The organism is Streptomyces sp. NPDC059895 (assembly GCF_042731035.1).
Taxonomy (GTDB): Bacteria; Actinomycetota; Actinomycetes; order Streptomycetales; family Streptomycetaceae; genus Streptomyces.
The window spans coordinates 115,344-228,286 of the sequence record NZ_JBHWKO010000007.1; the positions used below are offsets into that span (position 1 = coordinate 115,344).

107 protein-coding genes and 9 pseudogenes (2 of these 116 cut by a window edge) are annotated in these 112,943 nt (G+C 69.1%); 40 read left to right on the forward strand and 76 right to left on the reverse strand.

The genetic code is table 11. The features are described 5' to 3' along the window. From ACFV9M_RS10900 to ACFV9M_RS10910, 3 genes are all read left to right on the forward strand, one after another. A protein-coding gene (locus tag ACFV9M_RS10900) for a Gfo/Idh/MocA family protein (RefSeq protein ID WP_385062850.1) crosses the window boundary here: on the forward strand, positions 1-553 show its 3' portion. Its footprint begins 632 nt before the window's first position; only the last 553 of its 1,185 coding nucleotides appear in the window; its start codon lies off the left edge, out of view; its stop codon occupies positions 551-553. Between the two features lie 177 nt (positions 554-730). Then, positions 731-1,516, forward strand: a complete 786-nt coding sequence (locus ACFV9M_RS10905) for a hypothetical protein (RefSeq protein ID WP_385062848.1) — start codon at positions 731-733, stop codon at positions 1,514-1,516. A 265-nt stretch (positions 1,517-1,781) separates the two neighbouring features. Further along, positions 1,782-2,951, forward strand: coding sequence for a polysaccharide lyase family 8 super-sandwich domain-containing protein (locus tag ACFV9M_RS10910; RefSeq protein ID WP_385062846.1), 1,170 nt, complete (start codon positions 1,782-1,784; stop codon positions 2,949-2,951). Positions 2,952-3,148: 197 nt separating this feature from the next. Here ACFV9M_RS10910 and ACFV9M_RS10915 read toward each other — a convergent pair whose 3' ends face one another. Continuing rightward, entirely contained in the window at positions 3,149-3,367 is a 219-nt protein-coding gene (locus tag ACFV9M_RS10915; RefSeq protein ID WP_385062914.1) for a hypothetical protein, read from the reverse strand. Here ACFV9M_RS10915 and ACFV9M_RS10920 point away from each other — a divergent pair. The 6 genes and pseudogenes from ACFV9M_RS10920 to ACFV9M_RS10945 all read left to right on the forward strand — a co-directional run. Next, positions 3,341-3,553 (forward strand): annotated as a pseudogene (locus ACFV9M_RS10920) (sugar phosphate isomerase/epimerase); the annotation flags it as partial. The gene ACFV9M_RS10915 and the pseudogene ACFV9M_RS10920 overlap by 27 nt on opposite strands. 137 nt (positions 3,554-3,690) lie before the next feature. Next, a complete protein-coding gene (locus ACFV9M_RS10925; protein WP_385062844.1) occupies positions 3,691-4,569 on the forward strand; it encodes an SIS domain-containing protein in 879 nt (292 codons plus the stop codon). A gap of 18 nt (positions 4,570-4,587) precedes the next feature. Beyond that, the gene (locus ACFV9M_RS10930) at positions 4,588-5,580 is read left to right on the forward strand and encodes an ROK family protein (protein WP_385062842.1); all 993 of its coding nucleotides are present in this window, start codon (positions 4,588-4,590) and stop codon (positions 5,578-5,580) included. Further along, complete coding sequence (locus tag ACFV9M_RS10935) at positions 5,577-6,503, forward strand: 1-phosphofructokinase family hexose kinase (protein ID WP_385062840.1); 927 nt, start codon at positions 5,577-5,579, stop codon at positions 6,501-6,503. Before ACFV9M_RS10930 ends, ACFV9M_RS10935 begins: the two co-directional genes overlap by 4 nt. A 90-nt stretch (positions 6,504-6,593) precedes the next feature. Continuing rightward, positions 6,594-7,448, forward strand: a complete 855-nt coding sequence (locus tag ACFV9M_RS10940) for a ketose-bisphosphate aldolase (protein WP_385062838.1) — start codon at positions 6,594-6,596, stop codon at positions 7,446-7,448. A 306-nt stretch (positions 7,449-7,754) separates the two neighbouring features. Further along, the gene (locus tag ACFV9M_RS10945; RefSeq protein WP_385062836.1) at positions 7,755-8,438 is read left to right on the forward strand and encodes a hypothetical protein; all 684 of its coding nucleotides are present in this window, start codon (positions 7,755-7,757) and stop codon (positions 8,436-8,438) included. Here the strand turns inward: ACFV9M_RS10945 and ACFV9M_RS10950 are convergent. Continuing rightward, on the reverse strand, positions 8,407-8,904 hold the full coding sequence (locus ACFV9M_RS10950; RefSeq protein WP_385102401.1) for an alpha/beta fold hydrolase: 498 nt from the start codon (positions 8,902-8,904) through the stop codon (positions 8,407-8,409). The two genes, ACFV9M_RS10945 and ACFV9M_RS10950, sit on opposite strands and share 32 nt — an antisense overlap. Positions 8,905-9,212: 308 nt before the next feature. On the opposite strand from ACFV9M_RS10950, the gene ACFV9M_RS10955 reads away from it, so the two are divergent. Further along, positions 9,213-9,671, forward strand: coding sequence for a hypothetical protein (locus ACFV9M_RS10955; protein WP_385062834.1), 459 nt, complete (start codon positions 9,213-9,215; stop codon positions 9,669-9,671). A 282-nt stretch (positions 9,672-9,953) separates the two neighbouring features. On the opposite strand, the gene ACFV9M_RS10960 is transcribed toward ACFV9M_RS10955, so the two are convergent. After that, on the reverse strand, positions 9,954-11,228 hold the full coding sequence (locus ACFV9M_RS10960; protein WP_385062832.1) for a tyrosine-type recombinase/integrase: 1,275 nt from the start codon (positions 11,226-11,228) through the stop codon (positions 9,954-9,956). Between the two features lie 500 nt (positions 11,229-11,728). Between ACFV9M_RS10960 and ACFV9M_RS10965 the strand changes: the two genes are divergently transcribed. Beyond that, positions 11,729-11,899: a helix-turn-helix transcriptional regulator gene (locus ACFV9M_RS10965; protein ID WP_385102387.1), complete on the forward strand. Its 171-nt coding sequence runs from the start codon at positions 11,729-11,731 to the stop codon at positions 11,897-11,899. Between the two features lie 262 nt (positions 11,900-12,161). Here the strand turns inward: ACFV9M_RS10965 and ACFV9M_RS10970 are convergent. The 3 genes and pseudogenes from ACFV9M_RS10970 to ACFV9M_RS10980 form a co-directional block, all read right to left on the reverse strand. Further along, positions 12,162-12,890 (reverse strand): annotated as a pseudogene (locus tag ACFV9M_RS10970) (hypothetical protein); the annotation flags it as partial. Between the two features lie 19 nt (positions 12,891-12,909). Continuing rightward, a pseudogene (locus ACFV9M_RS10975) lies at positions 12,910-13,883 on the reverse strand (IS5 family transposase). Positions 13,884-13,948: 65 nt separating this feature from the next. Continuing rightward, complete coding sequence (locus ACFV9M_RS10980) at positions 13,949-14,488, reverse strand: pentapeptide repeat-containing protein (protein ID WP_385062828.1); 540 nt, start codon at positions 14,486-14,488, stop codon at positions 13,949-13,951. A gap of 702 nt (positions 14,489-15,190) precedes the next feature. Between ACFV9M_RS10980 and ACFV9M_RS10985 the strand changes: the two genes are divergently transcribed. Further along, positions 15,191-15,511 (forward strand): hypothetical protein, encoded by a 321-nt coding sequence (locus tag ACFV9M_RS10985; protein WP_385062826.1) that lies wholly within the window; start codon positions 15,191-15,193, stop codon positions 15,509-15,511. Between the two features lie 49 nt (positions 15,512-15,560). Here the strand turns inward: ACFV9M_RS10985 and ACFV9M_RS10990 are convergent, their stop codons facing one another. From ACFV9M_RS10990 to ACFV9M_RS11075, 18 genes are all read right to left on the reverse strand, one after another. Beyond that, positions 15,561-15,734, reverse strand: a complete 174-nt coding sequence (locus ACFV9M_RS10990) for a DUF6087 family protein (RefSeq protein WP_385062904.1) — start codon at positions 15,732-15,734, stop codon at positions 15,561-15,563. A 158-nt stretch (positions 15,735-15,892) separates the two neighbouring features. Continuing rightward, complete coding sequence (locus ACFV9M_RS10995) at positions 15,893-16,714, reverse strand: thiopeptide-type bacteriocin biosynthesis protein (protein WP_385062824.1); 822 nt, start codon at positions 16,712-16,714, stop codon at positions 15,893-15,895. 21 nt (positions 16,715-16,735) lie between these two features. Beyond that, positions 16,736-17,974 carry a lanthionine synthetase C family protein gene (locus ACFV9M_RS11000; protein ID WP_385062822.1) on the reverse strand — a complete coding sequence of 413 codons (1,239 nt, stop codon included), beginning with the start codon at positions 17,972-17,974 and terminating at the stop codon, positions 16,736-16,738. Further along, on the reverse strand, positions 17,971-21,039 hold the full coding sequence (locus tag ACFV9M_RS11005; protein ID WP_385062820.1) for a lantibiotic dehydratase: 3,069 nt from the start codon (positions 21,037-21,039) through the stop codon (positions 17,971-17,973). The genes ACFV9M_RS11000 and ACFV9M_RS11005 overlap by 4 nt, the downstream gene beginning before the upstream one ends. Positions 21,040-21,115: 76 nt before the next feature. Further along, positions 21,116-21,304, reverse strand: coding sequence for an FxLD family lanthipeptide (locus tag ACFV9M_RS11010; RefSeq protein WP_385062818.1), 189 nt, complete (start codon positions 21,302-21,304; stop codon positions 21,116-21,118). Between the two features lie 70 nt (positions 21,305-21,374). Next, entirely contained in the window at positions 21,375-22,586 is a 1,212-nt protein-coding gene (gene fxlM, locus ACFV9M_RS11015; protein ID WP_385062816.1) for a methyltransferase, FxLD system, read from the reverse strand. A 598-nt stretch (positions 22,587-23,184) separates the two neighbouring features. Beyond that, a complete protein-coding gene (locus ACFV9M_RS11020) occupies positions 23,185-23,466 on the reverse strand; it encodes a hypothetical protein (protein WP_385062814.1) in 282 nt (93 codons plus the stop codon). A 391-nt stretch (positions 23,467-23,857) separates the two neighbouring features. Continuing rightward, complete coding sequence (locus tag ACFV9M_RS11025) at positions 23,858-24,355, reverse strand: hypothetical protein (protein WP_385062812.1); 498 nt, start codon at positions 24,353-24,355, stop codon at positions 23,858-23,860. Beyond that, positions 24,352-25,812, reverse strand: coding sequence for a hypothetical protein (locus ACFV9M_RS11030; protein WP_385062810.1), 1,461 nt, complete (start codon positions 25,810-25,812; stop codon positions 24,352-24,354). Before ACFV9M_RS11030 ends, ACFV9M_RS11025 begins: the two co-directional genes overlap by 4 nt. Beyond that, on the reverse strand, positions 25,809-26,135 hold the full coding sequence (locus tag ACFV9M_RS11035) for an endonuclease/exonuclease/phosphatase family protein (protein ID WP_385062808.1): 327 nt from the start codon (positions 26,133-26,135) through the stop codon (positions 25,809-25,811). The genes ACFV9M_RS11030 and ACFV9M_RS11035 overlap by 4 nt, the downstream gene beginning before the upstream one ends. 90 nt (positions 26,136-26,225) lie before the next feature. Next, positions 26,226-27,509, reverse strand: coding sequence for an acyl-CoA dehydrogenase family protein (locus tag ACFV9M_RS11040; RefSeq protein WP_385062806.1), 1,284 nt, complete (start codon positions 27,507-27,509; stop codon positions 26,226-26,228). Between the two features lie 119 nt (positions 27,510-27,628). Next, on the reverse strand, positions 27,629-28,183 hold the full coding sequence (locus ACFV9M_RS11045) for a GAF domain-containing protein (RefSeq protein WP_385062804.1): 555 nt from the start codon (positions 28,181-28,183) through the stop codon (positions 27,629-27,631). Beyond that, on the reverse strand, positions 28,167-28,802 hold the full coding sequence (locus tag ACFV9M_RS11050; protein ID WP_385062802.1) for an ATP/GTP-binding protein: 636 nt from the start codon (positions 28,800-28,802) through the stop codon (positions 28,167-28,169). The genes ACFV9M_RS11045 and ACFV9M_RS11050 overlap by 17 nt, the downstream gene beginning before the upstream one ends. Next, positions 28,786-29,166 (reverse strand): DUF742 domain-containing protein, encoded by a 381-nt coding sequence (locus ACFV9M_RS11055; RefSeq protein ID WP_385062800.1) that lies wholly within the window; start codon positions 29,164-29,166, stop codon positions 28,786-28,788. The genes ACFV9M_RS11050 and ACFV9M_RS11055 overlap by 17 nt, the downstream gene beginning before the upstream one ends. Further along, positions 29,163-29,675 (reverse strand): roadblock/LC7 domain-containing protein, encoded by a 513-nt coding sequence (locus ACFV9M_RS11060; RefSeq protein WP_385062798.1) that lies wholly within the window; start codon positions 29,673-29,675, stop codon positions 29,163-29,165. Before ACFV9M_RS11060 ends, ACFV9M_RS11055 begins: the two co-directional genes overlap by 4 nt. Before the next feature lie 48 nt (positions 29,676-29,723). Next, on the reverse strand, positions 29,724-31,097 hold the full coding sequence (locus tag ACFV9M_RS11065; protein WP_385062797.1) for an ATP-binding protein: 1,374 nt from the start codon (positions 31,095-31,097) through the stop codon (positions 29,724-29,726). A 180-nt stretch (positions 31,098-31,277) separates the two neighbouring features. Continuing rightward, positions 31,278-31,781 carry an ATP-binding protein gene (locus tag ACFV9M_RS11070; protein WP_385102390.1) on the reverse strand — a complete coding sequence of 168 codons (504 nt, stop codon included), beginning with the start codon at positions 31,779-31,781 and terminating at the stop codon, positions 31,278-31,280. Between the two features lie 886 nt (positions 31,782-32,667). Beyond that, positions 32,668-33,912 carry a helix-turn-helix domain-containing protein gene (locus ACFV9M_RS11075; RefSeq protein ID WP_385062794.1) on the reverse strand — a complete coding sequence of 415 codons (1,245 nt, stop codon included), beginning with the start codon at positions 33,910-33,912 and terminating at the stop codon, positions 32,668-32,670. Positions 33,913-34,190: 278 nt separating this feature from the next. On the opposite strand from ACFV9M_RS11075, the gene ACFV9M_RS11080 reads away from it, so the two are divergent. The 5 genes from ACFV9M_RS11080 to ACFV9M_RS11100 all read left to right on the forward strand — a co-directional run bounded on the left by ACFV9M_RS11080 (position 34,191) and on the right by ACFV9M_RS11100 (position 39,404). Beyond that, positions 34,191-34,553, forward strand: coding sequence for a hypothetical protein (locus ACFV9M_RS11080; RefSeq protein ID WP_385062792.1), 363 nt, complete (start codon positions 34,191-34,193; stop codon positions 34,551-34,553). Between the two features lies 1 nt (position 34,554). Further along, entirely contained in the window at positions 34,555-35,649 is a 1,095-nt protein-coding gene (locus ACFV9M_RS11085) for a hypothetical protein (RefSeq protein WP_385062791.1), read from the forward strand. Between the two features lie 1,008 nt (positions 35,650-36,657). Next, positions 36,658-37,101, forward strand: a complete 444-nt coding sequence (locus ACFV9M_RS11090; protein WP_385062789.1) for a hypothetical protein — start codon at positions 36,658-36,660, stop codon at positions 37,099-37,101. 147 nt (positions 37,102-37,248) lie between these two features. Then, positions 37,249-38,490, forward strand: a complete 1,242-nt coding sequence (locus tag ACFV9M_RS11095; RefSeq protein ID WP_385062787.1) for an MAB_1171c family putative transporter — start codon at positions 37,249-37,251, stop codon at positions 38,488-38,490. A 284-nt stretch (positions 38,491-38,774) separates the two neighbouring features. Further along, on the forward strand, positions 38,775-39,404 hold the full coding sequence (locus tag ACFV9M_RS11100) for an HAD-IA family hydrolase (protein WP_385062785.1): 630 nt from the start codon (positions 38,775-38,777) through the stop codon (positions 39,402-39,404). Between the two features lie 9 nt (positions 39,405-39,413). Here the strand turns inward: ACFV9M_RS11100 and ACFV9M_RS11105 are convergent. Next, positions 39,414-40,163, reverse strand: a pseudogene (locus ACFV9M_RS11105) (IS5 family transposase). Between the two features lie 211 nt (positions 40,164-40,374). Here ACFV9M_RS11105 and ACFV9M_RS11110 point away from each other — a divergent pair. Together ACFV9M_RS11110 and ACFV9M_RS11115 are read left to right on the forward strand one after the other, a co-directional pair. Next, positions 40,375-40,557: a hypothetical protein gene (locus ACFV9M_RS11110; RefSeq protein WP_385062912.1), complete on the forward strand. Its 183-nt coding sequence runs from the start codon at positions 40,375-40,377 to the stop codon at positions 40,555-40,557. Beyond that, positions 40,539-40,988, forward strand: coding sequence for a transposase (locus tag ACFV9M_RS11115; protein WP_385062902.1), 450 nt, complete (start codon positions 40,539-40,541; stop codon positions 40,986-40,988). The genes ACFV9M_RS11110 and ACFV9M_RS11115 overlap by 19 nt, the downstream gene beginning before the upstream one ends. A 94-nt stretch (positions 40,989-41,082) precedes the next feature. Here ACFV9M_RS11115 and ACFV9M_RS11120 read toward each other — a convergent pair whose 3' ends face one another. Continuing rightward, positions 41,083-42,075, reverse strand: coding sequence for a LuxR C-terminal-related transcriptional regulator (locus tag ACFV9M_RS11120; RefSeq protein ID WP_385062783.1), 993 nt, complete (start codon positions 42,073-42,075; stop codon positions 41,083-41,085). Positions 42,076-42,307: 232 nt separating this feature from the next. Between ACFV9M_RS11120 and ACFV9M_RS11125 the strand changes: the two genes are divergently transcribed. Both ACFV9M_RS11125 and ACFV9M_RS11130 read left to right on the forward strand, forming a co-directional pair. Further along, positions 42,308-42,601, forward strand: coding sequence for a hypothetical protein (locus ACFV9M_RS11125; protein WP_385062782.1), 294 nt, complete (start codon positions 42,308-42,310; stop codon positions 42,599-42,601). A 222-nt stretch (positions 42,602-42,823) separates the two neighbouring features. After that, entirely contained in the window at positions 42,824-43,762 is a 939-nt protein-coding gene (locus ACFV9M_RS11130) for a DMT family transporter (RefSeq protein WP_385062900.1), read from the forward strand. Here the strand turns inward: ACFV9M_RS11130 and ACFV9M_RS11135 are convergent. The 15 genes from ACFV9M_RS11135 to ACFV9M_RS11205 form a co-directional block, all read right to left on the reverse strand. Beyond that, positions 43,724-44,686 (reverse strand): ornithine cyclodeaminase family protein, encoded by a 963-nt coding sequence (locus ACFV9M_RS11135; protein ID WP_385062780.1) that lies wholly within the window; start codon positions 44,684-44,686, stop codon positions 43,724-43,726. The two genes, ACFV9M_RS11130 and ACFV9M_RS11135, sit on opposite strands and share 39 nt — an antisense overlap. Then, complete coding sequence (locus ACFV9M_RS11140) at positions 44,683-45,417, reverse strand: ABC transporter ATP-binding protein (RefSeq protein WP_385062778.1); 735 nt, start codon at positions 45,415-45,417, stop codon at positions 44,683-44,685. Before ACFV9M_RS11140 ends, ACFV9M_RS11135 begins: the two co-directional genes overlap by 4 nt. After that, positions 45,404-46,276, reverse strand: a complete 873-nt coding sequence (locus tag ACFV9M_RS11145; RefSeq protein WP_385062777.1) for an ABC transporter ATP-binding protein — start codon at positions 46,274-46,276, stop codon at positions 45,404-45,406. The genes ACFV9M_RS11140 and ACFV9M_RS11145 overlap by 14 nt, the downstream gene beginning before the upstream one ends. Then, positions 46,273-47,292, reverse strand: coding sequence for a branched-chain amino acid ABC transporter permease (locus tag ACFV9M_RS11150; protein ID WP_385102393.1), 1,020 nt, complete (start codon positions 47,290-47,292; stop codon positions 46,273-46,275). Before ACFV9M_RS11150 ends, ACFV9M_RS11145 begins: the two co-directional genes overlap by 4 nt. Then, a complete protein-coding gene (locus tag ACFV9M_RS11155) occupies positions 47,289-48,182 on the reverse strand; it encodes a branched-chain amino acid ABC transporter permease (protein WP_385062775.1) in 894 nt (297 codons plus the stop codon). The genes ACFV9M_RS11150 and ACFV9M_RS11155 overlap by 4 nt, the downstream gene beginning before the upstream one ends. A 7-nt stretch (positions 48,183-48,189) precedes the next feature. Further along, complete coding sequence (locus ACFV9M_RS11160; RefSeq protein WP_385062773.1) at positions 48,190-49,344, reverse strand: branched-chain amino acid ABC transporter substrate-binding protein; 1,155 nt, start codon at positions 49,342-49,344, stop codon at positions 48,190-48,192. 8 nt (positions 49,345-49,352) lie between these two features. Next, positions 49,353-50,486, reverse strand: a complete 1,134-nt coding sequence (locus ACFV9M_RS11165) for an aminotransferase class I/II-fold pyridoxal phosphate-dependent enzyme (protein WP_385062771.1) — start codon at positions 50,484-50,486, stop codon at positions 49,353-49,355. 35 nt (positions 50,487-50,521) lie between these two features. Then, positions 50,522-51,511 carry an aldo/keto reductase family protein gene (locus ACFV9M_RS11170; protein ID WP_385062769.1) on the reverse strand — a complete coding sequence of 330 codons (990 nt, stop codon included), beginning with the start codon at positions 51,509-51,511 and terminating at the stop codon, positions 50,522-50,524. Then, positions 51,508-53,583: a molybdopterin-dependent oxidoreductase gene (locus ACFV9M_RS11175; RefSeq protein WP_385062767.1), complete on the reverse strand. Its 2,076-nt coding sequence runs from the start codon at positions 53,581-53,583 to the stop codon at positions 51,508-51,510. Before ACFV9M_RS11175 ends, ACFV9M_RS11170 begins: the two co-directional genes overlap by 4 nt. Before the next feature lie 95 nt (positions 53,584-53,678). Then, the gene (locus ACFV9M_RS11180) at positions 53,679-54,941 is read right to left on the reverse strand and encodes an ATP-grasp domain-containing protein (protein WP_385062765.1); all 1,263 of its coding nucleotides are present in this window, start codon (positions 54,939-54,941) and stop codon (positions 53,679-53,681) included. Between the two features lie 2 nt (positions 54,942-54,943). Next, entirely contained in the window at positions 54,944-56,233 is a 1,290-nt protein-coding gene (locus tag ACFV9M_RS11185; protein ID WP_385062764.1) for an MFS transporter, read from the reverse strand. Continuing rightward, positions 56,230-57,081 (reverse strand): diaminopimelate epimerase, encoded by an 852-nt coding sequence (gene dapF / locus ACFV9M_RS11190; RefSeq protein ID WP_385062763.1) that lies wholly within the window; start codon positions 57,079-57,081, stop codon positions 56,230-56,232. Before dapF ends, ACFV9M_RS11185 begins: the two co-directional genes overlap by 4 nt. 39 nt (positions 57,082-57,120) lie before the next feature. Then, positions 57,121-57,813: a 2OG-Fe dioxygenase family protein gene (locus ACFV9M_RS11195; RefSeq protein ID WP_385062762.1), complete on the reverse strand. Its 693-nt coding sequence runs from the start codon at positions 57,811-57,813 to the stop codon at positions 57,121-57,123. 187 nt (positions 57,814-58,000) lie between these two features. Continuing rightward, positions 58,001-59,038 (reverse strand): iron-containing redox enzyme family protein, encoded by a 1,038-nt coding sequence (locus ACFV9M_RS11200; RefSeq protein WP_385062761.1) that lies wholly within the window; start codon positions 59,036-59,038, stop codon positions 58,001-58,003. Between the two features lie 897 nt (positions 59,039-59,935). Further along, positions 59,936-60,811 carry a helix-turn-helix domain-containing protein gene (locus ACFV9M_RS11205; RefSeq protein ID WP_385062759.1) on the reverse strand — a complete coding sequence of 292 codons (876 nt, stop codon included), beginning with the start codon at positions 60,809-60,811 and terminating at the stop codon, positions 59,936-59,938. 518 nt (positions 60,812-61,329) lie between these two features. On the opposite strand from ACFV9M_RS11205, the gene ACFV9M_RS11210 reads away from it, so the two are divergent. The 9 genes from ACFV9M_RS11210 to ACFV9M_RS11250 all read left to right on the forward strand — a co-directional run bounded on the left by ACFV9M_RS11210 (position 61,330) and on the right by ACFV9M_RS11250 (position 68,365). Continuing rightward, positions 61,330-61,656 (forward strand): transcriptional regulator, encoded by a 327-nt coding sequence (locus tag ACFV9M_RS11210; protein WP_385062757.1) that lies wholly within the window; start codon positions 61,330-61,332, stop codon positions 61,654-61,656. Position 61,657: 1 nt separating this feature from the next. Continuing rightward, positions 61,658-62,677 carry a hypothetical protein gene (locus ACFV9M_RS11215; protein ID WP_385062755.1) on the forward strand — a complete coding sequence of 340 codons (1,020 nt, stop codon included), beginning with the start codon at positions 61,658-61,660 and terminating at the stop codon, positions 62,675-62,677. Continuing rightward, entirely contained in the window at positions 62,677-63,381 is a 705-nt protein-coding gene (locus ACFV9M_RS11220) for an ATP-binding protein (RefSeq protein WP_385062754.1), read from the forward strand. Before ACFV9M_RS11215 ends, ACFV9M_RS11220 begins: the two co-directional genes overlap by 1 nt. Positions 63,382-63,499: 118 nt before the next feature. Next, entirely contained in the window at positions 63,500-64,066 is a 567-nt protein-coding gene (locus ACFV9M_RS11225) for a WhiB family transcriptional regulator (RefSeq protein WP_385062752.1), read from the forward strand. Next, a complete protein-coding gene (locus tag ACFV9M_RS11230; protein ID WP_385062750.1) occupies positions 64,063-65,118 on the forward strand; it encodes a DUF2637 domain-containing protein in 1,056 nt (351 codons plus the stop codon). Before ACFV9M_RS11225 ends, ACFV9M_RS11230 begins: the two co-directional genes overlap by 4 nt. Positions 65,119-65,208: 90 nt before the next feature. Then, positions 65,209-65,433, forward strand: coding sequence for a hypothetical protein (locus tag ACFV9M_RS11235; RefSeq protein WP_030195633.1), 225 nt, complete (start codon positions 65,209-65,211; stop codon positions 65,431-65,433). Next, positions 65,430-66,095: a MobC family plasmid mobilization relaxosome protein gene (locus ACFV9M_RS11240; RefSeq protein WP_385102396.1), complete on the forward strand. Its 666-nt coding sequence runs from the start codon at positions 65,430-65,432 to the stop codon at positions 66,093-66,095. Before ACFV9M_RS11235 ends, ACFV9M_RS11240 begins: the two co-directional genes overlap by 4 nt. Next, entirely contained in the window at positions 66,095-67,849 is a 1,755-nt protein-coding gene (locus ACFV9M_RS11245) for a relaxase/mobilization nuclease domain-containing protein (protein ID WP_385062748.1), read from the forward strand. Before ACFV9M_RS11240 ends, ACFV9M_RS11245 begins: the two co-directional genes overlap by 1 nt. 108 nt (positions 67,850-67,957) lie before the next feature. Beyond that, positions 67,958-68,365 carry a hypothetical protein gene (locus ACFV9M_RS11250; protein ID WP_385062747.1) on the forward strand — a complete coding sequence of 136 codons (408 nt, stop codon included), beginning with the start codon at positions 67,958-67,960 and terminating at the stop codon, positions 68,363-68,365. A 434-nt stretch (positions 68,366-68,799) separates the two neighbouring features. Here the strand turns inward: ACFV9M_RS11250 and ACFV9M_RS11255 are convergent, their stop codons facing one another. The 5 genes and pseudogenes from ACFV9M_RS11255 to ACFV9M_RS11275 form a co-directional block, all read right to left on the reverse strand. After that, positions 68,800-69,078, reverse strand: coding sequence for a DUF1566 domain-containing protein (locus ACFV9M_RS11255; protein WP_385062745.1), 279 nt, complete (start codon positions 69,076-69,078; stop codon positions 68,800-68,802). Beyond that, on the reverse strand, positions 69,075-70,211 hold the full coding sequence (locus ACFV9M_RS11260; RefSeq protein ID WP_385062743.1) for a DUF1566 domain-containing protein: 1,137 nt from the start codon (positions 70,209-70,211) through the stop codon (positions 69,075-69,077). Before ACFV9M_RS11260 ends, ACFV9M_RS11255 begins: the two co-directional genes overlap by 4 nt. Before the next feature lie 278 nt (positions 70,212-70,489). Next, positions 70,490-71,463: pseudogene (locus ACFV9M_RS11265) on the reverse strand (IS5 family transposase). A 65-nt stretch (positions 71,464-71,528) separates the two neighbouring features. Then, positions 71,529-71,783: an esterase gene (locus ACFV9M_RS11270; RefSeq protein ID WP_385062742.1), complete on the reverse strand. Its 255-nt coding sequence runs from the start codon at positions 71,781-71,783 to the stop codon at positions 71,529-71,531. Positions 71,784-71,863: 80 nt separating this feature from the next. After that, on the reverse strand, positions 71,864-72,076 hold the full coding sequence (locus ACFV9M_RS11275; protein ID WP_385062741.1) for a hypothetical protein: 213 nt from the start codon (positions 72,074-72,076) through the stop codon (positions 71,864-71,866). Positions 72,077-72,537: 461 nt separating this feature from the next. Here ACFV9M_RS11275 and ACFV9M_RS11280 point away from each other — a divergent pair, with 461 nt between their 5' ends. After that, positions 72,538-72,804, forward strand: a complete 267-nt coding sequence (locus ACFV9M_RS11280; protein WP_385062739.1) for a hypothetical protein — start codon at positions 72,538-72,540, stop codon at positions 72,802-72,804. A 5-nt stretch (positions 72,805-72,809) separates the two neighbouring features. Here ACFV9M_RS11280 and ACFV9M_RS11285 read toward each other — a convergent pair whose 3' ends face one another. The 11 genes and pseudogenes from ACFV9M_RS11285 to ACFV9M_RS11335 form a co-directional block, all read right to left on the reverse strand. Then, positions 72,810-73,298, reverse strand: a complete 489-nt coding sequence (locus ACFV9M_RS11285) for a hypothetical protein (RefSeq protein ID WP_385062737.1) — start codon at positions 73,296-73,298, stop codon at positions 72,810-72,812. A gap of 69 nt (positions 73,299-73,367) precedes the next feature. Then, entirely contained in the window at positions 73,368-74,309 is a 942-nt protein-coding gene (locus ACFV9M_RS11290; protein ID WP_385062736.1) for a DUF317 domain-containing protein, read from the reverse strand. A gap of 121 nt (positions 74,310-74,430) precedes the next feature. Continuing rightward, complete coding sequence (locus tag ACFV9M_RS11295; RefSeq protein WP_385062733.1) at positions 74,431-75,273, reverse strand: winged helix-turn-helix transcriptional regulator; 843 nt, start codon at positions 75,271-75,273, stop codon at positions 74,431-74,433. A gap of 418 nt (positions 75,274-75,691) precedes the next feature. Continuing rightward, on the reverse strand, positions 75,692-76,099 hold the full coding sequence (locus tag ACFV9M_RS11300) for a hypothetical protein (protein WP_385062731.1): 408 nt from the start codon (positions 76,097-76,099) through the stop codon (positions 75,692-75,694). Between the two features lie 11 nt (positions 76,100-76,110). Next, positions 76,111-76,779, reverse strand: coding sequence for a hypothetical protein (locus ACFV9M_RS11305; protein ID WP_385062729.1), 669 nt, complete (start codon positions 76,777-76,779; stop codon positions 76,111-76,113). Then, on the reverse strand, positions 76,776-77,252 hold the full coding sequence (locus ACFV9M_RS11310) for a hypothetical protein (RefSeq protein ID WP_385062728.1): 477 nt from the start codon (positions 77,250-77,252) through the stop codon (positions 76,776-76,778). The genes ACFV9M_RS11305 and ACFV9M_RS11310 overlap by 4 nt, the downstream gene beginning before the upstream one ends. After that, complete coding sequence (locus ACFV9M_RS11315) at positions 77,249-78,028, reverse strand: glycosyl hydrolase (RefSeq protein WP_385062726.1); 780 nt, start codon at positions 78,026-78,028, stop codon at positions 77,249-77,251. The genes ACFV9M_RS11310 and ACFV9M_RS11315 overlap by 4 nt, the downstream gene beginning before the upstream one ends. Further along, entirely contained in the window at positions 78,025-78,630 is a 606-nt protein-coding gene (locus ACFV9M_RS11320; RefSeq protein ID WP_385062725.1) for a DUF4913 domain-containing protein, read from the reverse strand. The genes ACFV9M_RS11315 and ACFV9M_RS11320 overlap by 4 nt, the downstream gene beginning before the upstream one ends. 93 nt (positions 78,631-78,723) lie before the next feature. Continuing rightward, entirely contained in the window at positions 78,724-78,885 is a 162-nt protein-coding gene (locus tag ACFV9M_RS11325; protein ID WP_385062723.1) for a hypothetical protein, read from the reverse strand. A gap of 474 nt (positions 78,886-79,359) precedes the next feature. Further along, positions 79,360-79,626, reverse strand: a pseudogene (locus tag ACFV9M_RS11330) (DNA cytosine methyltransferase); the annotation flags it as partial. Between the two features lie 115 nt (positions 79,627-79,741). Continuing rightward, a pseudogene (locus tag ACFV9M_RS11335) lies at positions 79,742-79,852 on the reverse strand (DNA methyltransferase); the annotation flags it as partial. 220 nt (positions 79,853-80,072) lie between these two features. Here ACFV9M_RS11335 and ACFV9M_RS11340 point away from each other — a divergent pair. Beyond that, positions 80,073-80,459: a hypothetical protein gene (locus ACFV9M_RS11340; protein WP_385062722.1), complete on the forward strand. Its 387-nt coding sequence runs from the start codon at positions 80,073-80,075 to the stop codon at positions 80,457-80,459. Positions 80,460-80,530: 71 nt separating this feature from the next. Here ACFV9M_RS11340 and ACFV9M_RS11345 read toward each other — a convergent pair whose 3' ends face one another. The 4 genes and pseudogenes from ACFV9M_RS11345 to ACFV9M_RS11360 form a co-directional block, all read right to left on the reverse strand. Beyond that, on the reverse strand, positions 80,531-81,703 hold the full coding sequence (locus ACFV9M_RS11345) for a DnaB-like helicase N-terminal domain-containing protein (protein ID WP_385062720.1): 1,173 nt from the start codon (positions 81,701-81,703) through the stop codon (positions 80,531-80,533). A 226-nt stretch (positions 81,704-81,929) separates the two neighbouring features. Further along, positions 81,930-83,718: pseudogene (locus ACFV9M_RS11350) on the reverse strand (type IV secretory system conjugative DNA transfer family protein). A gap of 97 nt (positions 83,719-83,815) precedes the next feature. Then, positions 83,816-84,472, reverse strand: a complete 657-nt coding sequence (locus ACFV9M_RS11355) for a hypothetical protein (RefSeq protein ID WP_385062718.1) — start codon at positions 84,470-84,472, stop codon at positions 83,816-83,818. Between the two features lie 50 nt (positions 84,473-84,522). After that, the gene (locus tag ACFV9M_RS11360) at positions 84,523-85,257 is read right to left on the reverse strand and encodes a hypothetical protein (RefSeq protein WP_385062716.1); all 735 of its coding nucleotides are present in this window, start codon (positions 85,255-85,257) and stop codon (positions 84,523-84,525) included. A gap of 435 nt (positions 85,258-85,692) precedes the next feature. Between ACFV9M_RS11360 and ACFV9M_RS11365 the strand changes: the two genes are divergently transcribed. Continuing rightward, positions 85,693-85,965 carry an ANTAR domain-containing protein gene (locus tag ACFV9M_RS11365; RefSeq protein ID WP_385062715.1) on the forward strand — a complete coding sequence of 91 codons (273 nt, stop codon included), beginning with the start codon at positions 85,693-85,695 and terminating at the stop codon, positions 85,963-85,965. Positions 85,966-85,999: 34 nt separating this feature from the next. On the opposite strand, the gene ACFV9M_RS11370 is transcribed toward ACFV9M_RS11365, so the two are convergent. Beyond that, a complete protein-coding gene (locus tag ACFV9M_RS11370) occupies positions 86,000-86,479 on the reverse strand; it encodes an ATP-binding protein (protein ID WP_385062714.1) in 480 nt (159 codons plus the stop codon). 148 nt (positions 86,480-86,627) lie between these two features. Between ACFV9M_RS11370 and ACFV9M_RS11375 the strand changes: the two genes are divergently transcribed. Next, positions 86,628-87,005 carry an STAS domain-containing protein gene (locus ACFV9M_RS11375; RefSeq protein WP_385062712.1) on the forward strand — a complete coding sequence of 126 codons (378 nt, stop codon included), beginning with the start codon at positions 86,628-86,630 and terminating at the stop codon, positions 87,003-87,005. 319 nt (positions 87,006-87,324) lie between these two features. Here the strand turns inward: ACFV9M_RS11375 and ACFV9M_RS11380 are convergent, their stop codons facing one another. The 11 genes from ACFV9M_RS11380 to ACFV9M_RS11430 all read right to left on the reverse strand — a co-directional run bounded on the left by ACFV9M_RS11380 (position 87,325) and on the right by ACFV9M_RS11430 (position 97,928). Continuing rightward, entirely contained in the window at positions 87,325-88,089 is a 765-nt protein-coding gene (locus ACFV9M_RS11380) for a hypothetical protein (protein WP_385062711.1), read from the reverse strand. A 97-nt stretch (positions 88,090-88,186) separates the two neighbouring features. After that, entirely contained in the window at positions 88,187-89,332 is a 1,146-nt protein-coding gene (locus ACFV9M_RS11385; protein ID WP_385062710.1) for a hypothetical protein, read from the reverse strand. Between the two features lie 132 nt (positions 89,333-89,464). Beyond that, positions 89,465-90,163 (reverse strand): hypothetical protein, encoded by a 699-nt coding sequence (locus ACFV9M_RS11390; RefSeq protein WP_385062709.1) that lies wholly within the window; start codon positions 90,161-90,163, stop codon positions 89,465-89,467. Positions 90,164-90,190: 27 nt separating this feature from the next. Continuing rightward, entirely contained in the window at positions 90,191-90,652 is a 462-nt protein-coding gene (locus ACFV9M_RS11395; protein WP_385062708.1) for a hypothetical protein, read from the reverse strand. 33 nt (positions 90,653-90,685) lie between these two features. After that, positions 90,686-92,191, reverse strand: a complete 1,506-nt coding sequence (locus ACFV9M_RS11400; RefSeq protein ID WP_385062707.1) for an ATP-binding protein — start codon at positions 92,189-92,191, stop codon at positions 90,686-90,688. Positions 92,192-92,215: 24 nt separating this feature from the next. Then, the gene (locus tag ACFV9M_RS11405; protein ID WP_385062705.1) at positions 92,216-92,668 is read right to left on the reverse strand and encodes a DUF6238 family protein; all 453 of its coding nucleotides are present in this window, start codon (positions 92,666-92,668) and stop codon (positions 92,216-92,218) included. Between the two features lie 28 nt (positions 92,669-92,696). Then, positions 92,697-94,163 carry an SCO6880 family protein gene (locus ACFV9M_RS11410; protein ID WP_385062703.1) on the reverse strand — a complete coding sequence of 489 codons (1,467 nt, stop codon included), beginning with the start codon at positions 94,161-94,163 and terminating at the stop codon, positions 92,697-92,699. A 130-nt stretch (positions 94,164-94,293) separates the two neighbouring features. Further along, positions 94,294-95,670, reverse strand: a complete 1,377-nt coding sequence (locus ACFV9M_RS11415) for an ATP-binding protein (protein ID WP_385062701.1) — start codon at positions 95,668-95,670, stop codon at positions 94,294-94,296. Positions 95,671-95,698: 28 nt separating this feature from the next. After that, on the reverse strand, positions 95,699-96,385 hold the full coding sequence (locus tag ACFV9M_RS11420; protein WP_385062700.1) for a hypothetical protein: 687 nt from the start codon (positions 96,383-96,385) through the stop codon (positions 95,699-95,701). Then, a complete protein-coding gene (locus ACFV9M_RS11425; protein WP_385062896.1) occupies positions 96,385-96,693 on the reverse strand; it encodes a DUF6112 family protein in 309 nt (102 codons plus the stop codon). The genes ACFV9M_RS11420 and ACFV9M_RS11425 overlap by 1 nt, the downstream gene beginning before the upstream one ends. Positions 96,694-96,782: 89 nt before the next feature. Next, positions 96,783-97,928 carry a C40 family peptidase gene (locus ACFV9M_RS11430; RefSeq protein WP_385062699.1) on the reverse strand — a complete coding sequence of 382 codons (1,146 nt, stop codon included), beginning with the start codon at positions 97,926-97,928 and terminating at the stop codon, positions 96,783-96,785. A gap of 576 nt (positions 97,929-98,504) precedes the next feature. Between ACFV9M_RS11430 and ACFV9M_RS11435 the strand changes: the two genes are divergently transcribed. Next, on the forward strand, positions 98,505-99,251 hold the full coding sequence (locus ACFV9M_RS11435; RefSeq protein ID WP_385062698.1) for a DNA-methyltransferase: 747 nt from the start codon (positions 98,505-98,507) through the stop codon (positions 99,249-99,251). 96 nt (positions 99,252-99,347) lie between these two features. Here the strand turns inward: ACFV9M_RS11435 and ACFV9M_RS11440 are convergent, their stop codons facing one another. Continuing rightward, positions 99,348-100,283: a DUF5655 domain-containing protein gene (locus tag ACFV9M_RS11440; RefSeq protein ID WP_385062696.1), complete on the reverse strand. Its 936-nt coding sequence runs from the start codon at positions 100,281-100,283 to the stop codon at positions 99,348-99,350. Between the two features lie 271 nt (positions 100,284-100,554). Here ACFV9M_RS11440 and ACFV9M_RS11445 point away from each other — a divergent pair, with 271 nt between their 5' ends. The 3 genes from ACFV9M_RS11445 to ACFV9M_RS11455 all read left to right on the forward strand — a co-directional run bounded on the left by ACFV9M_RS11445 (position 100,555) and on the right by ACFV9M_RS11455 (position 105,120). Then, positions 100,555-102,588, forward strand: a complete 2,034-nt coding sequence (locus tag ACFV9M_RS11445) for an NB-ARC domain-containing protein (RefSeq protein WP_385062694.1) — start codon at positions 100,555-100,557, stop codon at positions 102,586-102,588. Then, entirely contained in the window at positions 102,561-103,682 is a 1,122-nt protein-coding gene (locus ACFV9M_RS11450; RefSeq protein ID WP_385062894.1) for a tetratricopeptide repeat protein, read from the forward strand. Before ACFV9M_RS11445 ends, ACFV9M_RS11450 begins: the two co-directional genes overlap by 28 nt. 748 nt (positions 103,683-104,430) lie before the next feature. Continuing rightward, on the forward strand, positions 104,431-105,120 hold the full coding sequence (locus ACFV9M_RS11455) for a hypothetical protein (protein ID WP_385062692.1): 690 nt from the start codon (positions 104,431-104,433) through the stop codon (positions 105,118-105,120). Positions 105,121-105,293: 173 nt separating this feature from the next. Here ACFV9M_RS11455 and ACFV9M_RS11460 read toward each other — a convergent pair. Then, positions 105,294-105,815: pseudogene (locus tag ACFV9M_RS11460) on the reverse strand (HD domain-containing protein); the annotation flags it as partial. 246 nt (positions 105,816-106,061) lie between these two features. Here ACFV9M_RS11460 and ACFV9M_RS11465 point away from each other — a divergent pair. Continuing rightward, positions 106,062-107,654 (forward strand): site-specific DNA-methyltransferase, encoded by a 1,593-nt coding sequence (locus ACFV9M_RS11465; RefSeq protein WP_385062691.1) that lies wholly within the window; start codon positions 106,062-106,064, stop codon positions 107,652-107,654. Beyond that, the gene (locus ACFV9M_RS11470; RefSeq protein WP_385062689.1) at positions 107,651-110,074 is read left to right on the forward strand and encodes a DEAD/DEAH box helicase family protein; all 2,424 of its coding nucleotides are present in this window, start codon (positions 107,651-107,653) and stop codon (positions 110,072-110,074) included. The genes ACFV9M_RS11465 and ACFV9M_RS11470 overlap by 4 nt, the downstream gene beginning before the upstream one ends. Positions 110,075-110,537: 463 nt before the next feature. Here the strand turns inward: ACFV9M_RS11470 and ACFV9M_RS11475 are convergent, their stop codons facing one another. Then, positions 110,538-112,943 carry the 3' portion of an RNaseH domain-containing protein gene (locus ACFV9M_RS11475; protein ID WP_385062687.1) on the reverse strand. Its footprint extends 402 nt past the window's final position, so only the last 2,406 of its 2,808 coding nucleotides appear in the window; the start codon falls outside the window, past its right edge; it ends in the stop codon at positions 110,538-110,540.

Here is a 112,943-nt window from a genome sequence, read left to right on the forward strand (position 1 = left end):
TCCGCACCGCCGTGCCCCCGGTGAACCCAAACCCGAGGACTGGTACACCAGGGACGGCCACTGGCCGCCCGCCACCCAGCGCGGCCTCAACCCCGTCATCGACGTGGAGGACGTCTCCCTCGTCAACATGCGGCTGGACAACGGGGTCCTGGCCACGTACCAGCAGTGCCACTTCACCCCCGACTACTGGCGGAACTACACCGTCATCGGGGACGCCGGCCGTCTGGAGAACTTCGGCGACGGCCCCGGAGCGGTCGTCCGGGTGTGGAACACGCGCCGCTCCACCCATCGGGAGCGGGGCGACGCCGAGTATCCGGTGCCCGCCGTCCAGGACAACGCCGGCCACGGCGGCGCCGATCCGCTGCTGGTGGACGAGTTCGTCCGGTTCGCCCGTGAGGGCGGCCGCACGGACACCTCACCGGTCGCGGCACGGATGTCGGTGGCGACCGGTGTGCGCGCCACGGAGTCGCTGCGCGACGGCGGCTCCCCGCGCGAGGTGGCCCCGCTCGCTCCGGAGCTGGCCGCCTACTTCGCACGCGGCCAGACCGGGTGACCGCGGCAGCCCCACGGCCCTGCCCGGTGCGGCCGGCCCGACCGCGGACAGGGCGGTCGGGCACGGAGAGAAGACCGAACCGAACAGCGCCGTCCCGGGCGGCGAGGGCCGTCCCGAGGACGCCGGCGCGTTCGTCCCCACGGCGAGCAGTCCCAACGAACAGGAAGGACACCCCTGATGACGCGTGAGAAGAGAAAACGGCGTCTGGCACGAGCAGCCGTCTCCCTCGGAGCCGCCGCCCTGCTGACGGTGGCCGTGGCCGGAGAGAGCTGGGCCTCGACCCCCACCATCAAGTGGTCCAGCGGCGCTCCCAGCCCGGTCAGCCAGTTGACGCTCCCGATGTCGTTCGAGTCCGCACCCGACGCGTCCGGGATCTACTTCGCCTACTACACCACCATGGAGAGCGGCACCCGCCCCTACGCGGGCTTCCAGCCCAAGCCCGTCGACTCGGACGGCGACCCCAACCTCCAGGCCGTCTTCAGCTCCTTCAACGCCAACGCCACCACCACCGACAGCAACTGCACGCTCGGCGCCGACGGCGGAGCCGGCGTCAGCTGTGCGGTCCGGTTCGCGTACACCAAGGGCACGATGTACGCGATAGTGCTGCAGCGGGTGAGCGACAACGGCACGACCGAACTGCTGAGCGGCGACGTGGTCGACACCACCACCGACACCACGGTGGCCCACATCGGCAGCTTCAGTCTCCCCAGCTCGGCCGGTCTGTTCAAGGTGTCCGACTCCGGCTTCATCGAGCCCTACCTCACCGCCGGCTGCTCCCAGCGGGTCACCGTGACCTACGGCACGCCCACGGCCACCCAGGACGGGGTGACCTACACCGGCACCCTGCCCACGGTCACCGACCCGTCCTCGGGAAGCTGCCTGAGCACCACGTCGACCGAGACCAGCGCGGGGCGGCAGGTCACGGTCACGGGCAACTCGTACGTGTCCGACTCGTCGAGCTGACCCCCGGCACGACACCCGCCGGACCGGTACCCACCCCACGCACCGCACGGAACGCGAGCGGGTGAGGACCGGTCCGGCCCGCACCCGGCACGAACAGATCGCACGCCCGGCCCGGCGCCCTGCGATCCGTTCTCCGTCCTTCTCCGTCGTTCTCCGTCCCTCACGTCGGCACCCGCCCGCCGCAGGGCACCCACCAGGAACGTCGAACCGAGGGAACGTCCGAGGCAATCTCCGAGGCAATCTCCGAGGGAACAGGAGCCCCGCCATGCACCTCACCCCACGCAGACGCACCCTCCTCACGGCCGGCGTCGGCGCCCTGCTGCTCCCGCTGCCCCTGAGCCTGTCGTCGAAGCGGATCGCGGCCTACGAGGCGGGCAATGGGGAGAACCTGCACGGCTGGTACACCGGCGACGGGATGGCATACCTCTATAACGACGACCGCACCGCGTTCTCGGACGGGTTCTGGCCGACGGTGGACCCCTACCGGCTCCCCGGCACCACCGTGGACACCCGCCCCCGCCTCGACGCCGGCACCGCCGACGGCACCAGTACCCACCGGCCCGCCAACTCCGTGGCCGGTGGCGCCGCACTGGGCGGCCGTTACGGTGCGGCGGCCATGGAACTGGTCGCGCAGGGGAGTTCGCTGCGTGCGAAGAAGGCGTGGTTCTGCCTGGACGACGCCGTGGTGGCGCTCGGCGCGGGCATCACGGCCACGGACGGGCGCACCATCGAGACCGTCATGGAGAACCGCAACCTGCACGCGGAGGGAAGGCACCGGCTCACCGTGGACGGCGCGGTCCAGCCCACGGAGTCCGGCTGGTCGTACGAGTTCACCGAGGCCCGCTGGGCACACCTGGAAGGCGTCGGCGGCTATGTCCTGCCCGGTGGTTCGTCGCTGCGGGCGCTGCGCGAGGAACGTACCGGCAATTGGCTGTCGATCAACACCGGCGCTGACACCGCCGGCAGCGCCGACAGCGTCACCCGCCGTTATGTCACGCTCTGGTTCGACCACGGGGTGTCGCCGGCCGGGGCCGGCTACGCGTATGTGCTGCTTCCCGGGTTCAGCGCCGCCCGGACCGCGGCCTGGAGCCGCTCGCACCCGGTCGAGGTCCTCGCCAACACCGGCGAGGTGCAGGCGGTACGGGCGCGCCGCGAGGGTCTGTACGCCGCGCACCTCTGGCAGGCGGGCGCCGTCGCCGGGATCGCGCTGGACGGTCCCGGCACCGTGCTGGTCCGGCGCCGGGGACAGGAGACCGTGATCGCCGTCGCCGACCCCGGCCGGACGGCCACCACGCTCACGCTGGAACTTCCCTGGACCGTACGTGCGGTCAAGACCGCGGACGACACGGTCACCGTCACCACGGGCCGGCGGCCGACGCTCACCATCGACGTCGCGGCCTCTCATGGTCATACCCACAGTGCCGTGCTGGTCTGATCGACATGACGTGGCGGCGGCCGGTCGGCGCGATGCGGCATGTCGACGGGCTCCTGCTCGGCCGTGCCGGCAGGTGGTGGCCAAGGGAGGTCGTCGGCCTGTCGTGCGGGGCCTCGTACCGGAGCGGGCCCCCGCCCGGTGGACTTCGGCGACTGCCTCTCCCGTTGCCGCGGGAAGACCGGCTCCCGGTCCGGCGCTCACGCGTCCGGCGGCGGCTCGAAAGCGGTGGCGAGGGTGCCGGGGGCCACCGGTGTGCGCTTCTTCCAGCCCCGGGTGCGGATCATCCGGACCGGGCCGTACTCGTCGTAGACGACCACGCGGTCCCTGCCCGGGGTGTCGGCCGTGCCGCCGCCGTCGAGCGCGTCCTCGCGGCCGCCGATCACGCCGCCGTGGGTGCCGTCCGGGACGTGCTGCACACCTGGCGCGCCGGAGATAGCTGTGCGGAGTCGGCCAGGGTCCTGGCTCCCTGGCTGCACCACGTTCAGATCAAGGACGTCGCCACCCGCGACGACCTGAGTCCCGTCCTTCCGGGCAAGGGGACCGTTCCGCTTCAGGAGGCGCCCGCAGCACTCGCCACCGTCGGATGTCGCGGCTGGCTCTGCCTGGAGTGGGAGAAGCACTGGTTCCCCGGTGCGCCCGGACTCCCGGAGGCACTCCGGCACACCGCCGGTCTGCTGGAGCGGGGCTGTCCCCCTCCTCCCCCGCACCACCCCCTGAGCACCGACCAGAGAGGCACCTCATGTCCTTCACCCAGGAAGAGATCACCACGCAGCCGTCGTGCTGGCTGCGCGCCGCCGATGCCGTCGAGGAACACGGCGGGGCGCTGCCGCGACCAGGCGAGGACGTCGCGGTCGTCGGCTGCGGAACCTCGTGGTTCATGGCCCAGTCCTACGCCGCACTCCGCGAGTCGGCCGGGGAGGGCCGTACCGACGCCTTCGCCGCCTCAGAGTTCCCGCCCGGCCGCCACTACGACCGCGTCGTCGCGCTGACCCGCTCGGGCACCACCACGGAGGTGCTCGATCTGCTCGCCCGGGTACGCGGCGACTCGGTGACGACCGCGATCACGGGGGACGACGCCACCCCGGTGGGGCAGGCGGCCGACCACGTCGTCGCCCTTCCCTTCGCCGACGAACGCTCCGTGGTCCAGACCCGGTTCGCCACCACGGCTCTGGCCCTGCTCCGTGCCCACCTCGGGGAGGACCTCACCGGTGCCGTCGAGGACGCGAAGCAGGCTCTCGTGGAACCCCTCGACCCCCGGGCCGTCTCCGCCGCGCAGTTCACGTTCCTCGGCAGTGGCTGGACCTGCGGACTGGCCGAGGAGGCCGCGCTGAAGATGCGTGAAGCCGCCGGTGCCTGGACGGAGAGCTACCCGGCGATGGAATACCGGCACGGGCCGATCAGCATCGCCGCGCCGGGGAGGGTGGTGTGGGTGTTCGGCCCGGTGCCACCGGGCCTGTCCCGGGACATCGCGCACACCGGCGCCAGGCTGGTCCACTCCCCCCGCGATCCGCTCGCCGATCTCGTCCGCGCGCAGCGCCTGGCCGTGGCCGTGGCCGAGGCGGCCGGTCTGGATCCGGACCGGCCGCGCAACCTGACCCGCTCCGTCGTACTGGCCTGACGGGAGAGCGAGAACCCGATGAGAAGCAGCAGCCCGCCGCGCGGCCCCGTGGTCGGGATCGACCTCGGCGGCACCGTCATCAAGGGCGTGCTGGTGGCGCCCGACGGCAGTCTCGTGCACAGCATCCGCCGGGCCACGCACCGGGAACGCGGACCGCAGGCCGTGGTGGAGGCCGTCGCCGACACGGCGGCCGCCCTCGTCGCCGAGAACGGCGAACGGACCGGGCAGCCGCTTCTCGCCATCGGGGTGGTCGTGCCCGGTCTCGTCGACGAGTCGGCCGGGGTGGCGGCATACTCCGCCCACCTCGGCCGGCGCGACCTGCCGCTGCGCGACCTCCTCGGCGAGCGGCTCGGACTTCCCGTCGTGCTCGGCCATGACGTGCGGGCCGGCGCTGTCGCGGAGGGCCGGCTGGGCGCCGGCCGCGGCCGCGACGACTTCGTCTTCGTCGCTCTCCGCACCGGCATCGCCGCCGCCCATGTGCGGGCCGGCCGGGCGTCGCCCGGAAGCCACCACGCGGCAGGCGAGCTGGGCCACCTGGTGGTCCGCCGCACAGGGCCCCGCTGCGGCTGCGGAAACCGCGGCTGTCCGGAGAGCCTGGCCTCGGCATCCGCCCTCGCGCGCCGTCACCACCGCGCCGTCAGGCTCCGGGACAGGAACGCCGCGGCCGTCTCGGCTGAACAGGTCTGCCGCCTGGCCGCCGCGGGTCGCCCCGTCGCCCGGCGGGTCTGGGACACCGCCGTGGCGGCTCTGGCCGACGGCCTGGCCGCGTACGCCGTCCTGTGCGACCCGGGGCTGATCGCGCTGGGCGGCGGTGTGGCCCGCGCGGGCGCCGCCCTGACCGATCCGCTGCGCTCCGCACTGGCCGCCAGACCGACCTTCACACATCCGCCCGAGGCAGCGATCGCGCAACCGGGGACGCAGGCGGGCTGCCGGGGCGCGGCGCTTGTGGCGCTCGGTCAGGCGGAGGCGGACGTCACCGCCTTCGCGGCCCGGACGGAGGTGGTCATGTGATCACCACGGTCACTCTCAACACCGCGGTCGACGTGACCTACGTCGTCGACCGGATTCGGCACGGTGCCAGCCACCGGCTCGCCTCCGTACGGCGCAGGGCCGGCGGCAAGGGGATCAACGTGGCCCGCGTCCTGACGGCACTCGGACACCCCACGACGGTCACCGGACTCGTCGGCGGAGCGGCCGGTGAAGCCGTACGACGGGACCTGTCGGCCTCCGGCCTGCCCGACGCCCTCGTGCCGATCGCCGGCGAGACCCGGCACACCGTCACCGTCGTGGAGGAGGAGGCCGACGACGCCAGTGTCTTCCTGGAAGCCGGGCCGCCAGTGACAGCACGGGAGTGGGCCGAGTTCAAAGCCGTCTACGGACGACTGCTCGGCCGTTCCCGAGCGGTCGTGCTCTCGGGCAGCCTGCCTCCCGGCCTGCCCGACGACAGCTATGCCGAGCTCGTGGTGCTGGCACGACAGCAGAACGTGCCCGCGGTCGTGGACACCACGGGAACCGCGCTGCTCGCGGCGCTGGCCGCCCGACCCGCCGTGGTCAAGCCCAACCGCGGCGAACTGTGCGACACGCTCGGTACCGAGGACGTACGGGCGGGTGCCCGGAGTCTGTGTCGGGCCGGGGCCGAGGCCGTCGTCGTCTCCCTCGGCGCCGACGGCATGCTCGCCCTGACCCCGGACGGGGAGCTGACGGCCAGACCGCCCCGGCGCATGACCGGCAACCCCACCGGAGCCGGAGACGCGGCCGTGGCCGCCCTCAGCGCCGGACTGGCTCGGGGCACCCCGTGGCAGGACCGGCTCCGCGAAGCCGTCGCCCTCTCCGCCGCGGCCGTGAGCGCCCCACTGGCCGGCGACTTCGACGGCCCCACGTACCTCGAACTCCTGGAACGGGCAAGGGCAGTACCCCTCGCCTCCGCTCCCTGAGTCCAGGCACGCGCCACCTCCCGCACACCGCCTTCCCCGGCTCACTGCCCACTGCCCACTGCCCACTGCCCACGGACCGAAGGAATTCCCATGCCCCTCGTCGGAACCGGCACGCTCGTCTCGGCAGCCGCCGCCGAGCGCCACGGCCTCGGCGCCTTCAACGTCGTCCAGCTCGAACACATCACCGCGATCATCGCTGGCGCGGAGCAGGCCCGGACACCCGCGGTCCTCCAGATCAGCGAGAACACCGTCCGCTTCCACGGGGCTCTGCGTCCCCTGGCCGCCGCCGCCCTCGCCGCCGCCGAGGCGGCCCGCGTCCCGGTCTCGGTACACCTGGACCATGCCACCTCCCCCGAACTGGTCGAAGAGGCGGTCGCTCTCGGAGTGCCGTCGGTGATGTACGACGCCTCCACCCTGCCGTACGACGAGAATGTGGCCGCCACCGCCGCCCTCGTGGAACGCTGCCACCGCCACGGGGTGTGGGTGGAGGCCGAGCTCGGGGAGGTCGGTGGCAAGGACGGCGTCCACGCTCCGGGCGCACGCACCGATCCCGGGGAGGCCGCCGCGTTCGCCGCCGCGACCAGTGTCGACGGCCTCGCCGTCGCGGTCGGCACCTCCCACGCCATGCTCGTCCGCGACGCCGTCCTCGACTTCTCCCTCATCTCCGCGCTGCGCGATGCCGTCCCCGTGCCCCTGGTCCTGCACGGCTCCTCCGGAGTCGGCGACGCGGACCTGGTCAAGGCGGTGGCCCACGGCATGACGAAGATCAACATTGCGACCCACCTGAACGCGACCTTCACCGGAGCCGTCCGCCGCGCACTGCGCACCCGCGCGACCTCCGTGGACCCCCGCCACCACCTGGGAGCGGGACGCGAGGCGATGGCCGAGGAGACCTTCCGCCTGCTGCGGCTGCTCCGCCGGCTCCCCGCGGAAGTGGCCTCCTAGACCCTGCCGTCGGACTCCCTCCCGCGGCCTTCGGCCGCGAGGTGTCCCCACGCCGTCGCAGAGTCGCTCCCCGGGCGACGGCGCGAGTGCGACGACAGAACCCCTGCACCGGCTCTCCGCAGGACCCGTGAGCCGGCACCACCCACCCCGAGTCGCGCCCCTCGACAAGGAGACACCCTGCACAGAAGCACCCTGCCCCTGGGACGCCGCGGCTTCCCGGCCGCGACAGCGCTGACGCTCACCGGGATCACCGGTGCCCTCCAACTGGTTCCCGGGGCCACTCGCGCCGCCGACGATGCCGACGACGTGTACGGCACACTGCGTTCCCTGTGGGCCGAGATCCTCACCGGAGGGGACATCGACCCCGCCGACGACGCCTTCACCGGCGCTCTGGCCCTGTTGTCCGCCAACGCCACCGGCCTGTGGAACTCACTGTCCGCGGACGCTTCCGCGAACTCCCTGTGGCCGGGCCTGGAACTGTCCACACCGGCCAGCATGACGTCCGGTTACAAGCAGTTGGCCACTCTGGCGACGGCGTACGCCACCCCCGGAACAACGGCCGACGACGGCAGCGGCCGGGCGCTGTACGGCAACGCCGCTCTCGGGTCCGCGATCGTCGGCGGCCTGGACTTCCTCCACGCCCAGATCCACCACGCCGACACCACCGAGACGGGCGACTGGTGGGAGTGGGAGATCGGCTCACCCCAGGCACGGCTCAACACGGCCATCCTGACGGTCGGTGCGGCGGACGCGCCGCCTGTCCCGCCGCTGCCCGCGTCCGCCACGAAGGCGGAGCCGAACAGGCCTGCCGCTGCGCCGTCGCCGCCCTGGCCGTGCTGCGGGCCGGCCGCCGCACCGGTCCGGTCCGCCGGCGCGCCCTGGACCGGTACGAGGCGATCCCCGCTCCCGCGCCGCCGTGAGCGCGCCGTACGGGAGGTGCGGGACGTCCTCGCTGCCTTCAGGCGTGGATCTTCTGGATCCGCCGTATGAAGGCGGTGGTCGTCTCGTGGAAGACGTCGGGCTGCTCGGCGAACGCGTAGTGGCCGGCGTCCTCGATCTCGACGTAAGCGGCGTCGGGGACGAGCTCGGCCATGTGGCGCATGCCGGCGGGCGGGCAGCCCGGGTCGTGCTCGCCCGCCACCAGCAGCGTCGGCACCGTCAGGGTGCGCAGCGCGGGCCGGCTGTCGTACGCGGTGATGGCCTTCATCGAGGCGAGGAACGTCTCGGCGCGCATCGCGGAGATGACCTCCACCACCCGGTCGACCAGCGGGCCGGGGGAGGTGGGCGCCATCATCGTCTTCAGCAGCCGGGGGGTGTACTCGGCGATGGTCAGTCCCTGCTCGGTGATCGGGGCGACCCGTTCGGCGAGGTAGCGGGCCCGGTCCTGCGGGGTGCGGTTGGCGAAGCCCGCCGAGGATGCGGAGAGGATCAGTCCGTGCAGCCGGTCGCCGAGCAGCCCGGTTGGGGGCGATCAGGCCGTCCATGGAGTGGCTCAGCAGCACGTTGACCCGGCTGCCCTCGGCGGCCACCAGTCGGGCCGCGTACGGGGCGGCCAGTTCGACCGAGTATCCCTCGGGGATCGGCGTGTCCGCGTAGCCGGGGCAGGTCCAGGCCACGACGCGCAGCCCGGCGGCGGTGTAGCGGCGCACGGACTCGTCGAAGTAGCCGGGGCCGCCGTAAGCGCCGTGCAGCAGGAAGAGCGTGGTGTCGCCCTGGCCGTGGACGCGGTGGGCGGGCAGCGGGCCCGTGGGGACGGCGGAGGTCGTGGTCGTTTCCTGTTCCGTGCGGGAGGCGGTGGTGGTACGGGAGGCTCCGCTGAGCCAGTCGGTCAGGACGGCGGCGAGCTCGGCGGGCCGTTCGGCGGGCAGCATTGTGCCCGGCCCGCGCCACGGTGGCGAAGAACGCGCCCGTGGCGTCGGCCAGTTGTCGCTGCTCGGCCAAGGTGACGACCCGGTCGTCGGCGGCCGTTCTGACCGCGAGCGGCACGCCGGCCGAGCGCAGCAGCGCGGTGCGGTCCTGGCGGGCGGCGAGCGCGCGGGTGTGGGCGGAGTACCGCTCGGGCCCGTAGGCCCGTACGCAGCGCAGCCGTTCGGCCGCAACGGCCGGGTCGGTGGCGTGGTCCGGGTGGAAGAGCAGGTCGCGGCAGCCCGTCGCCAGAGCCTCGTAGCCGCCCTCGCGGGCGAGGGCCTGGCCCCTTCGGCGAGCACTCTCCGTGAAGGCTGACGGAACATCAGGTGCCTCTGATGCTCCGTCACCATTTCGAGATCATCTTGCACGCGCGTTGCGCAAGGTGATGAAAAACAGCGATGACCATCGGAAGATCGCGAAAGGGTGTAACCGCAGGTCAGTAGGCGTTTAGGAGTGTCGTGCCCCTCGTCTCCCAGGGGCACGGCACCGCGCCGTTCAGATGTCCCGGAACTCATATATGACCTGTCTGACCTGTGCAAACGCACCCGTTCGAAGATCATCTTGCACGGTCGTTGCACAAGCCGAACAGTGCAGGAGTCACGCGGCCCTCGTGTAAGCGCTGCGGACCGCGATGCGGATCTTGGAGCCGGCTCCCACGACCCGGTGCACGTACTTACGCAGAGTGAACGCGGGATCGGCGTGTCCGAGTCGATCTGCGAGCGTGTACACGTCCACCCCGCCGTTGATCATCATCGACGCGTACAGGTGTCGGAGGGCGTGCATCATCATGTCGCGGGACTTCTCCCAGCGACGTCCCTTCGCGTTGGGGTCAAGGGGCTTGATGAGGCCGGCCGCTGCCAGAGCAGGCTTCCAGCGGTAGGAGTTGAACCAATTCGACTGAATGGCGGTCTTCTCTCGAGTGTAGAAGATCAGCTGCACCGTGACCGGGTAGCCGCCTTTGCTGCCCCACGGCCGGGTCACCTCGACGGGCGGGTATTTCTCCATGTGCTCGCGCAGGGGAATGGCCACGTCGTCGGTCAGTTCGACCCACCGGTCCTTCGGGTCCTCGTCGTCTCCGCCCTTGGGGAGGGCGTATGCCAGGAACGAGCCGTCGTGGACTACTTGCCGTTGCACGTGCACCATCGGGCCGTCCGGGTGTGCCCAGTCGATGTCCTCTGGTGACAGGCCGAATATCTCTCCTTGACGAAGGCCCAGGCCGCGACCGCAGTCGACGAGTGCCTTGTAGCGGTCGGGAAGTTCGGCACGGATCTTCTCGGTGTCCTCCCACGTCAGGGTCAGCTCTGCCCGGCCGCCATCTCCTCGCTTCGGCTTGGCGTCCTGTACCGATTTGGCGAGGCATGGATTTTTGGGTATCAGGCTGTCGTCCACGGCCAGGTCAAAGATAGCCCGAAGATTGTCGAAGACCAGGCGCAGCGTGGAACTTTCGAGCAGCCGACGACGGTCGTGCAGCCAGTCCAACAAAGACGACGCGTTCACGTCCTTTACGCGCATCTTCCCGACTGCGGTAGGGATGATGTGTAGGTGAACCCGCTCCCTGTGGCGTCGGTATGTGCGCGGATTCTTGTGCTCGTGCCCCTTGAGCCACGTGAGTGCGAGTTCACCGACCCTGACCTCTCCGGCGCGAGGGTTGATGTATGACCCGTCGTCCACTCCGGACCGCATCTTGGTCTCGTGCCTGCGGGCTTCGGCCTCGGTGCGGAACAACTCCGTCTGCTGGATGCCTTCCCGGTTACGCCAACGGGCCTGCCACCGCTTCCCGACCCCGTGATCCGTCGTGGGAACCTTGCCGTGTTCCCTGCAGGTCGACTCCCCGCTTTTCGGGCGGGACTTGTGCCAGCGGTCGTATGGCATGGACTCAACTCCTGGTTTACAGCGGGCCCTGAAGTACCTTTTGCGGTTCTCTCGTGTCAGGGTCGTCATCGATGGCGAGATCGCGTGACCGTTCATCGCGCCCTGAGTTAAGGGGATGTTGATCCAGGCAAGCTGAGAATGTCAAACGTGTTCTCTGGGTCTTCGTGGCAAAGGGTGCAGAGTGGTAGGGGGATCGTACCGAGACGAATTTTCGCTGAGGCCTCGTCGAATCCTCGTCGAAGCATCGGCGAGGATTCGACGAGGCCTAGCCTAGGATTCGCTGATGTCTATCGGGAGTTCGAGAGGGGCGTAGGAGTTCCGTCTCAGTTCTTCTATTTGGACCGGCTGGAATTTCATGTCAATGTTCCGTGTGCCGCCACAGCGGACTAACGCTTACGTGGTTCTCTCCTTCCAGTCCGAGCCGTTATGGAGTACCCATGCGTCTAACCACTGCCCGTGCGGCAGAAGCCTCCAGTGGCGCAGGGGGCCGTTGTCCGTTGATGAGTGCTGAGGAACTGGCCGACTTCCTGGGTGTACCGCTGAACACGGTCTACATATGGAATCATCGACGCCAGGGTCCGCGAGCTCACAAGGTCGGCCGCTATTTGCGCTACCGCTGGCCGGAGGTGGAGGCTTGGCTGGAAGCTCAGGCGGTTGATCGCATGGTCTGATTGGCCGAGTGCGCCTGGTGCATCGGTGCCCGCAGGCCGACAGAATGCGGCGTACAGCCCGACTCGTCTGCCGCCACCTGCGGCTTCACCTAGGAAAGGGCACCTGACCTGGTCGGAGGCACTTTCCGGGCTTTCAGGGGCTTGCTGTATCACTGAGCTTGAACTCGTGATGTCAACGGCATGATCGGCAGTGCAGGCAAGTGAGGCACGTGAACGATTCGGCCGAACCGTTCACAGGGCTCCGCTTGGACGGGCAGGGCCGTCAGCGTTTGACGCGGTTGCGGACGGCGAGGACGGCCAGACCCAACAGAACGGGTTCGGTCAGGCGGGAGGTCATCTCGATGTAGGTGCCGACGGTGGTCAGGTCCTGTCCGGAGGAGCGGAACACCACCGAATTGAGGGTGACGTTCAGGGCTTTCTCGAAGCGCTCGCCGGTGAACCAGTTGCCGGTGGGGTTTTGGGGATCGTCTCTGTCGATCTCGAAGGTGACCTTGCCCCCGCCGGCCGGGACGGTGCCGGTCGCGGTCTGCTTCGGGGTGTCCTGGGCAATGCCCCAGGCCATCAGCAGGACGATGGTGAGGAGCATTGCCGTCCCGAGCCAGGCCAAGGCCCGGGAAGCTCGCAGGCCGTAGCCGGACAGCGCCCAGTAGGCGGTCAGCAGCACCCGTTCACTGCGGGGGATGTCGTCGGCGTGGCGGCGCATCTCCATCTCCCCGTAGTAGAAGTCCGCAGCCCCCGGCTCGTGCTTTCCGTCCTCGAAGGCCTTGCGCAGAGCCCGGTACACCGGAGCCAACTACAACGGCCCTGCCCGCCCGCCGCCGAGGACCGCCACGTTCCAGCCCCGCACTGCCCCCGACTGGCTGACGCGCCAGTGGTGTTCCTCGGCCAGGACGCGGCGCGCGGTGAACCGCACGGGCGGCCAACGCCGCCAATGCACGGAGGGCGGAGCCGTGTCGAAAGTGCAGGCCCCCTCCAGACGGAGTTGGTCTAGGGCCTGTCTGATGTTGTGATCACCGGACGGTCTGGAGGCCGCGGATCCAGAGGAGTGCCGCGCGGAGTTCGAGGCCGGCTTGGTAGTTGGCGGGGTCCTTGTCGTAGCGGGTGGCGAGGCCCCGCCAGGCTTTGATCTTGTTGATGCCGCGTTCGACGGTGTTGCGTTGGCGGTAGAGGTCGGGGTCGCAGGTGACGGGGCGCCCGCCGCGCGAGCCCTTCTTCCGGCGGTTCGCCGCCTGGTCCCTCGGCTCGGCGATCACTGCCTTGATTCCGCGTCTGCGCAGGTAGGTGCGATTGCGGCGAGAGGAGTATGCCTTGTCGCCGGCAACGGCCCCGGGCCGGGTTCGGGGCCTGCCGACCGGCCCACGGACCTTGATCTTCTCCAGGACGGGGACGAACTGGGGGCTGTCCCCTGCCTGCCCGGCGGTGACGATGACGGCCAACGGGCGGCAGGCCGTGTCGATCGCAAGGTGGATCTTCGTGGTGAGGCCGCCGCGGGAGCGGCCCAGACTCGCTGCCGCCAGGCGGGCCCTGCGGCGCCTGGTCAGCCGTCGGCGCTCTTCGACGGCGGGATCGCGGTGTCCGTCTTGTTCCTCGCCTGTGCCCCTTTTTCGGCGGCTGCCTTCTCCAGGGCGTCCAGCACCTCGGCGTCGACGGGCAGTCCGGCCGCGTCGTGATGGGCCCGGGCCGTGGTCGAGTCCACGCTGACCAGCGCCAGGTCCACCTTGCCCTGCCGGGCGGCCTCGGCGATCACGCCGTCGAGCAGTGCGGTGAACACGCCGGTCTTCCGCCAGTACCGGAACCGGTCGTAGACGGTCTGCCACGGCCCGAAGCGCTCGGGCATCTCCCGCCACTGGGCCCCGGACCGGAACTTCCACACGACACCCTCGAACTGGGCCCTCAGATTCTGTGGATACGGGCCGAAGGCGCCGATCGGCAGGAAGGGTGCGATGAAGTCCCAGTCATCATCGGTCAGTTGCGCTCGAGTCACAGGCACTGTTCTACCGAAGGTTCCGGCCCGCCAAGGCCGGAACCTTCAACAAAGAGATCACAACATCAGACAGGCCCTAGGTGGACCGTGCCAGCAAACAGGCATCTCGACAGGCCGAGGTCGGCCAGGACCAGATGGGCCGCATCTACCCCACGCAGCGACGCCACCCGCACCCCGGGGTCGGACGAGCTCGCAAAGGGCTCTTCGGGGAGCTGTCGGCCGTCGATGAGCACGAACGGATCCGGCTCGGCGGCGACCGTGAGGGGGTACTCGAACACCGCATGAGCGAAGTCCACCGTGGCATAGCGCAGACGGATCTCCGCTGTCGATGACCAGCGAGTGCGACGGCACTCCAGACGGCGCGCAACGAACGAGAGGGTTACTGGGCCACCGAACACCGCACCGGACAGCCCAACTTGCCCAGCACACACCAAAGGACCGAACCGGTCAGCCTCCACGAAGGTCGCCGCCTCGAATCCGGCGTTGCCCTCGAAGGTCGCGAACAGAAACCAGGCGCTGTGCTCGAAGGTCGCCGACTCGAACCTGGCTTCGCCTATGCGGGCGGCACCGGTTGCGGGATCCTGGAGGGCGTTGAGCAGGGCCATGAGGAGCCAACCAGTGAACGTGGTACCCCGGTGGTCAATGCTGGCGCCGGGAGCCAAGCTAGCCAGGTAGGCGTCGCGATCGGCGTCGGCCAGGTGGGCGAGGCACGCGGTGTGGCCGGGGACGTGGATACCGCGGCAACCAACAGGGTTGGCAGCACGGTCTGCACCGTGTGCGCAGTGCGACCAAGGTGGTTCGGATGTGCTCATCTTGCGGCGGCTCCATTGTGTCAGGTGCCCGTATGGACGCCCTGGGAACGGGAACGGTTCAGGCTCGACGATGACGGGCAGCGTCGGAGACCGGCTCCCACGTAGCGAACATGCCGTACCTCCTGAACAACCCGTAGATGTCTGTCACACATGCCTGTCGCCCGCTCGACACTCGAGAAAACGCTGGGCTTCGCCCTTCTTGGACAGCCCCCCGCCCCTGGACTTGTCTGGCTATCGGGCGTCCCTCCCTTGTGCCGTCCCGCCCCAGGTCAGCTGCCGTATGGGTGGGGAGAGCCAGTGAGCAGGTGTGGGGTCTCCCCGAGCAGAGGGTGGCCGATTTCAAGGTTCTGACCGCAGTTCCGTGAACGATCTTGGGTCTGGTGTAATGCCGGGGTGATGTCGAGCGCCGGGGCCGGGGTGGCTCGGTGTGTGGGTGGGGACAGGCGGAGAGATGGCGGCAGCAGAACCTCGGGTGCTGTGATGGGGCCGGACCGAGTGGGCTGGGAGCTGATCCCCCTGGAAGGCGTCGGACCGCTGTGTTTTGGCATGGGTATCACCGAGGTCGCTGCAGTGCTGTCGGGCATGACCGAACTGAATCGGTTCCAGGTTGATCCATCGTTTCGGGAGATCCTGGGCCTGGAGTTCGGCACGGGGCCGGCGGCGCCTGCCGTGTACGCCTACTTCGTCGAAGGCCAGCTGTTCTGCGTCGCCGTCGACGCGGCCCGCGGGCCCCAGGTGATGCTCTGGGGAAGAGAGTTGACCGGCTGTGTGTGCCAAGAACTGCCCCGAGTGAACGTTCCTGCATTCACGCCCTGATTTGGACTTTCACGGAATCGCGGTCAGAACCGCTTTCCAACGAGTCCCATCAAGGGGCGACCCCCACGGTCACCCACTGGGTGCCGGCCAATTCCTCGCTCGCCCTATACTCGTGGGGCTCGACGTGCGCCGCACAGTGCGGACCTGAGGCGAGCAGCACCGCACGCAGTTTCCCCTTCGAGGCGTTCCGGCGCTCCTCGCGGCGCCGCGCCCACTCCTCCAGCGGCTCCTAGTGCATCGCACCATCGTGGCGCAGGGCCGCCCTGCGCCGCCGCCTCGGGCCGACACTCACCGGCCAGCATGCTCGATTCCTGATCGGCCTGGAGGGAGCCTGGCTGCGGAGTCTGGTCACAGACGTCCGTGATTTCCAAGCGCGTCGCGTTACCTACTGGGGTTCTCGCCGGTCGGGTCGGGTCCGAAGACGACGGCTTTGGCGCCTGCGGCGAGGGTGGCCTGGGTGGCGTGCGGGAGCCCGAGCCGGTTGAAGGCGAAGATGAGGTGGTGGGTCAGGACCGCTCGCAGTCCGCGGTGCATCCGGCCAGCGGCTGCGAGGGTGGCGAGTTCGCGGCCTCCGGTGGTGAAGGCGTGCGGCCAGGTGGCGGGGACGGTGAGCGGGGCGTTCTCGCGGGTGAGTTGGGTGATGTCCGCGGTCATCAGATGGCGCAGACCGTCCCGCAGGGTCTTCAGGCGGTCGGGCGGTTGGAGTTGGGGCGGGTCGCGATGGTCGGCCACGCGGGCCCAGACATCGCCTTGCTCGTACCAGTCGAGGCCGGCGGCGCGGAGGAGCGCGGTGCACAGCAGCACCGACAGCTCGCGTCGGCGCGGTTGGTCGGGGTGGCGGGTGAGGTGGTCGATCAGGTGGCGGGTGTCGAGGTGGAAGAGCTGGTGGGCGCAGGTCATGGCCTCGGGGCCGCCGAATGCGTGGGTTTCCGGCTCGTAGATCACGGGGGTGACGGTGGTGATGTGCTGGGCTTGCTGGAGGGGGCCGAGGGCCTCAAGGAGGTGGTTCTCGGCTATGAGCCGGTCGCCGGGTGGCTGGTAGCGGATGCGCCAGTGGGGGGATTTGCGGAGGAAGAACCAGGGGCCGATGAGGCGGGCGGTCTCGGCGGTGGCCAGGAGCGGCGCGAGGTGGGTGAGGGCGGTGTGCTCGGCGCTGTCCCAGTCGGGGAACGCGATGTTGACCTGCCGCCAGGAGGTGTCCATGTCCGTCGGCTCCGTTTCCGTCTATGCCAGGAGGAGGAAGGTGTCCCAGCCCGATTCCGGGGCGGCGTTGGTGCCGAGGGTGTGCAGGGCGAGTGCGCTGCCGGTGATGCCGTCCAGGAGTTCCGGGTCGCGGTCGGCCAGGTGGGTGAGCTGGTGAGTGAGCCGGTCGGTCAGGCGGGGCAGTTCGGCGGAGAGGGCACCCGTGGTGGCGTCGGTGGCCATGCGCCAGGCGGCCTGGAGCAGCCCGGCGGTTCCGTGGCAGAGCCCGGTATCGGTGAGCGCGTCGAGCTGGGTCGGGTCCTGGAGGGTGGTGAGGATGGCGGTCTCGGCGGTCTGCCGACGGGCGGTGTCGCCCAGGGCCATGCCGGCGAGCTGTTGGGCGCGGGCGGTGCCGGCGATGCCGTAGCACCACGAGGGTCTCGGCCGCAGCGCTGGAGCGACCTGGTGGCGCCGGGCCTGGTCGGGGGTGATCAAGCCGGGCCACCAGGGGCCGGTGGCGTCATGCCGGAGCCACTGGTCCGTCCAGGCGCAGATCCGTTCCACCGCTTCGCGGGTGCCGGGGGCGGCAGGACCGTCGAGAAGGGTCAGGGAGAGGAGGGCGAGGACGGAGCCGATGCCGTGCGCCATGCCGAAGTTCCCGTGGCCTCCGGGGTATTCGGGGCTGACCTCGCCGTTGGGTGCCACGTCGGTCCACCACGGCGGGAGCGCGTGCTCTTGGGGGCGGGTTTCGGTCAGGCGTACCAGGTAGGCGAGGACGTCTGCGGTGATCGGGTGGTCGGGGTGACGTGTGCGGTGGTAGGCGCCCAGTCCCGCCAGCCCGCGGATCACGTCGAACTCTTTCATCGCCGGGGCCTCGCCGCGCTCGATGCGGGCGTGGGCCTGGGCCAGGCGCCGTCGAGTGACGGTGATCGTGGCGTCGTCCAGCTTCTTCAGAGCGCGCTGGTAACGGCGGCTGGAGCTCCCTGCTGCGGCGTTCATGGCGAAGGCCAGGGCAGGGGCCCCCATGTAGAGGCTGGCGTTCGCGGCTGCGGTCAGGTCGCCGCGGGCGGCCGAGGCCAGCCAGGTGTGCACGGTGTCCCAGTCGCCCCGGCCGCAGTGGGCGCGTTCGATGTGCAGCAGGGCGATGCCCGCGGCGCCGCCCGCCAGGGACTGCGGCCAAGCCCGTCCGCCCGGCGGTGCCGCGTCCCAGGCGGTGCGCGGGTCGGACAGCTCTGCGGCCAGCGTGTCGGCAAGAGCCAGAGCCTGCGGTATCGGCGTCACGTTGCTCCCTTGGTCGCACGGGCGGTCCAGCTGAGGGCAGCGGCGCGGGCCAGGTGCACGCAGCGGCGCTCGGCCTCCTTGTCGAGGCCGGCCATGCGCGTGTGGTGAAGGTGCAGCAACTCCGGCAGCAGGACGGTCGTCGTCGCCCCTCCCGTGGCTGCGAGGGCACTGCGGTAGGCGGCCAGCGCGTCGCGGCGCCGCGTCCACCCGGCGACGACCTCCCCACCTCCGGGCTGCCCGGTCAGCACGGTGCGGTCGTGGGGGTCGGCCAGGGCGATCGCCTGGTCGTACAGGCCACGGTCCGGTGCCGTGCCGGTGGTCCGGGCGCGATCGATGAGCCACCGCATCGCGTCGCCAGGGCCGCCGATCAGGCCGATGGCCAGGTCCAGCATGCTGGCTGCGGTCAGGGCCCGATGGTCTGGCCCGTCCTTGGCCGCGCAGGCGGCCCGTTGCGCGGCGGCGGTCATCGAGTCCGCCGCGAAGTACGCCTCGGCGGCCTCCCACGCCTGGGGGCCTCCGAAGCGGGCGGTCTCGGGAAAGTCGGTGTCCCACTGCACCCGGGCCAGGAGCCTGGCCTGGCGAAGCCGCCCGGTCCATGAACCGATCGTCGCGGCGGCGTCGGCGGCCTGACCGTCGGGGACGGTCAGCCGCAGCCGCAGGTGATCGTCGGGATCGCGGTAGGGCAGGAACCACCACTGAACCTCGTCGCCGAGCCGGCGGAGCAGGTGGGGCAGATGGCGGGTGAGGATGCTGGTGTGGCGGTCCGGGTGTGCGTAGAGCTTGATGAGGAACCGCCCGTCGCAGCCGGGCAGGCGGCCCGGCTCGTGCCCCGTCACCAGGCTGGTGTGCAGCCAGTGCGGCGCCTTGAGGGGGATGCGGTTGGTGGTGAGGGGGATGACGACTTCGTGGGGGCGCCCGTCGATCCAGCCCGCGTCGGCGGCACTCTCGGCGCGCAGGACCGCCATGCCGTCGCGCCGTATCTGGGCCCGCAGCAACGCCCGGTGCGAGGTCTCGGCCAGGTCCAGACGGAGGCGCTGGTCACCCTCGCCCAGGTAGACGGTGCTGGGCATTGCGACCAGCTCGCGCCATCTGGTCAGGGACCGGTACCACTGCCCCCAGTCGGCTGCGGGGTCGGCGAGGTCGGTGGCGGTGAGGCGCCAGCGGGCCGGGGACAGGATCGTGCGCCCGTGGCGCAGCGCGGGAAGGAACGGCAGGCCGGCGGCTGCGCCCCAGTCGAAGGTGGTGCACGGGACGCTCAGCGCGTGGGTGGCTTCGGTGAGGAACCGCACCAGCGGATGGATGCGGCGGGTCGGCTCCACCGCGTGCATGGTCACGAACTGGACCGGCCGGCACCGCGAGATCGATATCAGGTACAGGCGGTGGGCGTCCGCGGTGACGGCGATGTCCTCCACGGGCACCAGATCGGTGTCGTCGGTCTCGTGGCACTCGCCGAGGTGGACGACGGCGGACGTCACCTGTGGGGTCCGGGCGACGTTCTCGGTGCTGGCATCCAGCGGGGGCGCACATACCTGGGCGGTCAGCGCGCTCTCGGTCGTGGTGGACGCCGCCGCGTACGCCTCCGCCATCCGCTTCCGGTCGCGGGTGTCGAGCAGACTCAGGAATCTGCCGCTCGTCGTCCCGGCAGACCGGGACACCCCCACCACGGCCAGCGTGAACTCCCCGGCATCCAAGGCTCGTATGCTGCGGGCCCCGATACGTACGGTCAGCTCTGTCGTCGGCTGGATGGGCATCGTCGGGTCGGTCTCCTCGGCGAGGTCGGTCACCATGGCGTCGTCCAGCACGATCTCGAGGTGGCGGCGCAGGGCCGCGTTCTGCGCGAGCCCCAGCAGCTTGGTGTCCCGCTCGCTCAGGGGAGCGGGCGCAGGGGCGGGTGGGCCGCCGAGGAAACCGGCGGGGTACCCCAGGCCCGTGTCGCTGTCCACCGCCTCAAGAAGCGGCACGACAGCGCGCGGGCCGTAGCGTTCCAGGAAGCGGCCGTGCCAGGCCGTCCAGGCACGGGAGAGCGCGGGGCGGCCCGAGAGACGGACGAGCGCGGTGGCCGCCCGCGCGGCCTCGGCCGCGACCGCGGTGGAGAGCGTCACTTCGGCGTCCAGGCGCAGATCGACCGACAGCACCGGCCCGGCCACCGGCCTGAAGTCGCGCATCACCGCGGTGACGGCGGCACGTGCGGCCCGGGCGGTCATCGGGTCGGTGGTGGTGTTGTGCCGCGCCAGCGCGCGGGCGATCTCGCGCAGCTTCACCGTCGACTCGGCCGTCGCCGCAGTGTCCTCGGCGCCGAGGACGGTCAGCACATGGGCGAGCGGGTCCGTGGCCGACATCGGCGGGCGGAGATTGGTGACCAGAAGCCGCTGGGCGATCAGGCCCGCCAGGAGCTGGCAGACGGCGCCTGCGGGAACGTGGGGGAAGTCGGCGGTCAGTTCGGCCGCGAGATCCGTCGTACGGATGGGGGTGCGGGCCGCCTCCAGCGCAGCCTTGACGGGTGTGGTGAGGCGGACCTGCACCCGTTGCGGGGCGCCACCGCCACTGCCCGCAGGGCGGTGTTCCAGCACCACGTGGCCGTCCCGCTTCACCATGAGCGGATGGGCCTGGACCGTCAAGCGGGCCTGGAGGACGCGGTCGGCCTCCAGCCCTTCGATCACCGTCGCCAGCCAGGTGGCATCCGGCCGGGCGACGGCCTGGTGGCCGGTGCCGATGCGTGCTGCCGAGGCGTCGTCGATGCGGGTCGGCGCCACTCCGGCGAAGAGGCCGAAGGGAGTGGACCGGCTCGAGGCACGCAGCGCATAGCGCATGAGGGCCACCACCGCTTTGCGGACGGCCGGCTCCGGCAACTGCCGCCCCTCACAGATCTGCTGGACGCGGTGTGCCAGCACCGGACTGGCCTGCTCCACAGCGGCGGCGAACCCAGGGACCCGCAACGTCCGCTCCAGCCACGGCCGCCACGATGCCGGGCCACCGTCGCCGGTCAGGTCGGGCCAGGACCGTATGCCGTGGGCCGGCGACCAGGCCGCCGCACGCAGCATGGCCGCATCCATGGACTCGTACACGAGCGACCCTCCTGTCGCCGGGTGGTGCCCGGCCGCAGGCGCGGCCGGACACCACCAACTTCAGAAGCCGGACGACTCACGGGCAGGTCGTCGGGCAGGCGGACTGGCAGGTGCGGCCGCAGCCGTCATCGGTCATCTGGATGAGCCGGTCGGCCTCGGGACCGGACTCGACGATGGAGACGTCCAGGTCCCAGTCGTCGTTCCCCTCCAGGCCATCTGCCGGCGCGGGAGCCGTAGCCACCACTTCCTCGAACTGCACGGACACAACAACCTCCATGAGAGTCGGGTGGTGCACAAAGCCCCATCCCCTGCTGTTCTGGCAGGGGTTGGGGAGCTTAGGACCAGGAGACTTCGACGGACCCGAGCCGCTTCGCCACGATCTGCGCGGACGGCTCGGCGTCTCCCTCGGGCATCGGCACGTAGCGGATGCAGGCGGCACCGCGCCGCCGGTGGTCGGACGCCCACCGACGCAGCAGTTCCACGTACTGGGCGGCGACGGTCTCCCCCTCGGGGCCGTGAGCGAACACCCCGGTCTCGAAGCCGCCGGTCTCCTCGTTGGGCCGCTTGGTCCGGTACGCGAAGCTGCCGCCGGCCACCAGGGCCGGGACACCGCGCGTCACCGACGGCGCGAGTACGCCCTGATCGACCAGGTGCTGGCTGCCGTGCAGCATCACCATCCGGGGCGTGCTGGTCACCAGGAACAGCTCCAGCTCGTCGGGCATGTCGAACGCGGCACCGGACCAGACCTCCATCCGGGGCGCGTGCACCGCGGCGGCCAGGGCCTCGATGTCGAACTCCTGACGCTGGTCGTCGATCTGGAGAGCGACCCCGTCCGTGACCGGGAGGAGCCGCTCGGTGTAGGCGCCACTGCCCTGCATCGGCACGAAGCCGCACAGCCGGTAGCTGGCGCTGACGAGGTCGTTGCCGTCGTGGTCGAAGGCGAACGACCGGGTGATCCCCCTCATGCGCAGGGGGGCGACGATCCTGCCCCGCTCGGACAGCTGCTCCCGCCACGCCGGAGGGATGTCCCAGGCTCCCGCGGTGACGATGATCCGGTCGAACGGCGCGTGCTCGGGTACGCCGCCGTCGGCGTCCGCCAGCACCACTTGGACTCGGCCGCCGCCGTAGCCGGCCGCGTCCAGGCAAGCGCGGGCGCGCTCCACGATCTCCGCGTCGATGTCGGCGGTGACCACCGTGCCCGCTTCCCCGACGAGTTCGGCGATCAGGGCGGCGTTGTAGCCGCCGGAGCCCACTTCGAGCACGCGCATCCCCGGCGCGATCTCGGCCTGCTCCAGCATCACCGCCTGGATGTGCGTGGCCGACAGCGAGCTCAGCGCATTGCCCTGCCTGTCGCGCTTGACCACCAGGGCCTTGTTGGCGGCATACGCCGACTCCAGCGGCTCCCCCGTCGCGAACAGGTGCCGGGGTACCGTCGCGACAGCCTTGGCGACCGCCTCGGACCGGAACACCCCCATCTCGTGCAGCTCGCTCACCATGGCCGCGCGGAGCGAGGCCGCCGTGTCATCGGTTTCTCGGACCGTAGTCATGACATCACCCTAGACATCTGTGATCGCGTTACAGGGACGGTTGGAAGAGCCAGGTTCCGACTCGTATGGGGTAGTAAATGTGCAGGCGGCTGCCGGGACCTCGCGGCCTTTCCTGGTGTGGGCGCACCGGTTACCCCAGCGGATCTGCTTGAGGGCGTGGATGCGCTGCCGACTGCACTCCGGAGCTGCGCAGCGGCCCGCCAGCGAAGTCTGACCGCGCCTGAGCAGGGCTCCAGGGGCTTCAAGCCAGCCGCCGCCAGTTCGCGGACCGCGCTGTCCCGGACTGCGTCCGTGACAGCGGTCCCGCTCTTCCTGGGGCGGCCATGGGTGCATCTCCGCAGCCGCGGACGTTCCGCAGGTTCACCGAGCGCTACCAGCCGCAGGCCGGCTCGGTGCAGCGAACGGACCATTGGAGAGCGGCGCGGCCCGGGTACGGGGCGAGCGGCTCGTACCCGGTCTTCCCCAGCTCGGCCTCGGCCAGCTCCGGGGTGAGTTTCGGGTGCCTCTTGTGGCCGCAGCGGCGGCCCGTACGGACCTGGTAAGGGGTCAGTGGGAGCACCGGTGCGGGCGATGCCGGGGCGCAGGGGCGGGGTGGTCGTCATGCGGTGCTCGGCTCGGCGGTCGGGAGGACGGAGACGGGGACGGTGCAGCCGATCAGTGGCTCGAGACCGGGGCGCCGGGCGGCGGGCAGTTCGAGGCGGGCGGTCCTGCGGCCGTCCGCGTCGGGACCGGTCGCCAGGTGACGCCAGCCGAGGGTGCTCCACCGGCTGAAGAGGGCCGAGATGGGATCGGTGTCGTCCGGGTCGCGGGGGATGGTCTCGGTGCGCACGACGGGCAGGCCGCAGCGGGCGGCGTAGTCCGAGGCCCACAGGGTGAACATGCGGGTGGCGTCATCGGCAGATCGGTCCGGCAGCGTGTAGAGGTGTTGAAGGTACAACCCCGGCGGGGCCCCGGCGGCGCCCCAGTGCCGCAGGTCGGGGGCGGGGTTGATGATGGCGCACGCGACAGGAGACCGTCCTCCGCCAGTCCCACCGCGCGGTGTGCCCCGCCTCGGTACGCGTCCAGGGCCTCGGGATGGGCCGCGGGGAACGCCCTGCTGCGAAGCCAGACGTCGCGCTCCTCCACGAGGGCGACGGCCTCCGCGAAGTCCGCCGCGAAGGTCAGCACCCCCACCTGGTAGACGGACCGGGGCGGTTCGCGGTCCGGGCCGGCAGGGTTGAGGGCGGTCTCGGCGGGTGTGCCGTCGGCGGCGGCGTGCTTCGCTGTGCTCATCATCGGGTGGTCCTTACAGGAGTGCGCTTGGGGCCTCGGTAGCCAGGGGCGGCTGCCGGTGGCCGAGGGCGTGCGGGGGGTGCGAGCGCAGTGAGGGTGGCCCACAGGACGAGGGGCGCGGTCAGCAGCCGCCCCGTCTCGTCGTCCCGGACGGCCCACCGCAGGGTCAGCCCCAGGCGGTGTGCGCTGCGGTGCGGCACCCAGACGGCGGATCGGGTGATGTAGGTGACGATGTCCGGCCAGGGGAGGCTGCCGGAGTCAGGCGGCACGAAGAACTGGAGGTCGGCGCCTTCAGCGGCGACCGATCCGTGGGGCGCGCGGAGTCGGCGCAGGTGCTCGACGGCGGGCGCGGCGTACTGTTCGGGCGCCCGGACCACGTCGAATCCGCTGGTGGACACGAGACGGGGCCAGGAGCTGTCCCACGCCGGGCCCAGCAGTCTGCGGGCCTCGGGTCCGTCGTCGTCGGCGGGCGGGGCGGGGAGGACACGGGTGGTCACGAGGTGTCTCCCGCGGCAGCCGGGGGGAGCTGGGATTCGAGGCGTTCGGCCAGCAGGCGCGCGCCGTCGACGGAGAAGGTGAGGGCCAGCTCGTCCGGTTCGTGCCGGCAGCCCGGGGTCCCTTCGGCCACGACGTAGGAGCCGGTGATGCCGGAGACCAGACAGCTCAGGCGCTCCGCGAGATGATGGATGCTGCTCTCGTCCCGTCCCAGGTCGAGGCCGGTCGCGATGCCGGGTGCACCACAGAGCGCCGCGAACCGCTGCCCGGTCTCGTCTTCCTCGGAGTCGTAGAGCCTGAGGACGATCACGCCGGTGTCTCTGACTGCGGTGCCGCCTGCGAGATCGTGTGCGGTGAGCACGTCGTTCAGGCGAGTGGAGGTCTGCCAGATCCGGATGTGGGGGGCGAGGAGCGCCGAGACCAGCCCGGCTGACGCGTGGGCCGGCAGGGCGAGCAGGACATCCCCGTTGTCGTTGAGCCGGGCTGTCGCCTCGACGCCGGTCCTGGTGAGCCAGGCGGTGGCTTGGGCGACGTCGCGGTCGAAGGGCAGCTTGTCGAGGGAGGACAGGTTCACTTCCAGCGTGGTGCCGTCCTCGGCCACCTCGATCCGGGCCCCGATGCGTGCCAGGTCGAAAGCGTCGGCGAGGAGTTGGTGTTGGGTGTCCGGCGCGGCGGGGGCGGGTTGGGCAGGCATCAGTGCACCCTCCGGGCAGTCGTCGGGACGAGTCTTCGGCGGAGCCAGCCGGGGCGGGCGCGGGTCAGGGGCGTGCTCCTTGGGCTGTCCGGCGTTGATGCGGTCCGTGAGGAGCCGGATCTGGTCGCGGGTGAGTCGGCACCGCAGGGTGTCCGGAGCGTGGCGGCACGGCGGGAGGCCGTCGAACACGAAGCGGGAGCCGGTGATGCCTGTGACCAGCCAGGACAGGCGTGCCGTCAGCGCCTCGATGCCCTTGCCGCGCGTCAGGTCAACGCCGTCGGCGATGCCGGACGCGCCACAGAGCGCGGCGAATAGGGCACCGCTCCGGTACTCCGCGGAGTTGTGCAGGGTCAGTTCAACGGTGCCGCTCCCCAAGACGTTGACGCTGTACAGGAAGGGGTGGCGGGCGAGCAGGTCGTCCAGGTTCGCGGCAAGCACACCGACGAGCACAGCAGGAGAGAACAGAACCGCGATCAGCCGCTCCACCTCCGGGACGGGCACGCTGAGCACGATGTCCCGCGTGTCGTTGTAGCGGGCGGTCGCGCCGATGCCGAGGTCCCGGAGCCAGGCGCGGGCCTGCTTGGTGTCGTGGTCGAAGAGGAGCTTCCCGCTGCTGAGCAGGGTGAGGTCCAGCGCGGTGCCGTCCTCGGACATCTCGACGCGAGCGGCGAGGCCCGCCCTTTCGACCGCGTCGGAAAGCAGTCGCCGCTGCGTCGGTGGATCTGCTGCCTCTGGAACGGTGCTGGTCGTTGCGGGTTTCGTCATGGGGTCGGGCCTGATTCCACGTCGAGGACGGTCGGCAGGTGGTCGGACGCCTCTCGGGCGCCGACTGTGTCGTGGGTGCGGTAGCTGTGGACCTGGAGGCCGTGGACGAGGACATGGTCCGATTCGTAGCCGGCCGCTCGCATGACCTCCGCGTGCCTCTGGTCCGCGTCGTCATGCCGGGGAGCCGGTCTCGGCGCGGGGTTGCACCGCGGCACGTACACGAGCGGCTGCGGTTCGTCGCCCCACGTGTGGCCTCCGATCAGCAGCCCGAGGCTCACCCACCGCCTGCTCTGCTGGGGACGCCGGACATCCGCATCACTCACGGGGTGTTCTCCTCGGCTGTGAGGTCCGCCCGGCTGCCTCGTGGCGTTGATCCGAGATGAACGACGTACGGCATGTGCTGGTACTCCCTGTCAGGCTGGGGCGGGCAGGACGGTTGCGGGACCGGTCCAGGTGGCGAGGCGTTCGGACCACTGGACGTGGCCCTCGCCGAGCGCGGTGTTGGCAAGGTGGACGCGCTGGAACTCGCCGGTGCCGGCGGGCGGGTACGTGTGCTGGATGTCGCGGAAGTACCGCTGCACAGGCAGGGCGGTGTCGAGGGCGTGGGCGCCGTGCAGTTCCATCGCGTCACGGGCCGAGGCGGCGGCGAGCTCGTGGCCGAGGAGCTTGGCGCTGATCAGTTCGCTGTCACAGGGCGTACCGGTGTCGAGGAGGTGGGCGGCCTGGTAGGCGACGACCGTGGCCGTCTGAAGCCGAGCCTGCATCGCGCCGAGGCGGTCTCTTATGACCGGGTGATCGGCGAGGACGCCGCCGTACCGGGGCCGGGCCCTCAGGAAGCGGGCCGTGGTGTGGACGACGGCTTCGTGGATTCCGAGGCTGACGGCGGCCAGATTCGGGCGGCCGTAGACGATGCTGCTGCTCTGCGCGACGTCCAGGCCGCCACCGACGGTGCCGAGGACGTTTGCGGCGGGGACGCGGACGCGGTCCAGGCGCAGGGTGCCGGCGGAGAATCCGTGCAGGCCCAGGCGGGGCTGGTGCCGGTCGACGCTGACGCCTTGGCGGTCGTGCTCGACCAGGAACGCGGTCAGCGCCCGGGACGCGGAGACGGTCTTCGGCGCGGCGGTGCGGGCGATGACGATGTGCAGGCCGGCGATGTGCGCGTTGCCGACGTACGCCTTGCTGCCGGTGATCACCCAGGAGTCCCCGTCCCGCTCGGCGGCGGTCTCGATGCCGCCGATGTGGCCGCCGGCTTCCGGCTCGGTGACCGCGATCGACAGCAGCACCGACCCGTCCGCCGCAGGCGGCAGCCACTGGGTCTTCTGCTCGTCGGAGCCCCAGTGGCGGAGCGCGCCGACCGGGATCAGCCCGGCCTGGAGCGTCGCTCCGGCGGCGGCGGACACCGTGGAGAGGCGGTGGATGATGACCGTGCGGGCCACGTGCCCGGCGTCCAGCCCGCCGTACTCGGCCGGGATCGCGATCCCGAACCAGCCCAGGCGCGCCATCAGGATGGCCGTCTTGCGTTCGACCCTGCCCGGGGTGGCCTCCGTCCGTGCCACCCGGGGGGCGACATGGCGGTCGGTGAACTCCTGCGCGTGCTCCCACAGCAGTATGTGGGCGGGGGTGAGGAACGGGGCCAGCGCGGGCGGCGGGGTGGTGGTCATGGGTCGTCTCCCTTCCTGAGCGGGGGTTGCCTGCATGTACGTGGGGCGAGGGGCCCCGGCCGGGGCTGCGCGGGCGGCGTCCTCGCGGGAAGGACGCCACACGCAGGGGCGATGAGGGCACGGGTCGAGCGGCGGCGCGGGGCCGCTGCCAAGGGCTACGGCCTGGTGCGGACGGGACGGGAGAGGATGCTGTGCATGGTCTCGGCGGTGGCCCGTTCGACCATGCCCATGTACCGGTCCGCGTCAGCGAGGGGACGTATGTCCTGGTCGATGATGCAGACGGTGCCCAGCACGGCACCGGTACCCGGGTAAATCAGCGGTTCACCGAAGTAGGCGTTGATGCCGATGGCGTCGGTGACCGGGTTGCCGGAGTAGAGGCGGCTGGCGTGGACGTTGTGCAGGGGCAGGCCGAGTCTGCGGCTCACCACGTGCGGACACCATCCGTGGCTGATGTCCATGGCCCGGTCCACCTGGGGCAGGCCCCTCTCCGGGGGCGGGTTGTGCAGGCCGGCGAAGCGCTGCTCGTCCAGGTGGAAATCCACCATCGCCCAGGCGAACCCGCTCTCCTCGGCGAGGCGGTCGCAGATCTCGTCGAACACGGCGTCCGGGCCGGCGTCCAGCCCGTGCCGGGCGAGGAGGTCCCTGGTGGCCTGTATGCGGCGGGGATCCGGGCGCGGGGCGGTTCGCAGGAATTCAGAGTCGAGGGTCATCGGTGTCCAATGCGGGAGGGACGGACAGGGCGTGCTCGACCAGGACGATGAGCACGCGGGCGACGGAGACCCCGTGGCGGGCATCGCAGGAGACAACAGGCACCTGGAGGTCGAGGCTGAGCGCTTCTCGGATCTCCGCCGCGTCGTGATGGCGGGCTCCGTCGAACTCGTTGACCGCGATCACGAACGGGATCCGGTTCCGCTCGAAGTGGTCGACCGCGGCGAAACTGGACGCCAGGCGGCGGGTGTCCACGAGGACGACGGCGCCGATCGCCCCGGAGACGATCCACCGCCACACGGGCGCGAAACGGGACTGCCCCGGAGTGCCGAACAGGAACAGCTCCATCGGTTCCGGGACACCGGGATCCGCAGGTGCGGCCGGGCCGGCGTCGAAGGTGATCCGCCCGAAGTCCAGGCCCACGGTGGTGGTCTCCTTGGCCTCCACTCCGGTGAGGATGTCCGTGAGGGCGCTCGCCTGGGTCAGGGGAGCCTCGGTGGTCAGCGGGGGGATCTCGCTGACGGCGCCCACAAAGGTGGTCTTGCCGACGCCGAATCCCCCCGCGATGACGACCTTCTGGGCGGCGCTGCTCACGCCGGGCGGGTCAGCCGGCCTGCGCATCGGGCCACATCCTCCTCAGTCCCGCCAGCACCGCCTGCATGGCGGCCCGGTCTCTGGAGTAGGTGCTGGACGGGATGAACAGCGCCTCGTGGTCCAGGAGGTCCGAGACGAGCACCTGGATCACGGGCACCGGGCAGCGGAGCGTCCCGGCCAGCTCGGCGATCGAACGCCGCCGGGTGCTGCACAGCCGGAAAATGGTGTGTGCCTCGGGCGGCGCCAGGGCGGGGGCCTGCCCGTTCCCGGGTTCGAGCACCGTGTCCAGGTGCAGCACCGAAGAGTTACGGGAGTCCGTGCGGCCCCCGGCCACCGCGTACGGCCGCACGTCCAGGCTGGGGACGACCGCCCAGCTCTCCCCGGACGTCACCGGATGTCGGCGCGGGCGCCGCCCGTACGGACCGGCGTCTGCATGATGCCGGCGAACTGCCTGATCAGGTGGCCCATCTGGAATCCGACAGTGCCGGCGTCCGCGCCGGGATCGGCCAGCACGCCCAGCACGGTGTCAACCGTGCCCCGGGTCTCGCCCTGGTGGGAGAACGCCGCCCGCTGCCCTTGACCCGCGACCATGATGAAGACCAGGGTGTCGGCCCGCTCGATGACGATCTGGCTGGTCGGCAGGCACGTGTCGTCGGGACCGGGGACGCCCGCCCCCATCGAGGCCAGCCCGGCGAAGGAGGCGGACAGCCGGTCCGCCCAGTCCCGGTTCACGGCCGTGCTGCTGAGCAGGACGAGCCCGTCCATCGACAGCAGAACGGCGTGCGTGACACCGGACGTGCGGTCAACAAAGCGGTCCAGCAACCATCCCATCTGCTCGGACGGCGTCTGCGCCTGCTGCGACGGCGCGTCGGGCGAGGGAAGGTGGTGGGGGTGGGTCATGGCGTAGCTCCACAGAAGAGGAAGGGGCCCCGGGGCGGGGCTGTCGTGTCACTGCTCGGGGGTCTGCCGGGGCGCGGGATCCCCTGACGGATGGCCCTGGGTGCCTCGCCGGAACGCCCCGGCAAGGCCCGGATTGCCCGTGACGGCGCCCGAGCGGGCAGGGCTCTCATACGGACGGACGGACGAATCGGTGCGCGCACGCACGGGCAGTCCGGACGGCGCGTCGGGGGGCTGGACGTCCGACCGGGCGCGTCTGGGCAGCCCGCCGGCCGTCAACCTCGCAGGCCCGGACGACGGCACCGGGGCCGGGCGGACCTGTCTCGGGGCGCTCGGCACGCGCGGCGCCGGGACCGGCTCGGGCTCGGCCGTGACGAGCAGCCGCTGCGGGATCAGGACCTGAGCCGTGTTCCCCCCGTCCGCGTTCGCGGCGAGCGAGACGTGAATGCCGTGGCGCGCCGCCGTCATGCCGACGACGAGCAGGCCGATGCGCCCGTCCGCCAGTTGCGCGGTGACGTCGACTCGCTCCGGTGCGGCGAGCACCGCGTTCATCTGCGCGCGGTCCTCGTCCATCATCTGCCGGGCACGGTCGACAATCTCGATGAGTAGACCGCCGCTGACGAGTTGGGCCCGCAGGTAGACGAGGGTGTTCGGGGCGGAGAACTCGGTCGCGTTCTCGACCAGCTCGGCCACAAGATGGGTGATGTCCGGAGCGGCGTGGCCGGGCAGCCCCAGCAGCGGCCCGTACGAGCCGGGCACGACCCGGGCACGCTCGTACTGCTGGATCTCCTGCACGGCCGCCCGTAGGACGGTCGTGACCGTCACGGGATACCGGACGGTGCTCGCGGACTCCCCGCCAAGGATGGCCAGGCTCTCCGACCAGCGGCGCAGCCGCACTGCCAGGTTGTCGATCCTGAAAACGCGGTTGAGCAGCGCGGCCGACTTGATCTCGTTCTGCAGGTCCTCCAGCGCCTCCAGGAGACGCAGGATCAGGGCGTGCTCCCTGCGGAAGATGTGGCGGAACATGGCGTGCCGCACCGCGAGCTGCGACCGTTCGTGAGCCGCGACCACCGTGTTCGCCGCCGTCGCGTCGAGCCGGGCGAGCGCCCGCTCGACAGCGACGAAGGGCGTGCCGTCGTCGGGTACGACGGGGCGGTCGTCGGGGATCCGCGGCCGGCCGCCCCGGCGCAGGACATCGGCGGTACCGGCCAGGCCGGCGCCCACGGACTCCACCTGAGCGACCAGGCGCTCGGCTGCCAGAGCCTGCTCGCGGCACACGGCACCTGCGGCGCGGCGAGCCTGCCGAAGGCCTACGGCCGCGGACACCACGAGCCCCGAACCGAAGCCGAGTGCGAGTGCTCCCGGCGGGACGAGCCCCAGCCACCAGTCGACGGACACCGCGCCGAGGGACACTGCGGAGGCCATCCCGAGCCCCGCCGCCACAGCCCGCACATCGGCGCGGGCTGACTGCTTGTTGGGCCTTCGCCAGCTTCGGCCGCGCCGCCGGTGACCGGCGGCGCGGGCGGGAGACGTGCGGTCAGACATGACGGTCCTCAGGACGATAAAGGAGGGAGAGACGGAAAACGACTGGCCCCTGACCGGGGATCACTCAACGGTCCGTACGGAACGGGGTCGTTCCCGGGGTCTCTCGGCGGTCGGCACGGGAAGGCGGCACCACGTCTCGGCGCCGTTGCGGCTGACTCCCCAGGTACCGCCGCAGGCCTCGGCCAGGGACTCGACCAGAACGAGCCCGCGCCCCGACTCGGCGTCGTCTGCAGCTGGCCTGAGCGTGGCGTGCCCCGGCATGCCGTCGATGACAGTGACCACCAGGAACCCGTCCCGGACCCTGACGTCCAGGACGATCAGTTCGGTACCGCTGTGCAGCAGGGCGTTCGCCAGCAGCTCGGACATGATCACCATGACCTCGCCGACCAGATCCTCCAGTCCCCAGTGCACGAGCCGGGCAGCAGCGTCCCGGCGTAGCTCCCCTACCTGGGCAGCCTCCTGAGGGACGGCTGGCGCGGGGCCCCGACGGGGAGAGGCCACCTCGATCCTCTCCCGCATTACCTCCCCGTCACGGCAGGGCGGCCGTACAGCTGTAGTCGTCATCTCGTCCTCTTGAGGAATGGCAGGACCCGCTTAGTGGCGAACACAGCCCTGCAGAGGGGGTAAGTGATGAGCGCGCGAAGCGCAGCAACCGGCGACGGCCGGCAGACAGACGACCGTCAGCGTCGCGGGGTCTGCTCCGGGGGAGGCGCACTCGGGGGCTTCACCTCGGCCAGAACCGGGGCGGGTGTGCTTCGGGAGCGTGCGCCGCTTTCGTGTAGGCAGGCCGCCAGGTCGCTGCCGTGCAGCAGGGGAATCGGCTGGTGTGTCTGCTCGTTCCATGGCGGGGTGTCCCAGCGGACACCCCGCGAAGGCGGGAGAGCCACCCACTGATCCGGCCCGGTGCGGATCCCTGTGCCAGGCCCCGGTTCGGGGAGGGCGTGCCGGGCAGTGGCCGGTAGGACGAGCAGCGTGGCGCGGGTGTCTGTGACGAGACACGGCACGGGGGCGATCCGTTCGAGGGCGACCATGGCAGCCATGCCCTCGCTACGGGGCAGCACGATGGCGTCGAAGCAGACGGTGGGCGCGATCAGTGCGGCTCCCGGCGCGGCGTGGAGTTCGGCGGTCAGGCCGCTGGTCGGGCTGGGGAACAACGGCCCGGGACGAGGGTGGGCTCCAGGAGTCGTGCAGTCCGGATCGGCCTCGCAGGTGCAGCCTCCGCGCGGCCGGAAGCGGTGGCCTGGGAGCAGCGGCCACCCCAGAATTCCGGTGTAGGCGTCGCCGCAAGCGCCGGGGTCCCGGGTGTTGATCAGCTCGACCATGGAGTCTCCCGTGATGATCCGTTCACAGACGGTGAGAGGTCCACTGTGGCCGCTGGCAATGACTGCGCCCCCTAGGTTTTCTAGGGGGCGCTCACTTCAACTCGCTTGCGCGGATACGAGTTTGACGATCAGCTCACCAGTTCCATGCTCCGGATGAGCGAGGACAAGGCTCCAGCCTGGGAGGGAACACCCACGCGCGCCAGATCCTCGACCAGGGCCCGAGCCATCGGGTCCGCGTGGACGTAGTACGCAGCCCCCTTCGCCGCCTCCTTGAGCGTGACCACGGCTGACGGCAGTCGGCCCATCCTTCTCAGTGACCGCGCCTTGTCGATCTTGTAGTGCGTCTGTCGCTCCTTGCTCGGCACGTCATCGACCGATACATCCGGTACGCGCGACAGTCCTACGTCCGGCTGGCCGATCTCCACCCCGACCTCAGCCGCGTGCACCGCCACGGTGCCCCGGCCGAACACCGTGTGCGCATCGAGGTCGTAGAACTCCGGGCCCAGCCGATCGGCATCCTCCATGGCCGCATCGACGCGCGCCCACGCATCCGTGCCGTTCGAGCCGCGGGCGTGGGCGATCGCAGCCCGCAGATGCAGCGCGCCGCGCAGAGACAGCGCCTGCCGTGACGCGTTGCGCGACGCGGCAAGCGGTTCCAGGTCTCGCAGCGCGGCCTCCGCGACCGCCACGGTCTCCGGCAGCGAAGCCTGATGGAGCAGCGCACCACACCGGTCCCACGCCACCTCCGCTTTCACCAGCGGATCGTCGAGCCTGGTGGCAGCGCCGGCGGCAACCTCTGCGGCCACCCAGGCCAGATCCGGGTAGCCGAGCTGGTTGAGACACATCCGCGCCGTGCGGGCCGCGTCGACCATGTACCGCAGGGCTTCGTCACGCGCCGGACCTTCCTGCACCAGGATGGCGGTGTTGAGGTCTTCGATCATTCCGGGCAGCAGCGTGGCAACTGCCGGCAGATTCGCCGCCTGCCTTGCCCGGTTCGCCTTGGCTGAGTTCTGACGCAGCTCGGCACTGGCGACGGACGCGCCCTGCGGATCGAGCCCGGGATGCCCGGACAGGATGAGGCCCGCTCGCCGCAGGCCGGTCCGCAGCGCGGGGACGTGCGCGTGCGCCACGTTCCCCCCGTTACGCTGAAGTCGGTAGGGCTGGCCGAGGAGCCACACCACGTCCACGTCACAGGACTCGGCAATCGCCGTGACCAGCGAGTACCGGTCGAGCGGCATCCGGCCGGCCTCGACATTGGCCAGCCAGCTCTCTGTGCGGGCGAGGAAATCAGCGAGTTCACGCTGGGTCAGGCCAGCCGCGTTGCGTGCGATCCGCACGCGCGTCCCGATGTGGTTGTCCGTGCCGTCGGGCATACTGAACTCCGTTCTGACTAGGCACCAGAACGGTACCCGGTCAGACGATCCGACCTCCGTTTAGCGCTGCACTGTCAACCAGTGACGGTCTTGTTCCGTAACCAGCCGCCCACATCGCGGCGACCGAACGCTGCGACTCCGTCCTCACGGGCGCACGATCTGACATGGATGTTTCTCAGACCCCTCTTCTGCCCTGCCAGCGGAGCACCCCCTCCCCGAACCCCCGGCGGGGAAGGCGACGAGTCAGCCTGCAAGAGCGAAACGGAGACCGTGCTCTCATGTCCGCCCCGAGAGTGTCGCAGTCTCCGGACCACCCGGACGATTCGGACGTAGAGCGCTTCCAGCGGGAGATAGACAACCTCCGCCAGACGATGGACGCACACGACGTACCTCACTCGCCGCAAGGCCGACCACACGACACCGGACGGAGCCACGCTGTACGACGGCTTCATCGGTCACGGATCGACGCGGAAGCGCTCGTCGAGAAGGTCGCAACCGAGATCCGCACCTGGAACGAGCGGTACCGTAATCGGCCCGTCGCTTTCACTATGCTCCCGACGGACGGCGAGCCGACCGAGCAAAACCCCAGAGAGTTCGCCATCGACACCGGCTTCAACCACCTTGTCATCACCTGGCAGTGACGTGGACGCCAGCCAGATAGCTCGACGGTTCCCGCTGGTCGCCCGCCCGCGACCAGCGTGTCCACCGCTCTCCGAACGGCTCCGGGAGATCACCGATCTTGCAGCCATAGCCGAGCGTGACGGCGACCTCATCAAGGCCGCCGTCGCGCAGAACAAAGCCGCTCTCATCGCCAGTGACTGCGGCCTCACCGCCCTGGCCCGCACCCTGTGCTGGAGCCACGCAAAGGTGTACCTCGATGCCGTCCGGCCGCTCACCGGCCAGGCCGCCCGGCTCGCGCTCGAACCCCTGGTCAACCTAGCTCGCCTCCGTATCCGAGCCGCTGACGGGGAAGGGGCATACGAGAGCCTCACCACGCTGTTCCGGGGGGTGAGCAAGCAGATGCCCCAGGTCGCCATCGAGGGGCAGGTCCTGTCGTTGGCTGACCTGGTCGCGACGGAGGACGATCTCCGACAGATCGTCCAGTGGCTCTGGGCAGTACTTCTCGCCGACGGCACCCGCGCCCTCACCACCGCCGGCCGGTGGCAGGAAGCCCTTCACGAGATCGAACAGCACAAAGGCGTCGGAAGCCGGCTCCTCGACGGACGCCAGGTAGCGGTCCTCGCCCGCCTTGACGCAGGCGAATCGGCAGCGGCCTTGGAACTGATCGAAACGACACGCTTCGGTGAACCGTGGGAGGAGGACATCGCCTCCTGCCTGGCCGTCGCATGTCTCAACCAGGGCACGCAGCCGACGAAGGAGGCCACCGCGCGGATGGCCCGACGGTACTGCGACGGCCGCCTCGAAGCGGGGCTCGTCGTCTTCCGTACGCGCTGGGGTCTGACTGCCCTGGATCTCTCCACGGACGAGGACGTGGCACAGGTGATCATCCGCCGCCTGGTGAACGAGACCTTGACCAGCGCCGACGGCTACGCCGCGCGGGAACTCCTTGAGTACCCTTCAGCCGACAAGATCCTCACCGACGAGACTCAACGCGCTCTTCGAACAATCACGGAGAGCGCAGGTCTTTGCCGCGGACACGCATCCCACGGAGCGGCGACCAGGCTTCGGGACGACGCGTCCAGAGCGCAGGGCGTCACTCTCCGAGGACTGCGGTAACTGCTCTATGCCGCAGCCCGCGTCGTCGGAGGGCGAGTGATGAGCGTCTGCTCCATCGCCCACTCGATCGAACTCCGGATGACCACCCGTTCCGGTTGTGGCGCCGGCACACGCCTGTGTCGGTCGCCGTAACGGGCAACGGTGTCCTCGACGGCAGCAGCGTCGGTGAAGACCTCCGCCACGCCTTCGAGCTCGGCCTACTGGCCGCCGTCAGCGGCGGGATCTGCCCGCACGGTCGGTACATGACCATCGTCGACTGCCCCGCGGGCGCCGCCGCGTGCTTGGAGCGGGAGGGCACCGTCCCACGCGGTCGGCCCTGGCCGCACCTCCTGCCCGCGCTTCCTCTGCTCCGGCCCCGAGCCCGACAGCTTCCCCACGCCGCGCGGCTGTGTCCCCGCCTCCGCCCAGGTCGGGGCTACGCCGCCGACAGACCTTCGCGCAGGTGATCCCCAAGGTCCTGCGGGCCCGCGGGTCCTCAAGGCCCTGCGGGCCCGCGCCGAGCGGGGACCGTTCCGCGTCTTCAGCGCCGACAAGCTGGCCTCCAACCGCCTCGACACCACCGACGAGGTGCCGTGGAGGAAGGAAGTGCTCAACGAGGAGTTATAGCCCTGGCCCACAGGAGGGCCGGCCTTGCCCTAGAAGCATTCAAAGATTAATCACAGCGGCGTCGCTCGATTTCGATCTTGAAACCAGATTGCGAGGCCATCGCGCTTGCGTGATCTTCACAACACACCCATTCGCATGGATCACACATTCCCCCCTTGTACGATTAGGAGCAGACAGGGAGTGCCGGCCGACCACCGCGCACCTCAAGCACAAGCTCCTGGCTACTAGCGCCTCGCGTACGAGTATCGGGATGGGGCTGGCAGTGAACATTTCAGTAGCAATGGAGCGACTATGCGTTGGCGTAGGGACCCTTCACGGCGCGCCCTCGTGAGGGAATGTGAGAGACTGCTTGCCGATCTCCCTATCCCCGCTCCTTTTAGTGTCGAGGCGCTGGTGCGGAATATGGAGGTCGCGTTGGGGCGCCAAATTCGGCTGGTGCCACTGGATGACCCCGAAGGGGGCCTGGGCACGGCCTGCGGTCTTCGGGTCAAAGCGCCGGAGTTCACGATCATTCTCTATCGCCGCCGTTCAAGTCGCAATCAAACTGAGCGCATCATCCTCCACGAGATCGCGCATGAATGGATGGACCACGGGACCACTCTGACTGCTGCCGAGATCGAGCGATACGTCCCTGAACGCATTCGCGACGAAGTCGTTCGACGTTTCCCGTCGACCTTGGTCCAAGGGCGCGTGGATTTCGGCAGCTTCGAGGAAAAGCAGGCCGAGCTTTCGGCCTCATTGATAAAGCGGTTGGCGCGCCGTCAGTTGCTCACAGGAGATGACATGGTTAGCCTCCTGGAGAATTCGCTTGCCCACCCAGTTGCTCCGCCGCGGCGCCGGCTCTAGCCGCGATCAGGCAGCGATCACTGAGGCGCAGTTCTCGCCCTCATAACTTCCGTTGCACCGCACAGTTCACCTACTGGCAATCAAGTCTGCCTTCAGTCGACCTCCCGGGTCGGCAGAGCGTGCAGCGTACGTAGATACCCACTAGACGTGTTCGACTACTTCAAATACCTGACTGCGGCAGTGATGACCATCATCGCCGTATGGCGATTTCCTGCAGTCCGGTACGGCGACTCTCATCGCAGGGCGCTCTGGGGCGGATATGCGGGATTCGCCGTAGCTCTGTGTCTCTACACGCCAGCAGCAATGGAGGCAGTAGATCGCATTCCTGTAGTGGACTTGAGCGCCCTGCTCAGACACTTCGCCAGTACTGCAGCGATCATCGCAGCGCTGACTTACGTCGCCACTAGCTACGGAAAGAGCTCGGCGGTAGTCGTACCCCGGCATGTAGCGGTCTCCCGCCGGATCGCCCGCGCATCCTATAAGGCGGGCGCGATAGGCGTTACTCTTCTCACGGTTCTATTCTTCACCGTAGTGAATCGCGACAAACCGAGCCAAGACTTCCTCATCGACCACGCTGGACAATGGGGAGTTGCGGTCTACATGAGCGTCTTCTATTTCTTCCCACTTGTCACGACCGCAGTCTGCGGCTACCAGTGGACAAGGGCAGCGCGGCAGGCCGAGAGCGCGAGCATGCGTGTCGGGCTGGGCTTGATGGGGATGTCAATGTGGATGGGACTGGCCCACACAGTAGCTCGCATCGCTATTCTTTGGGCTGCAGTGGTCCTCCCCGTAAGCCCCTCCACAGTGCGACTCCTTGTGGACGCCACATCGATATGGATGGACGTGCTCTTCCTCCTTGTTGCTGTAGGTGCGAGCATTCCCACCACCCGCGCGGCGGCGGCCCGCTGGAAGGCTTGGCGCGCCCTGTACAGGATTTATCCCCTCTGGTTTGACCTGGTGAAGGCTTTTCCTGGGACGAGCCTTTATCCGCCCGGACGGCGTCTCGCAGAACTCATGCAGATGCGCGTCCCCATCGATGTTCGCCTGGATCGGTGGACTCAAGATATTGCTGATGCGTGCGAGAAGCTGCGCTATTACGCTCCACGAGACCTGATGTTCGCCGCAGAGGACATTACCGCCTCGCACCCCGACCCTGAGCCGGCCGCAGAAGCGTACTGGATCAAGGCTGCACTCCAGGCCGCTGACACCGCACCCGCCAGTTCTTACGCTGCTGCCTTCCTGAGAGAGAAACCGTTCGTTGACACCGACAGCGAAGCAGCGTGGCAAGCGCGAGTCAGCGCGGCTTACTCGCACGTCACCACGGATCAGGCTCGACAGGTTCTTCTCCACTCCGTGTGGGTGGAATCCCAACCGGATCGGTGGCTTTAAATGGGCTTCACCGGCCCGATTCCTCGGTTCAGACCCCATTGACCCGGCGCGTAAGGCCCAAGCGGCAGGGTGATCTTCAATTGCAGGCTGGCAAGTGAGATTTAGCACCACGCCCTTTATGGACTGGGCTGGTACCGTGGGTCTGCGGACAGACAGGTCCTGTTCCGCCCCGTAAGTGCACCCTGGCCTGCGACGCGCAGCTACTGCCGTCGCCATATGCAGCCGGGTCCGTGACGCTGTCCGGTCTGGATGGGCGTCCGACATCTCAACAATGGAGTTCCTGCATGTCCAACCGCCGCACCGGCCTCATCCTCGATTTCGGAGGTGTGCTTACCACTCCGCTGCTGCCTGCGGTACTCGCTTTCGAGCAGCGCGAAGGGCTTCCCCAGGGCGCTTGCCTCACGGCCCTGTACAAGGACAGCGAGGGCGTTCGGATCACCAGCGATCTTGAGCGCGGAGCGGTTTCCCAGGTTGAATGGAACAACTTCGCCGGCCAGATGCTGGGCGTGGACCCCCACAATTTGATGGGCCGCATCTTCGGCGACCTGCGCCCTGAGCCGCTGCTGATCAGCGCGGCTGCTGCGGCGAGGCGAGCCGGAATCAAGGTGGCCATCCTGTCCAACTCTGTGGGGCTCACCCCGTGGGACCTGTACGACGGCTACGAGCTCGAGAAGCTGTACGACGTCGTGGTGATCTCCGAGCAGCACCTGATGCGCAAGCCCGACCCCGAGCTCTTCGAAACCACGCTCAAGCTCATGGATCTTCCGGCCGAGGCGTGCATTTTCGTAGACGACACCGCACCGTACGTTCAGGCAGCAGAGCAGTTCGGCCTCGTGGGAGTACACAACCAGGACCCCAAGCAGACGGTAGCCACCCTCTCCGAGCTGCTCGAGGTGGACCTCACCGCGTCTTAAGACGCCATTTCACCTGGTCAGTCTGCGGTGGCATATGAGGGTCGCGGCGATGGCTGTGAAGGCGAGGAGGTGTTCCGGCTTGCGGCTCGTACCGGCGATGGAGGCGCCGACAACCGGACAGCCAGGACACGGTCCTCTCTACGACCCAGTGATGTCGGCCCAGGCGCCGGGATGGCTCGATGCCCTTACGGGCCGAGACGGTGCCGGATGCCGCGGGAGGCGAGCCATCGCCGCAGGTGGCGGTAGTCGTAGCCCTTGTCACCATGCAGTTTGCCGGGCCGCCGACGTCGCGGGCCCCGACGGGAACGGATGGGCGGAACGCCGCAGACCAGCGGGACGAGGGCCTGACTGTCGTGGAGGTTCGCGGCAGAGATTCCGACTGACGGGGGCAGACCATTACGGTCGACGATCAGGTGGAGCTTCGATCCCTTCTTGCCCTCGGTCGGTCGGATTCGGTCCCGTCAGCTGCCCCCTTTGAGGGCTCGGACACTGACGGAGTCGATCGCGCACCGTGACCAGTCCAGCTCACCCGGCACCGGGTTCGTCCAGGGCCAGACGATGGAGCTTGGCCCACACCCTGGCCTCCGTGCACTCGGTGGACCGACGGAAGGCGGTGACCCCCGACAAGCCTAAGCCCGGCGGGAGTTGGTTCCAGGTGCAGCCCGAGGTGGCCACGAAGACGATCGCGGCCAGCACCTCACTGTCCCCTCCGCGACGGTGTCCCCCGCCCTGCGGGCGAGCCGGCGCGGGCGGCCTCACCCGCTGATGGGCAGGACTGGCACTTCCACCGCTTGCTCGAACAGCTCGACATCGGCTATGTGGTGGCGGTGCCCAAGCCGCAGCAGATCAAGTTCCTGGCGGCATCTGGCGCATCGACCAGCTCATCGAAGAAGCACCAGGTGATGCCTGACAGAGACTGTCCTGCGGTGACGGGGCGAAGGGTCCGTGGATCTACGACTGGGCCGAGGCCATGCTGCCCACCAACCTCATCTTCGACCCCGACCCGCCAACCCATCACCGCTGGGTGATGGCCCGCCGCAGCCTGTCCGACCCCGGCGAACTCGCCTACTACCTTGCCCACGCCCTCGTGGGTGTCGAGATCGCCGAGCTAGCCCGGATCGGCCCCGCAGACGCATCTCCATCGCAGCGTTGACCTGCTACCGGCCCGGCCACCGCTCGAGGCTGATCTACCGGCCTCGCCGCGACGACGGCAACCGCGACGGACGCAAGAGCTTCTCCTGGCGCGACTACCGCGACCTGCTGACCGCGGCACACCAGCAGCTCGGCGGCCCGATCGTCCTGATCTGGGACAACGTCAACGTCCACAAGGCCGCCGACCTGCGGAAATGGGCGGCAGCCCGGGATTGGCTGACCATCTACTACCTGCCGCCCTACGCACCCGACCTCAACCCCGTCGAAGGCATCTGGTCGCTCCTACGACGCGGCTGGCTGTCCAACGTCGCCTTCAGCACTCCCGAACACCGCATCCAGCGCATCCGCCACGGCCTGCGGCACATCCAGTACCGCAGCCACCTCATAGACGGCTGCCTCGCCGAGACCGGCCTGATCATCAGACCCGCCTGACCAGCACGACATCACGAGTTCAACCTCAGTAAGCACCGACGCCATGCTACAAGGCAGGGCGGAGGGTCCGAACCGCACGCACACGCGAAGGCCGTTACTCTGGGTGGGATGGCAGATGACCGCGCTGGACACTCAGGACGCCGGCCTGGAACCGGCTCCGCGCGTCGAGGGCGTTCAACACGCTGGTCACCAAGCGGCGAACAGTACGGGTGGACACGCCGATGCTCTTGGCTATCGCTTCGTCGGTACGCCCCAGCGCCATCTGCCGTATGACCTCGGTCTGCTGCTTACTGAACTCACCGCCCCCTCGCCGCATCGGTGCACCCAGCGGGTCGGCTGATTGCCAGACGTGATCGAACAGAGCGCACAGTAGCCTGATCAGGCCTGTGTTCGTAACGACGATCGCGCCAGCGGAAGTGTCTTCGCAATCGGCGGCGATCAAGGCAGACGCGCGGTCCCAGATCAGGATGCGATTGGGCAGGCTCGGCACTGTCCGGACGTGCGCCCCGAGGCTTACCAGCCACTCCGCGTGGGCCACTGTCGGCGGGTCGCGGCGGATACTGTCCAGATAGATGGTCCGCATCTTGACGCCGCGATCCAATAAACTCCTGTTCAACGGCCTGGAAGCGCGCATGTTCTCGAATGTCTGCGGGCCACCCGGGGCAAAGGAAAGCAGCTCGCACTGTGCACTTTCGCACGAATCGGCGATATAGTCACGTACGGCCTCGATGCCCTTGAGGTATTGCATGCCGCCACCGGATACCGACTGCTTGTGGGCGTATGAGGCGACTAACTCCGCGACCGCAGCCTTCGTTGCCTCGATATTGTGCTGCTGCTCGGCCAACTCGGCCTGCTGACGGGCCAGAAGAGCTTCCAGACCGGGAAGCGGATTGACAGTACGGACTTGAAAGCTGTCCGCACAGAGATTCACCAGTGATAACTCACTCAGCCGATCAAGAGCTTGCCGGACCTCGCTTTCAAGTAGCCCCGTGGCGGTGGCCCAGTCGGATATATCCCCGCTCGGGTTCACGAGTAGATAGCGATAAACGGACTCCGTAACCGGATCGATGCCAAGTTGACCGAGCATGAACTCTCCACCTATAGACCCATGACGTTACCGCCGCAAAACGGCCAGTGATCAACTAGCTAACTCTACTTCTCAAACCTGTGACAGTCGTCCCATAATGCGAGACGGTAAGTCTAGAGACAGTCAAGACTTGCTCGCATTTCGCCATATTCACTCGAAGTCATGCAAAATTGGACGATCCGGTAGCTCGTCAATGGCACTCATTTACTTCTCTTCACGAATTCAAGGTCCCATGTACCTCATTCATGTTTGTCTGCGCCATCCGGATGGAAGCCCCCTGCCGCGCTATATGGCCGAGGCCATGGCCCGCGCGGCGACCGGCATCGCAGCCGTTGTACATGTCGCCGTCCACACCGAAGCCTGGCCACACCCCACCATCGGCGTCTACCTGCGGGCGTCGACACTGGAGGCCGCGGAGAGAAGCGCCCAGGAGATCTGGTATGCCGCCCAGGCGACCTACCCCTGCCTGCGCGATTGGGTCCTGGTACGCGCCGAGGCACCACTGATGCCGAGCATCGAGTTATAGAGCCCCACGTCCGCACGAACAGCCGAGGTCGCCACTTTTGCCAGGGCCTTGACCTATGCTGCTCTGGTGCACGTACTGACTCCTCCGCCGCCCGTCGTCTGACGGCGGCGACCACGCCCGGCCCCCTCAGCCATGAGGGCGGCCTGCGGTGCGCTGCCCATCTGCGCAGTTCTTCCGCGGTGAGCAGAGTAATGAGGAGAGTCAGTGCGATCATCCAACGTCATGTCCGCCCGGCAGGGCCTCCTGTCAGTCGCGGTGGCAGCGACCGCATGGGGTACCGGTGGTGCTGTGGCAGCGGTCCTCTACGACATCGGAGGGATCGGCCCCGGTGCGGTCTCCTTCTGGCGGTTCTCAGGAGGGCTCGTTCTGCTGCTCCTGGCCCGCTCCTTCCACGACCGCTTCCGACGGGTACCGGCGGACTCTCTTCTCCAGGTGTTCCTGGAGAACAAGCGGGAAGTCCTGCTGGCGGGATGCGGCTTGGCGCTCTATCAGACGGCCTACTTCGCGGCGGTGCAGCAGGTGGGGCTGACGGTCGCGACGGTGGTGACACTGGGCACCGGACCCGTGCTCGTGGCGCTCGGATCACGGCTGCTCCTGGACGAACCCGTCGGCATCGCGGGAGTGTGCGCGGCCGTGTGCGGTGTGGCCGGCCTGGTTCTTCTGGTGTGCGGTGCCGACCGGGCGGTGGGCCCCGCACCGGCGTTCGGCCTCGTCCTGGCGGTCGTCTCGGCGAGCGGGTACGCGGGGGTCACCCTGCTGGGTCGGGCCGCCGGCCTCAGGCGGCGAGGCAGCCGCCTCACCGGTCTCGTCCTGAACTTTGCGGTCGGCACCCTGTGTCTCCTCCCGGTGGCGCTGGCCGAGGGTCTGCTGCCACGTGCGGAGGGCCTGGGGTGGACCGCTGTCTCGATCGGCTACCTGGGCCTCGTTCCCACAGCGCTCGCCTACGGCCTGTTCTTCGCGGGGCTGGAAGTGCTGAGCGCCACCACGGTCTCGGTGGTGGCGCTCATCGAACCGCTGACCGCGGCGATCATCGGCGTGCTGGTCCTCCAGGAACGTCTGACCTGGGGAATCACCTCTGGATCGGCGCTTGTGCTGTCCGCCGTGTTCTTCCTCGGGCGGACCTCACAACCAGAGGGGGAGGTCGCTGTCGGCGCGTCTTAGCTCGTACGCCGCGGCGGCGATCAGCAGGTCCTCCCATGCCATGCCGACACTCTTGAACAGTCGGGGCACAGTACCGGTGGTCCGCACCCGGCCAGCGACCAGGTCGACGAGGTCGCCCGCTATGTGATCGGCTCGGATGTCCCCGGCATGCAGGGGAATGAGCAGGTCACCGGCCTCGCGCAGCGCCGCGGAACGTCTTTCCACGACCACCGTGGAGGCGCGTACCAGTTGGGTGTCGACCTCGCGGGCGGCCGGCTCGTGCGAGCCGACCGCCACCACCGTGGCGTGACGCGGGATCAGCGTGCCGGGGAACAGGGGTGTCGCGGAGGAGGTGCAGCACAGAACTATGTCGGCCTTCTCCACCGCGTCGGCTCCGGACGCGGTGGCGGTCAGCCCCGTGTCCGCGCACCGCGCGACGAAGTCGTGTGTGCGCCCCGCGTGGCGGCCGACCACATCGACATGGGTGATGGGCCGGACGGCGCGCACCGCTTCCACATGCCGCCAGGCCTGGGGTCCGGTCCCGAAGACCACGACACGTGCCGCGTCCGCGACTGCCAGATGTCCGACCGCGACAGCGGACACCGCCGGGGTCCGCAGTGCCGTCAGTGCGGCCCCATCGAGGAGGGCCAGCGGGACCAGGGTCTGGGCGTCGAGCAGCACGTAGACGCCGGTGACACGGGGCAGACCGTGCTCGACGTTCCCGGGCGCGACAGCAGCAAGCTTCACCCCCGCGTAGCCGCCGAGCAGGGCGGGCATGAAGAGCAGTTGGCCGGCGTCCAGGTGTGCCGCGCTGCGAGGCAGCCCGTCCGTCGACTCCGGCAGTCCGTCCCGCAGTTGTTTCTCCACGACCGCGATGGCGTGGCCCATCGGAACCAGTTGTCCGAGCGTGGCCTCGTCGATACGCGGGATCCGGGCAAGGTTCACACGTCCTCCTGCTGCCTTGGTCCTTGGTCGGCACCGAGGTACGCCGCGGCGACCCGGGCGTCGCCCGCCAGGTCACGGACGAGGCCCGACGCAACGCAGGCGCCGCTTTCGAGCACATAACCGCGGTCCGCGATCCGCATCGCCGCCGTGGCGTTCTGTTCGACGAGCAGCACAGCTGTCCCCTGTTCCCTGATGTCCTGGACGAGCCGCATCACCGCCGCGACCATCCTGGGGGCGAGCCCCATCGACGGCTCGTCGAGCAACAGCACACGGGGAGCCGCCATGAGGGCCCGGCCGATGGCGACCATCTGCTGTTCCCCGCCGGACAGGCTTCCCGCCTGTCGCGTGCGCAGTTCCACCAGGCGTGGCAGCAGTGTGTAGACTCGGTCGGCTCTGGCGGCGAGCTCGGCCTGACCTGTCACCAGGTAACCGCCGAGCTGCAGATTCTCATGGACGGAGAGCCGGCTGAAGACGTGGCGACCCTCTGGTACGTGCACCAGGCCAAGGCCCACGATGTCATGCGGCTTCCTCCGGGTGATGTCCTCCCTGCCGAAGCGGATCGTGCCGGCGCTTGGCCTGATGAGGCCGGACACAGCGGACAGGGTGGAGGTCTTCCCCGCGCCGTTTCCGCCCAGCAGGACGACGATCTCCCCCGGCTGGACGGACATGGAGAGGCTTCGCACGGCTTGGGCGCCGCCGTAGTGGATGTCGATACCGTCAAGGTCGAGCAAGGCTGGTCTCCGTGGCGCTCCGGGCGTCGTAGGCCGCCGTAGGGTCCGTGCTGTCGGGGTCTGTGCTGTTGTCGGGGTCGGTGCCGAGGTACGCCGCGACCACTTCGGGGTCGTTCCAGACCGTGTCTGGCAGGCCGTCCGCGATCTTCCGACCGTAGTGAAGCACCACGACCCGCTGCGACACGGCCCGGACCAGGGGCATGTCGTGCTCGATCAACACCACGGTGACGCCGAGCGCGTGGATGCGGTGGATCAGGTCGACGAGCGCGGTCTTCTCGGCCGGGTTGAGCCCGGCGGCCGGTTCGTCGAGGAGCAGAAGACGGGGCTGCTGGGCAAGGCCACGAGCGAGTTCCACCAGACGTCGCGCACCGTAGGGCAGGTTGTTGACCGGCCCCGTCCGGCTCGGGGCCGTCGGATTCTCGGCGGACAGGCCCACGAAGTCGAGCCAGTGGTGGGCCTCGTCGGTGGCCCAGCGCTCGGAGCGCCGGTAGCGCGGGGTGCGCAACAGCGCGTCGAGCGCGTTCTGGCCACCGCGCAGGTGCAGTCCGGCCCGGACGTTATCCAAGACGGACAGGTCGGGAAACAGCCTGAGGTTCTGGAAGGTCCGGCACACTCCGCGGCCGGCGATCTTTGAGGGCCTGGCTCCGGTCATGTCGAGGCCAGCCACCCGGACACGACCCGCCGTAGGCCGGTAAAATCCCGTGACGCAGTTGAACAATGAGGTCTTTCCAGCTCCGTTGGGGCCGATCACGGAGACGATCTCATCCGGTTCGATGGCGAGGTCCACGTCATTCACGGCGGTCAGGCCGCCGAATTCGACCCGGAGCCGCTCGACCGAGAGCAATGAGGGTGTACTCATGTGACCTTCGCTTCCATCGGTACAGGGGAAGCCAGTTCCGAACGGCGCGCGGTGGCAGCGGTCTCGTCCGACCGTCTCGGCCAGAGCCCCTGCGGTCTCAGCACCATGACGGCGATGAGCACCAACCCGAAGGCGAAGTAGCGGTTGTCCCCCACACCACGGAGGACTTCAGGCACCAGGCTGATGCCCAGGGCGCCGACCACGACTCCGCGTAAGCTGCCCATGCCTCCGAGGACGACGGCCATGAGGACGAGGGCCGACTGGACGAAGCGGAAACTCTCGGGAGACACCGCGGAAAGGTGCGCGGCGAAGAGGACTCCCGCGAGCCCGCCCCAGACCGCACCCGCGATGTAGGCGGCGAGCTTCACCCGATAGGTGTGGACTCCCATCATTTCCGCCGCGTCCTCGTCCTGGCGGACGAAGTGCCAGGATCGCCCCAGGCGGGACTGGTCGAGCCGCCCTGCCAGCAACACCGCCAGGGCGGTGATCACCACGACGACGTAGTAGAAACCCACCGGGCCGTCGAGAGAGCCCACGCCGGTCAGCCCGGGGATTCCGTAGATACCAGACGGGCCGCCGGTGGCGTCGAGGTTGTTCGCCACAATGCGGATGATCTCCCCGAAGCCCAGGGTCACGATGGCGAGGTAATCGCTGCGCAGCCGCAGGGTGGGCAGCCCGACGACCAGGCCGGCCAGCACCGTCATCCCGATCACCGCGGGAATCGTCTCCAGCAGGGAGAACCCGTAACGGGTGCTCAGGACACCGCTGGTGTAGGCCCCAACGGCGAAGAACGCCGCGTATCCCAGATCGAGCAGACCGCAGTACCCGACGACGATGTTGAGTCCGACTGTCAGCATCACGAAGATCGCGGCGCTGGTCATCACGCTGAGGGCGTACGGGGTGGCGATGAGGAAGGGGAGCAGGAGTGCGCCGGCGAACGCGGCAGGCGCGACGGTCCTGCTGTCTGTGCGTCGTCGAATCCACTGAGTCGTACGAAGAGTCGTACGCGGGGTCATGCGCGCTCCCTTTCCCGCACGCCAAGAAGGCCCATGGGGCGCACGCTGAGCAGGACGATGAGGAATCCGAAGGTGAACACATCCCGCCATTCGCCGCCCAGCCAATGGGAACCGAACGCCTCGAGCAGGCCGAGCACAAGGCCCCCGAGCATGGTGCCCTTGACATCTCCGATGCCCCCGATGACGGCGGCGGTGAACGCCTTGAGCCCGATGGCGAAGCCCATCAGGAAGTCGATCTTTCCGTAGAAGACGCCCGCCATCACGCCGGCCGCACCAGCGAGCGCTGAGCCGACGAAGAAGACCTTGGCGATGACCCTGTCGACATCGATGCCCATCAGCACCGCGGCCTTTCGGTCCAGGGCGATGGCCCGCATGGCACGGCCTTCGCGGCTGCGGGACACCCAGGTGTCGAGCCCGGCCATCAGTGCTAACGCCACGGCCAGCAGCATGAGCTGCTGTACGGTGAACCGGGCACCGAACAGAGACAGTCCGCGGCCGTCCAGCCGCAGCGGGTAGACCTCCGGGTTCGGCCCGCTGATGATCCGGACGCCGTACTCGAGCGTGAAGGCCGCCCCCACGGCCGTGATCAGTACAGACAGGCGCGGAGCGGACCGGAGCGGACGGTAGGCCACTCGTTCGATCGCCACGCCCGCCAGCCCCGAGAGGAGCATGGCTGCCACCAGGACGAGGAGCAGCACGAGGGGCGGAAAGGCGGGTGCGATCCCGCCTAGAGAGCTCAGCAGCCACATTCCGCAGAAGGCGCCCAGCATGTACACGTCACCGTGCGCGAAGTTGAGCAGTCGGATGACGCCGTAGACGAGGCTGTAGCCAAGGGCGACCAGTGAGTAGAAGGCCCCGACGAAGAGCCCGTTCCAGACGAGTTGTGTCATGGAGCGCCTACACCTTGCCGTCCGCGCGGACGAACCGGCCGCCCTTCTGCACAAGGATCACGAAGCCGCCGCTGGACAGCGTCCTGTTGCTGGTGAAGGCCAGAGGCCCGGAGAACAGCTTGAAGTTATGGGTGTTCTTCAGCGCGGCGATCACCTTGGTGCTGTCCGTGCCGTCCGCTCGCCCGATCGCATCCGCCGCCAGGCGAACCGCGTCATAGGACTGCGTGGAGAACGGTCCGGGGGCAGAGCCGAACTTCTCGCGGTAGGAATTGATCCAGGCGGCGCCGCCTTCGATGGTGTCCGGGGTCTGTGTCATGGTCGCCAGTACGCCTTCAGCATCGGCCGCCCCGGAGATCTTCGCCAGGGCCGGGCTGACCGCGCCGTCCGCAACCATGATCTCTCCTTGGTAACCGGCCTGCCTGAGCTGGCGGATGAGCAGGCCTCCCTCCTTGTCGTACCCCGTCCAGTAGACGAAGTCCGGTTTGGCGTTCAGTACCTCGTCCACCGTCGCGCTGTAGTCGTTCTCGCCCGGGGTCAGCGACGTGGCTTCCACCTGTCGGGGTCCTCCGGCCTGCTTCAGTCGGGGTTCCATGAGGGTGGCGATGTTCTTGGCGTAACTGGTGTTGTCATGGACGACCGCCACCCGTCGTGCGCCTGTCTTCTCCATCCAGGCCAGGGCCGCATCGGCCTGCTGGGTTCCTGTTCCGTTGATCATGAAGGCGCCCTGGTAGCCCTCTTTGTAGAGTTCATCCGAGTTGGCGGCCGGGATGATCATGGGGATGTGCGCCTTGGCGAAAACTGGCAGGGTGGGCAGCGTCGCTCCGGAGCAGTAGCCACCGACGGACAGGGCGATCTTGGAGGTGACGAGCTTCGTGGCGGCGGCCACCGCGGTCTGCGGATCACAGGCGTCGTCCTCGACGCGCAGCTTCAGCTTGCGGCCCTGCACTCCTCCATGGGCGTTGATCTCGTCGATGGCGAGTTGGGCGCCGTTCTTCATGTAGGGCCCGATGTCCGCGCTACTGCCGGACATCGGAACCGCCATGCCCAGGGTGATCGGGCCGTCCTGCTCGGTAGAGCTCTCGCCGCCGAGAAGTCCCTGGCCGCAGCCAGTGGCCAGGAGGAGGACACCCGCCACCACGCTCAGCGCCGATGTGCAATTCATCCGACATCTCACTTTCCGTCAGCCGCCTTTCTGGAGAGGGCCTTCAACACCGCGGAGACCCGGTCCAGCGCCTCGGACAGATAGGATGAGTCATGGCCATGGGTGATCCGGAAATGGCCTTCCGTTCCGAAGTGCGCCCCTGCCCCGACGAGGACCCCGCCCCGCCGGCTCAGTTCCACGACGACGTCACGACTCGGCAGGTCGAGGTGGTAGCGGACAAATCCCAGTGCCGTAGCCTCGGGCGTCACCAGGGAAACCAGCTCGGGGTGGGCGTCGACCCAGTCGCGCAGCCAGGTACTGCTCCTCCGGATGAGTGCCCGGTACCGGCTGAGCAGGCGGTACCGGTGGTCCTGGTCGAGGGCGATCTCGGCGAGCGTCATGGAGACCGACGCGGTCGACACCGTGGCGTACTCGTGGCGCCGCCACAGATCCGGCAGCACGGCCGGCGGGGCGACCAGCCAACCGACCCGCAGTCCCGGCATGCCGAAGGCCTTGGACAGGCTGCCCACGCAGATCACGCGCTCGTAGCGGCCCCAGAAGGTGGGGGTGACCAGGTCGGTGAGGAGTTCGGTCCCCCGGTGCACCTCGTCGGCCAGGATCCAGGCGCCGACCCGGGAGGCGATTTCCACGATCTCGGCCATCTCGTCATCGGTGAGGATCGTGCCCGTGGGGTTGTTCGGGTTTGTCAGGGAGATGAGGCGGGTGTCCGGGCGGACCGCCCGCCGCAGCGCGGCGAGGTCCGGCCGCCATCCGTCGGCCGCCGTGCAGTGCACCTCGTCGACCTCCGCCCCGCGATTGACCGCGCAACCCCAGACCTGTCGGTATCCGGGCGCCAGGGTCACCACGTGGTCACCGGGTCGCACCAGTGTCGCCATGACGACGGCATTGGCCTCCGCGGCCCCGACCGTGACCATCACGTCGTCCGGTGTGCCGCAATGGTGCTCGGATATGAGGTACCGCAGGCTTTCGGGGCCGCGCTCGGGCGGGTAGTGCAGCGGGGCTTTGAGCAAGGCGTCCGCTGACTCACCGGCCAGCAGCTCGTTGATCGAGACTGGCTGACAGCCGCTGTCCGCCAGGCTGTACGGGGCCAGACCGTCGTCCGACGACTGCCACTCCAGGAGCTCGAAGGGAGCGAATTCCATAGCTTCTCCAGGGCTGTCCGGGGGTGGGCCGGGCTCTACCAGTCACTGTCGGTCTTCTTAGGATCCCGTTCGACGACCGGATCCAACAGGTCGTCGATCCGCTGCATCAGTTCCGCGTCCAGCACCACTCCGGCCGCCGCGGCGTTGTCACGGACCTGCTCGGGCCGTGAGGCACCGGTGATGGCCGCCGCTACGTTCGAGTTCTGAAGCGTCCAGGCCACAGCCAGCTGCGCCATCGTCAGGCCGGCCTCGCAAGCCAGCGGCGCCAGTCCGGCGACTCGTTGCAGCACCTCGTCGGCCAGGAAGGAACGGACCCACGCAGCGCCGTTCTCGTCGGCCGCGCGCGAGGAGGACGGCGGAGGCCGACCGGGCAGGTACTTCCCGGTGAGCACGCCCTGGGCGAGGGGTGACCAGACGATCTGGCTGAGTCCCTCCTCCTCGCAGAGCGGGACGATCTCCGCGTCGACGACCCGCCACAGCATGGAGTACTGGGGCTGGTTGACGACGAAGCGGTCGAGACCGAGCCGGTCGGCGAGAGCCAGCGCCTCACGGATCTCGTCGGCGGTCCACTCCGAGACACCGATGTACAGGACCTTGCCGTGCCTGATCAGATCGTCGAACGCCCGCAGAGTCTCGACGAGCGGTGTGCCCCGGTCGAAACGGTGCGCGTGGTAGATATCCAGGTAGTCGGTGCCCAGCCGGCGCAGTGAGGCGTGCGCCGACTCCATGATGTGCTTGCGCGAGAGCCCGCGGTCGTTCGGCCCGGTGCCCGTGGGCAGGCATACCTTACTCGACAGGACCACCGACTCCCGCCGGCAGCGGGCGAGCGCACGCCCGAGGACCTCCTCCGCCCTGGTGCCGGCGTACACGTCTGCCGTGTCGAAGGTCGTGATACCCACGTCGAGAGCGGCGCGCACGCAGGCGACGGCGGTCTCCTGGTCGATCTGCGAGCCGTGGGTTAGCCAGTTGCCGTAGGCGATCTCGCTGACCATCAGTCCACTGCGCCCGAGTCGGCGGTACTTCATCGGTTCGCTCCTTCTGTGCGGTACACCGCTTGGATCTCCACCCGGTTGTCGTGGAAGACGGCCCCGCCGCCCATGTCCGCGTCCCGCTCGGCCACAGTCGCGGTCGGGCCCGAGCCGTCGTTGAGCTTCGGCCAGTGCCCTTTGGGACTCGACGCCACGCCCGGGCGGACCATGTCGTCGATCCGGGCCACCGCCTCGAAGGACCCGCGTGCGTTGAAGACCCGCACCCGGTCGCCTTCCCGGATGCCGCGGGCCGTGGCGTCCACCTCGTTCAACACGACGTGGGGGGAGCCGGCCCGTCGGCGCAGGGCCGGTTTGTTGCCAAAGACGGTGTTGAGGAAGAAGTGGGGGGCACCGGAGAGCAGCACCAGTGGGTACCGGTCCGCGAGAGCCGGGTCCCAGACCTCCTGGGCCGGTACGTATCCGGCGACCGGATCGAACCCGTCGGCGACCGCACGCTCCGAGACGAACTCCAGCTTTCCGGACGGTGTGGGGAAGCCGTCCCGGTAGGGGACGAACGGGCTCGGGTAGGAGAGCCGGGCCCAGCCTCGTTCCCGCAGGGACTCCAGCGTGACACCCGCCAAGGACGGGTGGTCGGAGTCGAGTACCTGGCGGGCGAGTTCCTCGTCAGCGTCGTACAGGGACGGCTCCTCCAGCCCCATGTACCGAGCCAAACGCCGGAAGGTCTCCGTGGTGGACAGGCACTCACCCGGGGGTTCGACGGCTGGTTCGTTCCAAGTGAGGTAGAGATGCCCGTAGCCGTCGTGCAGGTCCATGTGCTCGGGCTGCATTGTCGCCGGGAGCACGATGTCCGCGTAGTCCGCCGTGTCCGTCGGGAAGTGGTCCAGTACGACGGTGAACAGGTCCTCCCGCTCAAGGCCCCGGCGGATGCGCTCCTGGTCGGGAGAGCTGGCCACGGGGTTCGCCCCGTAGACGACCAGAGCCTTGACCGGCGGGTCGTCCGTCTGTAGCAGGCCCTCCGCGAGTCTGGTCATGGACAGGCTGCGCACCGGTTTGTTCAGCAGGTCGTCGCGGTATAGAGCCTCCCGGTTGCCGCCGAAGTACCCGTCCGTGGAATAGGTGAGGCCGCCGCCGGGCAGCGCCCAGTCGCCGGTCACCCCGGGAATACAGGCCAGCGTGCGCACGGCCGTGCCACCGCCCGCGTGCCGTTGTATCCCCTGGGCGACCCGGATCGCGGTGGGGCGGGTGGTAGCGAGCCGCCTGCCGAGTTCTTCGATCTGCGCCTGAGGGACGCCAGTCAGGCGGGCGACCCGCGCCGGATCGAATTCCAGGATCCGATCCCGGAACCGCTCCCAGCCGACGGTGTGCCGCTCAATGTACGTACGGTCCTCGGCGCCCAGCGCCACCACGACATGCAACAGGCCCAGGGCCAGCGCCGCGTCGGTGCCGGGGATCGGGGCGACATGCTCGTCCGCCTGCTGTGCCGTCTTGGTCCTGATCGGATCGATGGCCACCACGTGCGCGCCAGCCCGCCGGGCCTCCTGGATCTGCTTCCACAGATGGTGGCCCGAGGTGAGGGTGTTGGTGCCCCACAACAGAATGAGCCGGGAATGCCGGAGGCTCTCCGGGTCCAGACCCCGGCTGCTGCCCAAGGTGTACTCAAGACCGACGAGACCGGCTATCGAACAGATGGTCATGTCGTGACGCGAGGCCCCGAGCATGTTCCAGAGCCTGCTTCCCGCGCGCCCCTGGAGGCCCTGCAGAAAACCGAGGGTTCCGGTTCCCTGGTAGGGCCAGATCGCCTCACCGCCGTGCTCGTCGATGACGTCGCCCAGCCGCTGTGCGATCTCCTCTAGGGCCTCGTGCCAGGAGATCCGCGCGAACCGACCCTCCCCCTTCCGTCCGACCCGACGCAGCGGGTACAGCAGACGGTCGTCGGAGCGGGTGTGATCGAGGAACTGGTTGACCTTCACACACAGGGTTCCCTGCGTATAGGGGTGTTCCGGGTTGCCGCGCAGTCCGGTCGCCGCGCCGTCCTGGACGGTCAACAGCCAGCTGCAGCCGTCGGGACAGTCCAGTGGGCAGGCGCCCGGGGTGATTCTCGGCTCCATCACGGCCTTCCGTTCTCTTCTGGGCTCAGCACGACCGACGCCGGGGGAGAGAGGCAAGACGACCGCCAGCGGTGGGGCGCCGGCGGTCGCCGGGTTCAGTCGGTCTCGAGTTCCAGTTCGACGAGCGAGGTGGCGGCCTTGAGACGCGCGTGCACCTCGTCGTAGCTGTCGGCCTCCACGTACACGTACGTGACGTCCTGCTGCACCGCTTCCGGCACGGTGGCAAGACGCGTGCCGGGGTGCAGGAAGACCTCGACATCGAACACGCCGGGACTGTCGGCCGCGTCGTCCAGCCCGTAGATCGCCTTGAGCACACCGGGGACTTCGGGGCATACGGCCCGGTAGCCGGCGTAACCCCGCTGCTTCGGCTTGATCACAGGGCGCCGGCCAAGGGCGATCTCGATCGCCGCACCCATCAGGTCGACGCCGAGCGAGCGGAAGGTGATCTGCGGGACTCGCTGTCCGGCCGGGCGGGGGTGCAGTTCGAGCAGGCGCGGGCCCCGGCTGGTCATCCTCATCTCGGAGTGCACCACGGCGTTGTCGAGTCCGAATCCCTTGATGGTCAGCTCGTTCGCGGCGAACGCCGCAGCCACGGTCTCCTCCGGGAAGGCCGTCGGGGTGATGAACTCGACCTCGGGGAAGGTCGGTCCAGGCATCAGATCGGGGTTGTCCGAGATGTTGTGGAAGAGAATCTCACCGTTGTACACGAGGGCGTCCACGGTGACCTCGAGCCCGTCGAGATACTCCTCCACCACCAGGTCCCAGCAGTCGCTGAGGTCGATCCCCACCTCTCGGGCTTTGGTGAAGGCCGCCTCCACCTCGGACGGATCCTGGGCAAGGACCACTCCGGCGCTCCCGGTGCCGTACGTGGGTTTGATGACGACGGGGAAACCGATTTTGTCGGCGGCGGCACGTGCCTCGTCCAGGGTGCGGACCAGCACGCTCTGCGCCGAGGGAAGCCCCAGCTCCGCGAACCGCTTGCGCATGGCGGCTTTGTCCCGCAGCGCCGCGGCCGCCTCGGGCGATGGGCCGTTCAGGCCTAGGATGTCCGCCACCTGCGCCATGACCGGCACCGCGCTGTCGAAGGTCGTGATGATGCCGCCCACCCGCTGCTGCCGGCAGAAGTCCACGACTGCGGCCACCGTCCGGTCGAAGTCGACGTAGTTGTCGACCGACAACGGGAGCACCTCGGCGCAGAACTCCTTCTCCCAGGTCACGTTCTCCTTGATGAGGACGGTGCGGATGCCCCGGGCCCGGGCGGCCTGGAACAGGAGCGGCTTGGAGGGGCCCGCCGCGCCGAGGATCAGGATCGTCTGGTCCTCGAGGGAGGGCTGGGGCACGCCGACGGTGGCATTCATGATCATCCGTCCTTTCGACGGTCGACGGAGAGAGGGGTGCGCGCTGCCGCGTCCGGCCTGACCGGCTCGACGCCGGGGGCGGGGGCACGCAGCAGCAGCGCGAGCAGGACGGCCGAGCCGACGAGCAGAAGGGCCATGGCGGAGAACATGGGCCAGGCGGGCACGAACGCCCCGCCTATCCCGATGGCCGCGGCGAAGACGAGCTGCACCACGGCGGAAGCAAACTGGATGCTGCTTAGGACCCGCCCGAGCACAGCGTCCGGGGTCTTCGACTGCACATAGGCCGGGAAGAGGATCCCCGAGCAGCTCAGCGTGAACCCGAGGAGCATGGAAGCGGGAAGTGACAGGCCCATCTCCGTGATGAAGGAGAAGGCGAGCATGGTGACACCGGTGGCGAGCAACGACACCACCAGAGCTCGCAGCTCGCTCCGCATACGCCCGGCCGTGCGCGAGATGAGGACGCCCGCCAGGAGTGCCCCGCCGCCCCAGATGCCCTCCAGCACGCCGAAGCCCGTGGCTCCTGCCCCCAGTCGCTCCTTGGCGAACACCGGAAGGAGGGTGTTCGACGCGGCGAGCACACTGGGTGGGAGTATCGAGAACACGGCGATGAGCAGATGGGTGCGGCTGTCCGACACCACCCGCACCGCGACGACCAGGTCGTGGCGCCACCCACCGGTCTTCCCGGCGACCGGGGTACCGCCGGAAGTGGCAGCGGGCACCAGTTGGAGCGCGGCAGCTGCCGTCAGGTAACAGACGGCAGTGGTGAGCAAGCCGGTTTCGACGCCCCCCTTTCCCACCAGCAGGCCGCCCAGCGCCGATGCCGCGATGCCTCCGACCTGGGTGGCGATCTGCCAGATCGCGTTGCCCTTGACTAGCTTCTCCCTCGGCAGCACCTGCGGCAGCATCGCGCCGTAACAGGGCAGCGTGAGCGCGTTGCCCAGCCCGAGCACGCAGGTGACCGCGTACAGCTGCCACAGGGACGGTGGGCCCATGGTGTGGTAGATGGCAAGGCAGAGCACGGCCAGTGCTCTGACCAGTTCGGCGCACTGGCCGATCCTTCGCCGGTTGTACCGGTCGATGACCACACCGCCGTAGAGCGCGGCGAAGATGCTGGGGACGGTCATGCCGATCGCCAGGCCGGCGACTTCGGTGCTCCGCCCGCCCTGGTCGATCAGGAGCCACGAGGTGGCGATGAAGTAGATGCCGGCTGCGGCGACCGAGGTGAGCCGCGTGATCAGAAGTGGCAGGAACCCACTCGGTGCCGTGGCCGTGGTTGCGTGGCGTGCACTCATGGTGAAGCTGCCTCGCACTGCGCGGCGGCCCGCAGACGTGCGCGGAACACCGCGGAGAAGTGTCCGCTCGCGACCGGCTCGGCCTCCCCGGTCAGCGTGATCTCACCGTTCTCCGCGACCGTGACGTCCACGGCGCCCCCGGGCATCTCGGCCCGGACGACGTCGTCGACAAGCCCTTGTCGATGGGCCGCTGCAACCGCCGCGCAGGCGCTGCTCCCCGAGGCGAGGGTGTAGCCAGCGCCCCGTTCCCAGACCTCCAGCGCGATCCGACGACGGTCCAGCACGCGCGCGAACTGCACGTTGGCGGCTTCCGGGAAGCTCGGGTGGCGGGCCAGCAGCGGTCCGAACTCCCTTGCGAGTTCGGGGGAGACACGGTCGGACACGACCACCGCGTGCGGATTTCCCAGATGCAGGCAAGTCACCGTGAACTGCCTGGATCCCGCGGTCAGATGGACGGGCGCCTCCGTGTCAAAGGACGGTTTGCCCATGCCAGCCCGTACACGGCCCGACACGCGGTCCAGTATGTCCACCTGTGAGTCACCGGCGATCGTCCGCAGTACGGCCCCTTCGGTGAGGCCGTACTGCTCCGCCAGATACAGGGCGAACATACGCAGGCCGTTCCCGCTCTTCTCGCACGGACTGCCGTCCGAGTTGAAGATGCTCAGCTCCACCGGATCGCCGAGAGGCGGAGGGCCAAGCGGACCGACGAGGATGCCGTCCGCTCCCACACCCTGGTGCCGGTCGCACAGCAGCCGAACGACCTCGGAAGTGATCGTGAACTCGCTGTGTGCCGGGTCGATGACCAGATAGTCATTTCCTAGCGCCTGGTACTTCGCAAAGTCGCCCATGTTGCGCACCCCGCTCTGATTCGTTCTCCTTGCCGCGACTCAGGCGGGGCGGTCAGCGAGCGCGTTCTCGTCATGCTGCTCGCCGTACCACTTCTCGCTCCAGCGGGAGAAGGCGACGATGACGATGTCCCGGTGCCCGGGGCCGCCATCGGCCGACAGCACGTCGGTGACGTCGTGTGCGATGGCCCGGTCGTCAAGCAGGACCGCCTGGCCGGGCGACAGGGTGCCCTCCCAGAACGGCGCCTCGGCGCCCGGTTCCCAGAGCCGGGTCTCGCCGCCAGCCACGTTCTCGCGGCGGAAGACGGCGATCATCACGAACTCGTGACCGTCGTGGTGGACTCCCTCGGGAGTGAGCGGTCCAGGCTTGCCACCGTCCGCTCGGGTGCGGTTCTGATGGACGTTGATCTGCCAGTCCTCGGACGGGTCCAGGCCGAGGGCCTCCGCACCGACGGAGATCAGCGGGGTGAAGTCCGCCTTGATCGGCTCGTACACCCGGCGGATGCCTCCGCCGACCTTGTTGAATGTCTTGTAGGTGGTGTAGTCCCGGTGCGGAAGCAGCTCAAAGGACCAGCCTCCGCCCTCGGCCGGCGACAGCCGGTACTGGTCGAAACGCTTGAAGCGGGTGCCCTCCCCCATGTACTCGTCGACCGGCAGGTCGTCGTAGCTGTCGAGGATGTCCGCGGACACTTCCGGCAGGTCGATGACGGCGAAACCCTGGGCGTTCAATGGCATGGCAAGGCCTTCCGAGGCATGAAATGGGTGAGGAAGGGGCGTCGGCGCTCTTTCGTCGCCGGGGGGCGCGACAGGCCGTTAGGACCTGCCCAAGCGGGTCGGCACCGGCCACGATGGCGCCGCAGACGACCGACGGCACATCGCGGCCCCGCGGCGGAGCCGCAAGTCGGCACAGACGGCGGAGCGCTCAGCTAGCCGCGGCGGGCATCCGCTCGTCTAGGTAGCGGGCGGAGGAGTTGAGCCGCCACAGCGTTCCGCGTGCGATGGCCCGACGCATACGGGGCGACTCGGCCGCCGGCACCACGACGTTGTGGAACCAGCCCGCGGCGTGCTGGGAGTCCACCGTGATGTGCAGCCGGTGGTAGACGATTCCTATGTCGGGCAGACCCAGACGTTCCCAGGCATGGACCACCTGGACGAAGCGGTCGGGCACCATCCACTCGGTCATGCCCAGGAATCCCACCGCCTCGGGGTAGAGGTGGCGGTATCTGGACAGCATGACGGCCAGGTTCCCGGACAGCAAAGCGTTGGCCGTGAGGCTGCTCTCGAGTTCCGCCGCCGAGATATCGAACACTTCGTAGATCTTGTTGAACAGGGTCGTGTGGACCTGCTCGGCCTCGCCGTTGCCCATCTCGTCCCAGAAGTTTTGAGCGATCTCCATCTTGGCACGGCCGCTGGTGCCCACCTGCATCATGGCCAACAGGTCGTCGAACCGGCCGTCGACCACCGACTCCTGCATCACGTAGTTACGCAGGTCGGCGGTGTTCGCCTGGTTCTTTATGAACTCGTGGTAGTACGGGTGCTTGAACACTCGGTGGTTTCGGGCTGTCTGTTTCAGCCACGACAGGTAGGCGCGCGGCTCCTCCGGAACCGCGTCCAGTACGTCCGATTCGACCCAGGCGTCCTCTGCCTGCGCCGTCGCGGTCTCGAGGAGACGGGTGACCTCGTGCACCACGACCGATCCCTCGGACGTGGGCCACTCCGGGAGAACCGTGTGCAGCTGATAGATACGGGAAAGCAGCAGTTGCTGTGCGTAGAAGGACGTCGAGTCACCCAGAAGCGCCTCGTCGTTGATCCTTCGGATGCTTTCCGCCAGCCGCTCTCGCTCCGTGCCGACGAATGCCGCATCCACGTCGTCGGCACTCTTCCCCAGCCAACGGGAGAATCCCTCGACGAACGACAGTGAATCAAGCAGCCCCTCGCCCGGGAGATAAAGCTTTCGCATTCCCATAAGAATTCCCTAGCCTCCTTGCAGCCGACGAACGCTCTGCGACGACCTGATCGGAATTCGTCTACTGCCAGCCCGCATCCTGGAAACCGTCCTCGCTCTCACCCGCGACCTGCACCACAGCGGTGCCCGTGGGGGAGGCTACGACCGCGCCGGCCGAGGCCGCCATTGCGCTTCCTCCGAGTACTGTGGCGAGCAGAACTCCCAGCCCCGCAACCTTGGTTCCGTGCATCCCGCGTCTCCTTCTCTCGACGATGTCCTGCACGTGGCGGACGGGATGAGTTTCGCCTGCCGGATACCTGAATTGCACGGTCGACAGCGGGGGGCAAAGCGGCCATGTCCACTACAGGACGGGACTATCAAAGCCTCAACCAACACAGTCACGGCAGTTATGGTTTCGATCAGGCAGTGTCCTGTAGGCGGTGTCGGTGCTGATGGCAGGCGGTGGCAGAGGCCTGCATCTGGAGCCGGGAAACTGGTGGCGCCCACGCCCACGAAAGGGTCCCCCGTGAACGATGACGTCGCGCCGAACACCATCCGCTGACTTAGCCTGACGCCGTGGGCGCAGCGGTCCGACCGGTCTCGGCGTCGAAGCTGAGCCTCGTCCGCCCTGCTTGTCCGCATCGGCAGGCAGTCGCGACAGCGGTGGCCCCGGAGGCGAACGAACGTCCGTCTTCCGCTTCGGAGCCGCCGCGGTCAGGAACAGCGAAGGGACTAAGACGTTGCCTCGGCAAGGGGCAACGCCGTAGTCCCTTCGCGTTGTAAGCACCAGCCCGGCTGTGACCTAGCTCGTACCAGCCTCGTCCACGCGCGGTCGAGGGTCAGCTCCCGACGCGCCTGCGGAGCGGAGACATCTCGGAGGTCCAAGACCGCGAGGACCGCTTGCCGGCGGCGTCACTCCCCGTCCTGCACCTCTGGCAGCTTGTGCTTCAGTTCTCCGACGAGCCTGTTGATGCCGGCCATCATCTCAGCGGACAGGCCCTCGCTGTTGCCGCGAGCAGCCAGGCCGAGGACCTGCCCCCGGTGAATCGAGCTGATGAAACGGATTGCCTCCAGGAACTCGCGGACCAAAGGGGTGAGCTCGGCGTCGTCCCCGAAGAGCCAAGGGGGAACCTGAAACGCGTGGGCTAGGCCGGCACGCACTTCGTCGGAAGCCTCGGTCGTGAATCCCTCGCGAAGGTCGGCGATGTCCTTCGAGGTGACGGCCGCCACGCGCGCGTGATCATTGACGAGTCGGGCCATCTCCTCGTCAGAGAAGATCTCCTGGCTCGCGGACCCGTACCGCAAGAGGAAGTTGATCTTTTCTCCGACCGTGCGGGGCGTGGCCTCCTGCTGGCTAAGCGAGGGTGTCGGGCGAAGCCCGAACGAGCAGTCCTGGGCAGCCAGCAACTCCTCCTCGGTCACCCCGTACGCCCGGGCGAGCGGCTGCACGTAGGCGTCGCTGAGCCTGCGCCGACCGGATTCGGCGTTGCTCACCGGCACGCGGCTCGTGCCGATGATCGCAGCGGCCTCTGCCACGCTGAGGCCGGCGTCGCATCGCAGGAGTTGCAGGTCCGGCGGGCCGTCGTGGGGGAAAAGAACATCGAGCGGCTGACCGAGGGCCGCTGCAATCGAGGGCAACTTTTCGCCTTTGGGGAAGTCCCCCCCGTTCTCCCAGCGTGCGACAGTGGGGGCGCTGACGCCCACCATCTCGGCCAACTCCCTCTGACCGAGATCCTTGCCCCGCCGGACAGCACGTATGCGACTGCCGTCGATCTGACGTGGGGGCACATGAACTCCTGCGGGGTGGCGATCGGGCCGGCGGGGGCGGCGTCTGAGACAACTGTAATCCAGGCTTGATGCGTCCTCGAAACTAACGTACGTTTCCGTATCGCACCTGGTGGTTGGGCTCCGGCTCTCTATGGTGCCAGCCCTGGGGGACGCCTATGCAAGTTGCATTGTCGTCGCCACGTGTGCAACGCGCCGTCGGAATCGGTACCCAGCCGTTGCCGACCGGTCGTGCGGCTCCCAGAGCCAGGGATGGACTTGCTGCAGGTGTCTACGTATGTTCGTCGTCCCCCGCCGGGCGGCGCCCCGGAGAGGGGACGGAACGAGCACGAGAGAGGAGGTGGGGCGAATGCGAGCGCACGGCCCGTGACGTGGCTCGACAACTGAAACCGGCGCCCGGGAGGTACCAACTCCCAAGCGCCGGAGTGGCATCCCAAGAGGCGCCAATTCACATCACGCGGGCGGTAGGGCTTCTTGCACGAGACCGCCGCACCGCGCTCCTACGAACAACGGAGTATCGCATGCTCGCCATGCCGAGCGGAACCCCGGCCTGCCCCGACACTGGTCGCCAGCGCCGCCTCGCCGCCCAGCTCGCCGACATGATCCCGGGAGCGGCCACCATCCGGGTCAGCCTCACCGACCCGCAGCAGACGTCGCCCCACCTGCACGCCGTCGTCAAGGACGAGGCCGGGAAGACCATGAAGCTGGGCCGCACCACCGCCAGGGTCGCGGCCCGCTGCATCCTGCGGGTCTGGCCGGAGGTGGATTGGACGCGACCGCACACCTCCCACCTCGCCTATGCCCCCCTTACCCGCACCGACCTGGTCGCCGCCGGTCGGGGCCGCTGATATGGCGCGGATACGAACCATCAAGCCGGAGGCGTTCACCTCCGAGTCGCTCGCCGAAGTGACCGTGGAGGCAGAGCGCACCTTCTTCGGGCTGCTCACCCAGGCCGACGACCACGGTCGCCACCGCGACAACGCCGCGATCATCGCCGGGCTCCTCTGGCCCCTGCGCGCCGAGCACACCTCGGTACACGTCGAGGACGACCTCCACCAGCTCGCGAACGCCGACCTCATCTGCCGGTACACCGGCTGCGACGGCCGCCGGTACCTCCACATCGTGACCTGGACCGACCACCAGAAGATCGACAAGGCGAGCCAGTCCCGGCTGCCCTCGTGCCCGCAGCACCAGGCTGCCGACCGGTGCGCCCCCTGCAAGGGCGCCTGCACCAGGCGGACCGAGGGTTCGTCCACCCCTCCCCGAGGGCTCGCCGAGACCTCGCCGAATGCTCCCCGAGCCCTCGCCCTGTCCGCCAAGACCACCTCGGCGCCTCCCGGACACGCAGGCGGGGCTCTCGTCGACCGGCAGGAAGCCGTCAACAGGGCGGGCGGCGCTCCCAGCCGGGCCGGAGGGGAAAGCGCAGGCCAGGACGCACTCTCCGAGGGCTCCCCGAGCCTTCCCCGAAGCGCCGGAGAGGGCTCGGCGCCTGGATCTAGGATCTTGGATCCTGGATCTCCTTTTCCTACGGGGCGCACGGCGCCCGCAGCCGGCGTATCGGCCAACCAGCTCGTCGGCGAGTACGTCGCCGCATGCGACGAGCGCCCGCCCAGCGACGTGATCGGACACCTCGGGCGGATCACCAAGAAGCTCCTGGGCGAAGGCATCGCTCCGGAACACATCCGGGCCGGGCTGGCAAATTTCGCGGCCCACCCCAAGCACCCGAGCGTGCTGACAAGCATGGTCAACGAGGCCATGAACGCACGCTCCGGTGGTTTGGCGCGGCAGGGAATCCGGCCTAACGTGCCCGGCCACCAGGCGTGGACCAACCCGGTCAGCGCTGCCGCCGCCTACGCCGAGGAGCTGTGATGCGCACTCATAGCCGCGAGCCGCAGCCTCTCGGCGAGGCCGCCCGGGACCGGATGGCCCGGATCCTGGCCGCCCGCAACATCGACCCGGCCGCCGTCGCCGCGCTCACCGACGAGCCCGAGCGGGTCTCCCCGCTGGACGCTCTGTCGGCCGGGATGCCCCCGCGCTACCAGGCGGCCGTCGCCGACCACCCGCAGGTCCTGGACTGGGTCCGGGAGGTCACCGAAGCGGCCGTCGCTCCCAGCCGAGGGGCCCGGCGGCAGGTCACCACCGGCCCCAGCTTGCTGATGGCCGGGGTCGTTGGCGCGGGCAAGACGCATCAGGCGTATGGCGCAGTCCGGCGGCTGGTGCAGAGCGGAGTCGGCGTCCGCTGGCGCGCGACCACCGCCGCCGACCTGTACGCCGAACTGCGCCCCCGGCCCGGCGCCGACAGTGAGCGGGAGCTGGCGGCCGTCAGTCGCTGCCCGCTGCTGATCATCGATGACCTCGGCGCGGCCAAGGCCAGCGAGTGGACCGAGGAGATCACGTATCGGCTGATCAACCGCCGGTACAACTACGAACTCCCGACCCTGATCACCACCAACCTGGCGATCAGGGAACTCCGGTCCTACCTCGGCGACCGCGTCGCCTCCCGGCTCGCGCAGATGACCACCCGGGTCGAGTTCAACGAGGTCGACCGCAGACGCCACCGCGCCGCCGCCTGACCCCGTCGCAGGCCGCCACGCCGGGCCGCGCCCTCTGGGCTCCGCCCGAGCACCTTCCCGACCCAGCGCACCTCTCCGCCGACGCCCCTGCGCGCGGAGAGCGATCGGAGCACCCCGCATGACCAGCACGACGAACAGCCCTGCCCGCCACCGGTCGCTCGGTGACCACACCTGGCAGGCCGATGCCGTCTGTCAGAGCACCGAATACAACCCGGTCGATCCCGAGATCTTCTTCCCGGAGCCCGACGAGACCGACAAGATCGCCGCCGCGAAGTCGTTGTGTGGCCAGTGCCCGGTCCGTCGCGCCTGCCTGGACGCCGCCTTGGAAGGCGGCACCACCGACGGCATCCGGGGCGGACTGACCGAGGAGGAGCGCGGACCACTTCACGAGAAGATCGCCCACCGCCTCGACTACAGCCGCGTCAACGACACGATCGACGGACGCGACGTCCACCTCACCAAGGCCGAGCGCCGCGCGGTCGTCTACGCCGCCTACCGCCACGGGGTTACCGAGCAGCGCCTGGCCTGGCTCCTGAAGATTACCGAGGAGCACGCCCAGAAGCTCTACCGCGAACTCCGCCGCGCCCTGCGCAACCGAGACCTGAACCAGCCCGCGACGACTACCCCGCCTTCCGAGGTCGGCGGCGAGCGTCTGGTCCGCGACGACTTCGGGACGGCGGCATGACCGCCACGATCACGCCGAAGACGGCGCACATCTCCGGGTGGGACCGCGCGGTCGTCATCGCCCTGGGCGGCGCAGGATGCGCGCTGTCGTACGACGCCCTCCAGCAGATGGCCGTCGCCATCCACGTCCGAGGCTTCCTCACCTATCTCTTCCCCCTGGTGATCGACGGGTTCATCGCCTACGGCGTCCGGGCGCTCCTGGTCCTGCGCGACGCGCCGCTGCGTGCCCGGCTCTACGTCTGGACACTCTTCGGCACGGCCACCGCCGCCAGCATCTGGGCCAACGCGCTCCACGCGGTGCGGCTCAACGATGACGCGGTCGCCGGCACCGGTCTCCGGCTCGGCAACACGGTGGTCGCGGTGCTGTCCACCATCGCCCCGCTGGCCCTGGCCGGAGCGGTCCACCTCTATATCCTCATCGCCCGCGGGCCGGTCAAAGGCAGTGACGGCGAGGACCTCGGCCCGGCCGGTCACCCGGGTCCCCCCGGTCAGACCGGCCGGGGCGATGCCGTCGAGGTCACCCGGACCGACCGGGTCGGTCAGGTCAGGGTCGGCCAGCTGGCCACCGCTCTGACCGACCGGACACCACTGTCCCTGGACAAGAAGGCCTCCGCCTCCCGGTCACTGACCGGGGACAGGGCCCCGGCGGACAGTCCGACGCCGATCACCGGCCACCGCGGTCAGCCACAAAAGGCCGCTGGCCTGCTCGGACAGCTGGACACGACGCGGTCGGTCACTGACCGCCCAGACGACACCGCCCCGGTCACCAGCGGCCAGGACAGGCCGGTGGCCCCCACCGCCCCGCCGGTCACTCCTCCACCGGTCACTGACCGGGTCCCCCGGATACCCAGTGACCGACGGCCTGACCCGGACACCGAGGAACTGCTGAAGATCGCCCGGTCAGCGGTCAGGGCCGAGGACAAGCTGACCCGCAAGGTGGTCGCCCAGGCGATCCGCGGTCAGCAGATCCCGCTGTCCAGCGACACCCTGACCGCCCTGATGGCCCAGCTGCGCGAACAGCACGGCAAGCCGGTCACCTCCGCCCGGAACTGACCGGACACCACGGAGCGAGTGACCGAGCCGGTCACCCCGGCCGGTCACCCGCTCCGGACACCCCTCTTGAGCAGAAGCGGAGCACACCTGATGCGCACCCACCCGGCCACGCCCGCCGAAGTCGACTCCTGGCTGACCGTTCTGCACCAGCGTGGCCACCTCCACCGCGCCCAGTCCGGCCCCGACACCACCTGGATCGTGCAACGAGAGCAGCACGATCGCCCCTGGACCCTGCACCACCCGGTCCTGGCCATGGACTGGATCGAGGAACTTGTCCGCGAAATCCAGCAGCAGGACCCGGAGACGAGCCGGTGACCACCGACGACTCGGCGGTGACCGACGCCGGACAGCAGCGTGACCCCGCGACGGCTCCTGGCGGAGCAAGCTATCGCGTACGACGGTCCTACGGCCCGTCGTACGCACTTGCCCCCGCCCCGGGGGGCGGGGGAGGCCCGGTTGGTTCCCGAGCGGGGGCGCTCGGGAACCAACCGGGTAACCGGCACCAGGGGGCGCCGGTTACTGGGGGAGAAGCCGACCGCGATGACCACCGTGAGCAGCCGAGCCCGATCACGCCTGCCTTCCCCGACCGCAAACCGCGCCGCCGCAGCCGCAACCCGAGCGAGCGCACCCGCAAGACGACCACCCGCCTCTCCGACGCCGAGCACGCCGAGATCGCCGCCGCCGCCGTGCAGCGCGGCATCACCGTCGCCCGTTTCCTCGCCGCCGCCGGCCTCGCCGCCGCCCGTGGTGCGACCACCCTGCACACCAACGAACGACTCGACACGGCCATCGACGAACTCGCCGCCCTGCGTACCGCCCTGGCCCGGATCGGCAACAACATCAACCAGATTGCCTACGTCCACAACGCCGGCGGACAGCCCCGTCCCGGCGAACTCGACCACGCACTGAGCTTCCTGACCCGACTCCTTTGCCGCCTCGACGACGCGGCGAACGACCTGGTGACCAGGCGGTTGTGATGGTGCCCGACATCTCACGCGGCTCCCGCACCCACGGCCTCCTCGCCTACCTCTATGGCCCCGGCCGCCGCGAGGAACACACCGACCCACACCTCGTCGGCTCCTGGGACGGCTTCGCCCCCGACCCCGGCCGCGATCCACACGTCACCCTCACGCACCTCACCGCCGTCCTCGACCTCCGGGTCAAGCAGGCCGACGATCGCGCGCCCGCCAAACACGTCTGGCACTGCTCGGTCCGCACCGCCCCGGGCGACCGGCGCCTGTCCGACGAGGAGTGGAACGCCGTCGCCCAGCGCATCGTCCACGCCACCGGCATCGCCCCGGACGGTGACCCCGACGGCTGCCGGTGGATCGCCGTCCGCCACGCAGAAGACCACATCCATATCCTCGCCACCCTAGTCCGCGGTGACCTGCGCAACCCCCGCCTCAACTACGACTTCAACAAGGCCCAGGCCATCTGCCGGCGCATCGAGAAGGAAATGGGTCTGCGCCGCCTCAACGCCGGCGACGGCACCGCAGCGAAGAACCCCACCAGCGCCGAGAGGTTCAAAGCCGAACGCGTCGGTCGGTCCGCAACCGCCCGCGAGACCCTCCGCGAAGCCGTCCGCCAGGCCCTCGCCGGAGCCGCCACCGAAGAGGAGTTCTTCACCCGACTCCGCGAGGCGGGCCTACGCGTGAAGATGCGCCACGCCCCCTCCGGCGACGCACTCGGCTACAACGTCGCCCTGCCCGGCGACCGCAACCGCAACGGCGAACCCGTCTGGTACCCCGGCTCCAAGCTGGCCCCCGACCTGTCCCTCCCGAAGATCCGCCACCGGCTGACCGACGAAATCACCGACCGGACAACACCTCCGGCCGCCAGCTGCCGGGCGGACTGGTCTCCGCAGGCCCGACAACGTCGCAGCGCTACCGGCATCGCCGAGCGTGCCGCCGTCCTCCTCGACGGCAACGACGACGAAGCCGCAGCCCAGCTCGTCGGCGTCGGCGAACTCCTGGACGCGGTCGCCCAGACCTCCCCGGCCGCCACCCGCGCCGAGCTGGCCGCCGCCGCCCGCGCCTTCGAACGGGCCACCCGCAGCTACGTCCGAGCAGAACGCGCCGACACCCGCGCGCTCCGCTCCGCCGCCCGGGGCATCGTCCAGGCCGGCAGCGCCCTCGGCCGCGGTGAAGACGGCGGTACCACCGCCATGCTCGTCTCCACCCTAGTCCTGGCCACCCTCGCCGCCGCCCGCTGGCACTCCGCACGCGGCCACGCCCAGCAGGCCCACGCTTCCCGCCAGGCCGCCGAACACCTGCGCACCGCCTACCACCAGGCCGCCGTCACGCCGATTCGCATACTGAACGACCAGGGGCGTGCCCTCCCCGAGACCCAACACCGGACGTACGAGGCCACCCTCCGCGCAGCTCTCCCGGAGCAGGGCGTACGAGCAGACGGCATCCCGACGAACACCAACGCCCTGGTCGTCACCCTCGCACAAGCCGAGCAGGCCGGCCACGATTCCACAACCCTCTTGCGGCAGGCCATCGACATGCGCGAACTCGACACCGCCACGAACGTGAACGACGTCCTGATCTGGCGCCTGCGCCGCCTCGCCCAGCTCCCCGCCCACCCGGGCGAAGCTCCCCGGCAACCGCAGGCCGGCACTCGCCCGACCAAGAAGACCTCGACCAACCACACCAGCGAACGGAACGCACCCACAGCTGCGCCGCGCCCTGCCGTCCCTGACCCGCGAAGCCGCCCACCGCGCCGCTGACCAGCGCGTCTGGGAGGCCGTCCACCGGCCGACCGGACTCCATGAAACCCCTGGACAGCCAGTTCTTCCGGCTGTTACGGATGAAAACAGGAAGCCCTCAACAGGGAGATGACGCTCGTGCTCAGAACCACCGACCGCACCACGGAGCCGGCATCCGCGCTGCCCGTCCTCCCCACCAGCACCGACCCCCTGCTGCAACCCCAGCACGAGACCCAGCCGGCCGACGGTCCCGACGCGACCCGCTGTGTCATCCACCCATCCGAACTCGCCCTCGGCGGCATCCCCGTGATGTGCTCGACCTGCCGGGCCCGACGCGACTGGCTGCTCATCAACCACGGCCGCAACGTCTGGATCCACTGCCGGTGCGGCAACCAGTGGCTCGAACCCGAACTCCGCCGCGCCGACTTCGACGCCCTTGTCGGCGGACCGGGTGAGACGAATATCTACCCCAGCGTCGAGAAAGGTCTGATCGCGCTCGGCTTCGACGGCGTCTTCATCGGCACCTACCTGGAGTAGGCAGGTAAGGAGCCAGGTGTCGAGGGGTGCCGCCGACGAAGTAGTGGTGCTCCTCGTAGCCGCGCGTGCGGCCAGCCGTGTCGGGTGCCACGAGCCGGAGCCGAACGGGCCTGTGGACTCGGACATGTTCTTCGGCAGGCATGTCCGTGGACAGCGTCACGCCCGAGGCTTCGGTAGGCGTGCACCTCGGCACAGGTGGAGGAAGCCTTCTTCCAAACAGCCTGTCGGAGTACTGATGGGCGAGGAACGCGGCCCGGCGATCAGGGACGAGGCTGGACGGGCTGCCCAACCTGCAATGGTCTGCGAGTCCCCACGGTTCCGCGCCGTGAGCGCTTCCTTCCCGCGCGGTCGAACGGCATTGCGTAAAGCTACGCGGATCAGACCATGCGCCGCTTCCGGTCGCACCGTCGAGTTGCCTGGCGATTCGCCGACGCTCACCGTACACATCGTACGTATCCGGCCGTAACCTCTCGGTAGTTGGTGTACCCGTCTTCGTAGTTGAGCGCCCAGTAATTGCCCGGCTCCGGGGTGGAGGCACTGGTCGACCAGTACCAAGCGTCCGCCTGCGTCGCCGGGAAGGCCGCGGGGTCGATGGCCGGAGCGACTCGGCTGTCGTCGACCGTGGTGGCGAGTTCCTTCAGGCCGGGCAACCGCCAGCGCTGGCCGTCCAGCCCGAGATTCCGGCAGTACTCGGTTGCCTCGGCAGCGGTCATGGTGGCCGGAGAGGAGCCGCGCTGCCAGGTGAGGCCGGTCGCCGGGTCGGTGACCGTGTCGGCGGACACCTGGTAGCGGGGGCGCCCTGTGCCGCTGTCGGGTGAGCTACGCAGCGCACCCGTTGCTCGCTGTCCTGGAAAGCGCCGTTGCTCGCCAGCCCCTCGTAGAAGTTGATGATCCAGGCACGCTGGGGGTCCGATTCCACCGCCCATGCGGTGGAGGTCCAGAAGAACTGGGACGGGGTGTCGGGGAACGCCCTGGTGTCGATGGCCGGAGCCGCGCGGCCCGTGTCCACGAGGGACGTCAGCTCGATGCAGCTGGGGAGGTGCCAGCCGCCACCGGAGAGGTCGAGCCCGGCACAGTAGTCGTTAGCTCGGGCGAAGGAGTACTCGTCCGGCGCCACCGTCTTCTGCCACACCAGGCAGGTGGAGTCATCGCGCACTGTGCCGTCGCCCAGGTCGGTGTACGTCGCCTGATTGATGTCCAGGCCCACCGAGTTGTCGGGCATGGGCCAGTCCGCCCATGCCCGGGCCACCGAGTCACCGCAGTCGGGCCGGTCGGCGGGCGGCACCTCTGCAGCGACCGTTGGTGGTGTCGTCTTCACACTCACCGAGGGAGAAAGGCTGCTCTCCGGTGACGCGGACTTTTCCGGTGTCTCGCGGGAAGCGGACGCAGTCTGCGACGCCCGGTCAGTGTCTGGGACTGTGACCGACGTCGTCTCGGAAGTGTTCGTGTGCGCATGGACGTACCAGCCGGTCACCGCCCCCAGGGCGACCACCGTCGCGACCGTTGCGGCGACCGGCCCACGGGCCAGGTGCCGCGCGCCCTTGCGCACGACTCGGCACGCGTTGTCCAGCAGCGCGGTGGAGCCCGAGGCCGAACCGGCCGCGGCCGCCGTGGTGCCCACCGGGCTGAGACCTGCCAGTACCTGACCGGTCAGCCCCAGCGGAAGCGGGACCAGCGCCAGGCCGGCGAGAAGTCCCTCGACCGGGACGAGTGCCGAGCCGGCCAGGAGGCAGCGGGAGCAGTCGCGCACATGCCGGCCGAGGCGCTTGCGCCACAGCGGGCTCGGTCGGCCGTTCCAGGTCGGCAGAAGGTCGTCGAGTCCGGGGCAGCGCGGCGAGGCGCTCAACGCCCGTGTGATCAGGCGGGCGTCCTGGAGGCGTTCGCTGCTGGTCGTCGGCCATCGTGCCCTCCTCGTTCGTCTGGATGAGCGTATGCAACAGATGGATGGGCGTACGGCAAGGCCGCCCCTGCCTGATCGGTGCGGGGCGGCCTTATGCGGTGATCGGTCAGACCTCGGCGACGCGGTTGGAGAGGCCGAGGACATGGGTCGCGAACGTGAGAGCGGCGCATAGGCCGGTCACCTCTTGGACAGTCGGGCGGACTAGGGCCTGTCTGATGTTGTGATCACCGGACGGTCTGGAGGCCGCGGATCCAGAGGAGTGCCGCGCGGAGTTCGAGGCCGGCTTGGTAGTTGGCGGGGTCCTTGTCGTAGCGGGTGGCGAGGCCCCGCCAGGCTTTGATCTTGTTGATGCCGCGTTCGACGGTGTTGCGTTGGCGGTAGAGGTCGGGGTCGCAGGTGACGGGGCGCCCGCCGCGCGAGCCCTTCTTCCGGCGGTTCGCCGCCTGGTCCCTCGGCTCGGCGATCACTGCCTTGATTCCGCGTCTGCGCAGGTAGGTGCGATTGCGGCGAGAGGAGTATGCCTTGTCGCCGGCAACGGCCCCGGGCCGGGTTCGGGGCCTGCCGACCGGCCCACGGACCTTGATCTTCTCCAGGACGGGGACGAACTGGGGGCTGTCCCCTGCCTGCCCGGCGGTGACGATGACGGCCAACGGGCGGCAGGCCGTGTCGATCGCAAGGTGGATCTTCGTGGTGAGGCCGCCGCGGGAGCGGCCCAGACTCGCTGCCGCCAGGCGGGCCCTGCGGCGCCTGGTCAGCCGTCGGCGCTCTTCGACGGCGGGATCGCGGTGTCCGTCTTGTTCCTCGCCTGTGCCCCTTTTTCGGCGGCTGCCTTCTCCAGGGCGTCCAGCACCTCGGCGTCGACGGGCAGTCCGGCCGCGTCGTGATGGGCCCGGGCCGTGGTCGAGTCCACGCTGACCAGCGCCAGGTCCACCTTGCCCTGCCGGGCGGCCTCGGCGATCACGCCGTCGAGCAGTGCGGTGAACACGCCGGTCTTCCGCCAGTACCGGAACCGGTCGTAGACGGTCTGCCACGGCCCGAAGCGCTCGGGCATCTCCCGCCACTGGGCCCCGGACCGGAACTTCCACACGACACCCTCGAACTGGGCCCTCAGATTCTGTGGATACGGGCCGAAGGCGCCGATCGGCAGGAAGGGTGCGATGAAGTCCCAGTCATCATCGGTCAGTTGCGCTCGAGTCACAGGCACTGTTCTACCGAAGGTTCCGGCCCGCCAAGGCCGGAACCTTCAACAAAGAGATCACAACATCAGACAGGCCCTAGGTGCGGCCAGTCATCCGGGGCGGCGGGCCAGGACGCGAGGTGTACCTCGGTGGTGGCCAGGCCCAGGTAAGCGGTGACGTCCCAGCCCGCGAGAGAGGCGGGCTCCCAGTGCAGATGGATACGGCCGAGAGGGACTCTGGGAGTGCCGGTGGCGAGCCACGTGACGTAGAGCGGGCTGTCTGGTCGGGCGGAGACGCGCTGGACCAGCGCGCCGCGCACGCCGTCCGGCATGGGGCGCACGGCGAGGCCGTGCAGCGGAAGGACGGACGAGGGGTGGGATCGCGACGAGATACAAGCCTCCGTGGCGTTGATGGATCAAGTCAGGCCCAGGCGAGGGCGTCCCGCGCCCCCGCCGGGAGATAACCATCCTGGCCGTCGTCGGCGATGAACGCCGTGCCGTCCCGGACGACGACCTCGGCTCCCACGTAATGGGCGAAGGGGAAGTCGGGGTTGATGGCGAGGCGGACCGGCAGGTTGGGGTCGAGCGCCTGGAGCTGGTGAAGCAGGTGGCCGACGGTCAGGTAGTGGGGCAAGGGAACCTCCGAGAGCGGTACAGGAAGTCGGATCCGGGCTGGTGGCGGCGCGTCAGGAGGCGTCGATGCGGAGCAGGTCGCAGATGACCTTCGGCCCCTTGGCGTGGTCGGCGAGATGCCGCCTGCGGCATTCGTTGGCGTAGCCCTTGACGCCTTCCTTCATCTCCCAGTCGCCGCACGAGCAGACGGCCTGCGTGTATGCACGGCCGAGGCAGTCGACACGGCGGGGCGGACGACGGCGGGCAGGAGGGCGGCGGAGGTGTTCACGGCTGGACGGTCCCTTCGTTGACCTGCGGTTTTCCCGACATCCGTACGTTGACATGCGCTCTACCGAAGTACGTAGTCGTATCCCGAGGGCGGACGTCTGCCGTGGGCGAACTTCAAGCCGGAATTGATCGGCGAACGCGGTTGTCATACCTGGGTTGCGGCGACGGACCGCACGAAACGCAGGGGGAGCAGGGATGGCCGAGGCGAGCAGACACTGGGACGGAGCCGGGCTGGAACGCAAGATCCGCGCTGCTGGACGGCCGCGGACCGTGGGCGACATCGCGGTGATCAATGACGGCCAACGGGGCGTCGGTGCGGAGCCCGACAGGTGGCCGTTCGAGGAGACGGTGGTGGAGCGCCGAGCGGCGGAAGGCCGGCGCGTGGAGCTGACGCTGGAGGAGCTGGGCCGCGCGGTGGGCCCTCGCATCGAGGACGCCCACCGCGACGAGGACCTCGCCTGACGCGTTCAGCGACGCGGCCCCGTGGTGGGCGCCGGTGGCCCGACGGCGGCCGAAGGAGCAGGCGAGTCGGGCGCTTGGCCCAGGGCGTGCTGAGTGTGCCCGGAGCGGGCGACTGCGGCCTGGGCCAGGCGATCTGCCGGGGACTGCTTCGCGGGTGCGGCGGCTTCACGAGCCTCGACCACGCGCCTGATCGCCTGCAGGTACGTATGGCTCTCCGCATGGGCGACGCGGAGGTCGACTGCCGATTCGGTGATCCGGTCCAGTTCGTAGAAGGCTGGCACGTACCCGGGACGGGTCAGGGCGTGCAGACGGTTCTGATGAACGGTCACCGCGTTGTCGGTGATGGCCAGGGCGGTACGGGTGTGCATGGCCGAGCGCAGGAGCGGGTCCTCGCAGGGGCGTCGGGTGGCGAGGACTTCCAGGACTTCGATGGGCTGGCTCCAGGCTTTCTCGATCATGGCGGTGGCCTGGTCGAGCATGGCGGTGGTGGGCATGACGGAACTCCCGTTGTGCGGCGACGGTTTCGAGTGGGTGCGGCATCCCTGAGAGGTCCGGAACAGGAGTCAGCGGCTGTGCCGTGGCGCCGACGAGCTGGTCGGCAGCGGGATGCCGGTTGCGGGCGGGAGGCTGCCCGGCCGGTTCTGCGCCGCCCCCGCGGAGCGGCTCTGGGCGGCCATGATCCGGAGATCGGCTGCCGTGCGCGGAGCCCGCGCGGCACGGTGGACGGCCTGGGTGACCGCCGTACGGCGCACGTCGAGAGGGGTCGGAGCGCGGGAGATCGGGGGCTCGGCGGCCGACGCGACCGGGGTCAGGGTGACCAGGTGCTCCACCCGCCGGTCGATCTGGTGCCGCTCACGCACCACTGGAGCCGACTCCGCCATCACGGCCGCCGTCGCGGCGATCAGGTGGGACGGGGTGCCGGCGGTGAATACCGCCTCCGCCCGAGTGCCCCAGCCCAGTGGACCGGCCCAGAGCGTGACGGTCTCGTCGTCCCATCCGGAGAGACGGTTGTCGATCAGGATGCCGGCCTGGCCGTCGGGGGCGACGATCTCGACGGTGCCGCTCTCGGCGCCGCCGTCTCGTGTCCAACCGGCGTCGGTCAGCGGCCGGACGGCGTCGGCCCAGCGGTAGGACGGCCTGGCCAAGAAGCGCGCATTGGCGTCGTAGGCGTCGGACTCGGCGTAGTCACGGGCCAGAGCGGTGGTGAGGCCGGCGACGATCTCGGGTGGAGTGACTTGGTTGAAGGTGGCCGTCCAGCGGGGCGCGGCAACGGACTCCTCGGCTGCGGTGATCTTCCACAGCTCGAAGTCATCGCCGAACCAGCCGATCCGAATCCGGTGGTCGGGCGAGGTGACGACGAGCTGGCAGGGGCCTTCGTCGAGGTGGTGGTGCGGCCAGTGCGCAACCGGGGCGAAGCCGGCTTCTCCGGTCCCGCCGGTACCGGCCAGGTACATGGGACTGACCAGGACTTCCTGGTAAAGGGGCGGGGCATCGGGGGCGTGCATGGTCGAAGCTCCGAACGCGTAGGAAGGGAACGCGTCCGCGTGCGCGGCGAAACGAACGGCCGGAGCGCACGCGGACGCCGCAGCGGGGGCGGAACGGCTCTGGTTCTCAGCACCACCCGGATCACCGGGCCCGGCCCGGGGCCGACTGGGCGGTCACGGCCGCCGGCACCCGCGGTTGCGGCTGCGGAGCATGGCTGAACCGGGCGTTCGACGCGGCAGCGCTGCGGCGCATGGCCGCCGCGGTCCGGGCATCGTCTACCGACAGCGGGACGCCGGTGTGCGTGCGAGCGGCCACCGCGACGGGGCGCGGAACCGACGAGGTCCTGCGCTCTGGAAGGGGGCTGCTCCAGTGCTCGACGCTCGCATAGACGGCGCCCAGCGCCTGACCGGCATCGGTCAGGACGTAGGGGTCGCCGTGGCGCGGGCCGGTGCGGGCGACCAGGCCGTCGGCCTGAAGGCGGAGGAGTCGCTGCCGGGTGTTGCCGTTGTCCAGGCCGAGCTTCTCGGTGATGTGGACGAACCGCATCGGGCCGCCCGCGTCGAAGACCTGGATCATGACGGTCGAGTGCCGAAGATGGAGCCGGCGCAGGGCGTCCTCGACGCGTTCGGCTTCGGCCATGGTGCCCTGCGACAGGTAGACACGGGACCAGTCCGACACGGTGCGGTGCACTGGGGCCAGCGACTGGCCGAGCGCGCTGAGCCGGTACGGCGCCCCGCGACGGTCGTCAGTCCGGGTGACCAGCCCGTCAGCGTGCATCTGTGCCAGCCGCTTGCCGACGAACTGCTCGCTGACGAAGGGGAGCCGGGCGGCGACGTCACGCACGCGCATGGGGCGGCCCTCCTGGGCCAGGGTCATCGCCGACCAAGTGGTCCACTTCGGACCGATCCGGGTGAGCGCGTCCTCAACGCGCTGAGCGTCGATCGTAGCGATGGGGAAGGTGGGGGGCTGTGCAGGGGCGGGCATGGTGGCGTCCTGTCGGGGTGGGTCAGCGGGAGCGGGAGGACATAGGGGACGTCCTGACGATGGGCACGGCGGCTGAGTCGGTGGGGCACGGGAGTTGGCCGGGGTGGTGCTGCGGCCGAGGGCGGCGGTCACACGTGTTGTCGTCGCGCGCGCATTGCGAAGGGCGGCTTCACCCTGCGGTGTGAGCGCGAGGAGCTGGCCGGGCCGGTACAGGTTCTCGCTGGCGTCCTGGCTGACGAGTCCGTCGGCGATCAGCCGCTGGACGGTCTCGACCAGCTGCCGGGGACGCCGGTCCGTTTCATTCGAGAGGGGGGTCGTCGCCGATGCCGGTCAGGCCGATCCGGAGGCCGCCGGCCTCGACGGCTTCGAGGGCCACGAGCCGGGTCTCCACCGTGCGACGGCCCAGTCATCATCCCGGTCAGTAGTCTGCTTCTGGCTCAGCCTCGGGGCCTTCTTCGCCGAGCGATGCGCCGAATCCGGTTCGCGTGGAAGATGCTGATAGGCGGTTGCGGGCTCGACGAGCTGGCCGTAACCGGTCCTGCTGAGCAAGAAGGTCTCCGAGCCTCGGGACCGCGGTCCTCAGCAGCGCGTATGACACCCGCGCGCCGCCGAGTTCACCGCGACCGGTGGATTCGAGTAGCCGGAGAGGGTTCTTGACCGCGTCCGTCACCCGGCCGTGTATTACGTCAAGCTCGTATACGGCCCCGATCACCCGCGTCGCGGCGCTGTACAGCGGCTCGTCGGGTCGATACGTGATGTTGAGCGTGCTGTTCTCGGAGATGCCGAGCATCGCGGCAACGAGGTGTGCACCGGGGCGCGTGTTCACGTCGCACGGGTTCACTGTGCCGCGTCCATCCGGGCGAGCAGGGAGCGGACCAGGGTGGGCAGGCTGTCCGGGCCGTCGCCGATCCAGACGTGGTCGGTTGCCTCGTCGAGGACGTACGCGGCGTCCTCGGCCAGGCCACTGGAGATCTCCATGCAGGCGTCGGTGATCCGGGCGGCGGCGAGCAGCGACTCGGAGAGGACCTCGACGTAGTCGTCCGGGGCCAGGCCGGCGGTTTCGGCCGCGGCGCGGATCCCCGCCAACTCCAGTGCGCTGAACGCGAAGTCAAACTCGCCGTCCCGCTCGGCGCCGTCGTGCGCGGTGACGACCGGGTTGCGCGGCTCGGTGGGGATGCCCACGCGGGTGCAGATCTGGTCGACCGACGCAGTCAGCTCGGCGAAGGACTCGGTGAGCCACCCCAGCGCGGAGGCGTAGGAGGCCAGGGCGAACAGGCCCACCGGGGTGGCGGGGCAGGGCTCGGCGGCCACGAACTCTTCGAGACGGTCGTTCAGCTCGCCGACCACTTGGGGCCCGGCGGACAGCGCGCCCAGTACTGGGTGCAGGTAGGAGCGGCCGGGGGCCGTCGGGTACTCGGCGGTGAGGATGCCGGAGACGCTCTGCGCGGCGTCGGTGAGAAGGTCCGCCAGTTCGGTACGGGGCAGGGGAGCGCGGTTGGCGGTCAACGCTGGGAAACCTTTCGGGGGGCGGCGACCGGGGGCGGGGCTGCTGCTGGAGGAGCTGCCGGGCTCGCCGTCGGCCGATCGGTGACGAGCGGCGACCGGGACCGGGCGGCTTGCACGCGGGCCTGCGTGGCAGAGTCGTTCTCGACGTCGTGCCGGGGGTCGGTGCGCAGGTGGGCTGAGCGGTAGACCGAGTAGTCCTTCCGGCTCCCGGCCGCGACGAGGTAGATCTCGCGCCTGTGGGTCGAGGTCGGTGGGGCCGGACGGAACTGGATGACCATCCGGTAGGAGACGGAGGGGTCGACGTAGACCTTGTGGAACCCGGCGAGGCGGCCCGTCAACGGCAGGCAGTCGTTACTCCCGTGGACCAGGTTCTGCAGTTCCAGCAGCGCCAGGTCGCGGATCTCATCGGGAAGCTGACGCAGGTCGGCGATGGCGTCGGGGTGCGCGGCGAACGCGAAGCGGGCGCGGCTCACAACAGCCTCCCCTGCACCGGACGCTGGACTTGTCCCGCCGTGGGCGTGTGGGGAGCGTCGAGGCCGGCTTTCGGCTGCGCGGGAGCACCGGCCGACCGGGCGAGAGCGATGCGGGCGATGCGGGCCCGGACGACGGCTCCGTTGTGATCGCTGTACTCCGGTGGTTCCGGCAGCGGCTCGCTGTGGTCGTCCAGCCAGGAGCGGGCGGCACCCACGTCGGCGAAGGCTCCCTCGCGCATCGTGTACGTGCTGGCGTCGTGATCCCACTCTTCGTGGAAGACGCGAACCGGAGCCTGATCGGCATGGGAGTCACGGGCCAGCGTCCACGTCTCGCACGGGTCGGAGACCGAGGTGTGAGTGTCGAGGACCTCGTAACGAGTGCCCGACTGCCGAATCTGCTGCTCGACCTGGAGAGTGAGGTCGTCGGCGGGCTTCGCGTAGTCGTCGCGGACCAGAGGGATCTGCTTGGGCGGGCAGCCTCGTTCGACCAGCCAGTTCTGGGCGAAGGGCACGCTGGCGTGGTAGCTCGTCTCCAGGGTGAACGTACGCTGGCTGAGATCCCGCACGACCGCAATCCCCATCACCTGCGGCGCGCCGGGTATCCCCCACGTGACCGACCGGTCGCGGGCGAGGACGAAGCTGTGGGAGCCGTGGGGCGTGGTGGGGTACTGGGACAGGGCCGTCAGATCACCGGACCAGAACTTCTCCACCGCCTCCTCGGAGGCGGCATCGGCGGGTGCGAGGCCAGCTAGGGCGAGGTCGAAGGCGTCGTTCACGCCGCCACCCCTGACTGTTCGGGCGCCGGGGCAGCCAGCACGCGGTGGTTGGGGCGGTTGGCGCTCGTCGTACATGCCGCGAAGGGCCCGTCAGGGGCGCGCAGGTGCACCAGCGTTTGGTCCAGGTGGTCGCGGTGCCAAATCGAAGGACCGGACAGGCCGGCCTCCGTATCGGTGAACTGCTGCCACGCGAGCCAGAGCGCGTGGAGTCGGGCGACGGCCTCCGGGTGTTCGTACCACTGCGCGCACCACGGACGCGTCGTGCTGATCTCCCGGCCGTACACGGGGAGGAAGAGGTAGTTCACCCAGTCGCTGAGCGCGGCGAGTTCGACGGCGTATGCCTCCCCGCCCAAGGCGAGGATGAACACCGAGGAGGGGCCGTCGGCCTGCGCGGAGTCGGCCGCCCCGGCTGCCGGAGCGCCGTCCGCCTGCTGGCCGGCAGCGGGTACGGGATCGGGCTCGGAGCCGAGGCGGTCGAGGATGACGCCGTGCTGCCTGACCTCGGCCATGGTCTTGGCAAGGGCGCTGGCGAGGTCGTCGAGGTCCCCGTCGGAAACGCGGAATGGCTCGGGGGCGGGGGTGGTCGGGCTGGTGTCGGACATGGGCGCGTGCTCCATCTGTGAGACGGCGACATGCCCGAGAGGATCCGGAGAAACCGCGGTTTGGACCGGCCGGAAAAACCCGGTAGTGGGGCGCTACACGGCCGTACAGCGGGGGCAGCGCGGGAAGGACGGTGCCAACAACTGCAGAGCCCGAGCCGCCTGTTGCGGGACGACGCCGTTGCCGAGCGCGGTGAGCTGCGCCGGGCGTCCGATCCCCGGGGTGGCGGTGACCCAGCCGGCGTCGAGACCCTGCATCCACTCCACGAAGTCGGCACGGAGCCGGCCGGCCGCGTCGGTGGGTTCGGGCGCGGGACGGGTGAGGCTCTCCCATCGGGTGATGGCGGCTGCGTACGCTCCCCATCGCCGGTCCGCTCCTCGGCCTCCGGCGCCTCCTCCGCCCAGAGCGGCAGGATCACTGCCGACAAGGGGGGACGCCAGCCCTTCCCGGGGCGACGGCCCGGTGTGCCCGTGTCGCTGGCCCTCGGCGTGGGCAGCAGCGAGGCCGCCGCGCTCGGCAGGGTCATGTCCCCGTTGCCGTGCCGCTGGTTGGGCGACCCCTTGATTCCGTCCGACGCCTTCGGGGTCGGCAACAGCAGCCACTCGACCTCGTCGGCCAGGTTCGGGCCGTGGCCCCCGCCCTTCCGCTTGGCAGGGTGCTGTGAGCCGCCGTTCTTGCCGATGTTGCTGGTCGGGGTCTTGAGCAGGGTGTTCGGCGGGCCAGGCGGTGAGGAAGGTCCGCTCGCGGCGGTGCGGTGCCCCGATGTCGGAGGCCCGAAGCACGAGCCACTTCGCGTCGTACCCGAGGTCGGCCAGGGATCCGAGTACGGCATCGAGTGCCCGCAGAGGAGGCTGGCCTGCGGTGTCTCTCAGACACCACGGGCAGAGTTCCACGTCGCCAGGGGAACCGGCGGGGGAGGTGAGGAGGCCGCGGACATTTTCGATCACTACCAAGCAGGGTCGGAGGGCCTTGACCGCACGGGCGACGTGCAGCCACAGCCCGGAGCGGGTGTGGGCGTTGAGTCCGGCCCGGCGGCCGGCGACCGAGACGTCTTTGACAGGGGAAGCCCGCCGTCAGGACGCACACCCGGGGGACGGTGGACCAGCCGACGGCCGTGATGTCACCCAGGTTGGGCACCCCGGGCCAGTGCCGGGCCAGGATGCGCGAGGCGTCCGGATTGACCTCGGCGTGCCAGGCCGGCGTCCCGCCGAGGGCGGACTGCACACCGAGGTCCAGCCCGCCGTAACCCGAGCACAGCGAGCCGATCAGCGGAGGGCGCGCGATGGTGGTCTGCTTGTCACCGGCTCCGAACGATCAGGCCCGCAGGAGTTGTGTCTGCCTGGGCGGTAGGCGGAGGCGGGACCAGAGGGGGAGCTGCGTTCGTGGACCGGCTGCGGGCGGCACGGAGCCGAACAGACGGAGGCGACACGGTCTCCGACGCGGCGTGAAGGGAGGTGGTTGCTTCGCGCAGTGCCGTATCCGCCGTGCCGAGCGCATCGTCCATTACCCGCACCGCGGCCTCCCGGGCATCCTGGGCATCGGGCTGGTCGCGGAGATGGTCGATCTGGTCAAGGAAGGAGAGCTGGTGGGCGACCGCCCCGAGGGCGGAGGCCGCCTCGCCGGCGGGGCGCACAGCAGCAGCGAAGCCGGTGATGATCCGGGCGGTGTGGAACTCGTGCTCCTGGGCTGCGGCACGGAAGAGGGCCTCGTTGCCCAGATCGGTGATCAGCTCGCCGAGTTCGGAGATCTGCTTAGTGACGGCGCCCACGTCGGGCGAGCGGTGGCGGCTCCCGGGAACCGGGAGCTTGCCACGCTGGCCGTCGAAGGCTGAGGCCGTGGTACGCATGGCACGGATGTCAGAGCTGGGGGTGCTGTTCATGGTGATGTCCAAGAGAGAGGGCTTCAGCTGTGGCCGCGTGAGGGCGGCCGTGCAGCGGCCGGGGTGGGCACAGAGCCAGGCCGGGCCGAGGGCGGTGGGGTTGGGCGCGGCGTGCTGCGGGTGAGGGCGGCGTGCACCCGGGCCGGAGGTGGCCCGTCCGGCACGGGCGCGGAGGCCGGCGTTTCCGGGGCCGGGTTGCCGTTCGCGGTCTCCCAGCGGGCGCGCACCTCGTCGAGTGGACCGAGCGCGTGCAGGGCATGGTTGATCAGCCGACCGGGGACGAGGGCTTCGTCCTCGGCCAGAGCCCGGACGGCACGCGCGGAGGCGGCTGCGGTGCGCGTGAGGGAGGAGCGCATCACCCGTTCCCCGAGCCATTCGGCGCTGCCGGCACCCACGCCGTCGCAGACGGCGGTCAACTGCTCGCCCGACAGAGTGCCGTCGGCCAACAGGCCGCGCCGCTGCGCTTCCCAGAGCAGGGTGATCCGGTCTATGGGTTCGCCCCGGTGGTGCAACGCGCCGAGGCACCGGTAGAGCTGCCCGTGTGCCGGGTCGGCGAAGTCCCCCGGCCGCAGCCAGGCCACCACCTTCTCCATGGCCATCGGCTGCTCGACGAGGACGGCCAGGAGGAACCGCTCGTCCTCGGCGACCTGTTCGGCCCGGATCGGCGGCGGGGCGGCCGAGGCGGTGGCCGGCGGGGTGGCGGGAGCGACCGGACGCGGCTCGGTTCCCCAACGCCGCGCGAGATCGGTGAGTACTCCGGACAGGACGTCCGCCGAGCGCAGTGCTCCGGAGACCTCACCCTGCAACGCGTCGGCCCGAGCCACCTGGTGGAGGCGGATGGCGTGCTGGGTGACGGTGCGGTGGATCGCTCCCTCCAGCACCATGCGGCCGTACACCGGGGCATGTTCGGGGTGCGGACATGCCTGGACCAGGGTGTGGGCGTATGACGCGGTCAGCCCCCGGACGTGACGGCTGGCCTTGTCGACCGCGTCGGTCACCCACGACAGCGGCACCGGCCCGTTGGACTCGACGGCGGGGTGGCCGTCGCTCCGAAGTGTGCGGAGCGCGGCGAACAGCGCTTGGTGGACCGGTCGGTAGAAGTGATCCGGGGAGAGCCAGTCCAGGTGTGAGAGCTGGTACGGGTCAAGGAGCACGGAGCCGAGGACCGCCTGTTCGGCACTCAGCAGCGGGTTCATAGCCGGCCTCCGGCGTCGTCGGACGTGGAGGACTCGCACTGCTGAGTACGCAGGCCTGCGACCGCCCGGTTGGCAGCGGCTATCGCCTGGGCGAAGTCGTCCAGTGCGGCGGTGAACGCGGGATCGGAGGTGGGAATCGAGCCGGCCCCGCTGACCAGCCACCACCGGCCTTCGCGCAAAACGATCGACGAGCACGGCAGCCGCCCCGAACGCGGTGTGGGCGCGCTCATGCCGAAAGCCCGGACTCGTCGTGGCCGATGGTCTTCGCGAGGGCCCGCTCGGTGATCGCCTTCGTGGCGCGGGCGGAGGCAGGCCCGACCACCTTGGCGGAGGGCTCCTTGTACCAGGGCTTGAGGTTGAGCATGGCGACCCGTATGCCGGTGGCCAGCAGCAGCACCTTGCCCTTGGGCAGGGCGCGGATAGCGTCGGGCGGCAGGATCCGCTCGGTGCGCATGCTCACTGAGGTGGACTTGCCACCCTCGCTCGTCGACACCGAGGCGGTCTGGACGTCGTGGTCACCGACCTGCCTGCTGAGACGGTCGGCGAAGTCGGCGTCGTCGATGCCCGATCCGATGATCTTGATGGTGGCGGCGGAGTACAGGGCGTCCATGCCGGCCTCGCCCCAGCACCGCTGGCCTTGCCGGTAGGACTGCAGGATCGTCATGGGGATGACGCCCCGGCTGCCCAGGTGGCTGTACAGGTCAGGGAGATCCGAGATGCGGCACACGTTGGCGGCCTCGTCCAGGACGCACAGCGCGGGCGGGTCGAGCCGCCCGCCGGAGCGCTCGGCGACGACCACGGCCGCGCGCATCACGGCGTCGGCCGCCGCCGCGATGATCGCGCTCGCGCTGCCGCCACCGTCCTTGCTGAGCAGGTACAGGGTGTCGCGGGAGGTGGCGAAGGAGAAGGGCTTGAACTGGGGCAGATCCTCGTTCGGCGTGACCCAGGCCGCGACGTCCGGGTCGAGCAGGCAGCTCGCGTACTGCCGCGCCGTCTCGTAGATGCCGTCGCGCGTCTCGGTCGCGCCCGACACGGTGCCTTGGAGCTGGGCGGCGACCGCGTCGTGGCCGGCATCGGTGAGCAGGTCCACCGGGGTCCGGTCGGCCGGCATGGCGAGCCAGGCCAAAACATCGGTGATCGGCCGGTGGTGGCTCGCGGCGGCCAGGAACAGCGCGCCGAGGGTGTTGCTCGCGGCGGTGGACCAGAAGTCGGAGCCGCTCGACTCGTCCACGCTCGCGGCTACGAAGTGCCCGGCGAGCCGCTTCGCCCCGGCCAGATCACGGGCGTCGGCCAGGATGTCCCACCACATCTCGCGCGGATGGTGGGCGATCTGCTGGGGGTCGAGCGTCCAGATCGTGCCGACCTTGGCGCGGGCGTCCACCGTGGCGGTGAAGGCGTCGTTCGCGGCCTTGTTACTGGTGAGCAGGACCGGGCCGGGAGCCGAGAGGATCGCGGGGATCGCCAGGCCGGAGGTTTTCCCGCTTCGCGGGGCCATGATCGCAACGATCACGTCCTCCCAGGAAGCGCGGACCTCGGCACGACCGGGGTCGAGAGTGCCGAGCAGAATGCCGCGGTCAGCGGGAGCGACCTCTTTTGCACTCCAGGTCGCCCAGGGACGGGCGCAGGCTCTTCGCCTTCGCGGTGATCTCCTTGTCCAGCAGCGGTGCGAGGTCGGCCCGCCGGGCGAGACCGGACTTGGAGCCGGAGCGCTGGCGCGTCCACAGCACCACGCCAGCGGTGATCAGGGCCAGGGTGAGTAGGCCGGGGACGACGCGGGCGCCGACCAGCAGCGCGGCGGGGCTCAGAGCCGGCCACAGCACCTCGGGGTGCAGCAGGCCGTCGGTGGCGCGGAACGGGGACCACGATCCGCTGCCGACGGCGGCGTTGGTGAGGTTGCCGGTCAGCCAGGCGAGCGAGCCGAAGGCCATGGCAGCGCCGAGGACGCCGAACAGGAGGTAGAGAAGCGCGTCCGACCCGGTGGTGGTCGACGGCGCGCTGGTGCGCGGGGAGGGCACGGCGGTTCCTTGGGTGTGCGAGTGGGCGGGGGCGGGGCACGCTCGGCTCTCGTGCAGCTCACGGGCTCACTCCTCCTTGGGGATCGAGCGAAACGGTTCAGCGTCGGCGGGTGACGGGTCGTGCCGCCGACGGGGGCGGCGCGGCGGCCGGGGGGCTGGTCGGCGACGACGGCCGTCGGGGGCCGACCTGCGGCGAGGAGGTACGGGCGGCACGCTGCCGGTCCGCTTCCGGATCCCGGGCGGAAGCCGGTCCGGGAACCGCATCCGCGCCGAGGACGTCGTCGAGCAGTTCCCGGGTCCGCAGGACGTTGACCCTCTCGTGGTGCCGGGGGTCGGTCCGCTCGGCAGGGCACGCGGCAATCCCGTCCTCGGCGACCTCCAGTTGTTCCTGGACGTCTTGGAGCATCGCGTGGGCGGCGGCCAGCCGCGTCCAGGTCTCGAAGGCGGGGTGGTGGTGCGGATCGTCGAACGCCAGACGGACGCGGGTCCACTCGGCTGCGGCGGCGACGAGTTCGGTCAGCTTAGGCAGAGACCCGCCCAGCGCACCGTTGACCTCCTCGATGATCCCCGCGACCTCGTCGGGCGTCGCGTCCTCGGTGAGACGGGCGATCATCCCAGGAATGGAGTACGGGTCGGCGGAAGCGCTGGGCAGGTGACGGACCTGCAGTGGCCTGTCGGGGCCGTGGGCGAGCCGGATGTTGTGCTGCATCGCGGCGCCTACGGCGTCGCCGATGCTCGGATAGAAGTCGGGCACGAGTGCTCCCTGGTGGTTGTCGTGGGCGACCAAGCCGGGTGCGTGTCGGATCACCTCCGCGGACCAGGGGCGTGCGGAGGGCGTGCGGCCGCGCTGTGATGTGTCGCTTCGCCGCCGAGGGCCGGGGAGACCTTGGCCTTCGCCGCTGCGGGCGATGTGGCCAGAGCAGTCCGGTGTTCGGGCAGCTTCGGGGGGTGCGTTCGCCTCTCGGTCTGAGGCTGCGCGCTGCAGACACGGCGCAGCTCGTCCTCGGAGTGGATGAGTTCCGACTGCGCCGAGCTGACGAACTCCGAGGCGGAGCCGAACCGGTCGGCGAGCGCGTATGCCTCGCCATCGAGGTCGTTGATCTGCTCGCCCGCTACCTCCAGCGCTTCCCGCAGACGCTCCAGAGCGCCGTGCTCGGGGTGAAGGAGGTGGTCGACCGCTTGCTGGAGGTCGGCACCGTTCTCGGCCGACCTGATCCGGTCCGTGATCCGGAGGAGTTCCGCTCCGGCGGTGTAGGGGCCGAGGGAGTATGCCGGAGTGCTCATCCGGGCCGTGTCGAAGGAGGGAGGGAGGTCGACGCTGTAGCGGGCGGCGCGGAGCATCTCGGCTGCGTGGGTGGCGATGGCGACCTTGTCGGCGATTGGGGTGGTGGTGGGAAGGCGATGGCGTCGGCCGTACCAGTCGTCGATCTGCTGAAAGCCGGCGTGCTTCAGGAGCGAGGCGGATAGCTCGTCGGTGGCACCCTTTGCCACGACGCTGCCGCTGAACTCGGAGGTGATGGTGATCGAAGGAGCAGGCACGTGAGCCTCCTGAGCGCTGGGGACGAACCGTCAGGGAAGGAGGATGCGTCGAATCCGCGATTTGGCCCGGCCGAAGACTGCTAGTAGTGCACCGTTTCGCCAGGACTGGGAATACTCCGATGGGGGAGTGCCGCCCACCTGCCTCCGCAGAACCGGCACCCGATGCCCAAGGTGTGATGTCTCAGCTAAGCAATGTCGTGGCCTGACCCGGTGCGGCTGGGAAGCGAGCCGCCGGGCTGTCTCCAGAACCGAACCCGGCGACCTTCGCGTGGTGGCGTGCTGGAATGTGATGGATGCTGGCAAGTAGCCGGGGCAGGTGTGTGAGGGTGCTCCTGTCCGCTGTCTTCCTCGGTGATTGCCATGGCCTCATCCACGCATCCCCGTCCGTCCTCCGCGCCAGCACCGGTTGCGGCGCTGGCGGCGGAGCTGAAGCGTGTGCAGACGGAGAACAGGCAGCTCAGGCAGGCGCTCGCCTCGCACGCTGTCGTCGACCAGGCCATCGGCGTCCTGACCGTGCTGGGTCAGGTCAGCCCTGCCGACGGGTTCACGGTGCTGCGGGAGGTTTCCCAGCACACCAACATCAAACTGTCCGCCGTCGCGGAGTACCTGCTCAAGCACGCGCAGGGCGCGGCACTGCCCGACGTCCTTGTCGGGGAGCTGCACGCGGCCCTCGCCCGCCACGCCACCGGCTCACGCTCCGGCCGCTGACAGCAGGCCGCCGCGTCTCCTACGGGGGCCGGCGTCAGGCGCCCGCGCGGCCGGCGACGTCCGCGAGAACAATGCCGGCGGTGATGCGTTTACCGACCGGCTCGCGCTGCGCTTCGAAGCACTGGGCGACGGCCATCACGATTTCCAGGCCGTGCTGCCCGACCCGGCCGGCGTCCGCGGCCCGGGCCACCGGCAGCACTGGATCGGAGTCCCACACCACGACCTCGACCGTCTCGCCCACGATGCGGAGATCCATCAGCACCGGTCCGGGCGCGTACTTGCGGGCGTTGGTGACCAGCTCGCTGACGACCAGCTGTGTCAGGTCCATGGCGCGCTGCGAAACCGGCACGCCGTGCTCGGCCTGCACCCGGGTGAGGAAGTCCGCGGCCAAGTGGCGGGCCTGGGCGATGCACGCGCCGTCCCCTTCCAAGGCCACAGTGGTCTGTATGAGCCGGCCGCCAGGCATCGGGCTGTCTTCCCGTTTCGGGACTGGTTCCACCACGGCCGCCTTCATTCCCTGTCCACAACTTCCCACGTGTGCCCGCGCACGCGCGGATCATGCATGCGTACATCCGTTGCCTCGGCCACTCAAAGACGTCGCCGGTACCATGCCGACGGGCGGCACTGCGCGTCGAAGAACTGAGTGTGCCAGGATCACGGGCATGGCTGAGGAAGAGATGACGGACACCGAGCGCGCTGAGCAGCCCGGCCAGCTGTCGGCCGTATGCACCGAAACCGACGGCATCCGCGTCGTGACCCTGGCCGGAGAGATCGACCACCACACCGGCGACACGCTCCGCCACGCCCTGGACGCCTCCGGCGTCCTTCGCCCCCGCATCGTCGTCGACCTGCACCAGGTCACCTTCATGGACTCCAGCGGCATCAACATCTTCATCGCCGCCCACCGAACCCTCAGCGAGGCCGGCGGCTGGCTCCGCCTGGCCGCTGTCCGCGAGTCCGTGATGCGCACCCTGAGCATTGTCGGCGTCGACGCCGTCATCGACTGCCGTGAAACGCTTCGCCAGGCCCTCACCGTCTGAGGTTCCCAAGGCCAGCGGTGGCAGCCGACACGCGCGACCGAAGTAGTCAATGATCTTGAGTGGCGTTCTGGTCGGGCCTCTCCAGGTATTCGGGCCAGTCGAGGTTGCGGCAGAGGCTCGGGCGCCACACGGGCACGAAGACCCCGAGCGTCTTGCGCCGCCCTCTGGTGGTCGTGTCCACCGCGTGCTCGCAGACCGCTGCTGTTCAGGGAGTTCCGGGCATGGCTGACACCCCGCACCCGTCGTCGCTGGGAGATGCGGGGTGTCACGTCCGTGCCTTACGTAACGGCCATGGAACTCGCTCCTTATGGGTGTTGGATCAACGGGGGCGGGAGAACGCGACGCGGGGGTCGACCGGCTGGGCCGCCGCAGCGGGGGCGACGGGCGTGGGGACCGGTGCCTTGCCCGGGAGGCCGGCACGGGCCGGACTGGTGGCGAGCGCGGCAGCGCTGACCGGAGATGCGCGGGATGTGCCCTGGCTGCGCTCACGGGACGTGGCCGTCGTGACGGCAGGACGGGGGCGCGCTGCTACGTCCTGGGCGAGGCGGGGTTGCACCGCGACCCGCATGCCGGACCGGTGCAGCGACAGCGTGGCGTCGGCGACCTTTCCCAGTGCCTCGTCCCGGCCGGTGGTGGCGGGCAAGGTGTAGATGTCCAGGTTCGGGTTGTGCCGCCAGCCGTTTTCCACCAGGGCGAGTCCGGTGAGCCCGGAGGTCCGGTCGTCAATGGCCGCGACAACGCCGAGCCGGGGATGCTCGGCGAAGGCGACATCGGGTTCACCGAGCGGGACCCGGTCGCGGGCGGGCACCGCATCGGATGCAGGCGCGGGCTCGAACGCGGCGTCCACGTCGACCTGATAGCCGGACTTGCGCAGCAGCGCGACTGCTTGGGCCGTACGGCCCCGTCCGTCACGTTCCTGATCGGCCAGTGCGTACAGCGTCGGCTGGTTCGGAACAGGGTGGAAGTCGAACCGCTCCAACATCCACGTACTGGCTGCGCGGTTCTGCGGGTTCGCGGCGACGATGCCGTGGACGGGGTGGTGGCCGAAGGCAAGATCGGGCAACACGTCGTAGTGACTGGGCATGGCGGATCCATCCGGCGTCGGCTCGGTCGCAGTGGTGGTCGAGGGCCGATTCGCTTCTGCCGGTGCGGTACACGAAGGTCTCCAAAGCGGTGGGTGGTCAGCGACCGCGGGCGGACTCGGGGCGTGTGGACGGCAGCGCGGTGCGCGCGGACGGTTCCGTCGGCGGGCGGATCGGGACCGTGCGCTGTCCGAGTGACGGTGAAGGTGCGAGAGCGGCGCTCACCCGCGGTGAGGCAGAGGACGACGGGCCGGTCCGGCTCGCCTGTGCCGCAGCCTGCTTTGGGTGGGCTGTGTGGCGGTCGGCCAGGTCGTTGCGTATCGCTCGAAGCTCGACGGCGTAGGAATCCAGGTCTTCGGCGATGAGGCGTAGGCGGGTCGCGTAGCGGTGATCGGATGTGTCGCCGAGGCCCTCCCACAAGTCGGCCGTCGTGTCGAGGATCTCGACGATCCGCTGGAGGACGCCGTCGCCGGGAGCGGTCAGTTCGCTCAGCGAGGCGACGGCTTCGCTCGGGTGCGTCGCCGCCTGGACGGACTGGGCCAGGTGCCCGAGACGGTCGCCGAGACTCATCTCGTGGCCCCGGGTAAGAGGGAGGCTGGGGTCCAAGAGGGCAGGGTCGCCGGCGAGGTGGAAGCCCTCGGCCTGCAGCATGTCGAAGGCCCGGGTCACTGCCAGCCGCTGCTTGGCCGGGTCGGTCATGGCTGAGGGAAGGCGGTAGTGGTGCTTTCCGCCGAACGCCACGGCGGGAACGAAGCCGGCGCGGTGGAGCACCGCGCCGGCGGCGTGTTCCTCGGGGGATCGTTTCTGCTCGCCTCGCCGAGGCACGCCAAGTCGGTCCAGGCGTGCGTCGACGGCTGCGAGCAGATGCGGGACACTGCCGCCGTGCTGGGCGTGGGGGCCGTCGGGGTCCGAGTCGTAGATCACCTCGTACATCGCGGGCTCGGCGGACCGGTGGCGGGTCACCGTCCAGCTCTCGGGTGACTCGGGGTGCTCGGAGGGCGGTTCCTGCGGGGGCGAGATGATCAGCGAACTGCCGTCGGGAAGCTCGGCGTGGACGATGTAGTCGCTGAGGCCGTACTCGACGGTGCACTCCAGGCCGCGCTGCCGGAGGGGAGCAGTGAGGTGGCCGTACCGGTGCCTTTGTTCGGAAGCGCGGCTCACGGGCGGGAAGTACGACGCGCTGATCCACGCGAGGACGCGCGATCCCTCCTGCTCGAAGGTGACGAGGGTGTTTTCGGGGTGCATGGGTGTTCTCTGTAGCCGGATGCCCCGGGCCGGCGGCGTGAGCCGCAGGCGCGTGGGGCTGGATGGGGAGCGGTGATCCATGAGGATCCGGCGATCGGTCGGTGCGGTGCTGCCGCGACTGTGCTGGGAGCGTCAGCGGCAACGACCGGGGGCCGGCGGATTCGACGTCGGGGGCACGGGAGGCGAAGCGGGCGGGACACCGCGGGCGTCGGGAGCGGACCGGGTGAGGGCCACGCGGGCGCGTTCGGTCTGCGAGGGTTGTTCGGCGTCCGCCCGGTCGGCCAGGTACTCGGCGGCCCGGACGAGCGCTGGTCCCTGGTAGGACAGCTCGTGCGCGTAGTGCCAGCCCTCGGTGTTGCGGTGCTCCTCCGCACGCTCCTGATAAAGCTTGCGTGAGCCCGGGAGCGAGGCGTCCATGAGGTTCATGACCTGGTCCCACTCGTGGCGGAGCTGACCTGCTCGTTCGAGGATGGTGTCGATCCCGCGCAGCCGCCGGAGGTCGTCGCTGATCGGCCCCTCGACGTGGTCGGAACTGTTGGCGGCGGCGCGGACTGCGGCCAGTACCTCGGGGCCGTGGTCCAGGAAGACCTCGACGTGTTTCCACGCCTCGGCGTCGCGCTGCACCTGGCCGTCCGCGTAGGCGTCCTCGTCGAGGGGCCAGCCGTCCTGATCGCAGAAGGAGTCCGAGACCGCATCCCAGGCGTCGGAAGCCCGGTTGATGCCGGCGGCTGCGGAGGCCAGTGCCGGGAGGTGCTGCCGCCACTCTGGGCGACCGGTGGTAGCCGGCGGCGGGTTCTCGGCCGACGCGGGAGAAGAGGAAGAACTAGACATGATTGCACCTTGTTCCTGTGCTGGTCTTCACCGTGAGCTTGACAGCGGGCGAACGGGGGCCGGCTGCGGACGAGCGGACTCGGTCGGTGGACCGGTGGAGACCTCTCGTGCCGAGACAGCCGGAGAGGTACGGGCTGCCGCTGCTGCTCGAAGCGAGCGGATCTCGTGGCTGATGCCCTCGCCCACGAGGTGCAGCTCTTCGCCGAGATCGGCCAGGCGCTCGGCGAGGACGTCCAGCTCGGCGGCGCTGCCCCGGGCACCGTGGGTGCGGCACCACTCGGAGGCGGTTTCGAGCGCTTGGTGCAGTTGGGCCACCAGGCCGAAGTCGCCCGTGAGGGCCGTGGAGAACAGCTCATTGAACTCTTCGGGACGGGCGGCAGCGAGACGGTCGTTGCAATCGGCGATCGGTTTGCCGATGCGGGAGAGTGCGGCCGGAGTTCGGACGTTTCCGAGTGTTCGGTGGTCTGCTGGCGATATGGTCGAACGCAAGGGATAACTCCAGTACAGACAGGGCTGGTTGAGCTAAGCCGACATGCGGGCATCGGTGTCGAACAGCTCGCGTTCGGCCGGGTGCAGGATGTGCTGGGTGATGAAGGAGCGGCCGGCGACCTTCCACAGGCCCCGGCCTTTGGTCAGGGCGGACACCGCCTGGGTCTCGACGCCGGTCAGGCCGAGTAGGGAAGCGGCTGCGGCGAGCTGGTCGGGCTCCTGGCGGTAGATGATGCGGGTGGAGCAGTCGGCCAGGAGGCCCTCGGCCAGTACCCGGCCGCGCGAGCCGGCATCGCCCGCTGAGAGCAGGTCTGACAGCCGGTGGATGACCATGAGGTTCGCGATGCCGAGGCCACGGCTGAGCTTCCACTGTGACTGCATGCGTTCGAGCAGGCCGACGTGCCGCATCAGCCGCCAGGCTTCGTCGTAGATCACCCAGCGTCGGCCGCCGTCGGGGTCGGCGAGGGCGGACTCCATCCACGCGCTCGCGCAGGTCATCGCGAGGACCAGCGCGGTGTCGTCGCCGGAGCCGCCGAGGCGGGAGAGGTCGATGGACAGCATCGGCGTGGTCGGGTCGAAGGCCACCGTGGACGGGGCGTCGAACATGCCGCTGAGGTCGCCGTGTACCAGGCGGCGCAGGGCGTGCGCGAGGTCCTGGGCGGCGGACCCGAGGTGCCCGGCCTGGTGGCCGAGGGCCCGGTCGAGGCGCTCGGGCGAGCCGAGGGCCTGCGCGATCTCGCCGAGCAGGGGCACCGTGTCACGGGCGGCTGCCTCGGCGACGACCAGATCGAGGGCCAGGTCCAGGGCGGTGTGCTCCATCGGCAGGAGATCGCGCTTCAGTACGGTGCGCGCCAGACTGGCCAGGAGCAGCAGGCGGCGCTTTCGGACCTCGGTCGTCCAGTCGTCCTGGCTGACGGAGGCGGGCCGGGCCGGCGCGTCCAGCGGGTTCAGCCTGCCCGGCAGCCCAGGGCCCAGCGCGATGCTGTAGCCGCCGAGGGCCTGCGCGACGGACGTCCACTCGCCCTTGGGGTCGCAGGGGATGTAGATCCGGTAGCCGTGGGCGATCGACCGGGTGGCGATGGACTTTGCGAGCGCCGACTTGCCCATGCCGATGATCCCGGCGAGGACCGCGTTGGGATTCGTGAAGCCCTCGATCCGGCCACTGCTGTACAGCGAGAAGGGGTCGAAGCAGAAGGCGGCTTCCGCGTGGACATCACGGCCGATGAAGACGCCTTCCGCCCCCAGGCCGCCCTCGGCCACGAAGGGATAGGCCCCCGAAGCTGTGGCGGTGGTCATCCGGTGGGCGGGCAGCCTGAGCTTGCCGCCCCGGGCCGAGGCCGGACCGGGACGGCCGGCCGCTGGGTAGGCCGACCGCAGTTCCGGGTCGAAGGTCTCTTCGGCACGGTGCTTGGGCGGTGTACCGGCGAGGCGGGCCTGGCGGCGGGCCTCGGCGAGACCGGCTCGGGCGGCCCTCCGCTCGGTTCGCGATGCCTTGTGGGGGACGAACAGGGGGGAGGCGCTGGCGCGGGTGCGGGGCATGAGTGTTCCTCCAGGCGGGGTGGGTCAGCGGCGGATGAGGCCGGTGAACGGTGCGTGCAGGTCGGCTGGTGTCGTGCGGCGGCGCACCAGATGTGCGGTGCGCTGGTGGCGTTGGCAGATGGTCAGCTCCGGCGCCCCTTCGGGCAGGCCGGCCTGGCACACCTCGGGTTCGGGCACCTCGCCGGAGTCCGGCCGGGGCGCCGCGTGGTAGGCGGCGTGGATGTGGTCGGCGGCCTGCCAGATTCGGGTGCGCGCGGTGCGGAGCTGGTCGCCTTCTACCGGGACGAGCTGACCGGTGCGGGCGGCATGGGCATCGAGCAGCCCGCACAGTGCTATGAGGTGGGCGTGCAGGGCGTCCAGCTCGGCGCGCGTGGTGACGAGCGGGCCACCGGGGAGGTTGAGCGCGCGGTGGAAGTCGATCGCGGCGGTGGCGAAGGGCACGAAGTCCTGCGCGGTCGGGCTGGCGGTGCGGGACATGGGGGTGCTCTTTCGAAGGGGGTGGGTGTCAGGCGGCGAGCGCGAGCGGCATGGCGGCGGCGGTGAACGCTTCGGCCTGCTGCCAGGTCAGCGGCCGGAGGTCGAGCTGGGCGCCGACGGCGGCGGTCTCGACGACCGCGCAGGCGGTGCGCAGTTCGTCCTCGGAGTCGGCCGAGACGGTCAGCAGGCCTGTCAGGGCGACATCGGCGTGGCCCGCGATGAGCTGGCGCTCACGGGACTTGATGTCCTGGTACTCGATCGAGTCCGCCTCGGAGTCGACCTGGCCGCGCCGGGCCCGCTCGGCGGCATCGGCGATCACGCTGGCCTTCTTGCGCTGGACATCGCGCAGGGCGGCGTCCAGTCCCTTCGGTTCGTACGACAGCGACAGGGTGCGCCGGACCCCGCCGGTGAACAGGAGCTGGTGCAGGAAGCCCGCCGACGTCTCGGTCCTGGGCCAGTTCTCCACCCAGTACGTGGCGTGGACAGCCGAGTCGGTCGCGATGTGGTCCGCTTTCTCGACGACCACAACCGGCCCGGCGGCGGCGGGCTCGGCCTCGGGACGGTCGGCGGGTGACCAACGGTCCAGCATCGCGAGGGCCTTAGGGTCGTAGGCGGTGCGTACGACGGCCGCGATCTCGCGGGCGGTGAGCCAGCCGGTGGGGTTGAGCCCGGCGGTCCGCGCAGCCTGGTCGAAGGTGGAGGTCAGCTGTGCCAGAACGTTGAAAGAGCCCGCCAGGCCGCAGCCGGCTTGGTTGATCAGGCGTCGCGCCGCCTTTGTGTCCAGCGACACCGCGACGTACGCCTCGTGCGGGGCCGCCGCCGGGCCCGCGCTCTGGATCAGCTCGCTGTAGATCGCGCCGGTCGTGGGGGCATTCGGCTGGCCGTGCTCTTCCCAGTAGCGGCGAAGCGCGTCGCCGGAGTCCGGGACGGTGCGCTCGATGACCTGGATGCGGGCGATCTGCCCGGTGCGGGCGAGCGCGGCCAGCGCGCGTCCCCAGCCGCCCACGTTGGCCTGCTGGGTGCCCGGGTCGAGCAGCGCGTAGGCACGGGAGGAGACCTTGACCACGGCGGTCAGGGTGCCGCTGTGGGGATCGTGGACCGCACCGTACCGGCCGTCGGGGGCGGTGGCCACGCGCAGACTGGCGGCGGTGCCGGGCAGGTGGAGGAGACCCTCGCGGGTCGGTCGGCGGGAGGGCCGGGTGAGCCAGATGAGCTGGCCCCGAATCCGGCGCAGGACATACCGGGTGAAGATCGGCGCCCAGTCCGCCAGGGCACGGCCACGGTGACGGGCGAAGACGAGGAGGGCGATGACGGCCCACAGCGGGATGAGCTGCAGAGCGCCGACCACGCCGCGGGCGAGGACCACCGCGAGCAGGAGAAGGCCGGTGAGGCCGGCGGCGATCAGTTGCGGGGCGGTCAGGCCGAGCAGGATGCCGCGCCTGCTGCGGTGGGGGAACTTCACGGTGGCTGTAGGGGGCTGGTCCTTGCCGGACATGGTGGTTCCAGACGGTTGGAGCGGGCGGAGGGCGGGGCGCGCGGCGCTCTTCTGGAAGGCATGGCAGAACCCTTCTGCTGGTCGGGTGGGGGCGGGCCGTGGAGTACAGCCCACCCCCGGGTGTGGTGCGTCAGGAATCCGACGGCGGCTGGGTGGGGAACGCCCAGTTCGTCGGCGTCGGAGAACCGGCGGCCGAGGGCGCGGGGTTGGCAGGCGGCACGGAGGTCATGCTGCCGCCCGGCGTCGACGCACCGGCGAGATGATCGGAGCCGCCGGTGATGCCCTGGGCGGTCGTCGCCTCCGCCCCTTTCGCTTCGTTCTCGCCGGGACGCGTGATGAGCGGCGGGATGCCGGGGCGCTGGACAAGGGCCTGGCCCTTGTCGCCGGTGGCGTTCGGGTCTTCGCCGTAGCGGAAGCGGGTCTGCGGCTTGGGCGGACCCGCGTCGATGCCCTCCTTGCTGAGGCTGCCGCCGGAGGGGTTGATGCCGGAGGCGACACCGTCGGTGCCCGCACCGGGGAGCTGGTTCGGACCCTGCGGGGCGGGCGTTCCGCTGCCGGCCTGCATCGCCAGGCTGCCCGCGGTCTTCGCCGCCCCTGCGGCGACTGCCATGCCGGCGACGCCGGTGCGGTGCAGGTCGTCGTGACCGCCACCGTCGCTGGCCCAGTGAACGAACTTGTACGTTGCGTACGGGCACAGGAGTACCAGGACCATCACGACGATGCCGGCCATCGCGTCGGACAGGGCCGACATACCGTCGCTGGCGTCACTCTTGCCCATGGCCGAGACACCGATCAGGAAGACCACGGTCATCAACAGCTTGGAGACCACCAGGGTAGCGGTGGCCTCGATCCAGCCGCGCCGCCACCGCTTGGCGACCTCCCAGCCACCGCCGGCCCCGGCGAACACGGCGAGGGCGACCATGACCAGGACACCGACCTTGCGGGCGACCATGACACCCCAGTACAGGAAGGCGCCGATCGCGCAGCCCACGGCGACCAGGGCCGGGACGCCCCAGCCCAGGCCGTACATTGCCCCCAACTGGTTGACCTTCACCACGCGGCGTATCGCGTCGTCGACCGAGGTGTTCGCTGCCTGGAACAGGCCGTCGGACAGGGCGTCCACCACGGTGATGGCGACGGTGGTGAAGGCGATGGCGCAGAAGCTGAACAGGACGCCGGTCATGGTGCCGATCGCCGCTTGGGCCAAGGCGCGCTCGTCCCGCCGCCAGGCGGCGAACATGAGCTGGATGCAGAACGTGCCGACGGTCAGCGCGAGCCCGATGGGCAGCAGCAGCTCGTAGCTGTCCCGGAACCAGCCGGCGTTGAGGTCGATGGCGGTCGTCTCGTTGACGGCCTTGGCGGCGAGATCCGCCGCGCTGGCCGCCAGTTCGCCCGCCGACTTCGCGATCCACGCGCCGATGCCGTCGGTGACGGTGCCGGCGGGGTTGGTGGCGAAGTCGACGGCGCCGCACACCTTGTCCATCAAGGGAAGGTCGCAGACTGCCATGTGGGTACCTCCTTCCTTACGTGAGGGGTCAGGGCGAGACGGACGGCATGACGCCGACCAGGGCGCAGGGATGGTCGGGCCGGCACTGGACCGCGAGGGTGGTGGCGCGGCTCTCCGTACCGCCGGCGGGCGAGCCCTTCCAGGCGATCGACTGCTTGCCGGAGACCGTGACGGCGTAGACGTACGCCTGAGTGATCGCGCCGGGGTCTTCCTGAAGGGCCTGGGTGAACGCGTCCGGGAAGTGCCCCTCGTTCACCTTGGCGGTGGCGAACTGGCCGTTGGCGGCCATCTCCTTCCACAGCACGGCCGAGGGGACGACCTCATCGACCGAGCCGGGATCGGTGTACTTCGCCTCCGTGGTCAACCACCCGCGCAAAGCCTGCCGCAGCTCGGTCCGCGAGTACGCGCGGGTGTCGTAGGACCACAGCGCTGCCGCGGCTGCCTTCCCGAACGTGATCGGGTCGCTGGTCTTCGGCGGGACCGGAAGAACACGAGAACCGGTGTGCGGTGTGACCGATCCGGACGGCGACGCGGAGGGAGAGGCAGCCGTGGACGACCTCGACGGTGGATCAGGGGTTTCGGAGGCCCGTCCGTCGCGGGTGAGGTAAGCGGTCAGGCCAGCGATGGCGACGAACAGGATCAGGACGACGGTGCCGAGCAGCGCCCGGCGGCGCACCCGAAATGCGCCGCCGGGGTTCGAGGAGTGCGAAGCCATCAGTGGACCTGCGTCCCCAGTGTGCTGAAGAACGCCACCACACCGTTCGCCGCACCGATCAGAAGGGCCGCGCCGGCGCTCACCAGCACGCCCTTCTTCCCGTTCGCCTCCGCCTGGTGGCCGCCGGAGTGGTGGCCCCAGGCCCACACGCCCGCGCTGAGGGCGAGCGCACCGACCACAGCGACGAGGCCGAACAGGTTGATCGAGCCCATCACTTGCTTGAGGACGGACAGACCTGGCAGGCCGCCCTCGTTCGGCTTGATCCCGGGATCGTAGGCGAGCTGGATGACCTGGTCAGTTAGATACATCATTGCGAACTCCAGTTCGATTCATGGCGCGCCGAAGCCCGTCGAGGCCAAACGGCGGTGTGAAGAAAAAGGGGAAGGGGCGGCGTCGGTCAGACGACTCGGCGGGCCGCGAGAATCTGCGATTTCCAGGACGCGAGGGTCGTGATGCGGACCACGTCACCGGTGTGCGGGGCGTGCACGATCAAGCCCTGCCCGATGAACATGCCGACGTGCTCGGGCACGGCAGCCGTCCCTCCCGTGAAGAGAAGGTCACCCGGCTCAAGGGCGTCGACCGAAACCGCCTTGCCCTCCTTGACCTGCGTGTATGTCGTCCGCGTCAGCGTGACCCCGGAGGCCTTGTACGCCTGCTGCATCAAGGACGAGCAGTCGCACCGGCCCATCGCGTCCGTACCGTGGGAGTCCTTGCAGGTCCCGCCCCACTGGTACGGCGTGCCGAGCTGGCCGAGCGCCCACCGGATCGCCGTCTGGACCCTCGCAGGAGCGTCAGACGGGATCTCGTACTCGGCCGGCACCGCGCCGGCCGGGATGGTGCCGAAGTCGGTCCCGTCCCCGTCCGCCGAACAGCCACCCGCGGCGCTGAGCGAAGCCGCGCCGGTGCCGGATGAGCCGGACCGCGAAGGACTCGACGACCCATCATCGGCCTTCGGCAGCAGCGGCTCGATGGCCTTCTGCAGGGCGGTGGCCAGGGGCTCCCACTTCGCGTATGCCTCGGGGTAGGCCGACCGCTGCACCGCCTGGGCGGCCTGGGCGATGGACAGGGACTGCCAGCCCGAAACCTTCTGGAGCCCTTCGTAGAACTTGGTCGAGGCATGCACCGGGTCGAGGATCTGGTCCGCCGTGCCCCAGCCCTGCGAGGGACGCTGCTGGAACAGGCCCAAGCTGTCGCGGTCGCCGTAGGTCAGGTTCCGCAGGCCGCTCTCCTGCAGGGCGGTGGCCAGGGCCACGACCTGTCCTCGGGCCGGGATGCTCATCGCGACGCCGGTGGCCTGGATGGTCTTGGCGTTCGGTACCTGCTCGGCTGGGTCGGCGAGGCCCGGCACGGAGACCGAGCCCTTGTCGCCGCCGTTCAGAATGGCCTTCACCTGGGTGGCGACAGCGGCGGTGTCCACAGCCTGTGCGCCGTCGGTCGAGCAGGAGGCCGAGGCGGTTCCGGCCCCGATGGCGAGAAGGGGAACGGCCAGCAGCAGCGGACCGGACACGCACAGACCCAGGACGGCTCCGGTGGTCTTCTTCATCGCCGCCGCCGTTCACTGAGGCGGCGGTGCCGGCCTGGTGACGGCGGAGGTTCGGGGCGCGGACGTATCAGGGCATGCTGCATCGCAGCGGCTCCTCGGTGTTCGTAGGAGACGCGGTGCCGACTTCTCGTGCAAAGCCGTCGGCACCGCGCCGATGTGCATCCGCCGCTCGGGCGGGCCCGGGTCAGGGGAGTCGGTAGCTCCCGGACACCGGTGTCAGGCCATGCGCGGCAGCCGGCCGCGCTCGTAATCTCAGGCAGTACACCGAAGCTCCTGGCGGCGTGGGGAACGAAGGACGATGCGCCTAATCCGCTGCTCGTTCGGAGGAAACAGCGCGGACAAGCGCAGGTCAGCGGGGGTGAAGCGAGGCTCCGGTCCGGTGACACGGCGAGACAGTAGACCGGGATTCCGGCCGTGCCAAACGACTCCCGGACCCAGGCTCGCAGCGCGGTCCACCTCGTTAGGCCCGGCCGGACATCGCCGCTAACCTCCGGCACAACCCCGCCCGAGACGCACACCGTTGAGTGCTGTCCGGAGCGGGCCCAACACCCCTGTGCCCTGAAAGAGGCCCTCCACATGAGCTACACGCTGCACCGAGGCGACGCCCTCACCGTGCTGAAGTCCCTCCCGGACGAGAGCGTCAACGCCGTGATCACCGACCCCCCGTACAACTCCGGCGGACGCACCAGCGCGGACCGCACCGGCCGCACCGCACGCGCCAAGTACGTCACCAGCAACTCGGCCCACGACCTCGCCAACTTCCCCGGCGAGAACCGCGACCAGCGCTCCTACCGCTCCTGGCTCACCGAGCTGCTCACCGAGGCGTACCGGGCGGCCACCGAGCATTCGGTCGCCATGGTCTTCACCGACTGGCGCCAGGAGCCAACCACCACAGACGCCCTGCAGATGGCCGGCTGGACCTGGTCAGGAACGATCCCCTGGATCAAGCCCGCCAGCCGGCCTCGCAAGGGCGGACCGAAGCAGGACGCCGAGTTCATCGTCTGGGGCGTCAAGGGCTCCCTCGACAACACACGCGACCTCTACCTGCCCGGCCACTACATCGCCTCCCAGCCCCGAAAGGGCCGCGTCCACATCACCCAGAAGCCGGTCGAAATCATGCAGCAGCTCGTCCAGGTCTGCCCCGAAGACGGCGTCGTCCTCGACCCGTTCGCCGGCAGCGGCACCACGGGTGTCGCCGCACTGCGCGAGGGACGCCGCTTCGTAGGTGTCGAGCTGTCCTCCCACTACGCCGACGTGGCCGAGCAGCGGCTCCGCGCCGAGTTGACGAAGGACGACTTCGACCTGGCCGGACCAGAGGCATGACCATGAGAGCGGAACACCCGGGGCCGGCGGGACGCAGACGCCGAAGGGCGGCTGGAGCATCGAGTAACCGATGCGCCAGCCGCCCTCCTCGTCGCATCAGGCCGCCTCGAACGCCCGCCGGATCAACGGCGCCGCCTTCTCCAGGTCGGCCGCCGAGCCGAGCCGCACCTCCAGATCCCCGGTCCCCAGGTGTCCGATGCCGCGCATGTCCCGGCTGAAGCCCTCCTCCAGCGCAACCGAGTCCGGGTTGAGTCTGAGGTAGACCAGGATCGTCTCGTGCTTCGGACGGAAGAGCACCGATGCCACGTTCACCAGCCGCCGGTAGGCGATGTAGTGCCGCAGGGTCGCGACTTCGACCTCGCCCCATGCCGTGAGTGCCTCGTCCAGCTCCCCGTACAGGTCCCGCAGGCACTCGGGAACGAGGCCGGCACCCGTCGGCGAAGGAGCCGCCGGTACCGCCGGCGCGCTGTCGACCACCGTGTCCCGCCCCCGATTCCGCCGGGACGAAGCGGCGTTCGGTGAGCGGGGCGAGGAGTCGACGAGGGTCAGGGCCAGCAGGCCGCCCTCGAACACCCGGTAGCGCACCAGGTCGATCCGTTCGGGCAGCCACTGCACAGCCACGAGGTCGTGGTGGGAGAAGCCGGCCGCGATGCAGACCATCCGCGGTCGCCGCCAGTCGATCGATTCGGCGGCCTCCGTGCCCAGCACCTTCCGGACCAGCGCCTCGAACTCGTGCTGCGCCGAGCGTAGCCAGGACAGATACGAGACGGCCTGCGACAGGACCCCGCTGTCGGAACCCTTCTTCAACTCGATCACCACCGGGCTGCCGTTCTCATCCAGCCCCAGGGTGTCGATCCGCCCCCGGTGCCACGGCCCCGTCGGATACTCCGATGCCAGGAACCGGATGCCGAGCATCGCCTCCAGGCCGGCCTCCACCCGCCGTTGCAGCTCTACCTCCAGCGCCACCGTTGACCCCAGAAGCTCGACGTCCTGGCCATCGGCGTTCTGCCGGAACAACATCAGATCAGCCACCAGCATCCCCCTCCCGCGATCAGTACAAAGGGAGCAATCAGAAAAGGCCACGAAGGTATTCCCCAGCAGTGGAGCTGTCTGGACTCTTAATGAGTGGATCAGGCGACCAGCGACCGAGTCGGTAGACGTGTCCTCACGACGGGCCGGCGGATGGCAGGCACGCAGTCGACGGGCAGAGGAGTGTCGTCACCGACCGATAGGGTGACCCGGCGCGGGACCAAAAACGGGACTGCGTTGCGGAGTTGTCTGACGGGCGAGGCATGGGGAACTGATGGCGCCGAGGCCGGGCGGCGAGACGGACAAATTCGGTAACCGCTACGAGGGCGCCTGGACGATCAGGCACGCCTTGTACGTTTTGCTCGGGCAGGGTGATTCACTCACGCTCGAACCGAACGGAATCCTGGGGGAAGGGACCGAGTTCGCCTACTGTCACGGCGGTCGCACCGCGGTGCACCAGGTCAAGCGGCAAAACCGCAATGCCAACGGCTGGAATGTCGCGTCCCTGGAGGCAAAGGGAGTCTGGCGCCACCTGCGAACCCACGCGGAGGCAGGCCACGACTTCCACTTCGTCTCATTGGTGCCAGCCCGGCCGCTTCAGGAACTCGGCGATCGCGCCCGTCGCTCCGACGACGCCCCCACCTTCGTCCGTGACTGGCTGACGGACGAACTTCGTGCCCCCTTCGACGAACTCGCGGCCCCCGGGATCTACGGCACTCCTGAATCGGCATGGCGCATGCTCCGGGCCCTGTGGGTGGAGTGGCACGATGAGCGCGACGTGGTCGACCTCAATGCGGCGCTTGCGGAACAGGCACTGGCTGGGGCACCCGGTCGCCTGGCGGCCCTCGCCTTGGGCGACCTCCTCCTCAATTCCCTGGGCACGCGGCTCGATGCGGAGGCCTTGACGGCCCGACTCTCGCAATACGGGCTGCGGTGCGCGATCCCATCGGAAGGCGCCGCTGTGGCACCGTCGGCGGGTGGGGCGATCCGGCCCGCCCCCGTCCATGACGTTCGTCGGACCACCACCCCCTTCCTCTCGGGACTGTCTGCCCCGTCCAGCATGTTCACTGGCCGGGAGGCCGCCGTAACCGGGCTGCTCTCGGCACTGGACCCGGAAGCCATCGGCGCGGGGCCGTCGGTCCACGTCGTAGCCGGACTGCCCGGCGTCGGAAAGACCGAGCTGGTGAGGCAGGTAGCCCATCGCGCCCATGGCCGAGACGGATGGTTCGCCGGTGTCCTTGCCGTCGAGCTCTACGGATACGACTCCGCGCGCCGGCAGAGCCCTGACGCGGCACTCGCCTCCCTGCTCCAGGGGTTGGGCATCGACCACGAGCACATCCCTGTGGGCATCGAGGATCGCGAGCGAATGTACCGATCGACGCTGCGCAGTCGAGCCGACCAGGGCCAGCGCACCCTCATCGTCCTCGACGACATCATGGACGCGGAACAGGCTCGCCCCCTGCTCCCGGATGACCCGCGCATCCCCGTGCTGATCACCTCCCGACACACGCTGTCCGACCTGGACGCCCGACTGCACGACCTGACCGTCCTCGATTCTGTGGACTCCATCGACCTGCTCCGCGTTGTCCTGCGAGCGAGCCGGGGGGAGGGGGACACACGGGTTGACGATGCCCCAGACATGGCAGAAGCCATCGCCCGGCAGTGTGGGAACCTCCCATTGGCGCTGCGGATTGTCGCCGCACTCCTGGCGGACCAGCCGACCCGGCCGCTGTCCTCGATGGTCCAGGCTCTGGACGACGAGCATCGCCGCCTGCGTCGGCTGAGTCGTGGGAATCTCGCAGTACGAGTCGCCTTTGAACTGTCCTACCAGCACTTGCCACCAGCCCAGGCACGGCTCTTCCGGCTCTTCGCGTTGAACCCTGGCCCCGATGTCTCTACCGAGTCCGCAGCACAGCTCTGTGATATCGACTCGGATACGGCAGAGGAACTCTTGGAGGCCCTTGGACGCGGTCACCTGGTGCAGACCATGGCCACCTACGGCCGGTGGCGCATGCACGACCTCATCCGGCTCTACGCGCTCGAAACCGGCCGGACGGAGCAGACCGACGACGATCGGTCAGCCGCTTTGGACCGGCTGCTCCGCCACTACGCGGACCGCCTGGCGGAGGCACAAAGTCACCTCATCCCAGGTCGGGATTCGGCACCCCGGTTCGGCGACCGCAGCGCCGCGCTCTCCTGGCTGGATGAAGAACGGGCAAACCTCGTCGCGGCATCACGAAAACCCCGCTTCGTAAGCGCGACATCTACGTCACTGTGGAGATGGCGGGATGTATCGGCGAATACCTGAAACTGCGGCAGGGTTTCGCCGAGTTGACGGCTGTCTACGACAAAGCCCTGGAGTATTGTACCGAAGAGGCCCCGGCCGAATTCCGTGCCGTATTCCTCGACGCACGGGGATGCGCTCTCAGAGGGCTAGCCCGGTACCCCGAAGCAGTGGCCGCACACGAGGAAGCCCTTCGTGTGTACAGGGCAGAGAGACATCTTTTGGGTGAAGCGGAGACATTGACCAACCTCGGTCACACTCTACACGAGATGCGCGAGATCGAGCAGGCCGTGCTCGTGCTGCAGAGTGCCGTTGTCCTCCAGAGCAAGGCAGGAAATTGCCGCGGCGAAGGTGCCGCCCTCAGCAATCTCGGACGCTCTTTGGACGAGTTGGGACGTCACGAGGAAGCAGTTGGCGTGTTCCGGCGAGACATCGAGATCTGCCGCCTCATTGGCGACTGGCACGGTGAGGCGGTCACCCAGAACTGTCTCGGCCTAGCTCTTAGGGCACTGGAGCGGGCCGGTGAGGCTGCGACCGCGCATGCTGCCGCGCGGGACGCTTTCCGTCGGGCCGGTGATCAGCACGGTGTCGTCATGGCTCTGACTAATCTCAGTACGGCGCTACGTGCAGGTGAACTCGGTGATGGGTTGGACGTCCTTGGAGAGGCTATCGCCCTTTGTCGTGACCTCGGGGACAAGCGCGCTGAGGGCATCGCGCTGACGAACCTCGGGGTCAGCCAACTGCAGGATGGTTCGCCGCGCGAGGCCGCCCGGACGCTGATGAGAGCGAGCAACCTACTCGAAGAGGTCGGTGCCGCCCACGGCAAGGCCAAAGCGCTGATGAACCTGAGCCTGGCATATTCCGCACTGGAGCTGCCGGATCGCGCCGCTGAAGCGCTCCGCAAGGCGATCCCGCTCCTCCAAGCGGCCCGGGACCGCCACCGGGAGGGGCACGCGCGCTTCCTACTCGCGTCGGCCCTCCGGGTGACGGCCCCAGAGGAAGCCATTTCACTCGGCACGGCGGCGGTCGCGCTGCTCGGTGAGATGCACGACGAGGCGCTGACCAAGCGGGCGACGGAGCTCCTGGCCACTATGCGGAAGTCTGTCGACGGCAGATGACTACTCTCAGCGTGTGTCGGCGGTAACCTCCCCGACGCCAGATAGATCGCGGGGTGTCGCGCCGCCTCTCCTCATCGCCGGCATCGAAGAGAAGGCAGAGGGCCTCCTTGATCCTGTTGCCAAGCGGCCTTAGTTACTCTACGTAGTCACTAGAGGTGCGACTCGATAGCACCGTCGGCCACGGATCAGGGCCCACGGGACGAGTAGGCGAGGCAGGGCGAGCCCGGCCTGGACGCACGCTGGTACGGGAAGAACGTAAGCCCCCGGTTGCCGGTGACGGCGCAGACCGCAAGTGTCGCCGTTGCGGATTCTCTGAACTAAGCGGTGACCGTCATGTCCCGTCCTGGTCAGCTGCGTAAAGTTCTGTCAACCAGCGTTCACGAGTGTCTGACGGGTGCCAGGGTGATCTCAGCATTAGTTCATGAGCACCTCTCAGAAGAGGAACCCGGAGCCGAACTCGGAGCAAGAGCCGGCGGCTTCTATAGATGCACAAAAGCGAAGAAATGAAGCGAACCGGACTCCGAGTCGTCCTGGCATTGGTATCGGCTGCTGTCGGGGGCGCGGCCAAGGCAGTCGTCGAGCACTTCCTTAAAAGCGATCAGTGAATGCGGCCAGGGGGGACGTGATAGGAGTGAGGTTGGGCCTGATTGCACTGCCATCCGAATCGGAGGTTCCTCCGGGACCTCACCGTAATCTACTGACAGCTCTGCACGATCTCTATCGACTAGCCGGATTTCCAAGCACTCGGGTGATCAGCAAGGTGATCAACCGATCGGAATTCGCTAGGGACTCTATGTCCCACCAGACCGTCGCCAATATTCTGACGGGTCGCCGCGTGCCACGCTGGCTCAAAGTGGAAGCATTGGTGGACGCGTTGCTCACCCTCGCAAGACGCGAGACAGCACTGTCCGAGCTCGATCGCTTCCGATCACTGTGGGAGTTAATCCACTCTCTCGCGGGAGACCACCATGGGGAGGCTCCTGAGCCTGAGTCTCCTCCACTCTCCCCAGCAAAGCCGATCCAGAAAACTGAGGCCAGCAGGCCGGTGGAACCTGAGTCCGAGCAGGAAAGTCCACCAACGTTCGATGCGGGGCAGGTGAAGTGGCAGATGCTGCTGGATGCATCAACGAGTGAGAAGAATTCACTTCACACTCGTATAGTCGCGGCGGGCTGGAATGGTCCAGAGATGTTCAACATCTCCCTCCTGCCCGGGGTGTGTCAGATCGAGTTGAATCTCCGACATCCCATGGGAAAGGAAATCTGGGAGGTCATGGAAGGGGGAGATTCGCGGGCGGCAACGACACTCGCCCTCCTTCTTATCTCCTGGGCCCGCATGGAAGACGAAATGCCTTCGGGGCGAGCCATGGAAAGAATCAAGACAGCTCGAATTGATTGGGGTCGATATGCGCGCCTGTTCGTCGAGCAAATCCGCAAGTAATCACGGCCGATCTCGCGATTCACCAGTGTTGATGAAGCGGGCGGCAATCTGATCAGACGTGGGGATTCCCATGAAGGCTGGAGAGTTCCTGCGTTCTTGCCGTGCGACGAGTTGGGTGATCTTCTCCTCTGCCGCGGCGAGACTGGCAGAGACGTCGAGCCGGCCGACCTGGACACCCGCCCCACGGCGGCGAAGATCCTTGGCGCCGCCCGACGGATGAACCGCCCGACCACGCAGTCATCCCTATAACGACCACGGATCTCCTCCTCAGCGGTGGTCCGGCCTCCATCGATCGTGGTCGTCATGTCGCAGTACACGAGCGCTTCCACCAGCAGCAGCTCCTCCAGCAAGGGAACTCGCTCGCCAGCACCTCCCGCAGCCCTCGTTCCTCGGCTTCCAGTAGCGCGAACGAGTGGTTGGCCACCAGCCGCGCGAGCCGCTCGTCGGCGCCACGCTCGGCGCGGAGAAACCGCGCCCGTCCAGTGGATGGAACCCTGTCACGGCCAGCCGTGGTGCGTACCTGACATCGTGAAGAGTGGCGGCAGGATGAGCAGGCTGGCATCAGTGCCGAGAACCTGACGCACCGCAACCGCGCGTTCGGACACCCCTTGAGTATGCGCCCACCGCTGGGGCAGCGGGCCGCTGAGCTCGGCTTCCGCCAACTGGTTCGCCCACTCGTCGATCTGATCACCCATGCCGTGCTCTTCGCCCGAAGAGCGTCGCGCTCAAGCCCTCGCTGGTTACGGGAAGCGAAGCGCCGAAGCCCTGGGAAGGTGATGTGCCACACACCGCCGGTGCCGGATAGCGCCGAGTTGTGGTGCCGCAGCATCGGCGACGCGCAACCGCTCCCTCGCTGTCGGCGGTGGCCGGTACCTTTGCAGTGAGTGTTGTGGTCTGCGCCTGAATCGCGGACCGATCGAGGTGCATGGGAGTGGTTGCGGGTGACGAGTGGGCGCCTGACCCTGTCGTGGGTCGGCAGGGACGAGGCCCTGCGGAACACGGCGGACGGCGGATACGAGTGGGTTTCACGGCAAGACCCGCGGAGCACCGAAGTCCGGCTACTGCAGGAAACCGGCAAGGCCGGCGATGTCACCGGCACGGCGGCGGACAACCTTCTCATTCACGGCGACAGCTATGACGCCCTGCACTCCCTGGTTCGTGACCCAGAGTACGGTGATCACTACCGCGGCAAGGTGAAGCTCGTCTATATCGATCCGCCGTTCAACACAGGTCAGGCTTTCCAGCACTACGACGACGCGCTCGAGCATTCTGTCTGGCTCACGATGATGCGTGACCGACTTGTGCTTATTCGTGACCTTCTTGCCCCTGGCGGATCGGTCTGGGTGCATCTGGACGATGCCGAGATGGCGTACTGCCGTGTTCTCATGGACGAAGTCTTTGGACGTGGCAACTTTGTCGGGACTGTCGTCTGGCAGAAGATCCACGCTCGCAACAACTCGGCCCAGCATCTCTCCTCGGTGCATGACTACCTTCTCGTCTACGCCCGCTCCAAGAGCGATCTTGTGTTCAACAAGATCGATCGCACGGAGCTGAGCGACCAGGAGTTCTGGAACCCGGACAACGACCCTCGTGGCCCTTGGCGCAGGTCGGACCTGACGGCCTCCCACGCCTACGAGGACGGCCGCTATGAGGTGGTCGGTCCACACGGTGATGTGTTTTCCCCGCGAGGTAACCGTTGGTGGTCGTGCTCAAGGGAGACATTTGACGCACTGCGTGAGGACAACCGGCTCTGGTGGGGGAAGACGGGGCGCACCTTCCCGTTCCGAAAGCGGTTCCAGTCGGAACTGGGTGGTCTCGTGCCGACCACCTTCTGGACGCACGACGAGGTCGGCGACAACCGCCAGGCGAAGGCTGAGGTGACTAAGCTCTTCGACCGGTCGCGGATCTTCTCGACCCCGAAGCCTGAGGCTCTCTTGAAGCGCGTGATCCAGATCGCCACTGACCCAGGCGACGTTGTCGTCGATGTGTTCGCCGGCTCGGGCACCACCGCTGCCGTAGCGCACAAGATGGAACGCCGTTGGGTTACTGCCGAGATCCTTGAAGAGACGGCTGAGACCTTCACCCGTCCCCGTTTGGAGAAGGTCGTCGCTGGCGACGACCCGGGGGGCATCACGAAGACCGTGGGTTGGGAAGGCGGAGGTGGCTTCAGGAGCCTCAGGGCATCGCCGTCTGCGTTCGAGATTGTCGATGGCCGAGTCTTCCTCGCGGATTGGGTCAAGGGTGAAGACTTTGCTGCCGTCGTCGCAGCCCAGTTGGGCTTTATGTACGAAAGCGTGGACGGTGGGCCGTTCTGCGGCACGAAGGGACGTGCTCGGCTGGCCGTGGTCGACGGCGTCGTGGACGAGGTCGTTGCCCGAGGCGTTCTTGGGCATTTGGATGAGGGAGAACGAGCAGTGATCGTCGGCAGGGGCGTCACGCCCGAAGCTGAGAGTCTCGTTGCGGAGCTGAGCCGGGGGTCCAAGGTGCTTAAGGCGCCTCGTGACCTGGTGCGTCGCGGGAAGGCAGTGCGATGACCTGGATTGACTACGACGCCGCGCTCGTGGACGACATCGCGGCGAGGTTGGACCTTCGGGCACCCAATGCGTCGGCCGTTCGTGCGGTTGCCGAAGCGATCGCGGGCGGGGACGGCCGCGAAGTGGTGTGCGACCTGGCGACGGGCGTTGGTAAGACGTACATCCTTGCCGGCCTGGTAGACTACTTGGCCGCGCAGGGGGTTCGGAACATCCTGGTCGTGACGCCCGGCACGACGATCCAAGACAAGACGGTCGCCAACTTCACTCCTGGGCATGCGAAGTTCGTGAACGGTAGTGACGTCGAGCCGTTGGTGATCACCTCGGACAACTTCTCCCGAGGACAGGTGGGCGACGCCCTGCACGACGACACGGTCACGAAGTTGTTCGTCTTCAACGTGCAGCAGTTGATCCGGCCCAGCGACAAGACGTCCAGGCGAGTCCGGGCCCGAGACGAGTTCATCGGCACGGGTCTCTACCAGCACCTTCAGCAGGTAGAGGACCTCGTCGTCATCGCGGACGAGCACCACGTCTACAGCTCAAGGGCCAAGTCGTTCAACCAGGCCATTGAGGACCTGGGCGCGCGGGCAGTCGTCGGACTCACCGCAACACCTGCACCAGGTGTCAAGCCGATCTTCCAGTACTCCCTCGCCGAGGCTATTGCCGACGGCTTCGTCAAGATCCCTGTGATTGTCTACCGCCCGGATGGCCGAAAGGACGAGAGCACGATCCTTGCCGACGCTTGCCATCTGCTGCGGATAAAGGACGCCGCATGGACCGCCTGGGCAGAAGCACAGGGCAAGACCCCCGTGCACCCTGTGCTGTTCGTGGTATGCCGTGACATCCCTGACGCCGAGCGTGTCGCGAACAGGCTGACAGCCGACGACATGTTTCCTGACGAGGGACAGGTGCTCACCATCACCTCGCAGTCGAGCGACACCGCACTGCGGGCCCTGGATGAGGTTGAAGAGGCCGACTCGCCGGTGCGCGTCGTGGTCTCGGTGAACAAGCTGAAGGAAGGCTGGGACGTCAAGAACATTGGGGTCATCGTCGGCCTGCGCGCTCTCGCGTCGGAGACCCTGACGGAACAGGTCCTCGGCCGAGGGCTGCGGTTGCCTTACGGGCGGCGGGTTGGTACCCCCATGGTGGACACGGTTGACCTCGTTGCTCACGAGTCCTACCGGCAGCTGCTGGCCAACAAGGACGCGCTGCTGCAACAGGTTCTGCCCGCTGACGGCGGTGACCTGGACAAGGACCGTCCGCAGCCGACCCCTGTCGCGAACCAGCCGAGCAGCGGCGATGAGCAGCAGATCCTGACCTTTACGTCCCGTCCGCGTGTCATCGGTGACGACTTGGTGGACGGCTCTCCGTTGCTGCACGTGGAGTCGTTTGACGCTGTCATGGCCCAAGGCAAGCGTGACACGAAGGCCGTCGCAACGCTTCGCGCCAAGGTCCCCGGTGCGCCGACGATCCGCTTCCCCAGGCGTGAGCGGGAGATTCTTCCTGTTCGTTTCTCCTTCAGCTACATCGACAACGCGGCCGCGCGGTCTGAGGGCGCCGCGTACAAACACGAGTTCAAGGTTCCGTTGGTGCGGCAGGCGGTCGACGCCCAGCGTGGCCTGGACAGCAAGGTGGGCACGTTCGTGACGGCAGCCGAATCGGTTGACGCCACCCAGAAGTTCATCTCAATCTCCGAGCTCCGCAACGATCTCTTTGGGCGGATCTGGAACAGCGGTTACGTGGAGGAGACGCTTGCCGAATCTCGAGCGGCCGACCGCGTTGTCCGCGAGTTCCTGGCGGGAGCCGGCGTCACCGCGGAAGACCAGGAGCACGAGTGGGGTGAACTGCGTGCCGCCCAGGCAGCCACCGCCCTCGGCAAGTTGGTCAAGTCCGCCTACGACACCCGTAAGCTCCAGCCCACGTACGCCTTCCGGCCGGTAGACGTCCCGACTGTGCCCCCGCCGCCCATGCCTTCTAACGTCGTCAGTAAGTGGGCGGATTTCCGTAAGGACCTCTGGTACGAGGGCTGGGAGCACTCGGTCGAACCGGTTGCCTCCTTCGACGCCGGCAGCACCGAGTACGCCCTGGCGCACCTGTTCGACGCGAGCCCCAGCGTCCAGTGGTGGCTGCGCAACTACGACCCGGGCCCCATCTGGATCGAGCGGGACAATGGGAAGAAGTACTACCCGGACTTCATCGTCCTTGACGCCGAAGGAACGTACTGGGTCGTGGAGGGCAAGGCCAACGATCGAGCGAATGATCCCGAGGTGCTGGAGAAGCGGCGAGCTGCTGAGGATTGGGCGCGCTTCGTCCGGGACTATGGCGAGTTCGGCACGTGGCGGTACATCTTCGCGACCGAGAAGATCATCAAGGATGCCAAGGGATCGTGGGAGTCTCTGATCGCGCTGGCCAAGCCGGAATGAGCACTCTTGCTGGGTGAGTGGGGTGGGCGGCACCACGGTGGATCCGGCGTCAGGGCGTTGAAGGCGGGGCGCCTCTGGTTCGGGGAAATGGTGCCCTGCCTGCTTTGGCGTCTCCCGGCGCCGACACCACCGCCCAGTCCTCAATGCGCCTGGAGGTAACCCGCCTGCGGCGAATGGGGCACCACATCACGCTGCCGTTGATGCTCCATGATTTGCGGAAACGGGATTGGGTGGCACCGCCCAGCACCACTCGGGATGATCTTGCATGCCCTCGCCACACTGGCGCCTGCCACACCAAGGCGGTGTGGCAGGCGCGATTTTCGCGCTGGTAAGACCGGTCCAAACCGGGGGCATTCGGAGCTCATGAACTGCGCACCCCACGCGCACCGATCACCGGTAGGGCGATTCGGATGGTGACCGCCAGCCGCGCCTCTGCCTGCGCCTGTAGAGGGCGCCAAACCCGCTACTCAGCGGCCCCCTCCTCGTCTCCAGTTCCCGGCTCCGTATCAACTGCCTCGCGCCGGTACTGCGGGTGGTCGAGATCCATTTGCCGTGCCGCGTGGAGCGGCACCGGGTAGCGGGCGCGGTCGGACCAAAACAGGGTCTGGTGGCACAGGCGTGCGGTCATGGCCGCTAGCGACTCACGCGCCTCGTCAGACGGCCCCCCGATGGGGAGAATCTCGGTGGCGGTCATGGCGTAGAAATTTTGCGGCATCTCGCCCTTGCGGCGCTTCGACCGGTCCTCCGACTGAACGGATTTCTCCGCTTCCCACCGGGTTCGCTTGGATCCCAGCCGGCCGGCGCCACTGCCATCGTAGGCGCGAGGCACGTTGCACAGCAGCCATACTGGAGTGCCGAAGTCCGTAGCGACTTCGAAGAGGAGTGTTGAGGTGTCCTTCTCGACCGGCTCGGCACCGTCCTTCTTGCCCAAGTGCGTGACGCTGACCGGCTGTGGCACTTCTTCGTCTTCCGTGTTGAGACGGATGACGGCCACTGGGGCGTCCGCGCCGAGCCGTGCCCCAGGGAGCCGGTATCGGCTGCGGCTGCCGTCACCTCCTGTCGGCTTGGGCTGCTCACCGAGGCGAATGTTCGGCAGACCGTCCCACATGCGTCGCGCAGACTGCGTGTCCACAGTGACCGTGTAGGGGATGCCGTCCAATTCGTCGATGAGGTCGCTGAGGGCCCGTTCGACCATGTCGGCGGCACCGTCCCATTTCTGGCGATAGCTCGTCGACTCTGCGGAGGGCTCGGGATAGGGGCGGGAGTGGAAGGCATTCTGAGCCGAGCGGTACGGCCGCCAGACCGGGTTCGTGGAGCTCCAGCCAAGCAGCGACCACGCCCCCTGTGGAGACTGCGGTGGGACCAGGGTGGTGGCGGTAACGACGATTTTGGGCTCACCCTTCTCGCCGAAGCGTCGGTTCTGTTGTCGCACATGCACGCCGACATGGGCCAGCCGGTCGACCGGGAATCTACTCGCGCCCTGAATGGCGTTGGAGATTCGCTCGTCGGCGATACCGAGAGAGCGGTACAGGTCGAGCAGAGCCATCTGCGCCGGGTGATCTTCGCCACCAGGCTCGATGGCACCTTCCTTCCCGCGGCCATTCAGGTACTGCGACGGGACGTCGAGGGGAGCCAGGATGGCCTTTGTCTGCGGCTTGGCGTCCAGTTCGTCCAGATCGCGCACGTCGATACCGGGGAAGTCGTCGGCGTGCGGGAATTCGGTCTCGCACCAGGCGCCGACCAGGACTCCATCGCGAGACCTGAGTGAGGCGCTCACAATCCCCAGCGCTTCCGCCCGGTCCCGCCTGCGGCCTGGCCGTAGGAAGTCCGGTACGTAATGGAAGACGGCGGTGATGCGGCCCTGATAGAGGTTGAGCTCGGCGCCCTCCTCGGTGTCCAGGCCCACGGGGCTGAGTCCGAACGCTTGGCAGAACGTCTGCAGCATGCGCTGCCGGGTCTCGTCCCGGTACCACAGGCAAGCGATGCGGAGCTTTTTGAAGCCTGCCTCGGCGACGGAGGTGCACAGCGACTCAGCTGACGGGAAGAGGCTGCCCCTCGGGCGCAAGGGCACCTTGCTACCGATCCGCTCGCGCTCCTCCTTGCGACGCTTGTACTCCTGGGCTGAGATCTTCTCGGGGTCGGTGGGGCGTCGCGGCAGGGTCATCGCGGACTGGCGCATGGACAGGCGCTGCGCGTCATCACCGAAGACGGCGTCTGCGTGATCACGCAGGATCCTCAAGTGGTGCATGCCGACGCCGGTACCAATGGGGTGTTGGTAGTTCTTCGCGGGGATGGGCCAGATCTGGCCGGGATATTCGCGGGGGAACTGGAGCTTCTCTTTGAAGGCCCTGGCCCGTTCGCGAAGTTTCTGCTCGTGTTCGGAACGATTGGCGATGGACTGCAGAATCGAGTAGTCCATTTCCAGCCGGCCGAGCGCTTGCAGGGTCTGCCGCGGGATCGTCTTCATTCCGCCCCGCCCGTTCAGCTTGACCTCAAGGATTGGGCGGCCCGCGCCGGGCTGGACGGCGAGGGCTGTCGAGCTGAAGATCAGCGAAGACGAGATACGGGAGACGCGCGCATCCAAGAGCAGCACGGGATGTTGCACGTTCGGCAGGGTCTTGAGGCGCACTGCCGTGCGGCACACGGCGTAGCGCCCGCCGCTCTCGTTCTCCCAGGGATCGTCCAGCGCGACCAGGCCGCCGGTGGTATCAGGACGCAGGGTGATCTCTCGGCCGTTGGAGAGCTGGAAGGAAACGGCTGCGAGACGTTCTGCCAGCCCCCAACACACGCTCTTGTAGAGCCAGTTCGGGGCATCAGGTTGTGCTCCCTTGGCCCCTGCCAGGTGCTCCTCCAGAGCCATTTCCCGCTC

Excerpts from the sequence above, each read along its gene's own strand:
- ACFV9M_RS11210 (WP_385062757.1), top strand. The coding sequence starts at position 61,330 with ATGCTCGCCATGCCGAGCGGAACCCCGGCCTGCCCCGACACTGGTCGC.
- ACFV9M_RS11165 (WP_385062771.1), bottom strand. The coding sequence starts at position 50,486 with ATGGAATTCGCTCCCTTCGAGCTCCTGGAGTGGCAGTCGTCGGACGAC.
- ACFV9M_RS11430 (WP_385062699.1), bottom strand. The coding sequence starts at position 97,928 with ATGAAGAAGACCACCGGAGCCGTCCTGGGTCTGTGCGTGTCCGGTCCG.
- ACFV9M_RS11030 (WP_385062810.1), bottom strand. The coding sequence starts at position 25,812 with ATGACGAAACCCGCAACGACCAGCACCGTTCCAGAGGCAGCAGATCCA.
- ACFV9M_RS11155 (WP_385062775.1), bottom strand. The coding sequence starts at position 48,182 with ATGACACAACTCGTCTGGAACGGGCTCTTCGTCGGGGCCTTCTACTCA.
- ACFV9M_RS11400 (WP_385062707.1), bottom strand. The coding sequence starts at position 92,191 with ATGCCCCGCACCCGCGCCAGCGCCTCCCCCCTGTTCGTCCCCCACAAG.
- ACFV9M_RS11445 (WP_385062694.1), top strand. The coding sequence starts at position 100,555 with ATGGCGCCGAGGCCGGGCGGCGAGACGGACAAATTCGGTAACCGCTAC.
- ACFV9M_RS11420 (WP_385062700.1), bottom strand. The coding sequence starts at position 96,385 with ATGGCTTCGCACTCCTCGAACCCCGGCGGCGCATTTCGGGTGCGCCGC.
- ACFV9M_RS11175 (WP_385062767.1), bottom strand. The coding sequence starts at position 53,583 with ATGGAGCCGAGAATCACCCCGGGCGCCTGCCCACTGGACTGTCCCGAC.
- ACFV9M_RS11060 (WP_385062798.1), bottom strand. The coding sequence starts at position 29,675 with ATGACCCACCCCCACCACCTTCCCTCGCCCGACGCGCCGTCGCAGCAG.
- ACFV9M_RS11090 (WP_385062789.1), top strand. The coding sequence starts at position 36,658 with ATGGAGGTCGCGTTGGGGCGCCAAATTCGGCTGGTGCCACTGGATGAC.
- ACFV9M_RS11110 (WP_385062912.1), top strand. The coding sequence starts at position 40,375 with ATGCTGCCCACCAACCTCATCTTCGACCCCGACCCGCCAACCCATCAC.
- ACFV9M_RS11075 (WP_385062794.1), bottom strand. The coding sequence starts at position 33,912 with ATGCCCGACGGCACGGACAACCACATCGGGACGCGCGTGCGGATCGCA.
- ACFV9M_RS10930 (WP_385062842.1), top strand. The coding sequence starts at position 4,588 with ATGAGAAGCAGCAGCCCGCCGCGCGGCCCCGTGGTCGGGATCGACCTC.
- ACFV9M_RS11385 (WP_385062710.1), bottom strand. The coding sequence starts at position 89,332 with ATGCACCCCGAAAACACCCTCGTCACCTTCGAGCAGGAGGGATCGCGC.
- ACFV9M_RS11290 (WP_385062736.1), bottom strand. The coding sequence starts at position 74,309 with ATGCACGCCCCCGATGCCCCGCCCCTTTACCAGGAAGTCCTGGTCAGT.
- ACFV9M_RS11215 (WP_385062755.1), top strand. The coding sequence starts at position 61,658 with ATGGCGCGGATACGAACCATCAAGCCGGAGGCGTTCACCTCCGAGTCG.
- ACFV9M_RS11070 (WP_385102390.1), bottom strand. The coding sequence starts at position 31,781 with ATGACGACTACAGCTGTACGGCCGCCCTGCCGTGACGGGGAGGTAATG.
- ACFV9M_RS11390 (WP_385062709.1), bottom strand. The coding sequence starts at position 90,163 with ATGTCTAGTTCTTCCTCTTCTCCCGCGTCGGCCGAGAACCCGCCGCCG.
- ACFV9M_RS11145 (WP_385062777.1), bottom strand. The coding sequence starts at position 46,276 with ATGAGTACACCCTCATTGCTCTCGGTCGAGCGGCTCCGGGTCGAATTC.
- ACFV9M_RS11185 (WP_385062764.1), bottom strand. The coding sequence starts at position 56,233 with ATGAGTGCACGCCACGCAACCACGGCCACGGCACCGAGTGGGTTCCTG.
- ACFV9M_RS11415 (WP_385062701.1), bottom strand. The coding sequence starts at position 95,670 with ATGGCAGTCTGCGACCTTCCCTTGATGGACAAGGTGTGCGGCGCCGTC.
- ACFV9M_RS10960 (WP_385062832.1), bottom strand. The coding sequence starts at position 11,228 with ATGCCATACGACCGCTGGCACAAGTCCCGCCCGAAAAGCGGGGAGTCG.
- ACFV9M_RS11380 (WP_385062711.1), bottom strand. The coding sequence starts at position 88,089 with ATGCCCAGTCACTACGACGTGTTGCCCGATCTTGCCTTCGGCCACCAC.
- fxlM (WP_385062816.1), bottom strand. The coding sequence starts at position 22,586 with ATGACTACGGTCCGAGAAACCGATGACACGGCGGCCTCGCTCCGCGCG.
- ACFV9M_RS11040 (WP_385062806.1), bottom strand. The coding sequence starts at position 27,509 with ATGCAGGCAACCCCCGCTCAGGAAGGGAGACGACCCATGACCACCACC.
- ACFV9M_RS10925 (WP_385062844.1), top strand. The coding sequence starts at position 3,691 with ATGTCCTTCACCCAGGAAGAGATCACCACGCAGCCGTCGTGCTGGCTG.
- ACFV9M_RS10910 (WP_385062846.1), top strand. The coding sequence starts at position 1,782 with ATGCACCTCACCCCACGCAGACGCACCCTCCTCACGGCCGGCGTCGGC.
- ACFV9M_RS11405 (WP_385062705.1), bottom strand. The coding sequence starts at position 92,668 with ATGTCCCGCACCGCCAGCCCGACCGCGCAGGACTTCGTGCCCTTCGCC.
- ACFV9M_RS11325 (WP_385062723.1), bottom strand. The coding sequence starts at position 78,885 with ATGCAGGGTCTCGACGCCGGCTGGGTCACCGCCACCCCGGGGATCGGA.
- ACFV9M_RS11410 (WP_385062703.1), bottom strand. The coding sequence starts at position 94,163 with ATGTCCGGCAAGGACCAGCCCCCTACAGCCACCGTGAAGTTCCCCCAC.
- ACFV9M_RS11065 (WP_385062797.1), bottom strand. The coding sequence starts at position 31,097 with ATGGCCTCCGCAGTGTCCCTCGGCGCGGTGTCCGTCGACTGGTGGCTG.
- ACFV9M_RS11320 (WP_385062725.1), bottom strand. The coding sequence starts at position 78,630 with ATGTCCGACACCAGCCCGACCACCCCCGCCCCCGAGCCATTCCGCGTT.
- ACFV9M_RS11050 (WP_385062802.1), bottom strand. The coding sequence starts at position 28,802 with ATGCGCAGGCCGGCTGACCCGCCCGGCGTGAGCAGCGCCGCCCAGAAG.
- ACFV9M_RS11375 (WP_385062712.1), top strand. The coding sequence starts at position 86,628 with ATGGCTGAGGAAGAGATGACGGACACCGAGCGCGCTGAGCAGCCCGGC.
- ACFV9M_RS10965 (WP_385102387.1), top strand. The coding sequence starts at position 11,729 with ATGAGTGCTGAGGAACTGGCCGACTTCCTGGGTGTACCGCTGAACACG.
- ACFV9M_RS10905 (WP_385062848.1), top strand. The coding sequence starts at position 731 with ATGACGCGTGAGAAGAGAAAACGGCGTCTGGCACGAGCAGCCGTCTCC.
- ACFV9M_RS11020 (WP_385062814.1), bottom strand. The coding sequence starts at position 23,466 with ATGTTCACCCTGTGGGCCTCGGACTACGCCGCCCGCTGCGGCCTGCCC.
- ACFV9M_RS11180 (WP_385062765.1), bottom strand. The coding sequence starts at position 54,941 with ATGAATGCCACCGTCGGCGTGCCCCAGCCCTCCCTCGAGGACCAGACG.
- ACFV9M_RS11450 (WP_385062894.1), top strand. The coding sequence starts at position 102,561 with ATGGCGGGATGTATCGGCGAATACCTGAAACTGCGGCAGGGTTTCGCC.
- ACFV9M_RS11435 (WP_385062698.1), top strand. The coding sequence starts at position 98,505 with ATGAGCTACACGCTGCACCGAGGCGACGCCCTCACCGTGCTGAAGTCC.
- ACFV9M_RS11230 (WP_385062750.1), top strand. The coding sequence starts at position 64,063 with ATGACCGCCACGATCACGCCGAAGACGGCGCACATCTCCGGGTGGGAC.
- ACFV9M_RS11125 (WP_385062782.1), top strand. The coding sequence starts at position 42,308 with ATGTACCTCATTCATGTTTGTCTGCGCCATCCGGATGGAAGCCCCCTG.
- ACFV9M_RS11130 (WP_385062900.1), top strand. The coding sequence starts at position 42,824 with ATGTCCGCCCGGCAGGGCCTCCTGTCAGTCGCGGTGGCAGCGACCGCA.
- ACFV9M_RS11100 (WP_385062785.1), top strand. The coding sequence starts at position 38,775 with ATGTCCAACCGCCGCACCGGCCTCATCCTCGATTTCGGAGGTGTGCTT.
- ACFV9M_RS11370 (WP_385062714.1), bottom strand. The coding sequence starts at position 86,479 with ATGAAGGCGGCCGTGGTGGAACCAGTCCCGAAACGGGAAGACAGCCCG.
- ACFV9M_RS11255 (WP_385062745.1), bottom strand. The coding sequence starts at position 69,078 with ATGACCGCTGCCGAGGCAACCGAGTACTGCCGGAATCTCGGGCTGGAC.
- ACFV9M_RS11345 (WP_385062720.1), bottom strand. The coding sequence starts at position 81,703 with ATGAACCCGCTGCTGAGTGCCGAACAGGCGGTCCTCGGCTCCGTGCTC.
- ACFV9M_RS10995 (WP_385062824.1), bottom strand. The coding sequence starts at position 16,714 with ATGGACACCTCCTGGCGGCAGGTCAACATCGCGTTCCCCGACTGGGAC.
- ACFV9M_RS11150 (WP_385102393.1), bottom strand. The coding sequence starts at position 47,292 with ATGACCCCGCGTACGACTCTTCGTACGACTCAGTGGATTCGACGACGC.
- ACFV9M_RS11295 (WP_385062733.1), bottom strand. The coding sequence starts at position 75,273 with ATGCCCGCCCCTGCACAGCCCCCCACCTTCCCCATCGCTACGATCGAC.
- ACFV9M_RS11195 (WP_385062762.1), bottom strand. The coding sequence starts at position 57,813 with ATGCCATTGAACGCCCAGGGTTTCGCCGTCATCGACCTGCCGGAAGTG.
- ACFV9M_RS11235 (WP_030195633.1), top strand. The coding sequence starts at position 65,209 with ATGCGCACCCACCCGGCCACGCCCGCCGAAGTCGACTCCTGGCTGACC.
- ACFV9M_RS11425 (WP_385062896.1), bottom strand. The coding sequence starts at position 96,693 with ATGTATCTAACTGACCAGGTCATCCAGCTCGCCTACGATCCCGGGATC.
- ACFV9M_RS11225 (WP_385062752.1), top strand. The coding sequence starts at position 63,500 with ATGACCAGCACGACGAACAGCCCTGCCCGCCACCGGTCGCTCGGTGAC.
- ACFV9M_RS11285 (WP_385062737.1), bottom strand. The coding sequence starts at position 73,298 with ATGCCCACCACCGCCATGCTCGACCAGGCCACCGCCATGATCGAGAAA.
- ACFV9M_RS10940 (WP_385062838.1), top strand. The coding sequence starts at position 6,594 with ATGCCCCTCGTCGGAACCGGCACGCTCGTCTCGGCAGCCGCCGCCGAG.
- ACFV9M_RS11080 (WP_385062792.1), top strand. The coding sequence starts at position 34,191 with ATGTCCGCCCCGAGAGTGTCGCAGTCTCCGGACCACCCGGACGATTCG.
- ACFV9M_RS11250 (WP_385062747.1), top strand. The coding sequence starts at position 67,958 with ATGACGCTCGTGCTCAGAACCACCGACCGCACCACGGAGCCGGCATCC.
- ACFV9M_RS10980 (WP_385062828.1), bottom strand. The coding sequence starts at position 14,488 with ATGGCCCTGCTCAACGCCCTCCAGGATCCCGCAACCGGTGCCGCCCGC.
- ACFV9M_RS11245 (WP_385062748.1), top strand. The coding sequence starts at position 66,095 with ATGGTGCCCGACATCTCACGCGGCTCCCGCACCCACGGCCTCCTCGCC.
- dapF (WP_385062763.1), bottom strand. The coding sequence starts at position 57,081 with ATGGGCGACTTTGCGAAGTACCAGGCGCTAGGAAATGACTATCTGGTC.
- ACFV9M_RS11470 (WP_385062689.1), top strand. The coding sequence starts at position 107,651 with ATGACCTGGATTGACTACGACGCCGCGCTCGTGGACGACATCGCGGCG.
- ACFV9M_RS11280 (WP_385062739.1), top strand. The coding sequence starts at position 72,538 with ATGGCCGAGGCGAGCAGACACTGGGACGGAGCCGGGCTGGAACGCAAG.
- ACFV9M_RS11220 (WP_385062754.1), top strand. The coding sequence starts at position 62,677 with ATGCGCACTCATAGCCGCGAGCCGCAGCCTCTCGGCGAGGCCGCCCGG.
- ACFV9M_RS11170 (WP_385062769.1), bottom strand. The coding sequence starts at position 51,511 with ATGAAGTACCGCCGACTCGGGCGCAGTGGACTGATGGTCAGCGAGATC.
- ACFV9M_RS11045 (WP_385062804.1), bottom strand. The coding sequence starts at position 28,183 with ATGACCCTCGACTCTGAATTCCTGCGAACCGCCCCGCGCCCGGATCCC.
- ACFV9M_RS11120 (WP_385062783.1), bottom strand. The coding sequence starts at position 42,075 with ATGCTCGGTCAACTTGGCATCGATCCGGTTACGGAGTCCGTTTATCGC.
- ACFV9M_RS11160 (WP_385062773.1), bottom strand. The coding sequence starts at position 49,344 with ATGAATTGCACATCGGCGCTGAGCGTGGTGGCGGGTGTCCTCCTCCTG.
- ACFV9M_RS11200 (WP_385062761.1), bottom strand. The coding sequence starts at position 59,038 with ATGCGAAAGCTTTATCTCCCGGGCGAGGGGCTGCTTGATTCACTGTCG.